Origin of the sequence: Pseudomonas sp. NCHU5216 (genome assembly GCF_052156495.1) — a bacterium.
Lineage (GTDB): Bacteria > Pseudomonadota > Gammaproteobacteria > Pseudomonadales > Pseudomonadaceae > Aquipseudomonas.
The window spans coordinates 226165-320711 of the sequence record NZ_JBQLIX010000001.1; the positions used below are offsets into that span (position 1 = coordinate 226165).

The 94547-nt window shown below is 63.1% G+C and carries 86 protein-coding genes, 1 tRNA gene, 2 pseudogenes and 2 riboswitches; of the genes and pseudogenes, 54 read left to right on the forward strand and 35 right to left on the reverse strand.

Annotation, left to right across the window (positions count from 1 at the left end):
• The first annotated feature begins 53 nt into the window (after positions 1-53).
• From ACSVIK_RS01015 to ACSVIK_RS01030, 4 genes are all read left to right on the forward strand, one after another.
• The gene (locus ACSVIK_RS01015) at positions 54-299 is read left to right on the forward strand and encodes a hypothetical protein (protein WP_442442504.1); all 246 of its coding nucleotides are present in this window, start codon (positions 54-56) and stop codon (positions 297-299) included.
• A gap of 82 nt (positions 300-381) precedes the next feature.
• Entirely contained in the window at positions 382-1275 is an 894-nt protein-coding gene (locus tag ACSVIK_RS01020; protein WP_442442505.1) for a hypothetical protein, read from the forward strand.
• 291 nt (positions 1276-1566) lie between these two features.
• On the forward strand, positions 1567-2016 hold the full coding sequence (locus ACSVIK_RS01025) for a hypothetical protein (protein WP_442442506.1): 450 nt from the start codon (positions 1567-1569) through the stop codon (positions 2014-2016).
• Positions 2017-2130: 114 nt separating this feature from the next.
• Positions 2131-2625, forward strand: a complete 495-nt coding sequence (locus tag ACSVIK_RS01030; RefSeq protein WP_442442507.1) for a hypothetical protein — start codon at positions 2131-2133, stop codon at positions 2623-2625.
• Positions 2626-2787: 162 nt separating this feature from the next.
• Here ACSVIK_RS01030 and ACSVIK_RS01035 read toward each other — a convergent pair.
• The 9 genes from ACSVIK_RS01035 to ACSVIK_RS01075 form a co-directional block, all read right to left on the reverse strand.
• Positions 2788-2861 (reverse strand) — tRNA-Gly (locus ACSVIK_RS01035).
• Between the two features lie 71 nt (positions 2862-2932).
• Complete coding sequence (locus tag ACSVIK_RS01040) at positions 2933-3820, reverse strand: alpha/beta fold hydrolase (protein ID WP_442442508.1); 888 nt, start codon at positions 3818-3820, stop codon at positions 2933-2935.
• A gap of 382 nt (positions 3821-4202) precedes the next feature.
• Positions 4203-4895 carry a pseudouridine synthase gene (locus tag ACSVIK_RS01045; RefSeq protein WP_442442509.1) on the reverse strand — a complete coding sequence of 231 codons (693 nt, stop codon included), beginning with the start codon at positions 4893-4895 and terminating at the stop codon, positions 4203-4205.
• A 3-nt stretch (positions 4896-4898) separates the two neighbouring features.
• Complete coding sequence (locus ACSVIK_RS01050) at positions 4899-5105, reverse strand: cysteine-rich CWC family protein (protein ID WP_442442510.1); 207 nt, start codon at positions 5103-5105, stop codon at positions 4899-4901.
• On the reverse strand, positions 5105-6571 hold the full coding sequence (locus ACSVIK_RS01055; protein WP_442442511.1) for a sensor domain-containing diguanylate cyclase: 1467 nt from the start codon (positions 6569-6571) through the stop codon (positions 5105-5107). Before ACSVIK_RS01055 ends, ACSVIK_RS01050 begins: the two co-directional genes overlap by 1 nt.
• A 267-nt stretch (positions 6572-6838) precedes the next feature.
• Entirely contained in the window at positions 6839-10579 is a 3741-nt protein-coding gene (locus tag ACSVIK_RS01060; protein WP_442442512.1) for an urea carboxylase, read from the reverse strand.
• 385 nt (positions 10580-10964) lie between these two features.
• Entirely contained in the window at positions 10965-11600 is a 636-nt protein-coding gene (locus ACSVIK_RS01065) for an urea amidolyase associated protein UAAP2 (RefSeq protein WP_442442513.1), read from the reverse strand.
• A 10-nt stretch (positions 11601-11610) separates the two neighbouring features.
• Positions 11611-12339 carry an urea amidolyase associated protein UAAP1 gene (locus ACSVIK_RS01070; protein ID WP_442442514.1) on the reverse strand — a complete coding sequence of 243 codons (729 nt, stop codon included), beginning with the start codon at positions 12337-12339 and terminating at the stop codon, positions 11611-11613.
• A gap of 82 nt (positions 12340-12421) precedes the next feature.
• Positions 12422-13489 (reverse strand): putative urea ABC transporter substrate-binding protein, encoded by a 1068-nt coding sequence (locus ACSVIK_RS01075; RefSeq protein WP_442442515.1) that lies wholly within the window; start codon positions 13487-13489, stop codon positions 12422-12424.
• A gap of 67 nt (positions 13490-13556) precedes the next feature.
• Positions 13557-13655, reverse strand: a riboswitch (guanidine-I (ykkC/yxkD leader).
• A gap of 473 nt (positions 13656-14128) precedes the next feature.
• Between ACSVIK_RS01075 and ACSVIK_RS01080 the strand changes: the two genes are divergently transcribed.
• Together ACSVIK_RS01080 and ACSVIK_RS01085 are read left to right on the forward strand one after the other, a co-directional pair.
• A complete protein-coding gene (locus ACSVIK_RS01080; protein WP_442442516.1) occupies positions 14129-15154 on the forward strand; it encodes an isopenicillin N synthase family dioxygenase in 1026 nt (341 codons plus the stop codon).
• A complete protein-coding gene (locus ACSVIK_RS01085) occupies positions 15151-16083 on the forward strand; it encodes a hypothetical protein (protein ID WP_442442517.1) in 933 nt (310 codons plus the stop codon). The genes ACSVIK_RS01080 and ACSVIK_RS01085 overlap by 4 nt, the downstream gene beginning before the upstream one ends.
• A gap of 486 nt (positions 16084-16569) precedes the next feature.
• Here the strand turns inward: ACSVIK_RS01085 and ACSVIK_RS01090 are convergent, their stop codons facing one another.
• Both ACSVIK_RS01090 and ACSVIK_RS01095 read right to left on the reverse strand, forming a co-directional pair.
• A complete protein-coding gene (locus ACSVIK_RS01090) occupies positions 16570-17382 on the reverse strand; it encodes an ABC transporter ATP-binding protein (RefSeq protein ID WP_442442518.1) in 813 nt (270 codons plus the stop codon).
• A complete protein-coding gene (locus ACSVIK_RS01095) occupies positions 17379-18194 on the reverse strand; it encodes an ABC transporter permease (protein WP_442442519.1) in 816 nt (271 codons plus the stop codon). Before ACSVIK_RS01095 ends, ACSVIK_RS01090 begins: the two co-directional genes overlap by 4 nt.
• Positions 18195-18380: 186 nt before the next feature.
• Positions 18381-18481: riboswitch (guanidine-I (ykkC/yxkD leader) on the reverse strand.
• A gap of 264 nt (positions 18482-18745) precedes the next feature.
• Between ACSVIK_RS01095 and ACSVIK_RS01100 the strand changes: the two genes are divergently transcribed.
• Positions 18746-18991, forward strand: a complete 246-nt coding sequence (locus ACSVIK_RS01100; protein WP_442442520.1) for a DUF1145 domain-containing protein — start codon at positions 18746-18748, stop codon at positions 18989-18991.
• A gap of 211 nt (positions 18992-19202) precedes the next feature.
• Here ACSVIK_RS01100 and mmsB read toward each other — a convergent pair whose 3' ends face one another.
• From mmsB to ACSVIK_RS01135, 7 genes are all read right to left on the reverse strand, one after another.
• A complete protein-coding gene (gene mmsB / locus ACSVIK_RS01105) occupies positions 19203-20090 on the reverse strand; it encodes a 3-hydroxyisobutyrate dehydrogenase (protein WP_442442521.1) in 888 nt (295 codons plus the stop codon).
• 143 nt (positions 20091-20233) lie between these two features.
• A complete protein-coding gene (locus ACSVIK_RS01110; RefSeq protein WP_442442522.1) occupies positions 20234-21067 on the reverse strand; it encodes an isocitrate lyase/PEP mutase family protein in 834 nt (277 codons plus the stop codon).
• A gap of 104 nt (positions 21068-21171) precedes the next feature.
• Positions 21172-22275 carry an enoyl-CoA hydratase/isomerase family protein gene (locus ACSVIK_RS01115; RefSeq protein ID WP_442442523.1) on the reverse strand — a complete coding sequence of 368 codons (1104 nt, stop codon included), beginning with the start codon at positions 22273-22275 and terminating at the stop codon, positions 21172-21174.
• A 108-nt stretch (positions 22276-22383) separates the two neighbouring features.
• Positions 22384-23202 (reverse strand): enoyl-CoA hydratase, encoded by an 819-nt coding sequence (locus ACSVIK_RS01120; protein ID WP_442442524.1) that lies wholly within the window; start codon positions 23200-23202, stop codon positions 22384-22386.
• 66 nt (positions 23203-23268) lie between these two features.
• On the reverse strand, positions 23269-24432 hold the full coding sequence (locus ACSVIK_RS01125; protein WP_442442525.1) for an isobutyryl-CoA dehydrogenase: 1164 nt from the start codon (positions 24430-24432) through the stop codon (positions 23269-23271).
• Positions 24433-24438: 6 nt separating this feature from the next.
• On the reverse strand, positions 24439-25686 hold the full coding sequence (locus tag ACSVIK_RS01130; protein ID WP_442442526.1) for a substrate-binding protein: 1248 nt from the start codon (positions 25684-25686) through the stop codon (positions 24439-24441).
• Between the two features lie 93 nt (positions 25687-25779).
• Complete coding sequence (locus ACSVIK_RS01135; RefSeq protein WP_442442527.1) at positions 25780-27276, reverse strand: CoA-acylating methylmalonate-semialdehyde dehydrogenase; 1497 nt, start codon at positions 27274-27276, stop codon at positions 25780-25782.
• 124 nt (positions 27277-27400) lie between these two features.
• Between ACSVIK_RS01135 and ACSVIK_RS01140 the strand changes: the two genes are divergently transcribed.
• Positions 27401-28282, forward strand: coding sequence for an AraC family transcriptional regulator (locus ACSVIK_RS01140; protein ID WP_442442528.1), 882 nt, complete (start codon positions 27401-27403; stop codon positions 28280-28282).
• Positions 28283-28338: 56 nt separating this feature from the next.
• On the opposite strand, the gene ACSVIK_RS01145 is transcribed toward ACSVIK_RS01140, so the two are convergent.
• On the reverse strand, positions 28339-29151 hold the full coding sequence (locus ACSVIK_RS01145) for an HDOD domain-containing protein (RefSeq protein WP_442442529.1): 813 nt from the start codon (positions 29149-29151) through the stop codon (positions 28339-28341).
• Positions 29152-29290: 139 nt separating this feature from the next.
• Between ACSVIK_RS01145 and ung the strand changes: the two genes are divergently transcribed.
• Positions 29291-29980 carry a uracil-DNA glycosylase gene (gene ung / locus ACSVIK_RS01150; RefSeq protein ID WP_442442530.1) on the forward strand — a complete coding sequence of 230 codons (690 nt, stop codon included), beginning with the start codon at positions 29291-29293 and terminating at the stop codon, positions 29978-29980.
• Between the two features lie 7 nt (positions 29981-29987).
• On the opposite strand, the gene ACSVIK_RS01155 is transcribed toward ung, so the two are convergent.
• From ACSVIK_RS01155 to ACSVIK_RS01170, 4 genes are all read right to left on the reverse strand, one after another.
• Positions 29988-30848, reverse strand: a complete 861-nt coding sequence (locus ACSVIK_RS01155) for a DUF6279 family lipoprotein (protein WP_442442531.1) — start codon at positions 30846-30848, stop codon at positions 29988-29990.
• 138 nt (positions 30849-30986) lie between these two features.
• Positions 30987-31523 carry a tetratricopeptide repeat protein gene (locus tag ACSVIK_RS01160; protein WP_442442532.1) on the reverse strand — a complete coding sequence of 179 codons (537 nt, stop codon included), beginning with the start codon at positions 31521-31523 and terminating at the stop codon, positions 30987-30989.
• A gap of 276 nt (positions 31524-31799) precedes the next feature.
• A complete protein-coding gene (locus tag ACSVIK_RS01165) occupies positions 31800-32207 on the reverse strand; it encodes a hypothetical protein (RefSeq protein WP_442442533.1) in 408 nt (135 codons plus the stop codon).
• 258 nt (positions 32208-32465) lie between these two features.
• The gene (locus tag ACSVIK_RS01170) at positions 32466-32870 is read right to left on the reverse strand and encodes a hypothetical protein (RefSeq protein ID WP_442442534.1); all 405 of its coding nucleotides are present in this window, start codon (positions 32868-32870) and stop codon (positions 32466-32468) included.
• 131 nt (positions 32871-33001) lie between these two features.
• On the opposite strand from ACSVIK_RS01170, the pseudogene ACSVIK_RS01175 reads away from it, so the two are divergent.
• The 6 genes and pseudogenes from ACSVIK_RS01175 to ACSVIK_RS01200 form a co-directional block, all read left to right on the forward strand.
• Positions 33002-33180, forward strand: a pseudogene (locus ACSVIK_RS01175) (IS110 family transposase); the annotation flags it as partial.
• Between the two features lie 255 nt (positions 33181-33435).
• Positions 33436-34356, forward strand: a complete 921-nt coding sequence (locus ACSVIK_RS01180) for an ABC transporter ATP-binding protein (RefSeq protein ID WP_442442535.1) — start codon at positions 33436-33438, stop codon at positions 34354-34356.
• A complete protein-coding gene (locus ACSVIK_RS01185) occupies positions 34356-35087 on the forward strand; it encodes an ABC transporter permease subunit (protein WP_442442536.1) in 732 nt (243 codons plus the stop codon). Before ACSVIK_RS01180 ends, ACSVIK_RS01185 begins: the two co-directional genes overlap by 1 nt.
• An 11-nt stretch (positions 35088-35098) precedes the next feature.
• Positions 35099-36931, forward strand: a complete 1833-nt coding sequence (locus ACSVIK_RS01190; RefSeq protein WP_442442537.1) for a GldG family protein — start codon at positions 35099-35101, stop codon at positions 36929-36931.
• A gap of 165 nt (positions 36932-37096) precedes the next feature.
• The gene (locus ACSVIK_RS01195) at positions 37097-38086 is read left to right on the forward strand and encodes a DUF4340 domain-containing protein (RefSeq protein WP_442442538.1); all 990 of its coding nucleotides are present in this window, start codon (positions 37097-37099) and stop codon (positions 38084-38086) included.
• A 213-nt stretch (positions 38087-38299) separates the two neighbouring features.
• Entirely contained in the window at positions 38300-38509 is a 210-nt protein-coding gene (locus ACSVIK_RS01200; RefSeq protein WP_268182422.1) for a cold-shock protein, read from the forward strand.
• Positions 38510-38787: 278 nt separating this feature from the next.
• On the opposite strand, the gene ACSVIK_RS01205 is transcribed toward ACSVIK_RS01200, so the two are convergent.
• Genes ACSVIK_RS01205 through dapE form a run of 3 tightly spaced genes read right to left on the reverse strand, consistent with a single transcriptional unit; the run spans position 38788 to position 41131 of the window.
• Entirely contained in the window at positions 38788-39159 is a 372-nt protein-coding gene (locus ACSVIK_RS01205) for a hypothetical protein (RefSeq protein WP_442442539.1), read from the reverse strand.
• Positions 39160-39185: 26 nt separating this feature from the next.
• Complete coding sequence (locus ACSVIK_RS01210) at positions 39186-39992, reverse strand: putative RNA methyltransferase (protein WP_442442540.1); 807 nt, start codon at positions 39990-39992, stop codon at positions 39186-39188.
• Complete coding sequence (dapE, locus tag ACSVIK_RS01215) at positions 39989-41131, reverse strand: succinyl-diaminopimelate desuccinylase (RefSeq protein ID WP_442442541.1); 1143 nt, start codon at positions 41129-41131, stop codon at positions 39989-39991. The genes ACSVIK_RS01210 and dapE overlap by 4 nt, the downstream gene beginning before the upstream one ends.
• Before the next feature lie 342 nt (positions 41132-41473).
• Between dapE and tcdA the strand changes: the two genes are divergently transcribed.
• The 3 genes from tcdA to ACSVIK_RS01230 all read left to right on the forward strand — a co-directional run bounded on the left by tcdA (position 41474) and on the right by ACSVIK_RS01230 (position 43728).
• Complete coding sequence (gene tcdA / locus ACSVIK_RS01220) at positions 41474-42283, forward strand: tRNA cyclic N6-threonylcarbamoyladenosine(37) synthase TcdA (protein WP_442442542.1); 810 nt, start codon at positions 41474-41476, stop codon at positions 42281-42283.
• A 210-nt stretch (positions 42284-42493) separates the two neighbouring features.
• Positions 42494-43231, forward strand: coding sequence for a substrate-binding periplasmic protein (locus ACSVIK_RS01225; RefSeq protein ID WP_442442543.1), 738 nt, complete (start codon positions 42494-42496; stop codon positions 43229-43231).
• Positions 43232-43260: 29 nt separating this feature from the next.
• Positions 43261-43728 carry a DUF1456 family protein gene (locus tag ACSVIK_RS01230; RefSeq protein WP_442442544.1) on the forward strand — a complete coding sequence of 156 codons (468 nt, stop codon included), beginning with the start codon at positions 43261-43263 and terminating at the stop codon, positions 43726-43728.
• 1029 nt (positions 43729-44757) lie between these two features.
• Here ACSVIK_RS01230 and ACSVIK_RS01235 read toward each other — a convergent pair.
• From ACSVIK_RS01235 to ACSVIK_RS01250, 4 genes are all read right to left on the reverse strand, one after another.
• Positions 44758-45162, reverse strand: coding sequence for a SufE family protein (locus ACSVIK_RS01235; protein ID WP_442442545.1), 405 nt, complete (start codon positions 45160-45162; stop codon positions 44758-44760).
• Entirely contained in the window at positions 45159-46364 is a 1206-nt protein-coding gene (locus tag ACSVIK_RS01240) for an aminotransferase class V-fold PLP-dependent enzyme (protein WP_442442546.1), read from the reverse strand. Before ACSVIK_RS01240 ends, ACSVIK_RS01235 begins: the two co-directional genes overlap by 4 nt.
• A 73-nt stretch (positions 46365-46437) precedes the next feature.
• On the reverse strand, positions 46438-47472 hold the full coding sequence (dapD, locus tag ACSVIK_RS01245; RefSeq protein ID WP_442442547.1) for a 2,3,4,5-tetrahydropyridine-2,6-dicarboxylate N-succinyltransferase: 1035 nt from the start codon (positions 47470-47472) through the stop codon (positions 46438-46440).
• Positions 47473-47509: 37 nt separating this feature from the next.
• Positions 47510-47857 carry an ArsC family reductase gene (locus tag ACSVIK_RS01250; protein ID WP_442442548.1) on the reverse strand — a complete coding sequence of 116 codons (348 nt, stop codon included), beginning with the start codon at positions 47855-47857 and terminating at the stop codon, positions 47510-47512.
• A gap of 153 nt (positions 47858-48010) precedes the next feature.
• Here ACSVIK_RS01250 and ACSVIK_RS01255 point away from each other — a divergent pair, with 153 nt between their 5' ends.
• Positions 48011-49645, forward strand: a complete 1635-nt coding sequence (locus tag ACSVIK_RS01255; RefSeq protein WP_442442549.1) for a Na+/H+ antiporter — start codon at positions 48011-48013, stop codon at positions 49643-49645.
• A 172-nt stretch (positions 49646-49817) separates the two neighbouring features.
• Here ACSVIK_RS01255 and dapC read toward each other — a convergent pair whose 3' ends face one another.
• Positions 49818-51014: a succinyldiaminopimelate transaminase gene (dapC, locus tag ACSVIK_RS01260; RefSeq protein ID WP_442442550.1), complete on the reverse strand. Its 1197-nt coding sequence runs from the start codon at positions 51012-51014 to the stop codon at positions 49818-49820.
• A gap of 221 nt (positions 51015-51235) precedes the next feature.
• Here dapC and ACSVIK_RS01265 point away from each other — a divergent pair.
• From ACSVIK_RS01265 to ACSVIK_RS01275, 3 genes and pseudogenes are all read left to right on the forward strand, one after another.
• A pseudogene (locus ACSVIK_RS01265) lies at positions 51236-52243 on the forward strand (cache domain-containing protein); the annotation flags it as partial.
• Between the two features lie 90 nt (positions 52244-52333).
• On the forward strand, positions 52334-53098 hold the full coding sequence (locus ACSVIK_RS01270; RefSeq protein WP_442442589.1) for a methyl-accepting chemotaxis protein: 765 nt from the start codon (positions 52334-52336) through the stop codon (positions 53096-53098).
• 928 nt (positions 53099-54026) lie between these two features.
• Positions 54027-54305 (forward strand): hypothetical protein, encoded by a 279-nt coding sequence (locus ACSVIK_RS01275; protein WP_442442551.1) that lies wholly within the window; start codon positions 54027-54029, stop codon positions 54303-54305.
• Here ACSVIK_RS01275 and ACSVIK_RS01280 read toward each other — a convergent pair.
• Entirely contained in the window at positions 54295-56994 is a 2700-nt protein-coding gene (locus tag ACSVIK_RS01280; protein WP_442442552.1) for a [protein-PII] uridylyltransferase, read from the reverse strand. The two genes, ACSVIK_RS01275 and ACSVIK_RS01280, sit on opposite strands and share 11 nt — an antisense overlap.
• Before the next feature lie 65 nt (positions 56995-57059).
• On the reverse strand, positions 57060-57848 hold the full coding sequence (gene map, locus ACSVIK_RS01285; RefSeq protein ID WP_442442553.1) for a type I methionyl aminopeptidase: 789 nt from the start codon (positions 57846-57848) through the stop codon (positions 57060-57062).
• A gap of 286 nt (positions 57849-58134) precedes the next feature.
• On the opposite strand from map, the gene rpsB reads away from it, so the two are divergent.
• The 23 genes from rpsB to ispD all read left to right on the forward strand — a co-directional run bounded on the left by rpsB (position 58135) and on the right by ispD (position 84287).
• Positions 58135-58878: a 30S ribosomal protein S2 gene (gene rpsB, locus ACSVIK_RS01290; RefSeq protein ID WP_442442554.1), complete on the forward strand. Its 744-nt coding sequence runs from the start codon at positions 58135-58137 to the stop codon at positions 58876-58878.
• 128 nt (positions 58879-59006) lie between these two features.
• Complete coding sequence (gene tsf / locus ACSVIK_RS01295; protein WP_442442555.1) at positions 59007-59870, forward strand: translation elongation factor Ts; 864 nt, start codon at positions 59007-59009, stop codon at positions 59868-59870.
• A 333-nt stretch (positions 59871-60203) separates the two neighbouring features.
• Entirely contained in the window at positions 60204-60947 is a 744-nt protein-coding gene (gene pyrH, locus ACSVIK_RS01300; RefSeq protein WP_442442556.1) for a UMP kinase, read from the forward strand.
• Positions 60944-61501, forward strand: a complete 558-nt coding sequence (frr, locus tag ACSVIK_RS01305) for a ribosome recycling factor (protein WP_442442557.1) — start codon at positions 60944-60946, stop codon at positions 61499-61501. The genes pyrH and frr overlap by 4 nt, the downstream gene beginning before the upstream one ends.
• An 18-nt stretch (positions 61502-61519) precedes the next feature.
• Positions 61520-62266: a polyprenyl diphosphate synthase gene (gene uppS, locus ACSVIK_RS01310; RefSeq protein ID WP_268182460.1), complete on the forward strand. Its 747-nt coding sequence runs from the start codon at positions 61520-61522 to the stop codon at positions 62264-62266.
• Complete coding sequence (locus ACSVIK_RS01315; RefSeq protein WP_442442558.1) at positions 62266-63081, forward strand: phosphatidate cytidylyltransferase; 816 nt, start codon at positions 62266-62268, stop codon at positions 63079-63081. Before uppS ends, ACSVIK_RS01315 begins: the two co-directional genes overlap by 1 nt.
• Positions 63078-64262, forward strand: coding sequence for a 1-deoxy-D-xylulose-5-phosphate reductoisomerase (gene ispC / locus ACSVIK_RS01320; protein ID WP_442442559.1), 1185 nt, complete (start codon positions 63078-63080; stop codon positions 64260-64262). Before ACSVIK_RS01315 ends, ispC begins: the two co-directional genes overlap by 4 nt.
• 19 nt (positions 64263-64281) lie before the next feature.
• Positions 64282-65634, forward strand: a complete 1353-nt coding sequence (rseP, locus tag ACSVIK_RS01325) for a sigma E protease regulator RseP (protein ID WP_442442560.1) — start codon at positions 64282-64284, stop codon at positions 65632-65634.
• A 73-nt stretch (positions 65635-65707) separates the two neighbouring features.
• Positions 65708-68068 carry an outer membrane protein assembly factor BamA gene (gene bamA, locus ACSVIK_RS01330; RefSeq protein ID WP_442442561.1) on the forward strand — a complete coding sequence of 787 codons (2361 nt, stop codon included), beginning with the start codon at positions 65708-65710 and terminating at the stop codon, positions 68066-68068.
• A gap of 36 nt (positions 68069-68104) precedes the next feature.
• On the forward strand, positions 68105-68608 hold the full coding sequence (locus ACSVIK_RS01335) for an OmpH family outer membrane protein (protein ID WP_442442562.1): 504 nt from the start codon (positions 68105-68107) through the stop codon (positions 68606-68608).
• A 2-nt stretch (positions 68609-68610) separates the two neighbouring features.
• Positions 68611-69666 carry a UDP-3-O-(3-hydroxymyristoyl)glucosamine N-acyltransferase gene (lpxD, locus tag ACSVIK_RS01340; protein ID WP_442442563.1) on the forward strand — a complete coding sequence of 352 codons (1056 nt, stop codon included), beginning with the start codon at positions 68611-68613 and terminating at the stop codon, positions 69664-69666.
• Positions 69667-69713: 47 nt separating this feature from the next.
• The gene (fabZ, locus tag ACSVIK_RS01345; protein WP_442442564.1) at positions 69714-70154 is read left to right on the forward strand and encodes a 3-hydroxyacyl-ACP dehydratase FabZ; all 441 of its coding nucleotides are present in this window, start codon (positions 69714-69716) and stop codon (positions 70152-70154) included.
• Positions 70151-70927, forward strand: a complete 777-nt coding sequence (gene lpxA / locus ACSVIK_RS01350; RefSeq protein ID WP_277374279.1) for an acyl-ACP--UDP-N-acetylglucosamine O-acyltransferase — start codon at positions 70151-70153, stop codon at positions 70925-70927. Before fabZ ends, lpxA begins: the two co-directional genes overlap by 4 nt.
• Before the next feature lie 128 nt (positions 70928-71055).
• Positions 71056-72189 carry a lipid-A-disaccharide synthase gene (lpxB, locus tag ACSVIK_RS01355; protein ID WP_442442565.1) on the forward strand — a complete coding sequence of 378 codons (1134 nt, stop codon included), beginning with the start codon at positions 71056-71058 and terminating at the stop codon, positions 72187-72189.
• On the forward strand, positions 72189-72806 hold the full coding sequence (gene rnhB, locus ACSVIK_RS01360) for a ribonuclease HII (protein WP_442442566.1): 618 nt from the start codon (positions 72189-72191) through the stop codon (positions 72804-72806). Before lpxB ends, rnhB begins: the two co-directional genes overlap by 1 nt.
• 131 nt (positions 72807-72937) lie before the next feature.
• Positions 72938-76468 carry a DNA polymerase III subunit alpha gene (dnaE, locus tag ACSVIK_RS01365; protein ID WP_442442567.1) on the forward strand — a complete coding sequence of 1177 codons (3531 nt, stop codon included), beginning with the start codon at positions 72938-72940 and terminating at the stop codon, positions 76466-76468.
• 136 nt (positions 76469-76604) lie between these two features.
• Positions 76605-77555 carry an acetyl-CoA carboxylase carboxyltransferase subunit alpha gene (locus ACSVIK_RS01370; RefSeq protein ID WP_268182482.1) on the forward strand — a complete coding sequence of 317 codons (951 nt, stop codon included), beginning with the start codon at positions 76605-76607 and terminating at the stop codon, positions 77553-77555.
• Between the two features lie 58 nt (positions 77556-77613).
• Positions 77614-78942 carry a tRNA lysidine(34) synthetase TilS gene (tilS, locus tag ACSVIK_RS01375; protein ID WP_442442568.1) on the forward strand — a complete coding sequence of 443 codons (1329 nt, stop codon included), beginning with the start codon at positions 77614-77616 and terminating at the stop codon, positions 78940-78942.
• Between the two features lie 160 nt (positions 78943-79102).
• The gene (locus ACSVIK_RS01380; RefSeq protein ID WP_442442569.1) at positions 79103-80734 is read left to right on the forward strand and encodes a CTP synthase; all 1632 of its coding nucleotides are present in this window, start codon (positions 79103-79105) and stop codon (positions 80732-80734) included.
• A gap of 3 nt (positions 80735-80737) precedes the next feature.
• Positions 80738-81583: a 3-deoxy-8-phosphooctulonate synthase gene (kdsA, locus tag ACSVIK_RS01385; RefSeq protein WP_442442570.1), complete on the forward strand. Its 846-nt coding sequence runs from the start codon at positions 80738-80740 to the stop codon at positions 81581-81583.
• A gap of 146 nt (positions 81584-81729) precedes the next feature.
• On the forward strand, positions 81730-83019 hold the full coding sequence (eno, locus tag ACSVIK_RS01390) for a phosphopyruvate hydratase (RefSeq protein WP_442442571.1): 1290 nt from the start codon (positions 81730-81732) through the stop codon (positions 83017-83019).
• 288 nt (positions 83020-83307) lie between these two features.
• Positions 83308-83586: a cell division protein FtsB gene (gene ftsB, locus ACSVIK_RS01395; protein ID WP_268182490.1), complete on the forward strand. Its 279-nt coding sequence runs from the start codon at positions 83308-83310 to the stop codon at positions 83584-83586.
• On the forward strand, positions 83583-84287 hold the full coding sequence (gene ispD / locus ACSVIK_RS01400) for a 2-C-methyl-D-erythritol 4-phosphate cytidylyltransferase (protein ID WP_442442572.1): 705 nt from the start codon (positions 83583-83585) through the stop codon (positions 84285-84287). The genes ftsB and ispD overlap by 4 nt, the downstream gene beginning before the upstream one ends.
• A gap of 3 nt (positions 84288-84290) precedes the next feature.
• Here ispD and ACSVIK_RS01405 read toward each other — a convergent pair whose 3' ends face one another.
• Together ACSVIK_RS01405 and ACSVIK_RS01410 are read right to left on the reverse strand one after the other, a co-directional pair.
• Entirely contained in the window at positions 84291-84608 is a 318-nt protein-coding gene (locus tag ACSVIK_RS01405) for an HPF/RaiA family ribosome-associated protein (RefSeq protein WP_442442573.1), read from the reverse strand.
• Positions 84609-84716: 108 nt separating this feature from the next.
• Positions 84717-85604: a LysR substrate-binding domain-containing protein gene (locus ACSVIK_RS01410; RefSeq protein WP_442442574.1), complete on the reverse strand. Its 888-nt coding sequence runs from the start codon at positions 85602-85604 to the stop codon at positions 84717-84719.
• Between the two features lie 183 nt (positions 85605-85787).
• Between ACSVIK_RS01410 and ACSVIK_RS01415 the strand changes: the two genes are divergently transcribed.
• From ACSVIK_RS01415 to rpoS, 9 genes are all read left to right on the forward strand, one after another.
• Positions 85788-86900: an S-(hydroxymethyl)glutathione dehydrogenase/class III alcohol dehydrogenase gene (locus tag ACSVIK_RS01415; protein ID WP_442442575.1), complete on the forward strand. Its 1113-nt coding sequence runs from the start codon at positions 85788-85790 to the stop codon at positions 86898-86900.
• A gap of 116 nt (positions 86901-87016) precedes the next feature.
• Positions 87017-87865, forward strand: coding sequence for an S-formylglutathione hydrolase (gene fghA, locus ACSVIK_RS01420; protein WP_442442576.1), 849 nt, complete (start codon positions 87017-87019; stop codon positions 87863-87865).
• 143 nt (positions 87866-88008) lie between these two features.
• On the forward strand, positions 88009-88482 hold the full coding sequence (ispF, locus tag ACSVIK_RS01425) for a 2-C-methyl-D-erythritol 2,4-cyclodiphosphate synthase (RefSeq protein WP_442442577.1): 474 nt from the start codon (positions 88009-88011) through the stop codon (positions 88480-88482).
• Positions 88479-89537, forward strand: a complete 1059-nt coding sequence (truD, locus tag ACSVIK_RS01430) for a tRNA pseudouridine(13) synthase TruD (RefSeq protein ID WP_442442578.1) — start codon at positions 88479-88481, stop codon at positions 89535-89537. The genes ispF and truD overlap by 4 nt, the downstream gene beginning before the upstream one ends.
• Positions 89525-90274 carry a 5'/3'-nucleotidase SurE gene (gene surE, locus ACSVIK_RS01435; RefSeq protein WP_442442579.1) on the forward strand — a complete coding sequence of 250 codons (750 nt, stop codon included), beginning with the start codon at positions 89525-89527 and terminating at the stop codon, positions 90272-90274. The genes truD and surE overlap by 13 nt, the downstream gene beginning before the upstream one ends.
• 38 nt (positions 90275-90312) lie before the next feature.
• A complete protein-coding gene (locus tag ACSVIK_RS01440) occupies positions 90313-90948 on the forward strand; it encodes a protein-L-isoaspartate(D-aspartate) O-methyltransferase (RefSeq protein WP_442442590.1) in 636 nt (211 codons plus the stop codon).
• Between the two features lie 25 nt (positions 90949-90973).
• On the forward strand, positions 90974-91903 hold the full coding sequence (locus ACSVIK_RS01445) for a DUF368 domain-containing protein (RefSeq protein ID WP_442442580.1): 930 nt from the start codon (positions 90974-90976) through the stop codon (positions 91901-91903).
• 57 nt (positions 91904-91960) lie between these two features.
• A complete protein-coding gene (locus tag ACSVIK_RS01450; RefSeq protein WP_442442591.1) occupies positions 91961-92827 on the forward strand; it encodes a peptidoglycan DD-metalloendopeptidase family protein in 867 nt (288 codons plus the stop codon).
• Between the two features lie 102 nt (positions 92828-92929).
• Positions 92930-93934 (forward strand): RNA polymerase sigma factor RpoS, encoded by a 1005-nt coding sequence (gene rpoS / locus ACSVIK_RS01455; protein WP_442442581.1) that lies wholly within the window; start codon positions 92930-92932, stop codon positions 93932-93934.
• The last annotated feature ends 613 nt before the right edge of the window (positions 93935-94547 follow it).

Here is a 94547-nt window from a genome sequence, read left to right on the forward strand (position 1 = left end):
TGAGGCTGAGGGGTAGCGTTTGGCTATTATAGGGAGGCCTGCTGGAGTTAGCCATGGATGACATTCCCCTAGACGCAAATGACCTTGATGCACTTGTCCGCAGTGTTTCGAAGAACGGAGACTTCTTTATAGCTGCTACGCAGCTCGCATCTGCCTCACACGCACTTAACTCAGATCAGGCAGTCCGCTTATACGAGCATATTCGGGATAGTTCCGACAGGCTTGAGATAGAGTGGCGGGGTGAGTTTATTGCTGCATTTTCTGGTGTTGAAAACTTGCTGCCAGAACCTTTGGGGTGAATATGTTGATTTAAATGAATTTGTCCATTTTTCTGTTCCTTTCTTTTGTTATGCCCCTCCATCTAGTGGGCTATAAGGTGCTATGAGATTGTTCGGTTTTTTAAGTTTTCGCTTAAATGAGGCCCTAGAAGGTGATGGTTTGTCTCTTGGGCGGTTGATTGTTTTCTCGGTGTTAGCATTGTTTCTAGGTGGCGTAGCCACTTCTCTGTTGGGGTATTTGAGGCCGGTTCTGATACTGAATGAGAATCAGATTCTTTATTTGTATTCAACTACTGCGCAGGTTTTGTCTGCAATTTATGGGTTGACTCTTACCGGGTTTATTTTCTTTAGAAATGAGCTTAGTAGGGAGGAATTTGGTGATGAAAGCTTGGAGCAGGCTGTTGAGGTTTTAAAGAGACGTTATTTTAGAGTGCTTTTGTTTGTGACATTGCTATCAATGTTTACTGTTTTGGGTTGTAATTTTGTCATTGCTGTTGGTGGCTTTAAATGGAGGTTGATTGAAGTTGTTTTTATGAATGTTACTCAGGTTTCGTTTGTTGTTAGCTTGGTTGTGATTGCCTATTTTATTTTTGATGTTGTTGCACCTAGGAGAATTGAGAGAGCCAGTAAAGCTATTCAGGAAGAATATGATCCAGGCTATTCAGTGGGGGAGAAGGGTAGTCTTGAAGAATTCTTGACGAACTATAATGCTCTTGAGGAGATAATCCAGAAATATGGTCGTGCGTATCAGTCCAATGATGCTGTGTCTGACTATAGGGCAAGAAAAAGAATTTCAAATGTCAAGTTGGCTGAGTTTATATTGAGATCTGAAAGGATAGATTGGTCATTGTTTGAGAGGATACGGAGCCTGATTACGCTTAGGAATTCAATAATTCACGGTGCGGAACCAGTAGTTAGTGTTGAGATGGTTAACCAGTCCAAAGAAGTCCTTGAAGAGTTATCTGAAGCCTTGGAGTTGGTGCCTGTAAATAACTGAGGACGCTTGCGCTTGTGGGGTGTGTAAAGTGCTCAATTTTCTCTGTGAACAGTAATAGATGTTTTGGTAGTATGAGTTAGAGACATGGGTTTTGTTGTTGCATGGAGACATGAAGTTCCTGTGTGATTTCGTGAGGCGTATTTTTAGTTAGGGGGTGTATGGCTGAGTCTGTCTCGATTTATTGTCCACATTGCCATAAATATACACGAAAAAGGGGACAGATTTATTTATCGATAAATAAATCTGCCCCCTTTTTCGGTCTCCTTATGCATCATTAGGAAAGTAACACGCATGAAAAAGACAATAATATTAATCGCCGCGCTTTTGTCTGGCTGCGCTGAAATGCCTGCGTACACAAATGTTGAGTCAGGCACAATTGACGAGTCCAAATATGTCGTCCTGGAAACAAGCACTCATGCAGAAAGAAATAAAAGATCATATATAAGCCTAGAGCCAGAGCTTAATATAATAAGAATTAATGGTGAGAAAGTCGGAAATATACCGTTCTCGACATACTACTATAAAAATGACTCCCCTCAGAAAGCAATATTAACTCCCGGGAAGTACTCAATACAACTTGAGTACAAGCTTCCAAGGCACTTCTTATTTGCTGATCTAGAATTCACAGGTCACGCCGGCCAAAAAATAATAGCAAAAACAAAATACATCGGCTTAAACCTACTGGAGGTCTGGTTAGAGGATGCAGAAACAGGCGAAAAAATAAGCACCCGAGCAGAATAATAGGAAAAGGGGACTAGGAAAAGGGGGCAGATTTATTTATAGCGCAGCTCCACTGGTCTAAAAATAAATCTGTCCCCTTTTTTCTATAGCTGTTATGTAATGGAGGGTATCTATATGGATGAGAAATTGGTTTTGGCGTTAGTGGCTGCTTTGTCTGCGATTGGTGGCGTATTGATTACTCAGGTATTTACATTTTTTAGAGAGCTGTTGGTTTCTAAGCGTCAGAGTAAAATCTTGCTTAGAGAAAAATATGAACTACTAGCGGAGCAGGTAGGTGAATCCTTCCTGCATAGAGTGAAGGTTGCCAGTCATACAGGTGAGGAGTTCTTTGTAGATTACTTGAATAAGCCGATTGAAAAGATTTTTAGCCAGGCGCTGTTGTACTTTCCAGAGTTGGTTGAGCCTTCAAGGAATTACCACAATGCATACCATGACTATTACAAGATGCTGGCTGAAAGCTTCCTTCCCGATACAGGGTTGACAGCGGCCATGCAACGTGCCAAGTCGCCAGGTGAGAATTTCGAGATGGTTTTGGATAAGTTGGATGAAACTCAAAAAGCTCTTTATGAATGCATTAGAAAGAATGCACCTAAGTACGCTAGAGCATAATGCAGTTAATTTTTATAAAGAAAGATGATGATTTTTTCTAGCACCTGTATTGGGTAATCGCAAAACGCCATCTTTTTTCGGCTCAAACCCTGCGGTCAAGTCCTTCGGCCACCAGAAACGAAAAAGCCCCGTCAGTGATGACGGGGCTTTTGCTTGGCTGTCTGGAGCGGGTGATGGGAATCGAACCCACGGCTCTAGCTTGGGAAGCTAGGGTATTACCATTATACGACACCCGCAGCGGGTGCCTTTATACCGGAAGCCAGCGCAGAAATGAAGCGCAAAGCGTATCCGCTTCGCGCTTGCTCCCTCACACCGCGATGGCCTGCAGATCCTGCAGCTCGCCACGTTGCGGCTGGTGCAGGCGCTTGCTGGGGGCGTTGAAGAAGTCCAGCAGCACGCGCTGGGTCTGCAGCCAGGCGGCTTTGTGTTCCATGTCGAGGAAGTGGCCGGCGTCGTCGATCACGGCGAACTGGGCGTGGTCGATGTGCTGGGCGAACAGGCAGGCGTCTTCCACCGAGGTGTATTCGTCGCGGTCGCCGTTGACGAACAGCAGGGGGATGTCGATGGCCTGCAGGCAGTCCATGCGGCAGTGCGCTTCCATGTTGAGGATCTGCTTGATATGGGCGTACATCTGCCAGTATTCGTGCTCGTCCAGGGTGCTGACGTGCTTGTGGTTGAAGCGCTTGAACAGCGATGGCAGGTGCTTGCCGATGGTGCTGTTGACCAGCAGGGCGACATTGTCGCGATCCACCGCGCTCAGGAAGCGCAGGCCCTTATGCAGATAGTCGAGCATGGGCACGTTGAGGATCGGCGAGAAGGAGCAGATGGCGGCTTTTTCCAGGGTCGCTGGGCGCTGGGCCAGGGCGAGCATGGAGGCGACGCCGCCCCAGGAGAACGACATCAGGTAGTGGGCGCCGTAGTGGTCGATCAGCTTGAGCAGGATGGCCGCTTCGTCTTCCTTGCTGATGGGCGTGAAGTCGCTGTTGTACGGCTTGGACTGGCCGGCGTAGGGCAGGTCGAAGGCCACCACGTTGTACTGCGGTTGCAGGTACTTGACCGTTTGCGCGAACGAGGCGGTGGTCGCCAGAGAGCCGTTGACCAGGATGATGGTCTTGCTTGCTGCCGGGTTGCCGTAGAACTCCGTATGAACCTTGTGCTTCCTGTTGATCTCGACGACTGCGGTTTCTGGCCTCATGTCGTTTCCTCCTGGCGCAAGTAGGTCAAGGCGAGCGGATGGCCGTTCGCGTTGGTTTGAGCAGTAAGAAAAGCGCCTGAGCGTGACAGCTTCATGTCAGGCTGGAGATTTTTATAAGTTTAGGAATTTCAAGCAGTTAGGATCGAAACAGGCGGGCGCTCCAGGCACTTTCAGGGCCGGGAGAGAGCGGTGTTACCAGGCAGGAATCCAGTCGGTGCAGAGCACCAGCAACCGAAGAATGTTCTCGCTCGTCTCGCTGTGACTGATTGGTCACGCAAAGACTTATGGTTCGATTCAAGCAGTTACCTTGCAGCTACGCAAGGGCGAGTCACATCTTTATGGACGATTGTGCTAACCGTTGGTCGGGTAGCCGGAAAGGTCGTCAGACGCTGGCGATTTCCGCTGCCGTCAGGGCGCGGTACTGGCCGGGAGCCAGTTGTGGGTCGAGGACGATGTCGCCCATGCTTTCGCGGTGCAGGGCGACGACGCGGTTGCGGAAGTGGCCGAACATGCGCTTGACCTGGTGATAGCGACCCTCGAACAGGGTCAGGCGGGCGTGGTGGCTGTCCAGCACATCGAGCTGGGCGGGCAGGGTGGTGAGATTCTCGAAGGCGAAGTACAGGCCACGGGCGAAGACTTCTGCGTATTCGTCGGTGATCGGCTGCTCGGTGGTGACGTGATAGACCTTGGGCTTGCGCTGCTGTGGCTGGGTGATGCGCCGTGACCAGCGCCCGTCATTGGTGAGCAGCAGCAGGCCGCTGGTGTTCAGGTCGAGGCGGCCGGCCAGGTGCAGGTCGTGCTTGTCCGGCTCGTTCAGCAGGTCGAGTACGGTGCGGTGTTCGTCATTTTCGGTGGCGCTGACCACGCCCACAGGTTTGTGCAGCATCCAGTAGCGGGCGCTGCGCCCGGCCTGCAGCAGTTCGTCGTCCAGCTCGACGCGCTGGAAATCGCGGATTTCATGGCGCGGGTCGCGGACGGTCTGGCCGTCCACGCGCAGGCGGCCTGCGCTGATCAGCAGGCGGCTGTCCTGGCGGCTGAAGCGGGGGAAGTTGCTGAGGAAGCGATCCAGGCGCATGGCTCAGTCGTGCTCGCGGCGTTCGATGGCATCCAGCGCGTTGGCGCAGGCCGGGCACAGGCAGGCCTGGTCGCGTTGCTCGGGCGTCAGGCGCTGCAGCGCGGCTGGGTCGATCTTTGCTTCAAAGCACCAGCAAGGCTCGTCGCTACGCCCTGCGGCGGTGCTGCACTGGTTGGGCTTGCCGCACAGGGGGCAGCGTTCGCTGTCCATCAATGCTCTTCACAGACGCGGTCGCGCCCGGCCTGTTTGGCGCGATACAGGGCGCGGTCGGTGCGGCCGAGCAGGGCGTGCAGGCTTTCGCCGGTTTGCCACTGGCTGAGGCCGAGGCTGACGGTGACCTGCAGTCTTTCACCCTCCACCGGGTAGCGCTGTTCGGCGCAGCGCTGGCGCAATTTCTCGGCCAGCTCATGGGCGGCCTGATGCTCGGTGTTCTTCAGCAGCAGGATGAATTCCTCGCCACCCCAGCGGCAGAGAATATCGGACTGGCGCAGCGCGCCGCGCAACTGTTCGGCAAAGCGGCGCAGCACCTCGTCACCGGCCAGGTGGCCGTACTGGTCGTTGATCTGCTTGAAGTTGTCCAGATCCAGCAGCACCGCGCACAGCGGGCTGTTGTCGCGTTGCGCCTCCTGCAGGGCCTTCTCGGCGAGTATGTCGAAGCCACGACGGTTGGGCAGCTCGGTGAGGGCATCGGTGGTGGCCAAGGCGGCGATGCGTTGCTGGTAGCGGCGAATCACCAGGCTGACCAGGGTGAGCACGATGACGGTGACCAGCAGGCACAGCAGCAGGTTGAGGTAGAGCCCCTGGCGGATGCCGACCAAGGCCTTGTCGTGCTTGTCGACGAACAGGTACCACTCCAGTTCGGGAATGTAGCGCACGTTGAGAAAATGCTCGCGGCCATGCTCCTGATACTCGAAGCGGCCGCTCTGCGGCGTCGGCAGCTTTTCCATCAGGCCAGCCAGGCCTGGTATGTCCGCCAGCGATTCGCCGACCTTGGCGCCCAGCGGCCCACCCTGGGCGCCGGTGAGGGTGATGCGCCCTGTGGTGTCGACGAAGTAGACGCTGCGCTCGTAGCGTTGCTGGTATTCGTCGATCAGCTTGACCACGGCGTCGACGGCCAGGCCGACGCCGGTGGCACCGATGAAGTTGCCGTCGTAGTCGAGCACCTTGTAGTTGATGAAGATGGTCAGACGGTCGGCGTTGGCCATGTCGACATCGACGTTGATCTCGTAGGGTTCCGGCTGCATGCGCAGGCGGTAGTACCAGACGTCGCGCGGCTCGCTCGGCTTGACCTGCTTCAGCACGCCCTTGGATTGGTAGTAGGTGCTGGTTCTGTCGGAAACGAAGAAGCTGGTGAAGGCGCCGTAGTGTTCCTGCACTTCGCGCAGGTAGCGGGTCATCTGCTCGGTGTTGTGCTCGCCGGCCAGCACCCAGTCGCGCAGGAAGGTGTCGCGCGCCATCATCGAGGAGATGAGGATGGGGCGCACCAGATCCTTCTGGATTTCCGAGTAGACGGTGTCGGAGGTCAGCGGCAGCTCGGTGTTGATGATGCTGTCGCGGATCGAGTCGCGCGAGGCGTAGTAACTCAGCAGTGAGGTGGTGAGAAAGCCACTGCCGAGCAGAAACAGGAGGAGCAGCACCAGCGAGGTTTGCGTGTGCCGTTTGGAGCGCAGCAGCATCGTTGAGTCCGTCAACGGGGAATAGCGTGATGCTAGCGTGTCAGGCAGGCCAAGCGCCAGTTGTGATCACAATGGCGCTGTTATCGGGTGCGGATTAAATCCGGTGGTGGGTGGCAGGTTTCCCCGGATTGCATCCGGGCTACGGGATTGTAGGGGCGGATTTATCCGCGATTGGGGTTGCGGTGGAGCGTGAAGCGGTCGCGGCTAAAGCCACTCCCACAAGGAGCCTGCACGGCATTATGGGAGGCGCTTCAGCGGCGACAGCTTTCAGGCTTCTTCCACTATCACCACACGCTGCCCGGCCCGTACGGGGGAGCCCGGTTGCACGCGCACTTCGCGCACGATGCCGGCCATTGGGGCGGTGAGTGGAATCTCCATCTTCATCGACTCGAGGATGACCAGCACGTCGCCAGCCTGCACCTGGGCGCCGGCTTCTACCTGCACCTGCCAGAGGTTGCCGGCCACATGGCTTTCGATGGCGTGCTGGCCGGCCGCGAGCGGGGCGTCCTCGCCTTGTTCGGGGGCGGCTTCTTCCACCTCGAAATGTGCCTGGCCGCTGTCGATCCAGCGTTGGCGCTCGGCGTCGAAGGCGGCGCGCTGTTGTTGGCGGAAGGCAGCGATGCCGCCTGCTTCGGCATCGAGGAACTGTTGATAGTCGGCCAGGGCCAGCTCGCTCTGTTCGATGCGCAATGGGTAGCGGCCCAGCGGGAAGTCTCGACGGATGCGCAGCAGTTCCTCTGCCGATACCGGGTAGAAACGGATCTGGTCGAAGAAGCGCAGCAGCCAGGGTTTGCCATCGAAGGCCTCGACCGCGCGGTAGCGGTTCCACATCTGCAGGGTGCGGCCGACGAACTGGTAGCCACCCGGGCCTTCCATGCCGTACACGCACATGTAGGCGCCGCCGATGCCGACGGAGTTTTCCGCTGTCCAGGTGCGCGCCGGGTTGTACTTGGTGGTGACCAGGCGGTGGCGCGGGTCGAGCGGCGTGGCCACTGGCGCACCGAGGTAGACGTCGCCCAGGCCCATGACCAGGTAGCTGGCGTCGAATACGGTGCGGTACACCTCGTCCAGATTCGGCAGGTCGTTGATGCGGCGGATGAACTCCAGATTGCTCGGGCACCAGGGGGCATCCTTGCGCACGGTGGTCATGTACTTGTCGATGGCCAACTGGCAGGCCGGGTCGTCCCAGGACAGCGGCAGGTGGACGATACGCGACGGCACCTTGAGATCCTTGGCTGCGCACACCGCGTCCCACTCGCCGGCGACGATATCGAGCAGCGTCTGTAGCGCCAGGGTTTCCGGTTGGTAGTGCACCTGCAGCGAGCGGATGCCGGGCGTGAGGTCGATCACGCCGTCCAGTTGCTTGGCCTCCAGCGCCTGCATCAGCGCATGGCCACGGAAGCGCAGCACCAGGTCGAGCTCGGGCTGACCGATTTCCAGCAGCAGGTGGGTGTCGCCGGACAGGCGCGCGACCAGGCGGGTGTCGCCCTCGCGTAGGTCGAGGATGATGGGGGAGATGAGGTCGGTCACGGACAAGCCCCCTCTCCCATTTATGGGAGAGGGTTGGGGAGAGGGCGCGTGCGATACAGCAGACGCAGCCCTCTCCCCCGGCCCCTCGGCTTGAGCGTCCTGCGTCGCCCTACCTCCTGCATCCATGCAGTCGTCTCCCGCAAGCGGGAGAGGGGAGACAAGCGCAAGCGCGCTGGCCTCCGCATTACGTGCCTTGGCCAATTCCCGCGCCGTGGCGATATCCACCGGCACGAAGCGCACCTTGTCGCCGGCCTTGAGCTGGCCGAGCTGCCACAGGTCGGCTTCGATGATGGTCACCAGGCAGACGAAGCCGCCCAGGCTGGGGCCGTCCGGGCCGAGGATCACCGGCATGTCGCCGGTAAAATCCACCGCGCCGATGGCGTAGGGGTTGTCGTGGATGTTGGACGGGTGCAAGCCGGCTTCGCCTCCGCTGTCGCGCACCCACTCGGGCTTCGGCCCGATCAGACGTACGCCGGTGCGGCTGGAGTTGAAGTGCACTTCCCAGTCGGTGGTGAGAAAGCGGTCGACATAACCGGGCGTGAAGTATTCCGGTGCGCCGTGCGGGCCGTAGATCACCCGCAGTTCGCGCACTGCTGGCAGGGCGGGGCAAAGCTCGGCGGGCAGTTGCGCACCGGCCTCGCGGCTATCGAGCGGCAGCAGGTGCAGCACGTCGCCGGCGCGCAGGGCGCGGCCGCCATGGCCACCGAACTGGCCGAGGGTGAAGGTGCTCTTGCTGCCCAGGTAGTCCGGCACCTGGATGCCGCCGCGAATGCTCAGGTAGCTGCGCGCGCCGGCACCATTGATGGTGCCGAGGGCCAGGGTGCTGCCGGCTGCGATCAGCAGGGCGGTGTTCAGCGGCTGGGCGACGCCATCGAGGCTGACGGGAATCTCGGCGCCGGTGACGGCGACCACGGCGTCGGTGTTGAAGCGCAGGGTGGGGCCGCTCATGGTGATTTCCAGGCCAGCGGCGCCTGCGTCGTTGCCGAGCAGGCGGTTGCCCAGGCGCAGGGCGCGGTCGTCCATCGGCCCGGACGGCGGTACGCCCACCGCCCAGTAGCCGAGGCGGCCGGGGCAGTCCTGCACGGTGGTCTGGGTGCCAGCGCTGAGAACCTCGAAGGTGGTCGCTTGGTAGACGAGGTTTTCCAGGCAGCGCGTCCAGGGATTACCGCTGGCAAAGGGGGCGTCGGCCAGGATCTGGCGCAGGTAGTCGCGGTTGCATTCCACGCCGTACAGCAGCGAATCGGCCAAGGCTTTATCGAGGGCGGCGCTGGCCTGCTCGCGGCTCGGCGCCCAGGTGATCAGCTTGGCGATCATCGGGTCGAAGTAGGGCGGAATCTCGCAGCCGGCCTCGACCCAGGTGTCGATGCGCAGGGCCTTGCCGTCGGCTTCGGGAAACTGCGCGGCAGTGAGCAAGCCAGGGCTGGGCTGGAAATCCCGGCCAGGGTCTTCGGCGTACAGTCGCGCCTGGATGGCATGGCCGCTGGGCTTCAGGCTCTTGGCCAGTTCGCTCAGCGGCGCCAGGTCGCCGGCCGCCAGCTCGATCATCCAGCGCACCAGGTCGACGCCCCAGACCTGTTCGGTGACGCCGTGCTCGACCTGCAGGCGGGTGTTCACTTCAAGGAAGTAGAAGCGCTCGGCCTCGCTGTCATAGACGAACTCGACGGTGCCGGCGCTGCGGTAACTGACCGCCTTGGCCAGCTTGATCGCCGCAGCGCACAGCTCATCGGCCATGCCGACGGGCAGGTTCGGCGCCGGGGTTTCTTCCAGCACCTTCTGGTTGCGCCGTTGCACCGAGCAGTCGCGCACGCCGAGGGCGAGTACCTCGCCCTGGCCGTCGCCGAACACCTGCACTTCCAGATGGCGGGCACGCTGGATGTACTTCTCGATAAATACGCCGCTGTCGCTGAAGTTATTCTGCCCCAGGCGCTTGACCGCCTCGAAGGCTTCGCTCAGTTCCTCTGCACTGCGGCATACACGCATGCCGATGCCGCCACCGCCGGCGGTGCTTTTCAGCATCACCGGATAGCCGACCTGCTCACCGGCCTTGAGCGCGGCGTCGAGGTTTTCCAGCAATTCGGTGCCTTCGAGCATGGGCACGCCATGCTGCTTGGCCAGGGCGCGGGCGGTGTGCTTGAGGCCGAATACGCGCAGTTGCTCGGGCGTCGGGCCGACGAAGGCGACACCGGCGGCTTCGCAGGCTTCGGCAAAGGCGGCGTTCTCGGAGAGGAAACCGTAGCCGGGGTGAATGGCTTTGGCGCCAGTCTGTTTGGCGACGGCGAGGATCTTGTCGACCACCAGATAGGTTTGTGCGGCCGGGCCTTCACCCAGGGAGAAGGCCTCGTCGGCCTGCTGAATATGCAGGCTGGCAGCGTCTGCCTCGGAGTACACGGCCACGCCGCCGACGTTCAGCTCACGCAGGGTGCGCAGGATGCGGCAGGCGATGGCGCCACGGTTGGCGATCAAAAGTTTGTCGAACATATCCGCTCCCGAGACAGTTCAAAGCTGCTGCGCTCCACCATGCTGCGTTGGCAGCCAGTTCGAAATGCTCATTTGCTCCAGCAAACTCCGCTTTCTCACTGGCTGCCGCCTTGCCTGATGTTCGCTCGCGACGCTTTGCTTCTGCCTCGTATAAGGTGGCGGGCCGTCCCGCCGTCATTCGTCGTGCGCCACGGTCGTCCGCAGCGAGCGGCAAGCCTCAAGCTACAAGCGGCAAGAGGGTTGCGTGTGTAGAAGCGGCCGGGCAGCGTTCCGCTTTTGCCGCGAACCGGCGAAGCTGGTGGATGTAGAAAGCGACATCCACCCTACGGTTGGTAGGCGCGGCGCCGTACCGCTTGCAGCTTGTGGCTTGCAGCTTGCGGCTGCTCTATTCCCACACCAGCACTTCGGCCGGAGTCGGGTTCCAGCCGTTGCAGGGGTTGTTCAGTTGCGGGCAGTTGGAGATCAGCACGATCACGTCGGTCTCGGCTTTGAGCTCGACGTACTTGCCGGGCGCGGAGATGCCGTCCTCGAAGGTCAGGCCGCCCTCGGGGGTGACCGGCACGTTCATGAAGAAGTTGATATTGGCGCCGATGTCGCGCTTGCTCAGGCGGCCGTCGTGCAGGCTGGCGCGCAGGAAGTTGTCGCGGCAGCTGTGCATGTAGCGTTTGTCCAGGGCATAGCGCACGGTGTTGCTCTCCTGGGCGCAGGCACCGCCGAGGGTGTCGTGGCGGCCGCAGGTGTCGGCGACTATGGTCAGCAGCGGGTTGCCGAGGTTGGAGTAGAGCACCGTGCCGGTGGTGAGGTAGACCTTGTTCTGCTTGCGCAGGGTGCGTTGCGGGTCGAAGCGCTCGCGTGGGTTGTTCGCGGCGAAGAACAGGGTGTCGATGGCCTGGTTACCTTCGAGGTCATGCAGGCGCAGGGTCTGCCCGGCCTTGACCTCGAACAGATAGGGCTCGCCTGCCGGGATGGTGTGGCGGAACACGGCGGTTTCGGGATGCAGCTTGCTTGCGGTCAGGCTCATGTCGGCATCCTCACAGGTACTGGCGTTCGGTGTTGTGGAAGGCGCGGCCGTTTTCCGGGCGCGAGGTGCGGCAGAGCACGCTGATGCCGTCGCTGGCCACCTTGCTCCAGGCGAGCTGCACTGGCTTGGGCGCATAGTCCGGGGCAGGATCCATCGGGTGCTGCAGGGCGGTGAGCACCACCAGGCAGTCCATCGGCGCGTACAGCTCGATATGGTCGCCGGCCTGGCTGTTATTCGGCTGGAAGTGGAAGGCGCCATCGGCGTCGACATCCACGCGGCTGAACAGGTTGAGGTTCATCAGCAGGTCTTGCAGGTTGAGATCCCACTTGCCCATTTCCACCAACAGATTGTCCATGCCGTTGCGGAAGAAGCCGTTGCGCAGTTCCTGATAGCGGCCCTGGCCGTACTTCTTCTGCACCTCTTCGGCATTGAGCACGCCGCCAAAGCTGTCATGCCAGCCGCAGGTATCGGCGGTGATGGCGGCCAGTACCTTGCCCATGTCCGAATAGAGGCAGTGGCCGACGGTGAGTTTGGCGGTGTGCTGGCCCTTGAGGGTGTCCGGCAGGTTCAGCCGTTCGCTTTTCTCGGCCGCGTTGAACAGCAGCAGGCTGACGTTGGCGCCGCCTTCGATATCGGTGATGCGCAGCAACTGGCCGCGCTTGAGCACGAAGGAGGTATGGCCGCCGCCGGGGACGGTTTCCTCATACAGGGTCGGGCGTAGGGTAGGGGCAGTGTTCATGGGTACCTCGGGGTTGAAACCTGGTCGTCAGGCGCCGGCAGTGGCGCCTGATCATCGTTGCGATGGGTTTTGGAGTTGCCCGTCAGAGCTTGCCGTCGACGGCCATCTGCACGTAGCTCGGGTCGAAGCGCAGCTTGATATTGGCGCTGTCTCCAGTGCTCACACCGCCGGCGAAGGTCATGCCGATGGCATCGGCGCTGCGCGCGCCTTCACCGAGGATGCCGTGCTCGAAGCTGAAGTTGGCCACCTTGCTCATGGTCTCGGGCAGGGCCGGGCTGGTGACGAAGTCCAGGGTTTCCTTGGGCGTGTAGAACAGCTTGGTGGTCGCCAGTTGCGCCTGGTAACCGGCCAGATCGGTGCCGGAGGCCTTGGCCATTTCGGTCAGGGCATCGGTAGCTTGCGGGGTGCCGGATTGCATCAGTTCGAGAATTTCGAACCAGGCGCCGACCAGGGCTTTGCCGAAGTCCGGGTTGTCCTTGAGGGTCTGGGTGTTGACCACCATCATGTCGAGGATCTCACCGGGAATCTTCGAGGAGTCGAACACCTCGGTGCTGCCTGGCTGGGCCTTGATCTCCGCGAGCATCGGGTTCCAGGTGGCGGCAGCCTGTACGCTGGGGGTGGAGTAGGCGGCGATGATGTCGGCGTCCGAGGTGTTCACCACGGTCACGTCACGCTCGCTCAGGCCTGCGGTTTCCAGGGCACGGGCGAGGAAGTAGTGGGACACCGACAGTTCCACCAGGTTGACCGGCAGGCCCTTGATGTCGGCCAGGGTCTTGCCTTCGCCCTTGAGCAGCAGGCCATCGTTGCCGTTGGAGTAATCGCCGACGATCAGCGCGGTGCTGTCGACGCCACCGGCGGCGGGGATGGTCAGGGCGTCCATGTTGGTCATGGTGCAGCCGTCGAACTGGCCGACGCTGTACTGGTTGATGGACTCGACATAGTCGTTGAGCTGCACCACATCGATGTCGATGCCGTACTTCTTCGCCCATTTGTCGATGATGCCGGAGGTGCTGGCATAGCCCCAGGGCATCCAGCCGGCGTAGAGCGTCCAGCAGACGCTGAAGCTGTCTTTCTTCTCGGCGTGAGCGCTGAAGCTGAGCACCGCGGCCAGGCCGGCGGCGGCGAAGGAGAGCAGACGATACTTGCGCATTGGAACCTCCAGTCGTGATGAGTGCGGGCAGGAGTCGCGGCACGTTCCGAATGGTGCGGAAGGCGCGTTCTCCCGGGCTTTTATCCCGCCGTGTAACCTCACTGGAGGTCGATGACTCTCGGACCAGCACCCGCTCGCGCGGATCGGAACCCTAGTCATCCATTTCGCAAATTGTGGTGCCGCGATTCCGGGAAGACCCGGCTAAAACCTGCACGCTCAGGTCTTAGCGAATTGCGTGCCAGCTCGTCACAGCCCATGAATGGGCGCCTTGGCAAGGGTGTCGGGGCGATTCGTGCCGCCTGATGGGGCTGGCTGGGCGCGCGGCGCACCGTTCGAGGGCGGTTCTCCGCGCGAATGGCCGCTGCTGGTGCCGGAACGATGGCATGGAAATCGCTATCCACCCTGTTGCAGAGGCGGCCTTGCTGCCGCCCTCGGGACGACCCGGCTCGCTGCTCGTCTGGACGGCCAGGTAACAGGCCGTTGAAAAACGTAGGCGAGGCAGGCAAGACAAGGCAAAAACAGCCGAAAAAGCGCAGTTTACGTGTTGTAAATGAGCATTTTGAGGCTGTTTTTAACGCAGTATTGCCAACGCAGGTAGTTTTTCAACAGCCTGGTAACTCACTTGTTCGAGAGATTGCCATGGCGCATACCCATTTCACGTCCATCCCGCTTGTCGATGTCAGCGGGCTTTACTCCAGCGAACTGGCCGAGCGCCAGCGCGTTGCCGATGAGTTGGGCCGCGCCGCGCGTGAGGTCGGTTTTTTGCAGGTCACCGGGCACGGCATTTCCCGCGAGTTGCGCGATGGCCTGATCGATCAGGCGCGGCGCTTCTTCGCGCGGCCGCTGGAGGAGAAGATGCGCTTCTATATCGGCCAGTCGAGCAACCACAGCGGCTACGTGCCGGAAGGCGAGGAGCAGTTCGCCGGTGGCAGCAAGGATCTCAAGGAAGCCTACGACATCAATTACGACTACACCGAAGCGGCGCAGGTCTACCCGCTGCTGGGGCCGACACAGTGGCCGGACTCGGCGGACTTCAAGCGCGAGGTGAGTGCCTACTACCGGGCGGCGCTGGCACTGGGCGACAGGCTGTTTCGTGGCTTCGCCCTGGCGCTGGGGCTGGCCGAGGACACCTTCGCCGCCATTACCCGGCGCCCCACCAGTCAGTTGCGCATGATCCATTACCCGATCGACCCCGACCCGGTGGCCGACCGCCCGGGCATCGGTGCTCACACCGACTATGAGTGCTTCACCATTCTTCTGCCCACCGCCGAAGGCTTGCAGGTGCTCAATGGCGATGGCCAGTGGATCGATGTGCCGCTGCTGGAGGACGCTTTCGTGATCAACATAGGCGACATGCTCGAGGTGCTCAGCAACGGGCATTTCGTCGCCACCTCGCACCGCGTGCGCAAGGTCAGCGAGGAGCGTTTCGCCTTCCCGCTGTTCTGCGCCTGTGACTACCCGACGCGCATCGCGCCGATTGCCGGTCTGCCAGCGCGGGGTGGACGTGAGTACGAGCCTGTGATCTGCGGTGATCACCTGTTCGCTCAGACGGCGCAGACCTTTCGCTATCTGCGCCAACGTCTGGAGGACGGCTCGCTGCAATTGCCCGACGGTACGCTGGGGCTGTCCAGCTTTGGCCAAGGTCGCCGGGAGGTGACGGCATGAACCTGCTGCAACTGGCGAGCCGTTACCCGCAACGCGCCGAGGGTGGCGTGCCGGACTGGATGCTCGGGCACTTCCGTCGGCGCACCATCAGCTTCGCCGATGGCCGCAGCGATGAGCGCACCCAGGTGCACTGGTTGCAAAGCCGCAGCTTCACCATCGACCTGCGCCTGCCGGACGCGCCCGCGCTGCCCGTCCGTGCCTGGCAGGACTACGACGCCGCCGAGCTGCGCCAGCTCGCCAATCATGAAGGCTGGGTGGCTGACAGCGTCTGGGAAAATGGCTATCTGAGTTGGCACGGTGGCGTGTCCCTGCAACTGCACAACCGTTGGCCGGAGCCGGCGCTGCTGCATCGCGTCGGCAACTGTATGATCGAGTTCGGCAGCAGCGGCGCCTACGTCGAAGACTGGCGCTTGCAGGCCAGCAGCGGGTCCTTGATCGGCCTGCGCCTGCTGCAGGAGTGTGATGCGCACAGCGGCGAGGTGCTGCAGCGGGGTGGTGGCCTGATTCTCTGTGGCGACCGACTCGGCTGGGTTCAGGGGCGAGCCGTGGAGCCTGGCGAATCGCCGCTGCAACTGCGCGAGCGAGTCGAACAGGCGCGTGATGATGGCCAGGCCCTGGCTGCGCTGTTCGACTTCGAGACCTCACTGGCCCATGCCGATGAGCTGGGGCGTTATCGCGTGATGCTTTCCACCTTGCCGGCCCGAGTGGGGCAGGCCGTTTCGCTGGAGGGCTTCGAGGTGCCGGAGGCAGAAAGCCTGTGCCAGCGCCTGCAGCGGCCGGACGGCCGCGATGTGGTGCGCACCTTTCTCATCGACACGCTGGAACCGGACTGGCGCGCAGAGCTGGCCACGCCCTGCACTGACGAAGCGCAGCGTTGGTTCAGCGCCGAAGGTGAAACGCTGTCGCGTTATCTCCAAGTGTTGAGCTAGACAGGGCTGGATCACAGCAACAAAGCTCGCCGCTGAAGCAGAGGTGGTGCGCATGGCGCACCCTACGGTTATCGCGGTCTGCCTGCGTAGGGTGCGCTGTGCGCACCGAACTGGCGGCTCCGTAGCCCGGATGCAATCCGGTAGTTCTTGCCGGTTTCCCCGGCTACGTGCTGATTGGTAGGAGCGAGCTCTGCTCGCGAACGCCGGTGATGCCACGAGCTTCGCGAGCAGAGCTCGCTCCTACAAAGCTACGCATTGGCCGAAGCCACCGTAGCCCGGATGAAATCCGGGGGTTCCTGCCGGTTTCCCCGGCTTTCCGGGATACGTGCTGATTGCTAGGAACGAGCTCTGCTCGCGAACGCCGGTGATGCCACAAGCTTCGCGAGCAGAGCTCGCTCCTACAAAGCTACGCATTGGCCGAAGCCACCGTAGCCCGGATGAAATCCGGGAGGATCGGCGGCACATCATTCCCGGATTGCATCCGGGCTACAGCGGGTTGGGCGCCGTTAGGCGCTTGGCCAGTTCGCTGGGTAGCTGTAGCTGCGCCCGGCGCGCCTCGTTCAGCGGCAGGTCGTAGGTGATGCGCGCGCCATAGGCGCCAGGCGCCTGCGGGTCGTGACGTACCTTGTCGAATACCAGCAGGCGAGTGCCGAGGCTGAAACCTTCGGACAGGTCGTGGGTGACCATGAACACCGTCAGGCGGGTTTCCTGCCACAACTCCAGCAGCAGCGCGTGCATGTCCTTGCGAATGCCGGGGTCGAGGGCGCCGAAGGGTTCGTCGAGCAGCAGCACCCGCGGCTGCATGATCAGCGCCTGGGCGATGGCCAGACGCTGCTGCATGCCACCGGAAAGGGCGCTGGGGTACTTGTCCAGAGCATGACCGAGGCCGACTCGGGTGAGGATGCTGGCCGCACGCTCGCGGGCCTCGCGCTTGGCTGTGCCGAGCAGGCGCCCGAGTAGCCGCGACTGGCGCAGCTCCAGGCCGAGGGCGACGTTGTCCAGCACGCTCAGGTGGGGGAACACCGAATAGCGCTGAAACACCACGCCACGGCTGGGATCGGGCTCGGCCAGCAGCGGCTCACCGCCGAGCAGGATCTGCCCACGACTGGGGCGCTCCTGGCCGAGCAGCAGGCGTAGGAAGGTGGACTTGCCGCAGCCCGAGGCACCCACCAGGGCGCAGAACTCGCCTTCGGCGATGCTCAGGTCGAGGCGCTCCAGCACGGTCTGGTCGCCGTACTGCTGCCAGACATTCTTCACTTCGATGAAGGCGCCTACGGCGTTGCTTTTCTTGTCGCTCATGCCTTGGCTCCTTCGTACCAGGGGAAGCACAGCCGGGTGAGCTGGCGCAGGCCCAGATCCAGCGCCCAGGCCAGCAGGGTGATCCAGGCCACGTAGGGCAGGATGATGTCCATGGCCATGTAGCGACGCACGAGGAAGATGCGGTAGCCCAGGCCATCGGTGGAGGCGATGGCTTCGGCGGCGATCAGGAACAGCCAGGCCGAGCCGAGTACCAGGCGCAGGGAGATGAGCAGGCGTGGCAAGAGTTGCGGCAATACCAGACGCAGGATCAGCGTCCAGGTGTTGGCACCGAGGGTCTGCGCCTTGATCAGCAGTTCGCTGGGAATTTCCCGGGCGCGTTGTTCCAGGTCACGGGCCAGCATCGGGGTGACGCCGATGACGATGAGCATGACCTTGGACAGTTCACCGAGGCCGAAGACGATGAACAGGATCGGCAGGATGGCCAGGGGCGGAATCATCGACAGCACCGTCAGCAGCGGCGATAGCGGCGCGCCCAGCAGCGGCAGGGTGCCGGCGGCGATGCCCAGCGTCAGGCCCAGCAGCGCGGCGATGCCCAGGCCAAGGCCGAGACGTTGCAGGCTGGAGGCGGTGTCCTGCCAGAACAGGTACTGGCCGCTGCGTTTGTCTTCGTTGAAGGCCAGGCGGTTCATGGCGTCAGCCATCTGCCCGGCACTGGGCAGCAGTTTGTCGTTGGGGTTCTCGGCCAGACGGCTGGTCGAGGCGCTGAAGTAAATGAACAGCAGCAGGGCGAAGGGCAGCAGGATTAGCAGCAGGCGTCCGCTGCGATCCGGGTGACGGTTGATCAGGCGCATGGAGAATCCTCTTCGGCCCAGGAACGAAAGGCGTGCGCAGCTAGCGGACGCAAGGAGATACGAACGTCAGGCCTGGGGAGTGGACGGCTGACAGCCGTTGATGCGAGTGGGGCATACCCATGGTGATCCTCCAATTCGAGACGGGGCGGGCAGGAGTTCGCGGCGGTTCCCCACGGATGGGGCGCGTTCTCCCGGGCTTTTGTCCCGCCGTGTAACCTCGCTGGAGGTCGCCAGCTCTCGGACCAGTCGCTCGCCTGGGGCGAGCCGGAACCCTAGCCGGCTATTGGCAAATTGTGGTGCCGCGTGCCCGGCGTACCGAGGCATTTCCTGCACGCTCTGCTTAAAGCGAACATCGTGCCAGGCGCCAGCCAGCGCACTTTGCGTGGCAGGAGTGCAGCTCGGTGCGCCGTGCTGGTGCGTTGCGTTGATGCGGTGCTGTCTGATGGGGCGTCTGGCCGAGGAGCTTCGCAGTGTGACGCCCGTCTAAAGAGAGGCGGTGGAGTTGTGCGGGCCTCGGCACACTCTGCAGGTCACATTTCAGGAGATTCTCGATGCATCTGTTGTCCTTCCTCAAGGGCGCGCTGGCCATGTTCTGGCTGGTGGCGCTGCTCAATCTGCTCTATCCCTTCGCCACGCCGCTGGGCGCCTGGGTGAACTGGGCCGCGTTGTTCCTGCTGCTGGCGCATGCCGGCGAGCTGCTGTTGTTCCGCTCGCGTCTGGAGGGCATGCCGGGGCTGTGGTGGCAGCGTGTACAGGTGTTGGCGTTCGGCATGCTGCACCTGCAAACGCTGCGCTGACCGGGCGCGCTCAGCTCACATGCATGCCCCTAGCAGGCCGTTGAAAAACGTCGACGAGGCAGGTAAGACAAGGCAAAAATGGTCGAAAAAGCGCAGTTTACGTGCTGTAAATGAGCATATTGAGGCCATTTTTAACACGGTATTGCCAACGCAGATAGTTTTTCAACAGCCTGCTAAGCGCTGGCTTGCTGGCGATCCTGCAAGGCAATGTCTACTGCTCGATGAACAATTGCTGCACCACCGAGAAGTCCTGCTTGCCCTTGCCCTGCTTGAGCAGCAGACGGTAGAGCTGCAGCGCCAGGGCGCCCATTGGCGCGCTGTTGCCGTGGTGGCTGGCGGTTTCCTGGGCCAGGCCGAGATCCTTGGCCATCAGCTCGGCCATGAAGCCGCCGCTGTAACCCTTCGACGCCGGTGCGTTCTCCATCACCCCGGGCCAGGGGTTGTACTTCTCCAGCGTCCAGTTGCCGCCGGAGCTCTGCCGCATGATCTCGGCCAGTACGGCTGGGTCGAGGCCGTTGGCCACGCCCATGGCCATGGCTTCGGCGGTGGCGATCATCTGCACGGCGAGCACCTGGTTGTTGCACACCTTGGCCACCTGGCCGGCGCCCTCCGGGCCGGCGTGGAAGATATTGCGGCCCATGGCGGCGAGCAGCGGCCGGGCCTTTTCCAGCGCCTCGGCTTCGCCGCCGACCATAAAGGTCAGAGTGCCGGCCGCCGCGCCGCCGGTGCCGCCGGAAACGGGCGCATCAAGCAGGGCGATGCCACGCTCGCGGGCGGCGGCGTGCACCTTGCGCGCCGACTCCGGGGCGATGGTGGAGCACTCGATCACCAGCGTGCCGGCTGCGAGCCGATTCAGCAGGCCTTCATCTCCCAGATACAACGCCTCCACATGGCGGCTGGCCGGCAGCATGCTGATCACCACCTGCGCCTGGTCGATGGCGTCGGCCGCGCTGGCGGCCGCCACCGCGCCTTCGCCGGCCAGGGTATCGACGGCGCTGCGCACCAGGTCGAAGACTTTCAGCGGGTAACCCGCCTTGAGCAGGTTGCGGGCCATGGGCAGGCCCATGTGGCCAAGGCCGATAAAGGCGATCTGGGTCATGTCGGTTCTCCTTTTCTTTTTGCTCTTGGGGTACTGCTCAATGCCAATCAATCACGCATCAATCGTGTAGGTTTCCGGTGCTCTGCCGGTCGCCCCTCCCACAGGCCCATTTCCCGGATTGCATCCGGGCTACGGGGGCGTCATTACCCGGTTTTGAACAGCTCGTTGAGTTCGGCGAAGGAAGCGGCGTTCCTGGCGAAGCCTGCATCGCCCTGATGTAGAGCGCGGGCGGCCTGGAGGAAGCCGCCGAAGGCTGCGCGTGCCAGGCTGGAGCCGACGCTGACGCGACGCACGCCCAGCTCACTGAGGTCATCCAGGGTCAGGGCGCTGCTGGACAGCCCCAGTAGCACGTTGACCGGCCTGGGCGCCACGGCTCTCACCACTGCGTCGATCTGCTCGCGCGTGGTCAGGCCGGGGGCGTAGAGCGCATCGGCGCCGGCCTCGGCATAGGCTTCCAGGCGGCGCAGGGTGTCGGCCAGGTCTTCACGCCCATGCAGGAAGTTTTCCGCGCGGGCGCAGAGGGTGAAGGGGAAGGGCAGGCTGCGCACGGCTGCCACCGAGGCGCGGATGCGCTCGACCGCCAGCTCTAGCGGGTAGATGGGCGCCTGCGGATTGCCGCTGGCATCCTCGATGGAGCCACCCACCAGGCCACAGGCAGCGGCCTGCAGCAGGGTGTCGGCGCAGCCCTGAGGCTCGTCGGCGAAGCCGTTTTCCAGATCGGCTGCCACCGGCAATGGCGTGGCCTCGACTATGGCGCGGGCGTTGACCAGGGTGTCTTCGCGGCTGATCAGGCCTTCGCCGTCGGCGCGCCCAAGGCTGAAGGCCAGGCCGGCGCTGGTGCTGGCCAGGGCCTCGAAACCCAGGGCCGCGAGGATCTTCGCCGAGCCGGCATCCCAGGGGTTGGGTAGCACCAGCAATTCGTCGCGTTGATGCAGGGCCTGGAATGCCTGGGCTTTTTGCTGCTGCGTATCGGCCATGCTGTTGCTCCTTGTTAATTGTCGTGCCTGCAGATCCTCAGGTCGCGGCTATAGCCCCACAGGTGTAGGGTGCGCCGTGCGCACCGGGCAGGCGGCGTGGCCTTTTACAAATCCGCCAGTGGATGCTCGCCGTCCCAGGCCGGAGCGAAGTGGGCGTCGATCACGGCCTGCGGAATCGCGGCCACGTCCGGCCAGTGCCAGTGCGGCGTCTGATCCTTGTCGATCAGGCGGGCGCGCACCCCTTCGAGGAATTCCGGGTGGCGGCAGCAGTTCAGGCTCATGGCGTATTCCATGCGGAACACTTCGGCCAGGGACAGGTGGCGCGCACGGCGGATCTGTTCCCAGACCAGGTGAGCGGTCAGCGGGCAGCCATGGGCCAGGGTCTTGGCGGCGCGAGCCAGCAGGGCGTCGTCGTCCTGCTGCAGAGCGCTGAGGGCCTGCACCGCTGTCGGCAGGCCAGCGACATCGAGCAGCTCATCGATACGTTCGCGGCGCGGCAGCCACTGTGCGGCTGGCAGTTCTTCTCGGGCCTCGCTTTCCAGCGCGCGCAGCAGGCTGTGTAGCTGGGCCTCGGGCTGTTCGCGCCAGTTAAGCTGCACCAGGCCATCGAGCAGGGCGTCCTGCTGGTCGTCGCGCAGGAAGCGGTCAGCCAGGTTCAGATCCAGCGCATCACGGGCATTGATGCCGGCTGCGGTGAGACCGAGGAACAGGCCCAGGCGCCCAGGCAGGCGGGCGAGGAACCAGCTACCGCCGACATCCGGGTATAAGCCGATGTTGATTTCCGGCATGCCCAGGCGGCTGCTTGGGGTGACGATGCGGATGCCGGCGCCCTGCATCAGGCCCATGCCGCCACCGAGCACATGGCCATGGGCCCAGCAGATGAAGGGTTTGGGGTAGGTGTGGATGCGGTGGTCGAGGCGATATTCGTCGGCGAAGAAGCGCCGCGCCAAAGCTGGAATTTCACCGGGGTGCTCGCGGCACTGATGGACGAGTTGCACCACGTCGCCGCCGGCGCAGAAGGCCTTGGCGCCGTTGCCGCGTAGCAACACGCAGGCGATTTCGGGGTCGTTGGCCCAGGCCTGCAGTCGCGCATCGAGCGCCTCGATCATCGGCAGGGAGAGGGCATTGAGGCTCTTCTCGGCATCCAGACTGGCGATGCCGATGCGGTAGCCGTGCAGGCTGGGGCGTTCTTCAAATTGCAGATTCATAGGGCAACCTTTGGTTGAGCTTCAAGCCGCAAGCCATAAGCTTCGAGTAAGAGCGCCAGAGCGGCTTTTGGCTTGCAGCTCGTATCTTGCAGCTTGCCGCTGCTTTTCTCATTTATTGCGCCACTGCGGGTCGCGTTTTTCCAGGAAGGCGTTGACGCCTTCGCGGGTGTCGTCGGCGTCGAACAGGTCGACGAAGCGCTCGCGCTCTTCCGGCAACCAGGTGTTCGGGCCGCGCTGGCGGGCGCCCTGGATCAGCGGCTTGATGGTGCGCACTGCCACCGGGCTCTGCCGCGCCACCCTGGAGGCCAGCAGCAGGGCGGTGCCACGGGCTTCGCCGGTGTCCACCACCTGCTCTACGAGGCCGATGCGCAGGGCAGTGTCGGCGTCGATACGTTCGCCACAGAGGATCATGCGCTTGGCCCAACCTTCGCCCACCAGCCAGGGCAGTGCCTGGGTGCCGCCGGCGCAAGGCAGCAGGCCCACGCCAGCTTCCGGCAGGGCCATCTGCGCCTGGCGCTCGGCGATGCGCAGGTCGCAGGCCAGCGCGCATTCCAGGCCGCCGCCCATGGCGTAGCCGTTGATCGCGGCGATGGACACGCCACGGAAGTCACGCAGAGTCTCGAAGGCTTCGCCGAAGCGCCGTGCCATCTCGCGGGCGCGGGCCTTGTCGCCATCGGCGAACATGTTCAGGTCGGCGCCGGCGGAAAAGAACTTCGGCCCCTGGCCGGTCACCACCAGGGCGTAGACCTCGTCGTCACGATTAAGGTGCTCGATGACCTGCTTGAGGCCGATCAACGAGTCGCGATCCCAGGTGTTGGCCGGCGGGTGATTGATGGTGATGAGCGCAGTGTGGCCGTGTTTCTCCACGGTGAGCTTGTGGGTCAGGTCGAAGATGCCGGATTTGTAGGTTTCCAGTGCAGTACTCATGGTCGTCCTCGATATTCATCATTGCCGTAGGAGCGCGCTCTGCTCGTGAACATTGCTTGCACCTACCTAGAGCAAGCGATCGAGCATGCCGCCCTGCACAAGCAGGCGGCGGGCGACGATCACCCGCATGATTTCGTTGGTGCCCTCCAGAATCTGATGTACGCGGGCGTCGCGTACCCAGCGCTCCAGTGGATAGTCATTCAGATAGCCGTAACCGCCGTGCAGTTGCAGGGCCTCGTTGCAGATGTCGAAGCAGTGGTCGGTGGCGAAGCGCTTGGCCATGGCGCAATACAGGCTGGCTTCGCCGTGGCCATGGTCGAGCTTGTGCGCAGCCAGGCGCACCATCTGCCGGCTGGCGGTGAGGTGGGTGAGCATGTCGGCCAGCTTGAACTGCAGGGCCTGGAACTGGCTGAGCGGCTTGCCGAACTGCTTGCGCTCCTCGGCATAGCGCAGGCTCTGTTCCAGCGCCGCCTGAGCGGCACCGAGCGAGCAACTGGCGATGTTCAGGCGGCCGCCGTCGAGGCCCTTCATGGCGTAGACGAAGCCTTCGCCTTCCGGGCCGATACGGTGGCTGACAGGAATGCGCACGCCCTCGAAGGTGATGGTGCGGGTCGGCTGCGCCTTCCAGCCCATCTTGTCCTCGTTGCGCCCGTAGCGCACGCCGGGGGCATCGGCCGGCACCAGGAAACAGGAGATGCCCTTGGCGCCATCCTCGCCGCTGCGCGCCATGACGATCAGCACATCGGTACTGCCGGCGCCGGAGATGAAGCACTTGCTGCCGTCGAGCACATAGTCGTCGCCGTCGCGGCGGGCGCGGGTGCGCAGGTTGGCCGCATCGGAGCCGGCGTCCGGTTCGGTCAGGCAGTAGGAGGCCAGCGCCTGGCCGCAGATCAGCCCCGGCAACCAGGCGTCCTTGAGTGCCTGGTCGGCGAAGCTGGCGAGCATCCAGGTGGCCATGTTGTGGATGGTCAGGTAAGCGGTGGTGGCGACGCAGCCGGCCGCCAGTTGCTCGAAAATCAGTGCGCTGGACAGCCGCGACAGGCCCAGGCCGCCATCCTCTTCGGCGATGTACAGGGCCAGGTAGCCCTGCTCGGCGGCGCGGCGGATCACCTCGGTGGGGAAGTGGTGGTCGCGATCCCAGTCGGCTGCATGGGGCGCCAGCTCCCGTGCGGCGAAGGCGCGGGCGCTGTCGGTGAGCAGGCGTTGTTCGTCACTGAGTTCAAAGTCCATGGCATCTCATTGCAAGGTCAGGGGTTGGCCGCCGGCACGGCGCTCGGCCTGCCAGTCGGCGAGGCTGGGCAGCGCCGTGCTGGCGTCGAGGCGGTCGACGATCTCGAAATAGTCCTGTTTCAGCGGATCCTTGAGCACCTCGTCGCGCGGTTTCACCTTCACCGCATAGACGGTCTGCAGGTTCTGGTGATCGAAGGCGCGCCATTGCTGCTCGTCTTTCAGCAGGCGGTAGCGGTGGCCCTCCAGCGCCTTGATAAGCGCTTCGCTGTCGAGGCTCTTGGCGCGCGTGGCGGCATCGGCCCATTGCTGGACGATGCTGTAGGCCGAGGCGGCGGAGCTGGACGGGTACATCTCGTAGCGAGCCTTGAAGGCTTCGACGAAGGCTTCGCCGCGGGCGGATTTTTCCAACGCCGGCACGCGCCAGGTCCAGGGTTCGGTACCGATCACCCCTTGCATCAGGCTGGGGCCGCCCTGCTCGATGATGCTCTGGGTGAGGTTGGGGGCGATCACCTGCATGCGTTCGGTCAGGCCGAGATCCTTGGCGATGCGCATGGCGCGTACCAGATCCTCGCCAAACAGCACCAGGGCGAGGATGTCCGCCTTGCTGGCAGCGGCCTGGGTCAGGGCGTCCTGGTAGTCGGCCAGGCGCGCGCCGGGGAAGGGGATGCGCACCCCGGCATGCTGGGTGACATCCTCGCTGGCCGTGGTGTGGCGCAAAGAGGCTTCGGTGGTGTGGCCCCAGGTGTAATCGGCGGTGACGTAGAAGTAGCGCTTGTTCGGCAGGGTCTTGTTCAGGTACTGGCCGAGCACCTGGGCACTCATCCAGGCGTTGTTGCACTCGCGGAACATGTAGCGATGGCCGTCCTTGCCGGTGGTGTCGTTGGAGTAGGTGAGGGTGCCGAAATACAGCAGGCCATGCTCCTTGGCACGTTTGCCGGCGGCGATGGCCACGGCGCTGGAGGAGCCGCCGAAGAGCATCGCCGCGCCACCTGCCACCAGCTTGTCGACGTTCTTCACCGCCTTGGCCGGGCGTGAGGCGGTGTCCTTGCTGGACAGGCGCAAGGGCCGCCCCAGCACGCCGCCGGCAGCGTTGATTTCATCGATGGCCAACAGGGCTCCACGCATCTGCGCCAACCCCTCCTCCTTGTATGGCCCGGTGCGCGGGTAGTTGAGCCCCAGAGTGATGGGCTCGGCAGCCTGCGCACAGGCGGTGATTGCGGCCCACAGGGCCAGGACGCCAGACAGTCGACGCATTGCAGTGCTCCTTGTTTTTGTTCTGCAAAGTCCCTTTTTACGCCGCTTGTCCGGCTCCGGTGATTGTCTTTTCGTATAACAGCTACGTCGTTCTCATTTCAGTTGAATGGTCATGTTCGGCCCGGCCTCGAGCGGCGTGTCGTCGAACCAGCGGCTGGTCACCGTTTTGGTTTCGGTGTAGAAGCGCACCGCCTGCTTGCCGTAGGCGTGCAGGTCGCCGTAGAACGAGCCCTTCCAGCCGGTGAAGGAGAAGAACGGTAGCGGCACCGGGATCGGCACGTTGATGCCGACCTGGCCGACTTCCACGGCATGCTGGAAGTGCCGCGCAGCGCCACCGGAGCGGGTGAACAGGCTGGTGCCGTTGCCGTAGGGGCTGGCGTTGACCAGCGCGATGGCCTCGTCGAGGCTGTCCACCTCCATGCACACCAGTACCGGGCCGAAGATTTCCTCGCGGTACAGGCCCATCTTCGGCGTCACGCCACGGAACAGGGTCGGCCCGACCCAGTTGCCGTCCGGGTAGCCCTCGACCGAACACTGCGAACCGTCGAGCAGACACTCGGCGCCTTCGGCCTTGCCTTCTGCGATCAGGCGCAACACGCGCTGGCGCGCCTGCGGGCTGATCAGCGGGCCGTAGGCGGCGCCGCTGTCCTGCCAGTGGCCAGGACGCAGCGCGGCCATCTGCTCGGCCAGCTCGTCGATCCACTGCTTCGACTCGCCGACGAACACCGCCACGCTGATGGCCATGCAGCGCTGCCCGGCGGCGCCGCAACTGGCGCCGAGCAGGTTGCTGATGACCTGATCCTTGGGCGCGTCCGGCATGATCACCATATGGTTCTTGGCCCCGGCGAAGGCCTGCACGCGCTTCAGATGCTGGGTGCCGGTGCGGTAGACATGCTGGCCCACGTTCACCGAGCCGACGAAGGACACCGCGCGCACCGCCGGGTGCACCAGCAGCGCATCGACCTGCTCGCGACCGCCATGCAGCACCTGCAGCACGCCGGCCGGCGCACCCGCTTCGAGGAACAGCTCGGCCAGGCGGTTGGGTGTCAGTGGATCCTGTTCGGAAGGCTTGAGGATGAAGCTGTTGCCGCAGGCGATGGCCAGCGGAAACATCCACAGCGGGATCATCGCCGGGAAGTTGAACGGGGTGATGCCGACGCACACGCCCAGCGGCTGGATCCAGCTAGCGGTGTCGATCTCGCGGGCGACGTTCTCCACCGTCTCGCCCATCATCAGGCTGGCGATATTGGCGGCATGCTCGGCCACCTCGATGCCGCGCCACACATCGCCCTTGGCGTCGGCGAAGGTCTTGCCGGTTTCCCGGGCGAGCAGCTCCGCCAGCTCGTCGTGATGCTCCTTGAGCAGGTGCTGGTAGCGCAGCATCAGACGGGCGCGTTCCGATACCGGCACCTCGCGCCAGGCGAGAAAGGCTTTCTGCGCACCGGCTACCGCCGCCTCGATTTCCTCGGCAGTGGCCTTGGGCGCCAGGGCGATCACGGCCTGGGTGGCCGGGTCGGTGACTTCGATCAGATCCGTGGCCTGGCTTTGCTGCCATTGGCCGTCGATCAATTGCGGCAGGGTATGGGGCATCTTGGCCTCCTGTTGTTCTTGTCCGAGTTCCTTATAGCCCCTGGCGACGCTCTTGTGGATTGACGATCTTGGTCATCGGATGGACGATCTTGTCATTCGTATCGAGTGGCAGGGAGCAATCAGGATGGGCACACGGGTGGAAACCTCCAATTGGCCGTTGCCCCTGGGTGGGCAGCGGTTCATCACGCCGCCACGCCTGCGCCGCCTGCTGGCACGCCATCCGCTGAGCGCAGGGTGCTATCCACTGGCCATGGGGTTTTACCCGGAAGCGGTCAGCCACCAGATGCAACGCGCCCAGCCGGATGACCACCTGCTGATCCATTGCCGTTCCGGCAAGGGCTGGCTGGAAACGGCGGATGGACGATTCGAGGTCATGCCTGGGGATCTGCTGCTATTGCCCAAGGGCAGCGCCCATGCCTATGGCGCCGATGCGCAAAGCCCCTGGACCATCTATTGGGTGCATTTCGACGGCAGCCTCAGCGAGGACTTCCTGCGCCTGCTGGGCGGCCAGCCGCTGCGCCGCATCGGTGTGCAGCCGCGCCTGCTCGGCGATTTCGAGGCCTTGCTGGCGGTGCAGCGCCAGGGCCTCAATGCCTTGCCCTTCATCCACGCTGCTCATCGCCTGCAGGCGATGCTCAGCTCGCTGGCGGCGCTGCCGGCGCGGGTCAATCTGAAATCCGGGCGAGTGCTGGATATCGAGGCGGTGCAGGCCGTGATGCGTGAGCATCTGCGTGGCAGCCTCAACCTCGATGAACTGGCGGCGCAGTTCAAGCTGTCGCGCTTTCACTTCGCCAAGACCTACCGCGCGCTGACCGGCCATGCGCCGATCCAGGACTTCATCCAGCTCAAGATGGCCTTGGCCTGCCGTCTGCTCGACCGCGGCGATATCGAGGTACGCCAGGTCGCCGAGCAACTGGGCTATGAAGACCCGTATTACTTCTCGCGGCTATTTCGCAAGGTGGTAGGCATGGCGCCCAGTCATTACCGGGCGTTGCACCAGGGCTAGCAGGTCATGTAGCCCGGATGCAATCCGGGAGCTGTTCGCTCCGTGTCGACGATGGCTCAAGCCAGCAGACGCTTCCACATGCTCAACTCGTCGGCCAGTTCTTCACGCAGGGTCGCCAGTGGCTGTTCCAGACCCAGCTTCTTCTGTGCCGGCAAGGGTTCTTCCGGCTCATGGCCTGCTTGCATGGCACTGGCGAGCAAGACCAGATCGGCCATGTCGGCGGCGCCGTCGTGCTCGCGTCGCCACTGCCCATAGAGCCGTGCGCACTCGATGATGCTCGGCGGCAGTTGCCAGCGGGTGAGGATCAGCGCGCCCAGATTGCCGGACAGCGACTCGCACAGTTCCTCCAGGGTGGCGCCATCGCGTGGCACTTCCGGCCAGTTCTCCAGCTCCGACAAGAGCGGCAGGCTGCCGATGTCCTGCAACAAGCCGGCGAGCATGGCGTCGTCCATGGAAACGCCTGCGCGCTGCGCGAGCACCGCACAATGCGCCGCGCGTTCACGGGCGTGGCGCCAGCGCAGGCGGAAGGCCTGCAGCAGCAGCGGGTCGGTGCTCTCGAACAGGTGTTGCAGGCTGAAACCCAGCACCAGATCGGCCAGTTGTCGGGTGCCCAGGCGATCCAGCAGGTCACGCAAGGAGCCGCAGGGGCGACTGCCGCGCATCAGGGGCGAGCTGGAGAACTGCATCAGATAGGCCGCCAGAGGCGGGTTGCCGTTGATCACCCGCACCAGTTGTTCCGTCGAGGTCATCGGGTTGTCCAGCAGCTTGCGGATGCGCACGGCCGCTTCGGGCATCTGCGGAATCTTCGCTTCGCCCTTGAGGAAGCGATTGAGTAGCGCCAGGCGCAAGGTATCGGTGGTATTCGACATGGTGTCCGGAGTCATTTTAGAGGCGATAGACAATAGGCTAGCAAAGCATGCTGCCGCCTGTCGCAATCCCTGTCCTTGACTTGCCGCAACCCCATCACTAGCGTGCCTGCATTCGTTGCGAGGCATACAGGAAACCCGGATGACCGACGACCACATCAAGCTCGAAGACAGTTGGAAGCACGCGTTGCGCGAGGAATTCGACAAGCCCTACATGAAGGAGCTGGGGCAGTTCCTGCGCGCGGAGAAGGCCGCCGGCAAGGAGATCTACCCACCTGGCCCGCTGATCTTCAGTGCGCTCAATTCCACGCCGCTGGAGCGGGTCAAGGTGGTGATCATCGGCCAGGATCCTTACCACGGGCCGGGCCAGGCCCACGGCCTGTGCTTCTCAGTGCAGCCAGGCGTGCAGACGCCGCCGTCGCTGCAGAACATTTACAAGGAGCTCAAGCGCGACCTGAACATCGACATCCCGGCCCACGGTTACCTGCAGAGCTGGGCCGAGCAGGGCGTGCTGCTGCTCAACACCTCGCTGACGGTGGAGCGCGGCAACGCCGGCTCGCATGCCAAGATGGGCTGGCAGTTCTTCACCGACCGGGTGATCGAGGTGGTCAGCGAGCATCAGCCCAAGCTGGTGTTCCTGCTCTGGGGTAGCCATGCGCAGAGCAAGCAGCGTCTGATCGACCCGACCAAGCACCTGGTGCTGCGCTCGCCGCATCCGTCGCCACTGTCGGCGCATCGCGGCTTCATCGGCAACGGTCATTTCAGTCGCTGCAACCAGTTCCTCAGCCAGAACGGTCTAACGCCCATCGACTGGCGCCTGCCGCCGCTCTGAACGCCGTTCAGCGCTGTGCCAGCGCTTCGTCAGCCGTACATTGCTGCGCGGCCAGGTCGGCATGCAGGTCGTCCAGGCGCTGGCTGGCGCGTTGCAGCTGGCGGGTATCGGCCTGGTTGACGAGGTCGACGATCAGCTCGGCCATGGCCTGCCGATTGGCCGCGTAGCTAGCTCGGTAAGCCTGGGTGTAGAAACGTTCGCGCTGCTGCAACAGGGCGCTGATGCGTGCGGCGAAGTCGTCACCTCGGCGCACATACAGCGCCTCGCGCAGGGCTTGCTGCCAGGCCAGGCGGTTATCGAACCAGACCTGATTCTGCCCGCCCAGGCCCTGTGCCCAGTCTTGCACCCGCTGGCGTTGCTCGGCATCGAGGCGGCCGAACCAGGGTTGCAGGCGTTCCTCCATGCGTTCGGCGCGCTGGCTGATCTGTTGCGCCAGTGGTGGCTGGAGAAACTCCTCGCGCAGTTCGGCATTCTGCTCGTCCAGCGCCGTGAACAGTTGCTCCACCTGATAGGGGCTCAGGCCGCGCAGCAGCTCGACGGCACTGGGGGTGATCTCCACGGCGATGCGCTGCATGGCCTGCTCGAAGTCGGCCACCTGGCTGGCCATGAGCTGGGCGTCGCCCGCGTTCAGGGCCTGCTGGCTGCGTTGCAGCCAGTCGAGATAGCGCGGCAGTTCCACGCTGCAGTGCCAGTTCAGGTGCGCCTGCAGACGCGGTTCGAGCCAGGCGCTCTGCTCGCTGTTCAGTGGCACGTAGTCATTCAGCTTCCAGGGGATCAGCCAATCGAGATTGCGATAGGCCAGGTCGACACGGCTGCAGGCTGCCAGCAGCAGAGTCAGAACCAGAAGCAGAAACAGGGGTTTACGCATGGCTGCTGTCTCGTCAGGGCATGGCTATCGAGACTAATGCGCGAAGAGTCAGGCGCAAGAGGGCGGAAATATCCGCTAACGCTTGCTCTGGAAGAAAGAGCGCCGCGACGGCCTGGACCACCGCGGCGCTGTATGCGGTTACTGGCGCTGCAGCGCGGCGCAGGATACTTCGTAGTTCTGCTTGCAGGCGCTTTCGTACAGGCGTTTGGCCTGATCCGGGTCACGCGGCAGGCCGCCCTCGCCACGCCGATAGAGATTGCCCAGCACGTGTTGCGCCATCGGGTTGCCGGCGGCTGCGGATTGGTTCAGGTAACGCAGCATCTCGCGCTGGTTGGCGAACTCCGGCGCATCACGGCCGGTATACAGATAGGCCAGGCTGACCGCCGCCATGCTGTGCCCCTTATCGGCGGCGAGCTTCCACCAGTACTCCGCCTGCTTGAGATCCTTCTCCGGCTGGCCGACGAAGTAACTGCTGCCCAACTGGAACTGGCTCTCCAGATCCCCACGCTCGGCCTTCTGCCGCAACTGCGCCTGCACCTGCTCCTGCGTGGAAGGCTGGCTTTGCGCTGCCGGAGCCGTGCTAGCCGGCTCCTGCTGTGCCTCACGGCTGCTGCATCCGGCCAGCACGGCCAGGGCGAAGAGAACGAGGGTAGGGTAGCGAAAGGTACGTTTCATACTGGCTCCGAGGCAAAATAGGGACTTGGCCGGCTGTTGAAAAAAACTATCTCGGCTTTGACTTCCGGCGTCGCTTTAGTTCCTGCAACCGCCTGTGACGGTGTCCGGCATAAAACCAAGTCCTTTTGATAATGCCACGGCGACTTACTGGCGACGCGGTGTTGCGGGTGTAATTCGGCCGGATAGGCGCTTCCGGAGTTTGCCTAGCGTTTGGTTAAGGGGCGGGCTTTGGCCCGTCCCAGTGAGCGAAGCGAACGGTTTGAATGCTGTTATGCACTACTGGCAGTATCGGCGTGCCTCTTCTTCTGTTTTTACCTCTGTTCCGTTGCAGTGATAGCCCGGAACAGCGCAGTGGAGGTATGCCTTACCTAGCTGCTTAGCTTCGTACTCGCTTTCAATTACTGCAGGGGCATTTCGCCCGGCGGTTGCTTTGCATGATTCTTTTTTTGAGTCTATTTTGTTTATGCATTGGCTTTGACTGATATTGAATGATTTGGTTGAGTCGTTGCACATTTTTAGCGCGGTCTCGTGCCATAGCTCAAATAAACTCTCTTGCGGGATGGGTTGGTTCTGGATATTGCTTATGCTGTATTGGCTAGTGCTGCTGGCGCTGTCTGGATGATTGTTTTTGTACGCATAGTACGCTGCGGCAGATAGTGCGATCAGAACGATGATTTTCTTCATGTAACCTCCTTGTGCATAACGTTGCGGTAAACGGCAGAATTTAAGTAGTATTTTTGTGGAAATATTTTACGAAGTAAAACCAGGCGGTAACAATACGACCCCCGTGATCGCTTGAACGCTTGGCCCCCGCTGCGCGAACTACAGAGTGGCCAGGGCGCAAGAGCCCACAACAGGCTGGATATACGAATGCAACCGAGCTGACGACAGGATCGAAAAGCTATTGCTCACTACTTGTGGAGAGAGTCCATATACGCATTGTTAGAAACTATACAGACTGCTGCCTAACAAGTCTCCAAATGCATTGGTCAGCGTGCCGATGATGGTGACGATTATTCCCAGCGCGACATTGTTGCCGATCTTGCGTTCTTCGGGGGTTGTGGTGGTGACTGAGCCATCAGCTCCGAGATCACCCATGCGTCCAGCGCCTGACTGAGATTTATAAATGCCGTTTGAAAATAGAGGAGACATAGTAAATAGGAGGCCAGTTACTATGACTACTGCCCCAAAACGATTGAGCCAAGTCCAGTCCTGCTTGAGAATTGACAGGAATACACCGGCCATCATGGCTGTTACAAAAACTAAAATTAAGAAGCATCTGCAAGCAAATAGTTTCATTAAAGGATCAAGCGGGTGCTTGTCGGGATTGCTTTGTCCTGTGAACACTGAAATTTCCTTTTGGCTTCTAGCGTTTGGTTAAGAGGCGGGCTTTAGCACGTCCTAGCTAGTGATTTGAATGCTGTAGTGGCACAGATCTATACCCGAGTGCCGTGGTAGCTAACATGGGGAGGGCCGTTATGAAGCGCATCGCAGTTGATCTGGCCAAGTCCTTCTACCCAGTTGCCGAGCGTGTCCGTTGCGGCCAGATGGTACAGCGCAAGCGGCTGAACCGAGAGGCGTTCACGCGATATATACAGGAGCGGGCCGAGCCGGTCGAGTGGGTGGTGGAGTCTATGGCGCAGTGCATGACTGGGGCGGATGGCCCGGCAAGGCTGATCGCAAACACCTGCCGTTCATGGCTTTTTTGGGGGCAGATGGCCGCGAAACTGTCCCTTCGCTGAACCCCATATTCCATTTACAGCTTGTTGCAATCGATTTGCTGAACTTTTTGTTTTTTTCGGGGTCACGCCTTCGTCCGGGGGCGTGCTTGTACTGGCTCCCGGCGTTCTTGCGGGCTGCGTTTGTGCGGTGGTTTCGCTGAGCGCAGTGCCCTTCGCGACGGTGAGAGGCCATGATCGAGATAAGAAACCTGACCAAGCGTTTTGCGCAGCATACGGCAGTCGATGATCTGTCGTTCAGTGTCCAGCCAGGGGAAGTGCTGGGCTTTCTCGGCCCCAACGGGGCCGGCAAATCCACCACCATGAAGATGCTCACCGGATTTCTCGCGCCAACCTCTGGCACGGCGAGCATTCTCGGTTGCGATATTCAGACCCAGACCCTCCAGGCTCAGCGGCAGATCGGTTATCTGCCGGAGGGCGCGCCCTGCTATGGCGACATGACGGTGCGCGGATTTCTCGAATTCATCGCCGAGGTGCGCGGTTTTCGTGGCGCCGAGAAGAAGCTGCGGATGCAGCGCGCAGTAGCGCAACTGGAGCTGGACAAGGTGCTGGAGCAGAGCATCGAGACGCTGTCCAAGGGCTTCAAGCGCCGCGTCGGCCTGGCCCAGGCGATTCTGCATGACCCGCGTGTGCTGATCCTCGACGAGCCCACCGATGGCCTCGACCCCAATCAGAAGCATCAGGTGCGCCAGCTCATCCAGGGCCTCGCGCGCGACAAGATCGTGATCATTTCCACCCATATCCTCGAGGAGGTCACGGCGCTGTGTACCCGCGCGGTGATCATCGCCCAGGGCCGCTTGCTGGCCGATGGCACGCCGCTGGAGCTGGAGAGTCGCTCGCGCTACCACCAGGCGGTGACGCTGGTGGCCGATGAGGCGCTGGATCAGGCCGCCTTGGCGGCATTGCCGGGCGTCGCCGGTGTCGAGGAGAACGCCCGCGAGCACAGCCTGAGCGTGCTGGCGCAGCCGGGCGAGGTGATCTTCCCGCAGGTCAATGCGCTGATCGCCGAGCGCGGCTGGAAGGTGCGAGAGCTCAATGTGGAACGCGGTCGCCTCGATGAGGTGTTCCGCACGCTGACCCGGGGAGAGCAGTGATGACCCAGTTGCCCGTGATCTTCAAACGCGAGCTGGCGAGCTATTTCGCCACGCCGCTGGCCTATGTGTTCATCGTCATCTTCCTGGTGCTGTCCGGGGTGTTCACCTTCTACCTGGGGGGCTTTTTCGAGGGCGGCCAGGCCAATCTGTCGGCTTTCTTCAACTTCCACCCCTGGTTGTACCTGTTCCTGGTGCCGGCCATCGCCATGCGCCTGTGGGCGGAGGAGCGCAAGTCCGGTTCCATCGAGCTGCTGATGACCTTGCCGATCACCCGCTTCGAGGCGGTTACCGGCAAGTTCCTGGCGGCCTGGGTGTTCGCCGGCATCGCGCTGTTGCTGACCTTCCCCATGGTCATCACCGTCAACTACCTGGGCGAGCCGGACAATGGCGCCATCGTTACCGGCTATATCGGTAGCTGGCTGCTGGCGGGGGCCTACCTGGCCATCGGCTCGTGCATGTCGGCGCTGAGCAAGAACCAGGTGATCGCCTTCATCCTCGCGGTCAGCGCCTGCTTCCTGTTCATCGTCAGCGGCTTTCCCATGGTGCTCGACGCCTTCGCCTGGGCGCCGCAGTGGCTGGTGGACGCTATTGCCTCGCTGAGCTTCCTGGTGCGCTTCGATGCCATCAGCAAGGGCGTGATCGACGTGCGCGACCTGCTGTATTTCCTCTCGCTGATTGCCGCCTGGCTGACCGCCACCGCCGTGGTCATCGACCTGAAGAAAGCTGACTGAGGCCCGCCACCATGAAAAAGCTGATCTATTCCGGCGCCGGGCTGCTGCTGATCGCGGTCGCCTTCATCGCCTTCAACCTGCTGGCCGGCATCGGCCTGGGCGGTGCCCGCCTGGATCTGACCGAGCAGAAGCTCTACACCATCTCCGACGGCACCAAGCAGATCCTTGGCGAGCTGGACGAGCCGATCAACCTGTACTTCTTCTACTCGGACAAGGTGGCCAAGGATCTGCCGGCCTTGCGCACCTACGCCCAGCGCGTGGAGGAGATGCTCAAGGCCTATCAGGCTCAGTCCAATGGCAAGATTCACCTGCACATCATCGACCCCGAGCCTTTCTCCGAGGACGAGGACAAGGCCGCGCAGTTCGGCCTGCAGGCCATCCCGTTGCAGCAGGGCGGCGATTCCATCTACTTCGGCCTGGCGGGCACCAACGCGCTGGACAACACCCAGGTGATCCCCTTCTTCGCCCTGGATCAGGAGGAGCATCTCGAATACGAGCTCAGCCGCCTGGTACAGACCCTGGCCAAGCCGGAGCTGCCGGTGGTCGGTGTGCTCTCCGAGCTGCCGATGACCGGCGGCTTCGACATGATGACGCAACAGCCGACGCCGCCCTGGATGGTGCTGGAGCAGGTGCGCCAGTTGTTCAAGATCGAGACCCTCAAGCCTGACGTCGACCAGATCCCTGACAGCATCTCGGTGCTGTGGTTGGTGCATCCCAAGCACCTGCCGCAGCAGACGCTGTATGCCATCGACCAGTTCGTGCTGCGTGGCGGCAAGCTGATGGTGTTCGTCGATCCCTATGCCGAAGCCGATACGGGCGGTATGCCGGGGGAGATGGCGGTGGACAAGTCGTCCGATCTCGAGCCGCTGTTCAAGGCCTGGGGCCTGCGCATGGTGCCGGACAAGGTGCTGGGCGACGGCTCCTACGCCATGTCGGTCAACCGTGGCCAGGGCCAGCGTCCGGTGCGCCATGCCGCCTGGTTGAACCTGCCGCGCAAGGCGCTGGATCAGAACGACATCGCCACCGCAGGGCTGGAGAACATCACCGTCGCCACGGCCGGCATCCTTGAACCGGTGGAAGGGGCGAAGACGCACTTCACCCCGCTGATGCAGAGCTCCGAGTACGCCATGCCCTTCGACGTCAAGCGTTTCGCCATGCTCAGCAACCCCGAGGAGCTGATCCGCGACCTGGAGCCCACCGGCGAGCGCTACGCCATCGCCGCGCGTATCGACGGGCCGGCCAAGAGTGCTTATCCCGATGGCATCGAGGGGCACAAGGATGGCCTCAAGCAGGCCGACAACATCAACGTGATCGCCGTGGCCGACACCGACATCCTTAGCGACCGCATGTGGGTGCAGGTGCAGGACTTCTTCGGCCAGCGCATTCCCCAGCCCTGGGCTGACAATGGCAGCTTCACCGTCAACGCGCTGGACAACCTGAGTGGCACCGACGCGCTGATCAGCGTGCGTTCCCGTGGCCGCTTCAGCCGCCCGTTCACCGTGGTGGATGAGTTGCAGCGCGCTGCCGAGCAGCGTTTCCGTGACAAGGAGCAAGCGCTGCAGGCGCGCCTGAGCGAGACCGAGCAGCAACTGGCGGCGTTGCAACACAGCGATGACCCGAACAAGGCCCTGGAGCTGACGCCGGAGCAGCAGAAGACGCTGCAGCGTTTCATCCAGCAGAAGCTGGAGATCCGCAAGGAGCTGCGTGACGTGCAATACCAGCTCAACGCCAATATCGAGTCGTTGGGGCGGACGTTGAAGATCATCAATATCGCCTTGGTGCCTGCGTTGCTGACCCTTGGCGTGCTGGCGCTGTGGTTGTGGCGCAGGCGTCGTCGCGCGTGAGGGGCATCACCTGTGGGAGGCGCCTCAGCGGCGACAGTCGCGGCTAAAGCCCCTCCCACGAACCGGGCGTAGGGTGGATCACGCTTCACCGATCCACCGTTGCGGTGGATGTAAAAAGCGACATCCACCCTACGCCGCTTCCGAATCATCAACAGTGAGATGGGTATGGGACGTAAAGGTCTGATCGCATTGATCGTCATCGTGCTGCTCTGTGTGCTGGGCTACCTGGCCCTGCAGCGCAGCCAGCAGCAGAGCACGGCGCAGGTCGAGCAAGGGCCATGGCTGGCTGCCGAGCAGGATTATCTGGGCAGCCTGCAGGCCCTGGAAATCGAGTCGCCCGGCCAGCCGCCGGTGCGTATCGAGCGTCATGGCGAGGCCTGGGTGGTGCCGGCCAAGGCCGACTATCCAGCAGCGCCACAACCCCTGGCCGACCTGCTGCGCGGCCTGCGTGAGGCGCGCATCGTCGAGGCCAAGACCGCCAACCCGCAATGGCATGCCCGCCTGGGCCTGGCCGAGCAGGGTGAAGCCGGGGAGCAGGCGCAGCGGATCAAGTTGCACTTCGAGGGCCACCCGGAACTCGATCTGCTCCTGGGCAAGCCCTCTCAGCAGGGTAGCGGGCAACTGGTGCGGCGTGCCGGGGAGAATCAGGTCTGGCTGATCGACCAGACCTTGCAACTGCCCACACGCGAACTGGACTGGCTGGATCGTCGCGTCACCGACATTCCCTTCACCAGCATCGCGCGCCTCGAGTTGCACCATGCCGATGGCCAGACGCTGACCCTGACGCGCGCCGATGCCAAGCAGTACAACTTTGCTGTCGAGGAATTGCACAAGGATCAGAAGCTCAGCTTCGAGGGCGCCGCCAATGGCGTGGCCACCCTGTTCTCCAATTTGCAGTTCGCCGACGCCGCGCCCTTGGCGCAGGTTGGCTTCAAGCAGGCGCCGGTGCTGCAATTGAGCCTCAGCGGCTTCGACGGGCAGAAGCTGCAGGGGGCCTTGTACAAGCAGGGCGACGCCTACTGGCTGGTGCTGGACAAGCACGAGGGGTTCAAGGACGGCGAGGTCAGCGCCCGGCCGGACTGGGCCTATCGGCTGGAGCCCGAACAGGTGCAGCGCTTGACCAAGACCGTGCGCGACCTACTGGCCAAGGGCTGAGTAGGGTGACTTGCGGCCCGTATCAGCGGGCCGCAGCCGCTGGCAAAAAGTGCTTTGCAGTGAAAATGCTTGCTTTATACTCGGCCGCAGCGGTTGCTGCGAGAACGTCTCTCAGGCGTGTTTTCTTAGAGTTTGCAGGCCGAGAACGTTTTACCGAACCGCCAAAGCGTCCATGGGACCAATAAAAATATTGCGAGTTTGGAGAAGTTGCGAATGGCAGAGCGTGAGACAGGAACCGTCAAATGGTTCAATGATTCCAAGGGTTATGGATTCATCCAGCGCGAGAGCGGCCAGGATGTGTTCGTCCACTATCGCGCCATTCGCGGCGAGGGCCACCGTACTCTGGTCGAAGGGCAGAAGGTGGAGTTCGGTGTGACCCAGGGCCAGAAGGGCCTGCAGGCCGAAGACGTTTCCACGCTCTGAAGGCAATGCCACGAGGCCCGTCGATGACGGGCCTTTTCGTTTCTGGCGTAGGGTGAACCCTGTGCCTAGCGGTATATGGGTAGGAGCGAATTCATTCGCGATCATGCTCGGGAGCAGAGCCAAGCCCTATCGCGAATAAATCCGCTCCTACAGACCTGTAGCCCGGATGCAATCCGGGAAATATTCAGGCCTGCCCCGGATTGCATCCGGGCTACGGGGGATCGATGCAGGATCCCGTGACGTGGGGCACCTGACCCTCTCCCGCCCTTTGGCCGCTCTCATTCAGTGCGCCAGATGATCTCGCTTTCGCCGTCGGCATCCACCTTGATCCAGCGGTCGGCTTCTTCGTCGCTTTCATCCTCCACCCAGGTGCCGGGGGCGCAGCGGATCTGCACGCCAAGCGCGGCATGGGCAGCGCGGGCGCAGGCCAGGTCATCGGCCCAGGGCGTGGCGTCGCTTTCCAGATACAGGCTGTGCCATTTGCCCACGGCCTTGGGCAGCCAGGTCACCGGCACGCCGCCGGCCTGGCACTTGAAGGTCTGGCCCTTCTGCTGCCAGTCGCTGCAGGGGCCGAGGGCTTCACCCAGCCACTGCGCCACGGCATCGCGTTCGGCGTCTTTCAGGTAGATCTCGATATCGGGTTGGCGCATGGCTGCTAATCCTGAGAGCTTGGACTCTAAGTTTTGGTGATCCAATCGTAGCGGATGGAAACAGTGACATCGAAGGGCGTGGCGATCACCGTTTCGCGGCGTTCGGCGCTGGCGCGCCAGCCGTGCGGGGTCATGGCCAGCAGGTCGGCGCGGGCCTGGGCGTCTGCCAGGTGCAGCCTGAACTCCAGCGTTTCGTTGTGCGCCAGCTGCATGCCCGGTGGGATCAGCGCCAGGTGCTTCTGGTCGTCGTAGTCGCGTACATCGTCGTACAGTTTCTGCCGCAGTTCCATCAGGTGCACACGGGTCGGGCCCATGCGCAGCAGGCCACCACCCGGGGCCAACAAGCGCTTGGCCTCGCTCCAGTCGAGCGGGCTGAAGACGCTGGCCAGCAGCTCGCAACTGGCGTCGGCCAGGGGCACACGAGCCATGCTCGCCACCAGCCAGCTCAGTTGTGGGGCGCGCTTGCAGGCACGTTTGACCGCCTCGCGGGAGATATCCAGGGCGTGGCCGTCGGCAGCGGGCAGGGCGTGGGCGATCTGCTCGGTGTAATAACCCTCGCCACAACCGATATCCAGCCAGCGGGCTGGCGTGCGTTCGGCGGCCAGTTCAGCCAGGCGTTTGGCCAGCGGCGCGTAGTGACCGCCGTCGAGAAAACGCCGACGCGCCTCGACCATGGCGGCGTTGTCGCCGGGGTCGCGGCTGTTCTTGTGCTGCACCGGCAGCAGGTTGTAGTAACCCTGCCGGGCGCGGTCGAAGCTGTGACGGTTGGCGCAGGTCAGGCCGCTGGCGCTCGGCTCCAGCGGGGCCTGGCAGATGGGGCAGATCAGGCTCATGCGAGGAGCTTGACCATGGTTTGGTAGTAAACCTCGGTGAGCAGGTCGAGGTCGCTGGCCAGCACACGTTCGTTGATCTGGTGAATGGTGGCGTTGACCGGGCCGAGTTCCACTACCTGGGTGCCCAGGGTGGCGATGAAGCGGCCGTCCGAGGTGCCGCCGCTGGTGGACGGCGTAGTCTCGCGGCCGGTGACGTGCTTGATGCTGGCGGCCACGGCGTCGAGCAGATCGCCCGGCTGGGTGAGGAAGGGCAGGCCGGACAGCGCCCACTCCAGGTGATAGTCCAGGCCATGCTTGTCGAGGATGGCGGTGACGCGCTGCTGCAGGCCCTCGACGCTGGACTCGGTGGAGAAGCGGAAGTTGAACACCGCCTTCAGCTCACCGGGGATGACGTTGGTTGCGCCGGTGCCGGAATTGAGGTTGGACACCTGGAAGCTGGTCGGCGGGAAGTAGTCGTTGCCGTGATCCCAATGTTCGGCGGCCAACTCGGCCAGGGCCGGCGTGGCCAGGTGGATCGGGTTCTTCGCCAGGTGCGGGTAGGCCACGTGGCCCTGCTTGCCATACACGGTGAGGGTGCAGCCAAGCGAGCCACGGCGGCCGTTCTTCACCACGTCACCGAGCAGGTTGGTGCTCGACGGCTCTCCGACGATGCACCAGTCCAGGCGCTCCTCGCGTTCGCGCAAGCGCTCGACCACCGCCTTGGTGCCGTGCTGGGCCGGGCCTTCTTCGTCGCTGGTGATCAGGAAGCTGATCGCACCTTTGTGGTTTGGGTGGTCGGCGACGAAGCGCTCCACGGCGATGACCATGCTCGCCAGGCTGCCCTTCATGTCCGCCGCGCCGCGGCCACAGAGCATGCCCTCTTCATCGATGCGCACGTCGAACGGCTGGTACTGCCAGGCGTCCAGCGGGCCGGTGGGCACCACGTCGGTATGGCCGGCAAAGCACAGCACCGGGCCTTCACCACCACGTTTGGCCCAGAAATTCTCCACCTCTTCGATGCGCATGCGCTCCACCTCGAAGCCGCACGCGGCCAGGCGGCGCATCATCAGTTCCTGGCAACCTTCGTCCACCGGGGTCACGGACGGGCGGCGGATCAGGTCGAAGGCGAGTTCCAGGGTCGGGGTCAGGGGGGCGGTCATGGCGGCTCCGGTACAGCGGCTGGCGTGAAAGCCGGCCATATTAACAGGGCATCGGCAAAACTACCCAGACTCCAGAGGGCCTCTAAAAACGTCAGCGAGGCAGTCAGCGCAAGGCGAAAACGGGCGAAAAAGCGGAGTTTACGGAGCTGTAAATGAGCATTTGACTCGCTTCGCTCACCCCTTTGGGGCCGCGCTAAAGCGCGTTCAGCCTTCGGCTGTGAGCCTGTTTTTAACGCCACGATGACAACGCAGGTAGTTTTTAGAGGTGCTCTCCAGCCGTCTGCCAGGCTTGGGTGGGGGCGCTGCTGTCCCTATAATGCGCGCCTTCCTGCAGGGGGTGAGATGAACACAGACGATCAGCGATTCGGCGGCATAGCCCGGCTCTACGGCCGGGAGGGCTATCAGCGCCTGGCAGCGGCGCACGTGGCGGTGGTCGGCATCGGCGGCGTCGGCTCCTGGGTGGCCGAGGCGCTGGCACGTTCCGGCGTTGGCGAGATTTCTCTGTTCGACCTCGATGACGTCTGCATCACCAACACCAACCGACAGATCCAGGCGCTCGACGGCGCTGTGGGCAAGGCCAAGGTCGAGGTGATGGCCGAGCGTATCCGCGCCATCAACCCCAGCTGCGTGGTGCATGCGGTGGCCGATTTCGTCACCCGCGAGACCATGGCCGAGTACATCACCGAACAGCTCGACGGGGTGATCGACTGCATCGACAGCGTGCCGGCCAAGGCGGCGCTGATCGCCTGGTGCAAGCGGCGCAAGATCCAGATCGTCACCACCGGCGGCGCGGGCGGGCAGATCGACCCGACCCAGGTGCAGGTCGCCGACCTGAACAAGACCTTCAACGACCCGCTGGCGGCCAAGGTGCGCTCGTTGCTGCGCCGTGACTATGGCTTCTCGCGCACGCCGGGGCGTAACTACAGCGTGCCCTGTGTGTTCTCCACCGAGCAACTGCGCTACCCCAAGCCCGACGGCAGCGTTTGCCAGGCCAAGGGCTTCGTCGGCGAGGGCGTGCGCCTCGACTGTGCCGGCGGTTTCGGTGCGGTGATGATGGTCACCACAACTTTCGCCATGGCGGCAACCGCCAAGCTGGTGGATAAACTGGTGGCGGGTGCGCGACGACCTGCCGAGCGACTGCGCACTCGATGATCTGGGCTGGCGGCCACGCCAGCCATTTCGGTGCAACGGTATGCGCTGATGATGCAACGGGCTGGAGGGGTTCGACTGTTGCTCGCATCGAGGTGAGCCGTGCCGTACGGGTTATTGCATGTTCGCAGAGCGCGTCAGTGGAGATGCCTGTCCGCTGTTTTCCTGACCTCATCCCTGGCCATGGGGCTATTGACGCCTGCTCGGGGCGAGTTGAAAACGCTGCGCATTGGTACGGGCGACTGGCCGCCCTATGTCGAGCAGCAACGCAGTGATAGCGGGGCACTGGCGCGGCTGATTCGCGCGGTGTTCGCCGAGTCGGGCTATGCGGTCGGTTTCGTTTTCCATCCCTGGGATCGCAACCTGCTGATGCTGCGAAAAGGCGAGTTGCATGCCGTCATGCCTTACAACTGCAGCGTGGGTCGGCTCGACGCGGCCGTTTGCAGCGACCCATTGGTGCGTGGCGAGGTGGTGTTCTTCCATCGTCGCGACCTGGCGTTCGACTGGCACGGCATTGATGATCTGAAGGGCTATCGGATCGGCACGACGCTGGGTTACTCCTATGGCCTGGCGTTCGACAAGGCGGTTCTGGAAGGGCGTCTGCAGACCGAGCGAAGCGGCAAGGAGGACACGGGCTTTCGTTTGCTGGAGCTCAAGCGCATCGACCTGTACCCGCAGAATCGCGCCGTCGGCTATGCCATACTGCGCCACCAGCCACCCGAGCTGCTGCCTGCCGAGATTACCCATCACCCGCGCCCTTTGAACCTGGAGCCCTTGCATCTGCTGTTTCGCAAGGATGATCCACGGAGCGCGCAGTTGTTGCGCCAGTTCAACGATGCCCTGCGTGGCTTCGCCGAGCGCGGAGACCTGCAGCGCCTGCAGCAGGCGCTCGATAGTGGCAATGCCGACGACTGGCAGCCCAGCGGGCCGATCCAGGCCGCGGAGAACTGAGGCTGCTCATCGAATCACGGAGACCCTGGATGCTCAACAACGATGTACTGCGCAGCCTGCGCTATCTGCTGGATGTCAGCGACGCCAGGCTCGAGGCGTTCTGCCATCTGACGGACTACCCGGTGGAACCGGGGCTGATCTCCGCCTGCCTGCTGCGAGAAGATGAAGCGGGCTATCGTTCCTGCAACGATGCGCTGCTGGCCCATGTGCTCGAAGGGTTGGTGTTCCACAAGCGTGGCAAGGACGACAGCCGGCCGCGCTTGCCGGTGGAAAAGCGCCTGAGCAACAACCTGATCCTGAAGAAACTGCGCGTGGCCTTCGAGCTGCGTGACGACGACATTCAGGCGATCCTGCAGTCGGCGGATCTGCCGATGACCAAGGCTGAGCTGGGCGCCTTGTTTCGTGCACCGGGGCACAAGCACTACCGCGAGTGCGGTGATCAGATATTGCGCAACTTCCTGCGTGGGTTGACGTTACGTGAGCGTGGCGTTGCGTAGCGCGGATGCAGTTCGGGTTTTAGCAGGCGGTTGAAACACGGTTCTTCGCGCAAGCTTGGGGAAGTTGGGATCGATACCGGACTGGCAAGTTTGTGTGAATGCTTATTGCTTGTTCGGGTGCTTGTTCCGGCTTGCCGCGTTTTTGTTGATGTTTTTGGTTTCGCCCTCCCGGGCGAGTCACTTTTGGGGCAAAAGTAACCAAAACCTCCGCCCTTTCATCCGGCCCTGGCTGCGCCAGGGTTCGTTCGCTCCATCGCCGCTCCAGAGGCCCGCCGCGGTGGGCCATCCCTGGCCCATCGCGGCTTTCGCGACATCCATGTAGCTCAACCTCTTCCACGACGATTCCGCTCACCCTCCTGGGCGGGCTCTGCACGCGCCTGAACCTGTGGTTACTCCATGGGACTCTCACCCGCTTAATGGGGCAGCCGTAGGGCGGACTCAGGAGCGCCAGCGAACAGTCCGCCGGGCCATGCCCAGTTCGGCACCACAACCCACGTCCCGTACTCCCAACGGCGTACTGCTTCGCGAGTACGCCCTACGCGAATGAAAGTTTTGGTTTAACCCGGTGGCCACGTCGTGGTTCCACTGCTACCAGAACACGCCGCGCATGCTCGGAATAACTGTACGTTCAGGCGCGCAAATGCCCCCTTCAGGAGGCCGAACGCAGGCATTGCGCAGGGGGCGAGTGGCATGGATGCCACGAGAGGCGTAATGGGCCAGGGATGGCCCATGTACGCCGACCCCGGAGCGATGCCGGAGTGAGGGAAGTCGAGCGAAGCGAGACCCGGATGGCGGGGGTGCGTTTCTTTTGCTTACTTTTCTTTGCGCACTTCAAAGAAAAGTGAGTCGCCCGAGGGGGCGAAACCCGGAATATCTGGACACACCCAAAGCGGCGTCCAGAACACCAACACGGGCCAACAAGACAACACACACATTTGCCAGTCCGATGTCACCCAAGCATTCCCCCTGAAATGCGATGGCGCTTAAAAAATTAGCCGACGCAAGAGGCCAAAACCGAGGCGTTTTTTGTTAGCCCAGCAGCTCACGCATGCGCAACAACACGGCATTGAGCCCATTGCTACGCGAGGGCGATAACTGGCGTTGCAGGCCCAGCTGGGCGAACCAGTCGGCCAGGTCGAGCCTGGCCAGCTCGTCAGCGCTCAACCCTTCGACCCGAACCAGCAGCACGGCAAGCAGGCCGCGCAGCAGGCGGGCATCGCTGGCGGCGCGGAAGTGCCAGGCGCCATCGCGCTGTTCGGCCACCAGCCAGACCAGGCTTTCGCAGCCATGCACGCGGTTGTGCTCCTGGCGTTCGGCCTCGTCCAGCGGCTCCAGGTGCTCGCCCCATTGCATCAGCAGGCGCGCGCGCTGTTCCCAGCCGGGGCAGGCAGCAAAGGCCTCGAGGGCTTGTTGGGCGGCAGGTGGCAGGTTCATCGCAGCAGCTCCAGGGCCTTGTCCAGGGCAGCGAAGAAACGCTGCAGGTCGGCGCCGTCGTTGTACAGCCCCAGCGATACGCGGGTCGCTCCGGCCAGGCCGAGGCGTTTCATCAGCGGCATGGCGCAGTGATGCCCGGTACGCACGGCGATGCCCTGCTCGCTGAGCAGATGGGCCAGGTCGGCGTTGTGCACGCCTTCGACCTGGAAGCAGGCCAGCGCCAGTTGCGGTTCACCCAGCAGGCGCACACCGGCGCGGGCTTGAAGGCCGGCCAGCAGTTCGCCGTGCAAGGCCGCTTCATGGGCAGCCACGGCAGCCTGATCCAGCTCGCTCAACCAATCCAGCACGGCACCCAGGGCAATCACTGCGGAAACCGCCGGCGTGCCCGCCTCGAAGCCCAGCGGAGCGGGGCGAAAGCGGGCGTCGTGGTAGTCGGCGTCGTGCAGCATTTCGCCGCCAAACTGCCAATGCTGCAGTTTCGCCAGTGCTTCGCCACGGCCATAGAGCAGGCCGACGCCATCCGGGCCGTAGAGCTTGTGCGCCGAGCAGACGTAGAAGTCGCAACCCAGCGCCTGCATGTCCGGGCGCGCGTGCACGGCGCCTTGTGCGCCGTCGATGATGGTCAGCGCACCATGAACCTTGGCCAGGGTCTGCAGCTCGGCCAGTGGTTGCCAGCGCCCGAGCACGTTGGATAACTGCGAGATGGCCAGCAGGCGGGTGCGCGGGCCGATCAGGCGCACGGCTTGCGCCAGGTCGATGCTGCCGCTGGCGTCCAGTGGCAGCACGGTCAGTTCCAGGCCGCGACGCTTGGCCAGTTGCTGCCAGGGCAGCAGGTTGGCGTGGTGCTCGGCGGCGCTGATGACGATTTGCCCGCCAGGCTGCAGCAGGTGCTCCAGGCCATAGGCCAGCAGATTGAGCGACTCGGTGCTGCCACGGGTGAAGACGATCTCGTCACTGCTCTGCGCGTTCAGCCACTGCGCGGCCTTGCTGCGTGTGGCCTCGAAGGCGCGGGTGGCGCGTTCGCCTGGCAGGTGCTGGGCGCGATGCACGTTGGCCACGCCGCCGGCCAGGTAGGCGAGCAGCGCATCCAGAACCGCCTGCGGCTTCTGCGCGGTAGCGGCGCTGTCCAGGTAGGTGTGGCCGTCGGCTTCGAGGGCAAGGATGCCGGGGAATTCGGCGCGCCAGGGGGAATTCAGAGCCATGAGCTTCAAGCCGCAAGCTGCAAGTTGGAGCCGCAGAGCTTGCGGCTTGTAGCTTGCAGCTTGGCGCTGCCTCTTAGTTGTGCGCGTGCAGGGCTTCGTTCAGCTCGATGGCCGACTTATGGGTCTTGCACTCCACGGCGCCGGTCTGCGAGTTGCGACGGAACAGCAGGTCGGGCTGGCCGGCCAGGTCGCGGGCCTTGACCACCTTGACCAGGGCGTTGCCTTCGTCTAGCAGGTTCACCTTGGTGCCGGCGGTGATGTACAGGCCGGCTTCGACGGTGTTGCGGTCGCCCAGGGGGATGCCGATGCCGGCGTTGGCGCCGATCAGGCAACCTTCGCCGACGCTGATGACGATGTTGCCGCCACCGGACAGGGTGCCCATGGTGGAGCAGCCGCCACCGAGGTCCGAGCCCTTGCCGACGAATACGCCAGCGGATACGCGACCTTCGATCATGCCCGGGCCTTCGGTGCCGGCGTTGAAGTTGACGAAGCCTTCGTGCATCACCGTGGTGCCTTCACCAACGTAGGCGCCCAGGCGCACGCGGGCGCTGTCGGCGATACGCACGCCGGTGGGTACCACGTAGTCGGTCATTTTCGGGAACTTGTCCACCGAGAACACTTCCAGCAGTTCGCCCTTCAGGCGTGCTTCCAGTTGGCGTTCGGCCAGTTCGGCGAGGTCGACGGCGCCCTGGCTGGTCCAGGCGACGTTGGGCAGCAGCGGGAAGATGCCGGCCAGGTTCAGGCCATGCGGTTTGACCAGGCGGTGCGACAGCAGATGCAGCTTGAGGTAGGCCTCGGGGGTGCTGCTCGGCGCGCTGTCTTCGGCCAGCAGGGTGGCCACCAGCGGGTTGCTGCTCTCGGCCAGACGGGTCAGCAGGGCGGCCTGGGCAGCATCGATGCCCTTGAGCGCTTCGGCCAGGTCACGGGCCTGGGCGTGGCTGAAGGTTATGGCTTGGTTGCCGCCTTCGTAGCCGAGGATCTCGGCGGCCTTGGCCACCAGATCGGCTGCCGGGTTGAGCAGCGGTTGCGCGTAGAAGACTTCCAGCCAGTTGCCCTGACGGTTCTGGGTGCCGACGCCGAAGGCGATGCTGAAGAGGGTGGTGGTCATCGATGAGGTTCCTTGCAACAAATTCGGGTAAGAGTGATCAGGCCAACGCAGCTTGGTAGGTGTCCGGCTTGAAGCCGACCAGGGTCTTGTCGCCCAGGTCGAGCACCGGGCGTTTGATCATCGAAGGCTGGGCCAGCATCAGGTCGATGGCCTTGGCCTGGTCGAGATCGGCTTTCTGCGCGTCATCCAGTTTGCGGAAGGTGGTGCCGGCACGGTTGAGGACGGTCTGCCAGCCATGCTCGTCGCACCATTTCTCCAGGCTCGCACGGTCGATGCCGGCGCTCTTGTAGTCGTGAAAGGCATAGTCGACACCATGCTCGTCGAGCCAGGTTCTGGCCTTCTTCATGGTGTCGCAGGCCTTGATGCCATACAGGACGTAACTCATGGTCTTCCTCTGATGAGTGGCGTGCCGGGATGTCCGGAAAAAACGGCCGGCCATTATGCCATGGCTGGTGCGGGCGTGGCGGGCACTGTCGCAGGGATGTGTTACAGCGCTAGAATCAGCGCCACGCACCCACTCCCGCCGGTTTTCTCCCTCATGCAACTGCTCTACACCATTCTGATCATGCTGCTGGTGGTCAGTGGTACGCGTATCAGCGCGCAGTTCATCCCCTTGCCTCTGCCTCTGCTGCAAATTCTCATCGGTGCCCTGTTGGCCGTGCCGGCGCTGGGGTTGCATGTACGCCTCGATCCAGAACTGTTTCTGCTGCTGTTCATCCCACCGCTGCTGTTCGTCGATGGCTGGCGCATGCCCAAGGGGCAGTTCCGTCAGTTGCGCACGCCGATCCTGTTGCTGGCTTTCGCCCTGGTGTTCTTCACCATCCTCGTGGCTGGGCATTTCATTCATTGGTTGTTGCCGCAGGTGCCCTTGGCCGCCTGTTTCGCCCTGGCCGCAGTGCTGTCTCCGACCGATGCGGTGGCGGTTTCGGCGATCACCCACGGGCGCCTGCCGAGCACCCTGAACAACCTGTTGCAGGGTGAGGCATTGATGAACGATGCCTCCGGCCTGGTGGCGTTCAAGTTCGCCGTGGCGGCGACCCTGACCGGGATGTTCTCGATCAGTGATGCTGGCCTGCAGTTCATGCTGGTGGCGGTCGGCGGGCTGGGCGTTGGCGTGGCCCTGAGTTACCTGCTGGGGCGCCTGCGCGCCTGGATGATCGCCCGGGGCTGGGAAGACCCGGCGCCGCACGTGTTGCTGCTTTTGCTGCTGCCATTCGCCGCCTATGTGGCCGCCGAGCATCTGGGACTCTCCGGCATCCTCTCGGCAGTGGCGGCAGGGATGATGCAGAGCCGCCTCGACCTGCTGCCGCGGCAGACCTCCACGCGGCTGCTCAATCGCAGCGTATGGGCGCTGCTGGAGTTCACCTTCAATGGCCTGATCTTCCTCTTGCTGGGTCTGCAGTTGCCGGACATCCTCACGGCGGCTCTGGGCGATCATGCCGAGCCCTGGATGTTCGCTCTGCGGGCCATGGGCCTGGTGGCGGCGATCTACGCCGTGCTGATGCTGCTGCGCTTCGTCTGGGTCTACGGCTACTGGCGCGTGTCGGGCACCTTGCGTCGGCTGCGCGGCGAGCCGACGCGCTTTGCCGGGCAGTCGCGCATCGCCCTGAGCGCGGTGCTGACCCTGGGCGGCGTGCGCGGGGCGGTGACCCTGGCGGGCGTGATGTCGTTGCCCCTGCTGCTCAACAGCGGCCAGGCCTTTCCCGAGCGTGACCTGCTGATCCTGATTGCCGCCGGGGTGATCCTGCTGTCGCTGCTGGTGGCCAGTGTCGCTTTGCCGCGGATCCTGCCGCGCCTGCCGCAGGACAACGTGGCGCTGCATGAGCGTGAGCTCAATCGCCACCGCGCCGCCGTACTGGAGGCGGCGATTCGTTATCTGGAGTCCGAGGACGAGCGCGCTGCCGATGCCGAGGGGGCTATCGCGGCGGTGGAAGTGAAGGCGCGACTGATGAGCGAATATCGCGACCTGCTGGAGCGTGCCCGTGGTGGCGATGAGGCGCGCGAGCAGCAGCGCGAGACCGACCGCCTGGAGTATCGCCTGCGTCTGCAGGCGCTGCGCACCCAGCGCCTGGAGCTGTACCGCATGCGCCACGACAACGAACTGGACGACGACCTGCTGGCCGAAATCCTGCGCGACCTGGATATCGCCGAGGCGCGCCTGAACAAGAGCTGAGACGGTTCAGGCGTAGGGCGGATTCAGTGCGTAGCCCGGATGCAATCCGGGAAACCCTGTAAAGGTTATCCCCGGATTTCATCCGGGCTACACAGTCAGAAGTGCGCGGCTAAAGTCCTTCATGCCAGCCAGCTAGCGCTGCAAGGGGCTTTAGCCGCGACTATAGAGAGCCTCAGGCGCTACGAATGAACCGCGCGATGCGCTCGGCCGCTTCGATGCACTCGGCCAGCGGCGCGACCAGGGCCATGCGCACGCGCCCGGCCCCCGGATTGACGCCATCCACCTCGCGCGACAGGTAGGAGCCCGGCACCACGGTGACGTGTTCGGCCACGAACAGCTCGCGGGTGAACAGGGTGTCGTCGCCCGGCGTGCGCGCCCAGAGGTAGAAGCCGCCGTCGGGGCGCTGTACGTCCATCACCGGGGTCAGGATATTCAGCACGGCATCGAACTTCTCGCGGTACAGGTCGCGGTTGGCGCGCACGTGCGCTTCATCGTTCCAGGCGGCGACGCTGGCCAACTGGGTCTGTACCGGCATGGCGCAGCCGTGGTAGGTGCGATAGAGCAGAAAGTGCTTGAGGATCTCGCCGTCGCCGGCCACGAAGCCCGAACGCAGGCCCGGCAGGTTGGAGCGCTTGGACAGGCTGTGGAACACCACGCAACGCTTGAAATCGCTGCGACCCAGTTCTGCGCAGGCGCTGAGCAGGCCAGGCGGTGGCGCGTCTTCGTCGAAGTACAGCTCGCTGTAGCATTCGTCGGCGGCGATGACGAAGTCATGCTCGTCGGCCAGGGCGATCAGCTTCTTCAGGGTTTCCAGCGGGATCAGCGCGCCAGTGGGGTTGCCCGGCGAGCAGAGGAAGAGGATCTGGCAACGCTGCCAGACTTCGGCCGGCACTGCGTCGAAGTCCGGATTGAAACCATGATCTTCCAGGCAGGGCAGGTAATGCGGTTCGGCACCGGCGAGAAAGGCCGCGCCCTCATAGATCTGGTAGAAGGGGTTGGGGCTTACCACCAGGCCCTGGGCACTGCGGTCGACCACGGCCTGGGTAAAGGCGAACAGCGCCTCGCGGGTGCCGTTGACCGGTAGCACGTGGCGCGCCGCATCCAGCCAGCCGGCGGGCACGCCGAAGCGGCGTTCGCACCAGGTGGCGATGCTCTGGCGCAGTTCCGGCAGGCCCAGGGTGGTCGGATACACCGCCAGTTTGTCGAGGTTGGCGGTCAGCGCCTGGCCGACGAAGTCCGGCGAGCGGTGCTTGGGTTCGCCAATGGACAGGGCGATGGGCGCGCGATCGGCGGCGGGCTGCGCGTCGGCGAGCAGGGCGCGGAGTTTCTCGAACGGGTAGGGCTGCAACTGGGCGAGGGCGTGGTTCATGGTGATCCGACGTGTCCTGTGGAAGGCGGCGACAAAGCTGCCGACACTAGCATGGCGCGCGCGCCGAGGAAAATTCCGCTGGCTGTCCGTTTTACGCTGGTTTAGGTCGCAATGCTGACGCTCGAGCGATTCAAGACTGTTCATATAGTGCCGATAGCCTGAACGTGAAATTTTCCCACGAGACTCTCCTTATGCGCACCCTCAAGTTCAGCCACAAGATCATGCTGGCTGCTTCCCTGGTGGTCATTGCGGCCTTCGCGTCCTTCGCCCTGTACAACGACTACCTGCAGCGCACCTCGATTCGCCACAACCTGGCCAACTACCTGCACGATGTCGGCCTGGTTTCCACTGGCAACATTCAGCATTGGCTGGATGGGCGCATGCAGTTGCTGGACAACCTCGCCGAGTCGGTGCAGGACGACAGTTCGCCCGAGATGCTGGCGCGCAATCTGCAACATCGCAGCATCGCCTCGGCCTTTCTCTATGCCTATTACGGCCAGGCCGATGGCACTTACACTCAGTTTCCGCCCAGCGAGCTGCCGGCTGGCTATGACCCGCGTCAGCGCCCCTGGTACAAGAGCGCCGTGGGCAGCAGTGGCCCGGGGCTGACCGCACCCTACCTGGCGGCCGACCCGCGTGATGGCCTGCTGATCACCATCACCCGTCCGGTCAGCGTGGGCGGCAGCCTGCGGGGGGTGGTCGGCGGCGATCTCAAGCTGCAGACCATCGACGACATCCTCAACTCCTTCGACCTGGGCGGCATGGGCTACGCCTTCCTGGTGGACGAGCAGGGCACGGTGCTGGTGCATCCGGACAAGAGCCTGGTGCTGAAGAAGCTGCCGGAGCTTTACCCCGAGGCAACGCCGCGTCTGGAGTCCAGCCTGCAGAACACCACAGGCGTCGATGGCAGCGCGCGTATCGTCACCTTCCAGCCGGTGAAGGGCCTGGCCGGGGTGCACTGGTACGTCGGCCTGTCGGTGGACGAGGGCAAGGCGTTCGCGGCCCTGCGTGAGTCGCGCCTGTCCGCGTTGATGGCGACCATCATCGGCGTGGTGGCGATTCTCCTGCTGCTCGGCATGCTGATCCGCATTCTGCTGCGCCCGCTGCACGTGATGAGCCATGCCATGAGCGGCATCGCCGAAGGCGAGGGGGATCTGACTCAGCGTCTGAAGATCGCCTCCGGCGACGAGTTCGGCGAACTGGCCGGGGCCTTCAACCGTTTCGTCGAGCGCATCCACGAGTCGATCCGCGAAGTGGCCTCGACCACTCGTGAGGTGCACGAGCGGGTCACGACTGTGGTACAGGCCTCCAACGCCTCCATGGGCAATTCCAGCGAACAGGCGGCGCGCACCGACAGCGTGGCGGCGGCGATCAACGAGCTGGGCGCTGCCGCTCAGGAAATCGCCCGCAACGCCGCCGATGCCTCGCAGCAGGCCAGCGAAGCACGGCGCAATGCCGAGGAAGGGCAGGGCATGGTCGAGCGCACGCTGGCGGCGATGGGCGACCTGTCGGAGAAGATCCAGGCGTCCGGCAACCATATCGAGCTGCTCAGCGAGAAGAGTAACGACATCGGCCAGATTCTCGACGTGATCAAGGGTATTTCCGAGCAGACCAACCTGCTCGCGCTCAATGCCGCCATCGAGGCCGCCCGCGCCGGCGAGGCTGGGCGTGGTTTCGCCGTGGTGGCCGACGAGGTGCGTAACCTGGCCCAGCGCACGCAGAGCTCGGCGCAGGAGATCCAGCAGATGATCGAACAGCTCCAGGCCGGTGCCCGCGATGCCGTGGCGACCATGACCGAGAGCCGGCGTTTCAGCGAGGACAGCGTGCGCATCGGCGGCCAGGCCGGGGAGAACCTGCGTGGCGTGACCCAGCGCATCGGCGAGATCGACGGCATGAACCAGTCCGTGGCCACCGCTACCGAGGAGCAGACCTCGGTGATCGAGAGCCTGAACATGGACATCACCGAGATCAACACCCTGAACCAGGATGGCGTGCGCAACCTGCAGGCCAGCCTCAGTGCCTGTACCGAGCTGGATCAGCAGGTCGGGCGGCTCAAGCATCTGGTGGACAGCTTCAGGATCTGAGGCTGCCTGCCCTTTTGGGGCGAATTCGTTCGCGATGCCTGTGGCCTTGGTGCGTAATGCCAGTCAGTTTGATGCTGTACGCGTTTGGCTCCCCTCTCCCATTTACGGCAGAGGTGCTGGGGGAGAGGGGGTAAGTTTGGTTGATACCGGACTGGCAAGTTTGTGTGTTGGTTTTTTCTGATGCCTGTTCCGGATTGCCGCGTTTTTGTTGATGTTTCTGATTTCGCCCTCCCGGGCGAGTCACTTTGCGGGCAAAGTAACCAAACCCTCCGCCCGATCATCCGGCCCTGGCTGCGCCAGGGTTCGCTCACTCCATCGCTGCTCCAGAGGCCCGCCGCGGTGGGCCATCCCTGGCCCATCGCGGCTCTCGGCTTTGGCATCCTGCGTCGCTCTACCTCCTGCATCCATGCAGTCGTCGCGGCATCCATGCCGCTCGACCTCTTCCACAACGATTCCGTTCGCCCTCCTGGGCGGGCTCTGCACGCGCCTGAACCCGAGGTAATCCAGAAATAGCGCGGAGTGTTTGGGAGAGAAGTCGTAGGGCGGACTCAGGAGCGCCAGCGAACAGTCCGCCGGGCCATGCCGAGTTCGGCACCGCAACCTACGTCCCGTACTCCCAGCGGCGTACTGCTTCGCGAGTACGCCCTACGGGAATGAAACTATTGGTTTAATTCGACAGTCACGTCGTGGTTCCACTGCTACCAGAACACGCCGAGCAGACCTTGGAATGCCGGTTCGCTCAGGCGCGCGAATGTCCCCCCTTCAGGAGGGTGAGTGGAATCGTTGTGTAGAGGGTTGAGCGGCATGGATGCCGCGAGAGCCGCGACTGGCCAGGGATGGCCCTTCGTCGGTGGGCCGCATCCGGTCGGGCCTTCGGAGCAATGATGGAGCGAACGAACCCCGGCGCAGCCGGGGCCGGATGGCGGGGGTGCGTTTCTTTTGCTTACTTTTCTTTGTGCTGGGCGGCAATCCGATTTCAAAGAAAAGTGAGTCGCCCGAGGGGGCGAAACCCGGAATCTCTGAATACACCGAAGCGGCGTCCAGAACACCAAACAACACACAAACTTGCCAGTCCAGTATCAAAACCACCTATCCCGAGATTCCGCAAAGAACCCTTTTGCAGGCGAGTTCATTCGCGATGCTGGCGGCCATGGGCCAGCCGTTTCACGGAGAAATCCGCGACGCGACAGCCTCCCTCAGAAGGTAATGCTCTGCGCCGGGCTGGGTGTGCTTGGCTCTGCGAGCTTGGCGATGATCGCTTCCTGCAGGCGCGCGCAGAATTCGGGGTCGGACAACGGCTGACCCTTGTCGTCGGTGATGAAGAACACGTCCTCGACCCGCTCGCCCAAAGTGGCGATCTTGGCGTTCTGCAACGACAGGTCGTATTCGAGGAAGATGCGCCCGATCCGTGCCAGCAGCCCCGGGCGATCCGGCGCGGTCAGCTCGAGGATGGTCACCGGGCGCTGGGCGTCGTTGTGGATGGTCACCTGCGGGGCGAAGGCGAAGTGCTTGAGCTGACGTGGCACCCGGCGCTGGATGATGGTGGGGTAGTCGTCTGGGTTGCGCAAGGCAGTGATCAGTCCCTCGCGAATCTGTTCGATGCGTGCCGGGTTGTTGCCGATCGAACTGCCGTCGGCATCCAGCACGATGTAGGTATCGAGGGTGAACTGGCTGGTGGAGGTGATGATTCGTGCGTCGTGAATGCTCAGGTTGAGCTGGCTCATCGCGGCCACCGTCACGGCGAAGAAGTCGTGCTGGTCGGGGGCATAGATGAAGATCTGCGTGCCACCCTCGAACTCGCGCTGGGTGGTTTCCTTGATCAGTACCAGTGGCCCGCCATCGTTGGGGTGCTGGAGGATGGCATCGGTGTGCCAGGCCACGTCGCTGGCGGTATGGCGCAGGAAGTAGTCGTCGCCGAGCTGGCTCCATAGCTGCTCGGCATCGTCCGGGTCGGTGCCGCTGCGTACCAGGGTGTCCAGAGCGGCGTTCTGCGTCTGGCGAATCTGTTCTTCGCGGTCCACCGGGTTTTCCAGACCGCGACGCAGGGCGCGCTTGGTTTCGGTGTAGAGCTGGCGCAGCAGGCTGGCGCGCCAGGAGTTCCACAGACTGGGGTTGGTGGCGTTGATGTCGGCCACGGTCAGCACGTAGAGGTATTCCAGGTGGGTCTGGTCGCCGACCAGCTGGGCGAAGTCGTGGATCACCTGCGGGTCGGAGAGATCCTTGCGCTGTGCGGTGGTGGACATCACCAGGTGGTGCTGCACCAGCCAGACGATCAGCGCGCTGTCCCAGGCCGGCAGGTGGTGGCGACGGGCGAAGGCCTCGGCATCCAGCGCGCCCAGTTCGGAGTGGTCGCCGCCACGGCCCTTGCCGATGTCATGGTAGAGCCCGGCCAGGTAGATCAGCTCGGGCTTTGGCAGGCGCTCGATGATCTTGCTGGCCAGCGGGAATTTCTCCGCCAGCTCCGGCCAGCGGAACTTGCGCAGGTGCTTGATCAGGTTGAGGGTGTGCGCGTCGACCGTATAGATGTGGAACAGGTCGTGCTGCATCTGCCCGACGATATGGCCGAACTCCGGCAGGTAGCGGCCGAGGATGCCGTAGCGGTTCATCCGCCGCAGGTTGCGGTGAATGCCTTCCTTGCACTTGAACAGCTCGATGAACAGGCTGGTGTTGCGGATGTCCTTGCGGAAGTCGTCGTCGATCAGGTGGCGGCTGTCGCGCAGCAGGCGGATGGTGCCGGCGCGCACGCCCTTGATTTCCGGATGCTGGGCCATCAGCACGAAGATTTCGAGGATGGCGAAGGGGGTGCGCTTGAAGATGTTGGGGTGAATGGCCTCGATGTAGCCGTCACGCACCTGGAAGCGGCTGTTCAGCGGTGTGCACTGGCTGCTTTCGGCGGCGCGCAGGATGACTTCCTCGAAATGCTGGTTGAGCAGATCCGACAATTCGGAAATGCCCATGACCACCCGGTAGTACTTCTGCATGAAGTGTTCGATGCTGCGCTTGCCGTCGCCGTCCTTGTAGCCGAACAGGGCGGCGATCTTCACTTGATAATCGAACAGCAGGCGGTCTTCGGCGCGCCCGGCAAGCATGTGCAGGGCGTAGCGCACCTTCCACAGGAACTCCTGGCTGGAGGCGAGCAGGGCGTATTCGCTCTCCAGCAGGAAGCCATGGCTGACCAGGGCCTGCAGGTTGAGCGTGCCGAACTGGCGACGGGCCACCCAGAGCACGGTCTGGATGTCGCGCAGGCCGCCGGGCGAACCCTTGACGTTGGGTTCGAGGTTGTATTCGGTGTCGTTGTACTTGCCGTGGCGCGCCTTGCGCTCCTCGCGCTTGGCCAGATAGAAGTGCTTGCTCGGCCACATCTGCTCCGGGCTGGTGACCTGCTGCATGCGCTGGCGCAGGTGTTCGGGGCCGGCGATGGTGCGGCTTTCCATCAGGTTGGTGATCACCGTCAGGTCGGCGCGGGCCTCTTCGGCGCACTCGTCGACCGAGCGCACGCTCTGGCCCACTTCCAGGCCGATGTCCCAGAGCAGGGTGAGGAAGCCTTCGATGGGCTCACGGAAGATTTCGTGGTCACTGCTGTCGAGCAGGATCAGCAGGTCGATGTCGGAATAGGGGTGCAGTTCGCCGCGACCATAGCCGCCGACGGCGAGCAGGGCGATGTCGGCATCCTCGCACCAGGTGAAGCGCTTCCAGGCTTCCTGCAGGATCTGGTCGACGAACCAGGCGCGATCCTCCACCAGGCGGCGGATCTCGCGGCCAGCCCGATAGCGCGAGTCGAGCACTTCATGCGCCTGGCGGATGGCTTTCTTGAAGGCGGCGATGGGGCTGGATTTGAGTGCCAGTTCGGCCTGGAACTGGCCGCGGTCGAACAGTTCGGTATCCATCTGCGGCATGCAGGCGCCTTCCTTATATAAGCCAGGGTGCGCTGTGCGCACCACTTGAGTTCAGGGTGTTGCGGTCACTGCCCGGACGAGGTGCGCGCGATGGTGTCGTCGCTGCGCAGGGTGAGGATCTCATAGCCATCGGCGGTGACCAGCACGGTGTGCTCCCACTGCGCCGACAGCTTGCGATCCTTGGTGATCGCGGTCCAGCCGTCGCCGAGCAGGCGGGTTTCCGGGCGGCCCTGGTTGATCATCGGCTCGATGGTGAAGGTCATGCCTTCCTTGAGTTCCATGCCGGTGCCGGCCTTGCCGTAGTGCAGCACCTGCGGCTCTTCGTGGAACACCGCGCCGATACCATGGCCGCAGTACTCGCGCACCACAGAGAAACCGTTCTTCTCGGCGTGCTTCTGGATCACTTCGCCGATGTCGCCCAGGCGCGCGCCCGGTTTGACCAGCTCGATGCCTTTATACATGCATTCCTGGGTGATCCTGGCCAGGCGCTCGGCCCATTCCGCCACCTTGCCGACCATGAACATCTTGCTGGTGTCGCCGTGGTAGCCGTCCTTGATCACGGTGATGTCGATGTTCAGCACGTCGCCGTCCTTGAGCGGCTTGTCGTTGGGGATGCCGTGGCACACCACATGGTTGATCGAGGTGCAGATCGACTTGGGGAAGCCGCGGTAGTTGAGTGGTGCAGGGATGGCCTGCTGCACGTTGACAATATAGTCGTGGCAGATGCGGTCGAGCTCTTCGGTGGTCACGCCCGGCTTGACGTGTTCGCCGATCATCTCCAGCACCTCGGCGGCCAGGCGGCCGGCGACGCGCATTTTCTCGATTTCTTCGGCGGATTTGATGGTGACGGTCATGGCAGGCTCTCGGGGGCACGCGGAAAAAAGACGCTCATCTTAACAGCTACGGGCTTTGGGCTACAGGCCGCAGGCGGCAAGCTACAGGCTTGTGCTCTGCTTGCAGCTTGCCGCCTGTAGCTTGCAGCTGCTTTCTGTGGTATAAAACGCGCCGCTTTACGGGCAGCATGCCCGAAAGCTCAAACCCACACACGTATCGACACGGTTTCCTGGGTGCCTTTCGACAAGTTCGGGGGTTGGAAGCTGGGATACGTGGAGGCCTAACCCGACTTATCAAGGAACTATCATGTCCCAAGTCAACATGCGCGATATGCTGAAGGCCGGTGTGCACTTCGGCCACCAGACCCGTTACTGGAACCCGAAAATGGGCAAGTACATTTTCGGTGCGCGTAACAAGATTCACATCATCAACCTCGAAAAAACCCTGCCGATGTTCAACGACGCCCTGTCGTTCGTTGAAAAGCTGGCTGCTGGCAAGAACAAGATCCTGTTCGTCGGCACCAAGCGTTCCGCTGGCAAGATCGTTCGCGAAGAAGCCGCTCGTTGCGGTTCGCCGTTCGTCGATCACCGCTGGTTGGGCGGCATGCTGACCAACTACAAGACCATCCGTGCTTCGATCAAACGCCTGCGCGAGCTGGAAACCCAGTCCCAGGACGGCACCTTCGCCAAGCTGACCAAGAAAGAAGCCCTGATGCGTAGCCGCGACCTGGAAAAACTGGATCGCAGCCTGGGTGGTATCAAGGACATGGGCGGCCTGCCGGACGCGCTGTTCGTGATCGACGTCGACCACGAGCGCATCGCCATCACCGAAGCCAACAAGCTGGGCATTCCGGTCATCGGCGTTGTCGATACCAACAGCAGCCCGGAAGGCGTTGACTACATCATCCCGGGTAACGACGACGCCATCCGCGCCATCCAGCTGTACATGGGTGCCATGGCCGACGCCGTGATCCGTGGTCGCAGCAACGCTGGCGGTGCCACCGAAGAGTTCATCGAAGAAGCACCGGCTGCCGAAGCTGCCGAAGGCTAAGCAGTAACGTCGCTCATATAGCGTGCGTGCTGAGCAAGAAGGGGGCTAGGCCCCCTTTTTGCCACTCACAGATTTGCTCACCCGCCTGACGGGTGAATGGTTGAAGACCTACCGAGAGGATTTTCAAGATGGCAGAGATTACTGCAGCCCTGGTCAAAGAACTGCGCGAGCGTACCGGCCAAGGCATGATGGAATGCAAGAAGGCCCTGGTTGCTGCTGGTGGCGACATCGAAAAAGCCATTGATGACATGCGCGCTTCCGGCGCCATCAAGGCTGCCAAGAAGGCCGGCAACATCGCTGCCGAAGGCTCCATCGCCGTTCGTGTCGAAGGTGGCCGTGGCCTGATCATCGAAGTCAACTCGCAGACCGACTTCCTGGCTCTGCAGGACGACTTCAAAGCCTTCGTCAAGGAAAGCCTGGACGAAGCCTTCGAGAATAACCTGACCGAAGCCGCTCCGCTGATCGCTTCCCGCGAGTCGGCTCGTGAAGCCCTGGTTGCCAAGTGCGGCGAGAACGTCAACATCCGTCGTCTGACCGCTGTGACCGGTGACACCGTGGGCGCCTACCTGCACGGCCACCGTATCGGTGTTCTGGTCGTTCTGAAGGGCGGTAACGACGAACTGGCCAAGCACGTTGCCATGCACGTTGCTGCTTCGAACCCGGCCGTGGTTTCCCCGGATCAGGTGTCCGAGGAGCTGGTTGCCAAGGAGAAGGAAATCTTCCTGCAACTGAATGCCGAGAAGATCGCCGGCAAACCGGAAAACATCGTCGAGAACATGGTCAAGGGCCGTATTGCCAAGTTCCTGGCCGAAGCCAGCCTGGTCGAGCAAGCCTTCATCATGGATCCGGAAGTCAAGGTCGGTGACCTGGTGAAGAAAGCCGGTGCCGAGGTCGTTTCCTTCGTGCGTTACGAAGTGGGCGAGGGCATCGAGAAGGCCGAGACCGACTTCGCTGCCGAAGTGGCCGCTCAGGTTGCTGCCAGCAAGCAGTAAGCGGTTTTTCGGTATGTACCCCCAAAGAGGCTGCCCGTTTGCGCGGGCGGCCTCTTTGCCGAATAAGGGGTAAGAATGATTATGGCGGCCGCTCCAACGAACGGCCGCCGGCACTGTCAAAGTGCCAGATAGCAGCCGTGCCTAGGCTCTGTACGAAAAGTCGTCGAGCGAAGGTCAGGCAAGGCGAAATCGCTCGAAGAAGCGCAGTTTACGCGTTGTAAATGAGCATTCTGAGAGCGATTTCAACGCAGCATCAGCGAGCGCAGGCACTTTTCGTACAAAGCCTAAGGTGCGCTGCGCCCAGAACACACATCGCCGCAGGAGAGACTTGCAATGGCTCAGCAGACGACTGGTCGCCAACCTCGTTACAAACGCATTCTGCTCAAACTCAGCGGCGAGGCCCTGATGGGCTCGGAAGACTTCGGCATCGATCCCAAGGTGCTCGATCGCATGGCGCTGGAAGTCGGCCAACTGGTCGGCATCGGCGTGCAGGTCGGCCTGGTGATCGGTGGCGGCAACCTGTTCCGCGGCGCGGCGCTGTCCGCTGCCGGTATGGATCGCGTCACCGGCGACCACATGGGCATGCTGGCCACGGTGATGAACGCCCTGGCCATGCGTGACGCCCTGGAGCGCTCGAACATCCCGGCCATCGTCATGTCGGCGATTTCCATGGTCGGCGTGACCGATCACTACGATCGCCGCAAGGCCATGCGCCACCTCAAGACCGGCGAGGTGGTGATCTTCGCCGCCGGTACCGGCAACCCCTTCTTCACCACCGATTCGGCTGCCTGCCTGCGCGCCATCGAGATCGATGCCGACGTAGTACTGAAGGCGACCAAGGTCGATGGCGTGTACACTGCCGACCCGTTCAAGGATCCGCATGCCGAGAAGTTCGAGCGCCTGACCTATGACGAGGTGCTCGATCGCAAGCTGGGGGTGATGGATCTGACCGCCATCTGCCTGTGCCGCGATCACACCATGCCGCTGCGGGTCTTCAACATGAACAAGCCGGGCGCCCTGCTGAACGTGGTGGTAGGCGGCGCCGAAGGAACCCTGATCGAGGAGGAAGCACAATGATCAACGACATCAAGAAAGACGCTCAGGAGCGTATGGGCAAATCCCTGGAGGCGCTGGATCGTAACCTGGCGTCCATCCGCACGGGGCGTGCCCACCCGAGCATTCTCGACAGCGTCAAGGTGCCGGCCTGGGGTAGCGAGATGCCGCTCAACCAGGTGGCTGCGATCACCGTCGAAGATGCCCGTACCCTGAAGATCGTCGCTCACGACAAGAACCTCAGTGCCGCCATCGAAAAGGCCATCCTGACCTCCGACCTGGGCCTGAACCCATCCAGCGCCGGGACCACCATCCGCGTACCGATGCCGGCCCTCACCGAGGAGACCCGCAAGGGCTACACCAAGCAGGCGCGTGGCGTGGCCGAAGACGCCAAGGTCGCGGTGCGCAACGTGCGTCGTGATGCCCTGGCCGAGCTGAAGAAGCTGGCCAAGGCCAAGGAAATCAGCGAGGACGAAGAGCGTCGTGCCGCTGACGAGCTGCAGAAGATCACCGACAAGTTCATTGCCGATGTCGACAAGGCTCTGGAGGTCAAGGAAAAAGACCTGATGGCCGTTTGACGGCACAGGCTTTCCGACATGGATAAGAACAAGCAGGGCGCGGTGCCGAGGCACGTCGCCATCATCATGGATGGCAACAACCGCTGGGCCAGAAAGCGCCTGTTGCCAGGTGTGGCCGGGCACAAGGCCGGGGTCGACGCGGTGCGTGCGGTGATCGAGGTGTGTGCCGAGTCGGGCGTCGAGGTGCTGACGCTGTTCGCCTTCTCCAGCGAGAACTGGCAGCGTCCCGCCGATGAGGTGGGGGCACTGATGGAGCTGTTCCTCGGTGCGCTGCGGCGTGAGGCGAAGAAGCTGTTGGACAACGACATCGCCTTGCGCATCATCGGTGATCGCTCACGCTTCCATCCCGAGCTGCAGGCTGCCATGCGCGAGGCCGAGGCGCTGACCGCCGGCAAGCGTCGTTTCACCCTGCAGATCGCCGCCAACTATGGCGGGCAGTGGGACATCGTTCAGGCCACCCAGCGTCTGGCGCGTGAGGTGCAGGCCGGGCATCTGCTGCCCGAGGAGATCAGTGCCGAGGTGCTGCAGGGCTGTCTGGCCACCGGCGACATGCCGTTGCCGGATCTGTGCATTCGTACCGGTGGCGAGCATCGCATCAGCAACTTCTTGCTCTGGCAGTTGGCCTACAGTGAGCTGTACTTCTCCGACCTGTACTGGCCGGATTTCAAGCACGAGGCCATGCGCAAGGCGCTGGCCGATTTCGCTACCCGCCAGCGTCGCTTCGGCAAGACCAGCGAGCAGGTGGCAGCCGAGGCGCGCTCCTGATGTTGAAGCAACGAATCATCACGGCACTGGTGCTGCTGCCCATCGCCCTGGGGGGCTTTTTCCTCCTCGATGGCCTGGCGTTCGCCCTGTTCATCGGTGCGGTGGTCAGTCTGGGGGCCTGGGAGTGGGCACGCCTGGCGGGCTTCGAGTCGCAGGGCCTGCGTGTCGCCTATGCGGCTGCGGTGGCCTTGCTGCTGGCGGTGCTCTATCTGTTGCCTGGCCTGGCGCCCTTGATCCTGGCGCTGGCGGTGCTCTGGTGGCTGGCCGCGACCTGGCTGGTGCTCGGCTATCCCGATAGCAGCCGTTACTGGGGTGGTTTGCCCGGCCGTCTGTTGATCGGTCTGCTGATTCTCCTGCCGGCCTGGCAGGGGCTGGTTCTGCTCAAGCAGTGGCCGCAGGCCAATGGCCTGATCATCGCCGTCATGCTGCTGGTCTGGGGGGCCGATATCGGCGCGTATTTTTCTGGCAAGGCCTTCGGCAAGCGCAAGCTGGCGCCGCGGGTCAGTCCTGGCAAGAGCTGGGAAGGTTTCTATGGTGGTCTCACCGCCAGCCTGCTGATCACCTTGCTGGTCGGCCTGCAGCAGGGCTGGAGCACTGGCTCGCTGGTGCTGGCGCTGCTGGGTGCGGCGCTGGTGGTGATGGCGTCGGTGGTTGGCGATCTCACCGAGAGCATGTTCAAGCGCCAGTCCGGGATCAAGGACAGCAGCAACCTGCTGCCGGGGCATGGTGGCGTGCTGGATCGTATCGATAGCCTGACTGCGGCCATTCCGTTGTTCGCGGCACTGCTCTGGCTGGCCGGCTGGGGTTCGCTGTGAGTGAGGTGCAGCGTATCACCGTGCTGGGGGCGACCGGCTCCATCGGCCTGAGCACCCTGGACGTCATCGCGCGTCATCCCGAACGTTATCAGGTCTTCGCTCTGACGGGCTTCACCCGTCTGAGCGAACTGCAGGCGCTGTGCCTGCGGCACCGCCCGGCGTTCGTCGTGGTGCCGGATGAGCAGGCGGCGCAGCCGTTGCGCTTTGCGCTGCGTGACGCCGGTCTGAGCACCGAGGTGTTGCTGGGTGAGCAGGGGCTGTGCGCCGTCGCCGATCATGCCGAGGTGGATGTGGTGATGGCGGCCATCGTCGGTGCGGCAGGTCTCGCGCCCACCCTGGCGGCCGTTCAGGCTGGCAAGAAGGTGCTGCTGGCCAACAAGGAGGCGCTGGTGATGTCCGGCGCCCTGTTCATGCAGGCGGTACGCGATAGCGGTGCCACCCTGCTGCCCATCGACAGCGAGCACAACGCCATCTTCCAGTGCCTGCCGCACGACTATGCACGTGGCTTGGCGCCGGTAGGCGTGCGCCGCGTGTTGCTTACCGCTTCCGGTGGGCCGTTCCGCGAGACGCCGTTGGCCGAGCTGGAGCAGGTCACCCCCGAGCAGGCCTGCGCGCACCCCAACTGGTCCATGGGGCGCAAGATTTCCGTCGATTCGGCGAGCATGATGAACAAGGGCCTGGAGCTGATCGAGGCGTGCTGGTTGTTTGATGCCAGGCCCGAGCAGATCGAGGTGGTGATCCACCGCCAGAGCGTCATCCATTCGCTGGTCGATTACATCGACGGCTCGGTGCTGGCGCAGTTGGGCAACCCCGATATGCGCACGCCCATCGCCCATGCCCTGGCCTGGCCGCAGCGCATCGACTCCGGCGTCGCACCGCTGGATCTGTTCGCCGTCGGTCGTCTGGATTTCCAGCGCCCGGACGAGGCGCGTTTTCCCTGCCTGCGCCTGGCTCGTGAGGCCGCGCAGACAGGGGGCACGGCACCAGCGATGCTCAATGCGGCGAACGAGGTGGCGGTCGAGGCCTTCCTGCAGCGGCGCATTCGCTTCACCGAGATAGCGCGTATGATCGAGAGCGTCCTGAACGCTCAGGCAGCGCAGGTGGTCGAAGCGCTCGATGTCGTGCTGGCGGCTGATCGCCAGGCGCGTGAGCTGGCCCTGCAGTGGCTTGCCCGCCGTTGAGGCGGGATGGAGAGAAGAAATGAGTGCGCTGTACATGTTGGTAGGCACCCTGATCGCGCTGGGTGTGCTGGTGACCTTTCACGAATTCGGCCATTTCTGGGTGGCGCGGCGCTGTGGCGTCAAGGTGCTGCGTTTCTCCGTCGGCTTCGGCAGCCCGCTGGTGCGCTGGCACGACCGTCAGGGTACCGAATTCGTCATCGCTGCCATCCCGCTGGGTGGCTACGTGAAGATGCTCGACGAACGCGAAGGCGAGGTGCCCGCCGCCTTGCTCGATCAGGCCTTCAATCGCAAGACGGTGGGGCAGCGCATCGCCATCGTTGCCGCCGGCCCCATCGCCAACTTCCTCCTCGCCCTGGTGTTCTTCTGGGCTGTGGCCATGCTCGGCAGTCAGCAGGTGCGCCCGGTCATCGGTGCGGTGGAGCAGGGCAGCCTGGCCGCAGCGGCCGGTCTGCATGCCGGGCAGGAAATCGTTTCGGTCAACGGTGAGGCCGTGACCGGCTGGGCGCCGATCAATCTGCAACTGGTGCGCCGTCTGGGCGAGAGCGGCACCCTGAATATCGGTGTGCGCGAACCAGGCTCTACGGTCGAGTCGGTCAAGCAGGTGCACTTGGATAATTGGCTGCGGGGTGCCGATGAGCCCGATCCCATCGGCTCGCTGGGCATACGCCCGTGGCGCCCGGCACTGCCGCCGGTACTCGCCGAGCTGGATGCACAAGGCCCGGCGCAGGCTGCCGGTCTGCGCACGGGAGATCGCCTGCTGGCGCTCGACGGCCAGCCGCTGGAGGATTGGCAGCAGGTGGTGGACAAAGTGCGAGCCATGCCGGATCAGCGGGTGACGTTGCGCTTCGAGCGTGACGGTCAGGCCCAGGAGGTGACGCTGACCCTGGCCAGCCGTGGCGAGGGGGAGGCCCGCAGCGGCTATCTCGGCGCCGGGGTGAAAGGTGGCGAGTGGCCGCCGGAAATGCTCCGCGAAGTGCGCTACGGGCCGCTCGAGGCCGTTGCCGAAGGCGCACGGCGTACCTGGGCGATGAGCGTGCTGACCCTCGATTCGCTGAAGAAAATGCTGTTCGGTGAGCTCTCGGTAAAAAACTTGAGCGGGCCGATAACCATTGCTAAAGTGGCGGGCGCTTCAGCTCAGTCGGGGCTTGGGGATTTTCTGAATTTCCTGGCCTACCTGAGCATTAGCCTGGGGGTTCTCAATCTGCTGCCCATTCCCGTGCTGGATGGTGGGCATCTGCTTTTTTATCTGGTCGAGTGGGTGCGTGGTCGCCCCTTGTCTGAGCGGGTTCAAGGTTGGGGGATGCAGATCGGCATCAGCCTGGTCGTCGGAGTCATGCTGCTGGCTCTGATCAACGATCTTGGTCGTCTGTAACCCATGCTGAATTACAAATCTGTCGCCTAGTGCGGCAGATTTTTTATCGTCAGTTGGAATAAGAAAGGACTTCATGAAACGTCTGCTGCTACCTGCGGTGCTGTCCGCATTGATGATCGCCGAAGTTCACGCCGAGTCCTTCACCATCTCCGATATACGTGTCAACGGACTGCAGCGGGTCTCCGCCGGGAGCGTATTCGGTGCTCTGCCGCTCAACGTGGGTGAGCAGGTCGACGACAGTCAACTCGTCGACGCTACCCGCTCGCTGTTCAAGACCGGCTTCTTCCAGGACATCCAGCTCGGCCGTGATGGCAACGTGCTGGTCGTCACCGTGGTCGAGCGTCCTTCCATCTCCAGCATCGAGATCGAAGGCAACAAGGCCATCACCACCGAAGACCTGCTCAAGGGTCTGAACCAGTCCGGTCTGGCCGAGGGCGAGATCTTCCAGCGCGCCACCCTCGAAGGCGTGCGCAACGAACTGCAGCGTCAGTACGTAGCTCAGGGCCGCTACTCGGCCGAGATCGAGACCGAGGTGATCCCGCAGCCGCGCAACCGCGTGGCGCTGAAGATCACCATCAACGAAGGCACCGTCGCCGCCATTTCCCACATCAACGTGGTGGGCAACACGGTGTTCTCCGATGAAGATCTGACCGATCTGTTCGAGCTCAAGACCACCAACTGGCTGTCCTTCTTCAAGAACGACGACAAGTACGCCCGCGAAAAGCTCTCCGGTGACCTCGAGCGTCTGCGCTCCTACTACCTGGATCGCGGCTACATCAACATGGATATCAGCTCCACCCAGGTCTCCATCACCCCGGACAAGAAGCACGTCTACATCACCGTCAACATCGACGAGGGTGAGAAGTACAGCGTGCGTGACGTGAAACTCTCCGGTGACCTCAAGGTGCCGGAAGAAGAGATCCGCGCCCTGCTGCTGGTCAAGGAAGGGCAGGTCTTCTCGCGTAAGGTGATGACCACCACCAGCGAGCTGATCACCCGTCGCCTGGGTAACGAGGGTTACACCTTCGCCAACGTCAACGGCGTGCCGCAGGCGCACGACGAGGACAACACCGTTTCCATCACCTTCGTCGTCGATCCGGGCAAGCGTGCCTACGTCAACCGCATCAACTTCCGCGGCAACACCAAGTCCGAGGACGAAGTGCTGCGCCGCGAGATGCGTCAGATGGAAGGTGGCTGGGCCTCGACCTACCTGATCGACCAGTCCAAGGTGCGTCTGGAGCGTCTGGGCTTCTTCAAGGAAGTCAACGTGGAAACCCCGCAGGTGCCGGGTACCGACGACCAGATCGACGTCAACTACAGCGTCGAGGAGCAGCCGTCCGGTTCCATCACCGCCAGCGTCGGTTTCGCCCAGAACGCCGGCCTGATCCTCGGTGGCTCGATCAGCCAGAACAACTTCCTGGGTACCGGCAACAAGGTCAGCATCGGCCTGACCCGTAGCGAATACCAGACCCGTTACAGCTTCGGCTTCGTCGATCCCTACTGGACGGTCGATGGCGTCAGCCTGGGTTACAACGCCTTCTACCGCACCACCGACTACGACGAACTCGATGTCGACGTGTCCAGCTACTCGGTGGACAGCCTCGGTGCCGGTATCAGCATCGGTTACCCGATCAGCGAGACCTCGCGCCTGACCTATGGCCTCACCGCGCAGCAGGACACCATCGACACCGGGCGCTACACCGTCGATGAAATCTTCGACTTCATCGAGCAGGAAGGTGACAACTACCTGAACTTCAAGGGTTCCATCGGCTGGTCCGAGTCCACGCTCAACCGTGGCGTGCTGGCCAACCGTGGCCATTCGCAAAGCCTGGTGCTGGAAACCACCCTGCCGGGCAGCGACCTGTCGTTCTACAAGCTCGACTACCGTGGCCAGGTGTTCACCCCGATCAGCGACAACTACACCCTGCGCTTCCACACCGAGCTGGGTTACGGTGACAGCTACGGCTCCACTTCCGAGCTGCCGTTCTACGAGAACTACTACGCCGGTGGTTTCAACTCCGTGCGTGGCTTCAAGGACAGCACGCTTGGCCCGCGCAGCACGCCGAGCTCCGGTAACAAGCCCGGCACCCTGCGTGACCCGGATCAGGATCCGCTGCCGTTCGGTGGTAACGTGCTGGTGCAGGGTGGGGTGGAAATGCTCTTCCCGCTGCCCTTCGTCAAGGATCAGCGCTCGCTGCGTACCTCGCTGTTCTGGGACGTGGGTAACGTGTTCGACACCAACTGCTCGTCCAGCCAGAAGAAGATCAGCGATAGCTGCAACATCGACTTCAGCAGCATGGCCAGCTCCGTGGGTGTCGGCCTGACCTGGATTACCGCGTTGGGGCCGCTGAGTTTCAGCCTGGCCATGCCGATCAAGAAACCGAATGATGCCGAAACTCAGGTCTTCCAGTTCTCCCTGGGTCAAACCTTCTAATACCGAAAGCCAACAGTTTTGTTGCAGGAGTGCATTGTGCGTAAGTTGACTCAACTGGTTCTGTTCACCGCTGCCCTGATCGCCACGCCGGCGTTCGCCGAGATGAAAGTGGCCGTGCTGAACTATCAAATGGCCCTGCTCGAGTCGGATGCGGCCAAGCGCTACGCCGTGGACGCCGAGAAGAAATTCGGCCCGCAGCTCAACAAGCTGAAGACCCTGGAGAGCGATGCCAAGCGCATCCAGGATCGCATGGTCAAGGAAGGCGAGAAGATGCAACAGGCCGAGCGTGAGCGCCTGGAGCTGGAATTCAAGCAGAAGGCCCGCGACTTCCAGTTCCAGTCCAAGGAGCTGAACGAGTCCAAGGCCATCGCCGATCGCGAGATGTTGGCCAAGCTCAAGCCGAACCTGGACAAGGCTGTCGAGGAAGTGATCAAGAACGGCAACTTCGACCTGGTGCTCGAGCGTGGTGCGGTGATCGATGTCAAACCTCAATACGACATCACCCGCCAGGTCATCGAGCGCATGAACAAGATGCGTTGAGCATGACCGCGACTTACACCCTCGGCCAGTTGGCCGAGCGCCTGGGCGCCACCCTGCGTGGCGCCGAAGGCAGGGTCATCTCGGGCCTGGCCACCTTACAGGAGGCCAGGCCCGAACAGTTGAGCTTCCTGGCCAATGCCCAGTACCGCAAGTACCTGGCGCAGACCCAGGCTGGTGCCGTGCTGCTCACCGCCGCTGACGCCGAAGGCTATGCCGGCGATGCGCTGATCGTGGCCAACCCTTACCTGGCCTACGCCCAGCTCTCGCACCTGTTCGACCGCAAGCCCAAGGCGGCTGCCGGTATTCACCCGACGGCGCAGGTGGCAGCCGATGCCCAGGTCGACTCGAGTGCCAGCATCGGCGCCTATGCCGTGGTCGAGAGCGGGGCGCAGATTGCCGCTGGCGTGAGCATCGGCGCGCATTGCGTGATCGGGGCGCGTAGCGTGATCGGCGAAGGCGGCTGGCTGGCGCCGCGTGTGACGCTGTATCACGACGTGCACATCGGCAAGCGCGTGGTGATCCAGTCCGGCGCGGTGATCGGCGGCGAAGGCTTCGGTTTCGCCAACGAGAAGGGCGTCTGGCAGAAGATCGCGCAGATCGGCGGGGTGACCATCGGTGATGACGTGGAAATCGGCGCCAACACCACGGTGGATCGTGGCGCGCTGTCCGACACCCTGATCGGCAACGGCGTGAAGCTGGATAACCAGATCATGATCGCGCACAACGTGCAGATCGGCGACAACACCGCCATGGCCGGCTGCTGCGGCATTTCCGGCAGCACCAGGATCGGCAAGAACTGCATGATCGCCGGTGGCGTCGGCATGGTCGGGCATATCGAGGTGTGCGACAACGTGTTCGTCACCGGCATGACGATGGTGACTCGTTCGATCACCGAGCCGGGGGCCTATTCTTCCGGCACTGCCATGCAGCCAGCGGGCGAGTGGAAGAAGAGCGCGGCGCGTATTCGTCAGTTGGACGAGATGGCCAAGCGTCTGCGCGAGCTGGAAAAACAGCTCGCCGCCGTGACCCAGACGGCGAACGCCTCATCTGATGCCTGAGCACGGTGTGACCGTGCTCTTTTCTTTTCTTACAGGCTTAACCGGACATGATGGACATCAACGAAATTCGTGAATATTTGCCGCACCGCTATCCCTTCCTGCTGGTGGATCGTGTGGTGGACCTGGACGTCGAAGGCAAGCAGATTCGCGCCTATAAGAATGTCAGCATCAACGAGCCGTTCTTCAACGGGCACTTCCCCGAGCACCCGATCATGCCAGGCGTGCTGATCATCGAAGCCATGGCCCAGGCCGCCGGCATTCTTGGCTTCAAGATGATGGGCATCAAGCCGTCTGACGGCACCCTCTACTACTTCGTCGGCTCCGACAAGCTGCGTTTTCGCTCTCCGGTGCTGCCGGGCGACCAGCTCGTGCTGGAGGCCAAGTACCTGAGCGATCGCCGCAGTATCTGGAAGTTCGAGTGCCGCGCCACCGTCGACGGCAAGGAAGTCTGCTCCGCTGAAATCATCTGCGCGGATCGCAAGCTATGAGTTCGATCGACCCTCGCGCCATCATCGACCCCAGTGCCAGACTGGCCGACGACGTCGTCGTCGGCCCGTGGAGCATTGTCGGGCCCGATGTGGAAATCGGCGAGGGTACGGTGATCGGCCCGCACGTGGTGCTCAAGGGGCCGACGGTGATTGGCAAGCACAACCGCATCTACCAGTTTTCCTCGGTGGGTGAGGATACGCCCGACCTCAAGTACAAGGGTGAACCGACGCGGCTGGTGATCGGCGATCACAACGTGATCCGCGAAGGCGTCACCATTCACCGCGGTACGGTGCAGGATCGCAGTGAAACCACTCTGGGTGACCACAACCTGATCATGGCCTATGCCCATATCGGCCACGACAGCGTGATCGGCAACCACTGCATCCTGGTCAACAACACCGCGTTGGCCGGGCACGTCTGGGTGGATGACTGGGCGATTCTGTCCGGCTATACCCTGGTGCATCAGTTCTGCCGCATCGGCGCACACAGCTTCTCCGGCATGGGCACCGCCATCGGCAAGGACGTTCCGGCTTTCGTCACCGTGTTCGGCAACCCGGCCGAGGCACGCAGCATGAACTTCGAGGGCATGCGTCGTCGGGGCTTCTCCGCCGAGGCCATCGCCGCTCTGCGCAAGGCTTACAAGCTGGTCTATCGCCAAGGCTTGACGGTGGAGCAGGCGCTGAACGAGCTGGCCGAATCCGCTGCCCAGTTCCCGGAAGTGGCCATCTTCCGCGACTCCATCCAGGCTTCCACGCGCGGCATCACGCGCTGAGAAGCGGCCCGATCCGTTGGACGCAAGGGCGGTTGCGCGCGCAAGTTCGAGCCAAACGGGCATGACTGCCTGTAGACTCCGCCTCTTTGCCTCTGGCCCGCGAGATTTACCACAGGTTCCAAACGACCATGAGCAGACCTCTTCGCGTCGTCCTGGTCGCCGGTGAGGCGTCCGGCGACATCCTCGGCTCCGGCCTGATGCAGGCCATCAAACAGCGTCATCCCGATGCCGAGTTCATCGGTGTCGGTGGCGCACGCATGGAGGCCGAGGGGCTGAAATCCTATTTTCCCATGGAGCGCCTGGCCGTCATGGGCCTGGTCGAGGTGCTCGGCCGGCTGTTCGAGCTGCTCGGCCGGCGCCGCCAGTTGGCCCGCGATCTGATCGCCGCCAAGCCTGACGTGTTCATCGGCATCGATGCCCCTGACTTCAATCTGGGCCTGGAGCTCAAGCTGCGCCGCGCCGGAATCAAGACCGTGCACTACGTCAGCCCGTCGGTCTGGGCCTGGCGGCAGAAGCGGGTGCTGAAGATCCGCGAAGCTTGTGACCTGATGCTGACCCTGTTCCCGTTCGAGGCGCAGTTCTACGACGCCCATCAGGTGCCGGTGCGTTTCGTTGGGCATCCGCTGGCCGATGCCATCCCGCAAGAGGCTGACCGCGCCGCCGCGCGCGAGGCGCTGGATCTGCCGCAGAACGAGCCGGTGGTCGCCCTGATGCCCGGCAGCCGAGGCGGGGAGGTGGCGCGCCTGGGCGAGCTGTTCCTCGATGCGGCGATCCGTCTGCGTGCCCTGCGCCCTGGCATTCGCTTCCTGTTGCCCTGCGCCACCCCGGAGCGCCGCCAGCAACTGGAACAGATGCTGGTCAGCCGCGACCTGCCGTTGACCCTGCTCGATGGCCGCTCGCACGAGGCCTTGGCCGCCTGCGATGCGGTGCTGATCGCCTCGGGTACCGCGACTCTGGAAGCGCTGCTGTACAAGCGCCCGATGGTGGTGGCTTACCGCGTGGCGCCGCTGACCTATCGGATTCTCAAGCGCCTGGTGAAAAGCCCCTATATTTCCCTGCCCAACCTCTTGGCCGAGCGCCTGCTGGTACCCGAGCTGATTCAGGAGGCGGCAACGCCAGAGGCGCTGGCCCAGGCGCTGGCACCACTGATCGATGGCGGGCAAGTGCAGACCGAGGGTTTCGACGTGATTCACCGCGCGTTGCGCCGCGATGCTTCGGTGTCGGCCGCCGATGCGGTGCTCAAGCTGGCGGGGCGCGACTGATGCAGCTCGGTTTGGATTTCACCTTGGTGGAAGAGCTGGTCGCTGGGGTCGACGAAGTGGGCCGTGGCCCGCTTTGTGGCGCGGTAGTAACAGCGGCGGTGATTCTCGATCCGACGCGGCCGATTCTTGGTCTGAACGACTCGAAGAAACTCACCGAGGCGCGCCGCGAAGCGCTTTTCGACGAGATTCGGGAAAAAGCCCTGGCCTGGTGCATCGCCCGCGCCGAGGTGGATGAGATCGACCGCCTGAATATCCTGCATGCCACCATGCTGGCCATGCAGCGCGCTGTTGAAGGGCTGAGCGTGACGCCGAAACTGGCGCTGATCGATGGCAACCGTTGCCCCAGGCTGGCGGTGCCCAGTGCGCCGGTGGTCAAGGGTGATAGTCGCGTGCCTACGATTGCCGCTGCTTCGATCCTGGCCAAGGTCAGCCGTGATCGCGAGATGCTCGAGCTGGATCGGCTTTATCCCGGCTATGGCATCGCCGGGCACAAGGGCTATCCCACGCCCGTGCACCTCGAAGCGCTCAAGCGCCTGGGGCCGACGCCGATCCATCGGTACTCCTTCGCGCCAGTCAGAGAAGCAGCTTCAGGCCCCAGGCTTCAAGTTCTAAGTTAAGAGCAAAAGCGACGTAGCCCGGATGCAATCCGGAGCGTGGGCTACGAACTTGCAGCTTGAGGCTTGCAGCTTGCAGCTCGCTCTTACTGCTACAATCGCCGCTTTGTCGTTTTCACCTGCAAGGCCGCCTCATGACCCAAGCGTTCGTCCACCTGCGTCTGCACACCGAGTACTCCCTGGTCGATGGCCTGGTGCGGGTCAAACCGCTGATCAAGGCCGTGGCCGGGGCCGGTATGCCGGCAGTGGCGGTCACCGACATGAGCAACATGTGCTCGTTGGTGAAGTTCTACAAGACCGCCATGGGCGCTGGGGTCAAGCCGATCTGCGGAGCCGATATCTGGCTGGCCAGCGCCGAGGAAGACGGCCCGCTGACGCGCATGACCCTGCTGGCGATGAATGCCAAGGGCTATCGCAACCTCACCGAGCTGATCTCCCGTGGCTGGGCCGAGGGGCAGAGCAACGATCTGGTGATCATCCAGCGCGACTGGGTCAAGGATGCGGCAGAGGGTCTGATCGCGCTGTCCGGCGCCCGCGAAGGCGAAGTGGGCCAGGCGCTGCTGGCCGGTGACCCGATGTTGGCCGAAACGCGCCTGCGCGAATGGATGGCGGTGTTCCCGGAGCGCTTCTACCTGGAGGTGCAGCGCACCAGCCGGGTGGGTGACGAGGAATATCTGCACGCTGCCGTGGCCCTGGCCGATCGCCTCGAAGCGCCGCTGGTGGCGACCAATGACGTGCGTTTCATCAAGCAGGACGATTTCGAGGCCCACGAAACCCGCGTGTGCATCGGTGAAGGGCGCACCCTGGATGACCCACGCCGGCCACGGCATTACTCCGACCAGCAGTACCTCAAGACTCCGGCGGAAATGTGGGAACTGTTCGCCGACCTGCCCGAGGCGCTGGAAAACACCGTCGAGATCGCCAAGCGCTGCAACATCGAGGTGCAGCTCGGCAAGTACTTCCTGCCGGATTTCCCCACGCCCAATGGCATGGGCATCGACGACTACCTGCGGCATGCCTCCTTCGAGGGCCTGGAAGAGCGTCTCGAAGTGCTGCTGCCCAAGGACACTCCCGATTACGAGGCGAAGAAGCAGGTCTACATCGACCGCCTCAACTTCGAGCTCGACATCATCATCCAGATGGGTTTCCCCGGTTACTTCCTGATCGTGATGGACTTCATCCAGTGGGCCAAGAACAACGGCGTGCCGGTCGGCCCGGGCCGTGGTTCGGGTGCCGGCTCGCTGGTGGCCTACGTGCTGAAGATCACCGATCTCGACCCGCTGGCCTACGACCTGCTGTTCGAGCGCTTCCTCAACCCCGAGCGGATCTCCATGCCCGACTTCGACGTCGACTTCTGCATGGACGGCCGCGACCGGGTGATCGACTACGTGGCCGAGAAATACGGGCGTAATGCGGTGAGCCAGATCATCACCTTCGGCTCCATGGCGGCCAAGGCGGTGGTGCGCGACGTGGCGCGGGCCCAGGGCAAGTCCTACGGCCTGGCCGACCGCCTGTCGAAGATGATCCCCTTCGAGGTGGGCATGACCCTGGAGAAGGCCTTCGAGATGGAGGAACCGCTGCGCGAGTTCCTCAAGAACGACGAAGAGGCCCAGGAGATCTGGGACATGTCGCTCAAGCTCGAAGGCGTGGTGCGCGGTACCGGCAAGCACGCCGGTGGCGTGGTGATCGCGCCGACCAAACTCACCGACTTCTCGCCGATTGCCTGTGACGAGGAGGGCGGCGGCCTGGTGACCCAGTTCGACAAGGACGACGTCGAGCAGGCCGGCCTGGTCAAGTTCGACTTCCTCGGTCTGCGCACCCTGACCATCATCAAGTGGGCGATGGAAACCATCCATCGTGTGCAGAAGCGCGACGGCGCCTCGGACGAAGAGCTGGTCAACATCGACTTCATCCCGCTGGATGACAAGAAGACCTACGACATGCTGCAGAAGGCGGAGACCACCGCGGTCTTCCAGCTCGAATCGCGCGGCATGAAGGAGCTGATCAAGAAGCTCAAGCCTGACTGCCTGGAAGACATGATCGCCCTGGTGGCGCTGTTCCGCCCCGGCCCGCTGCAGTCCGGCATGGTGGACGACTTCATCAACCGTAAGCACGGCCGCGCCGAGCTGTCCTACCCACACCCGGATTACCAGTACGCCGGCCTGGAGCCGGTGCTCAAGCCCACCTACGGCATCATCCTGTATCAGGAACAGGTGATGCAGATTGCCCAGGTCATGGGGGGGTACACCCTCGGCCAGGCGGACATGCTGCGCCGCGCCATGGGTAAGAAGAAGCCCGAGGAAATGGCCAAGCAGCGCGGCGGCTTCATCGAAGGCTGCGCCAACAACGGCATCGATGCCGAGCTGGCGGGTAACATCTTCGACCTGGTGGAAAAGTTCGCCGGCTACGGCTTCAACAAGTCGCACTCCGCTGCCTATGGTCTGGTGTCGTACCAGACCGCCTGGCTCAAGGCGCATTATCCGGCGCCGTTCATGGCCGCGGTGCTCTCGGCGGATATGCACAACACCGACAAGGTGGTGATACTGGTCGAAGAGTGCCGCAACATGAAGTTGCGCATCGATCCGCCGGACGTGAACGTCTCCGAGTACAAGTTCACCGTCAACGACGACGGCCGTATCGTCTACGGCCTCGGCGCGGTCAAGGGCGTCGGCGAGGGGCCGGTGGAAGCCATCGTCGAATGCCGCGCCGAGGGCGGGCCGTTCAAGGACTTGTTCGACTTCTGCAACCGCGTCGATCTCAAGCGCATCAACAAGCGCACCCTGGAAGCGCTGATTCGCAGCGGTGCCCTGGATCGTCTCGGCCCCTACTATCAGGACGAGCTCAAGGCCTACCAGGCCAGCGTGGACAAGAACCGCGCCGTGCTGTTGGCGTCCATGGAAGAGGCCGTGCAGTCCGCCGAGCAGACCGCGCGCAGCGCCGAGAGCGGCCATATGGATCTGTTCGGCGGCCTGTTCGCCGAGCCCGAGGCGGACGTCTACGCCAACCACCGCAAGGCGCGTGAGCTGCCGATCAAGGAGCGCTTGAAGGGCGAAAAGGACACCCTGGGCATCTATCTGTCCGGCCACCCCATAGACGAATACGAAGGCGAGATTCGCCGCTTCGCCCGCCAGCGCATCGTCGAACTCAAGCCGGCGCGCGATACCCAGACCATCGCCGGGATGATCGTCAACCTGCGGGTGATGAAGAACAAGAAGGGCGACAAGATGGGCTTTATCACCCTCGACGACCGCTCCGGGCGCATCGAGGCCTCGCTGTTCGCCGATGCCTTCGCCAGCAATCAGGCGCTGCTGCAGAACGACGCACTGGTGGTGGTCGAGGGCGAGGTCAGCAACGACGACTTCTCCGGCGGCCTGCGTCTGCGCGCCAAGCGCGTGATGAGCCTGGAAGAGGCGCGTACCGGCCTGGCCGACAGCCTGCGGCTGAAGGTGGCCAGTGAGGCGCTCAAGGGTGATCGCCTGCGCTGGCTGGCCGAATTGTGCAGCAAGCACAAGGGTGCCTGCCCGGTGACCCTGGACTACAGTGGCGAAGAGGCACGCGCCTTGCTTCAATTCGGTGACGCCTGGCGAATCGACCCGGCCGACACTTTGATTCAGGCATTACGTGACCAGTTCGGGCGCGACAACGTCTTTTTGCACTACCGCTGATGCGCGAGGGGGCAATGCCCCTGTGCGCCAGCAAAGGCACCTGTGGTGTCGACCCGCTGCGCCCCATCCCGTATGGTAGGGCGCCTAATGGATACAGCTCCCCGGCCGCTTGGCCGTCGACGCAAGACGGATGACTATGAACCCGAATTTCCTCGATTTCGAACAGCCGATCGCCGACCTGCAAGCCAAGATCGAAGAGCTACGCCTGGTTGGTAACGACAATTCGCTGAACATCAGTGACGAGATTGCCCGCCTGCAGGACAAGAGCAGTGCGCTGACCGAAAGCATTTTCGGCAACCTGACTAGCTGGCAGATCGCCCAGCTCGCGCGTCACCCGCGCCGCCCCTACACCTTGGACTACATCCAGCACATCTTCACCGAGTTCGACGAGCTGCACGGCGACCGTCACTTCTCCGACGATGCCGCCATCGTCGGCGGCGTGGCCCGTCTCGGCGAGCAGCCGGTCATGGTCATCGGCCATCAGAAGGGCCGTGAAGTGCGCGAGAAGGTACGCCGCAACTTCGGCATGCCGCGCCCCGAGGGCTACCGCAAGGCTTGCCGTCTGATGGAAATGGCCGAGCGCTTCAAGATGCCGATTCTCACCTTCATCGACACCCCCGGTGCCTACCCGGGTATCGATGCCGAGGAGCGTGGCCAGAGCGAGGCGATTGCCTGGAACCTGCGGGTGATGGCGCGCCTGAAGACGCCGATCATCGCCACCGTGATCGGTGAGGGTGGTTCCGGCGGTGCGCTGGCCATCGGCGTCTGCGACCAACTGAACATGCTGCAGTACTCCACCTACTCGGTGATCTCGCCGGAAGGCTGCGCCTCGATCCTCTGGCGTACTGCCGAGAAAGCCCCGGATGCCGCAGAGGCCATGGGCATCACCGCCGAGCGCCTGAAGAATCTGGGTATCGTCGACCAGGTCATCGCCGAGCCGCTGGGCGGCGCGCACCGTGATCCGGCCGCTGCCTCCGAGTCGATCCGTCAGGAACTGACCAAGCAACTGGCCAGCCTGCAGAAGCACGATACCGCAGCGTTGCTCGAGCGCCGTTACGAGCGCCTGATGAGCTACGGCATCGCCTGAGTTCTTCCTGCGTATCTCTCAACGGGCCTTCGGGCCCGTTGTTGTTTAAGCTTGAACGATGACTGCTCTCGATCTTCGCCTGCGCCAAGCCTTGCAACCCTGGCGCACAGCGCCCGCCTGGTACGTTGCCTTCTCCGGAGGGCTGGATTCCAGCGTGCTGCTGCATTTGCTCGCCGACTGGGCGCGCCACGAGACGTTGCCGCCCCTGCGCGCGCTGCACGTTCATCATGGCCTGCAACCGGCGGCGCAGGCCTGGCCGGCGCACTGTGCCGAAATCTGTCAGCGCCTGGGCATCGAGCTGCAGGTGTTGCGGGTGAAAGTCGAGGCCGGTGCCAGTGTCGAGCAGGCCGCGCGCCAGGCGCGTTATGCCGCCTTCGCGCAATGCCTGGAACCGGGCGCACTGCTGCTGACCGGCCAGCACCGTGACGACCAAGCGGAAACCCTGCTCCTGCGCCTGCTGCGTGGTGCCGGCGTGCGTGGTCTGGCGGCCATGCCCTGGCAGCGCCCGCTGGGCGCGGGCACCCTGTTGCGGCCGTTGCTCGACTGCCCGCGCGGCGAGCTGGAGGCCTATGCCGCTGCCCAGGGTCTGAGCTGGGCGGAAGACCCGAGCAATCAGAGTGAGCAATTCAGCCGTAACTTCCTGCGCCGGCAGATCCTGCCGCGCCTGACCGAACGCTGGCCGCAGGCGAGCGCTGCCCTGGCGCGCACGGCGGCGCACCTGGGCGAGGCGCAACTCCTGCTCGATGAGCTGGCCGACGGGGATCTGGCTGCCATGCGGCAAGCGCCGAGCATCGCCTGGCTGCCCTTACCGTCCTTGCCTCTGGCACCCATCGCCGCGTTGAGCGAGGCGCGTCAGCGCAACCTGCTGCGCCACTGGCTGGCACCGCTGACACGCCTGCCGGACAGCGAGCACTGGGCAGGCTGGCGTGATCTGCGCGATGCCGGCGTCGATGCCACGCCGATCTGGCGCCTCACCGATGGTGAGCTGCAGCGCAGCGAGGGGCGTATCTGGTGGCTGTCCGGTGCCTGGTTGCAGCGCCCGCCGGTGCTCGATATGGCCTGGCCTGAGGGCGTGCAGGATGTGCCGTTGCCTGGCAATGGTCTGCTGCGTCTGCGAGGTGATTGCCCGCCTGGCGATCTGCGCGTGCGCTATCGCCAGGGTGGCGAACGGCTGCATATCGAGGGGCGCGGTCGGCGTGATCTCAAGCGCTTGCTCAACGAGCAGGGGGTGCCCGGCTTCGTGCGTGGGCGCCTGCCGCTGCTGTACGCCGGGGAGGAGCTGCTGGCGGTGGCCAATCTCGATCTGCCAGGCACTGCGGCGCAGAGCCTGCAGTGGCTGGCACCAGGCCAGCTCAGCGAAGAGCAAAGGGCGATGATCGAGGTTTGAGCTGGCATCCCCTTTCCGGTAGACTACGCTCCCGTCTTATTACAGCTTTGCCGACTCCCACAGGGGAGCCGGTGAGTTAGCCATTGTCTCAGCGGTGGCGCTCCTTCTTTGCTTTCCCCGGCGGCACAGGCCGCTTAAACGCAGACTTCTAGGGTTTTTCATGACGCGCTACATCTTCGTCACGGGTGGTGTTGTTTCTTCATTGGGGAAAGGCATCGCTTCGGCTTCACTGGCGGCTATCCTGGAGGCGCGGGGCCTGAAGGTCACCATGCTCAAGCTGGATCCCTACATCAACGTCGATCCGGGCACCATGAGCCCGTTCCAGCATGGTGAGGTGTTCGTCACCCACGATGGCGCCGAGACCGACCTCGACCTGGGTCACTACGAGCGTTTCATCCGCACCACCATGACCAAGAGCAACAACTTCACCACCGGCCGCGTGTACGAAGACGTGCTGCGCAAGGAGCGCCGTGGTGATTATCTGGGCGCGACCATCCAGGTCATCCCGCACATCACCGACGAGATCAAGCGTCGCATCATCAAGGGCGCCGGCGATGCCGACGTGGCTCTGGTGGAAATCGGCGGCACCGTTGGTGACATCGAGTCGCAGCCGTTCCTCGAAGCCATCCGCCAACTGCGCGTGGAAGTGGGTGCCAAGCGCGCCATGCTGATGCACCTGACCCTGGTGCCGTACATCGCCACCGCTGGTGAGACCAAGACCAAACCGACTCAGCACTCGGTCAAGGAGCTGCGTTCCATCGGCCTGCAGCCGGACGTGCTGGTATGCCGCTCCGATCATCCGATCGATGTTTCCTCGCGACGCAAGATCGCCCTGTTCACCAATGTCGAAGAGCGTGCGGTGATCAGCCTGGAAGACGTCGACACCATCTACAAGATTCCCGGCGTGCTGCATGCCCAGGGCCTGGATGACTTCGTCGTCGAACGTTTCGGCCTGGAGTGCGGCGGTGCCGACCTGTCCGAGTGGGATCGCGTGGTCGATGCCAAGCTCAACCCGGAGAAGGAAGTCACCATCGCCATGGTCGGCAAGTACATGGAACTGCTCGATGCGTACAAGTCGCTGATCGAGGCCATGAGCCACGCCGGCATCCAGAACCGCACCAAGGTCAACCTGCGTTATATCGACTCCGAAGACATCGAGAACCAGGGCACCGCGCTGCTCGAAGGTGTCGACGCCATTCTGGTGCCGGGCGGCTTCGGTCTGCGCGGCGTGGAAGGCAAGATCAAGACCGTGCAATACGCCCGCGAGAACAAGATTCCCTACCTCGGCATCTGCCTCGGCATGCAGGTAGCGGTCATCGAATACGCCCGCAACGTGGTGGGCTGGAGCGATGCCAATTCCACCGAGTTCGACATGGCCAGCCAGCATCCGGTGGTGGGGCTGATCACCGAGTGGCAGGACGCGGCAGGCAGCGTCGAGCAGCGCAGCGAAAGCTCCGACCTGGGCGGCACCATGCGCCTGGGTGCGCAGGACTGCCAACTGCAAGCTGGCTCCCTGGTACACGGTTGCTATGGCAAGGACGTGATCGTCGAGCGCCATCGCCATCGCTACGAGGTGAACAACAACCTGCTGCCCAAGCTGACCGAAGCGGGCCTCAAGGTCACCGGCCGCTCCGGCGACGGCGCGCTGGTAGAAGTGGTCGAAGCGCCGGATCACCCCTGGTTCGTCGCTTGCCAGTTCCACCCCGAATTCACTTCCACGCCGCGTGACGGTCATCCGCTGTTCAGCGGTTTCGTCAACGCTGCGCTGGCCAAGAAAGCGAAGAAGGTCTGAGACATGGCACAGAAGATCATCAAGGTCGGCAATATCGAGATCGCCAACGACAAGCCCTTCGTGCTGTTCGGCGGCATCAACGTGCTCGAGTCGCGCGACCTGGCCATGCAGGCCTGCGAGGAATATGTGCGGGTGACCGAGAAGCTCGGCATTCCCTACGTGTTCAAGGCCAGCTTCGACAAGGCCAACCGTTCCTCCGTCACCTCCTTCCGTGGCCCAGGTCTGGAAGAGGGCATGAAGATCTTCGAGGAAGTGAAGAAGACCTTCGGCGTGCCGGTGATCACCGATGTGCACGAGCCGCATCAGGCCGCCCCGGTGGCCGAGGTGTGCGACATCATCCAGTTACCGGCCTTCCTCTCGCGGCAGACTGACCTGGTGGTGGCCATGGCCAAGACTGGTGCGGTGATCAATATCAAGAAGGCGCAGTTCCTGGCCCCGCAGGAGATGAAGCACATCCTGCACAAGTGCGAGGAAGCCGGTAACGACCAACTGATCCTCTGCGAGCGTGGCTCCTCCTTCGGTTACAACAACCTGGTGGTGGACATGCTCGGCTTCGGCATCATGAAGCAGTTCGAGTACCCGGTATTCTTCGACGTCACCCATGCCCTGCAGATGCCGGGTGGTCGCGCCGATTCCGCTGGTGGTCGTCGTGCCCAGGTCACCGACCTGGCCAAGGCGGGCATGAGCCAGGGCCTGGCCGGCCTGTTCCTGGAAGCCCACCCGGATCCGGAGAACGCCAAGTGCGACGGCCCCTGTGCCTTGCGCCTGAACAAACTGGAGCCTTTCCTCACCCAGCTCAAGCAACTGGATGACCTGGTGAAGAGCTTTGCGCCGATCGAGACTGCCTGAATCCTGCGCAATCCGGTAAAGTGCCGCCCCAGCAAGATACCCCTGGCCTCTGAGTCAGTGCCGCTTGCCTGCCCGCCAGGGCAGCCAGCGGCTTAGCGCAGCCGCTGGCTGTTGCCTCATCGTCAACCTTCGGAGTGTTAATAAGCATGGCAAAGATCGTCGACATCAAGGGTCGTGAAGTTCTCGACTCCCGTGGCAATCCCACCGTGGAAGCCGACGTGATCCTCGAAGGCGGCATCATCGGTAGCGCCTGCGCGCCGTCCGGTGCCTCCACTGGCTCCCGTGAAGCGCTGGAGCTGCGTGATGGCGACAAGAGCCGTTACCTGGGCAAGGGGGTGCTGAAAGCCGTGGCTAACATCAACGGCCCGATCCGCGACCTGCTGCTGGGCAAGGACGCTGCCGATCAGAAAGCGCTGGATCGCGCGATGATCGAGCTCGACGGTACCGAGAACAAGGCCAAGCTGGGCGCCAACGCCATCCTCGCTGTGTCCCTGGCGGCCGCCAAGGCTGCTGCCCAGGCCAAGGGCGTGCCGCTGTACGCGCATATCGCCGACCTCAATGGCACCCCGGGCGTTTACTCCATGCCGGTGCCGATGATGAACATCATCAATGGCGGCGAGCACGCCGACAACAACGTCGACATCCAGGAATTCATGGTGCAGCCGGTGGGCGCCAAGAATTTCGCCGACGCCCTGCGCATGGGCGCCGAGATCTTCCATCACCTCAAGGCCGTACTCAAGGCCCGTGGCCTGAACACTGCCGTGGGTGACGAAGGCGGCTTCGCGCCTAACCTGGCCTCCAACGAAGACGCCCTGGCCGCCATCGCCGAGGCCGTGGCCAACGCGGGCTACAAGCTGGGTGATGACGTGACCCTGGCTCTGGATTGCGCCTCCAGCGAATTCTTCAAGGACGGCAAGTACGACCTGGAAGGCGAGGGCAAGGTATTCGACGCTGCCGGTTTCGCCGACTACCTGGCTGGCCTGACCCAACGCTACCCGATCATTTCCATCGAAGATGGCATGGACGAATCCGACTGGGCCGGCTGGAAGGTGCTGACCGACAAGATCGGCGAGAAGGTGCAACTGGTTGGCGACGACCTGTTCGTGACCAACACCAAGATCCTCAAGCGCGGCATCGACGAGAAGATCGGCAACTCGATCCTGATCAAGTTCAACCAGATCGGTTCGCTGACCGAGACTCTGGAAGCCATCCAGATGGCCAAGGCTGCCGGCTTCACCGCCGTGATTTCGCACCGCAGCGGCGAAACCGAAGACAGCACCATCGCCGACCTGGCCGTAGGTACTGCCGCGGGTCAGATCAAGACCGGTTCGCTGTGCCGCTCCGACCGCGTATCCAAGTACAACCAGCTGCTGCGCATCGAAGAGCAGTTGGCCGGCAAGGCTCCGTACAAGGGCCGTGCCGAGTTCCGCGGCTAATCGTCGTTTGGACTGGAAAGGGCGACGCAAGTCGCCCTTTTTCGTGGCCGACCCTGCGTGGTTGCTGCATGCTGTAGGAGCGGCTTGAGCCGCGATTTCGCGGATAAATCCGCTCCTACACAAGCGGGCCAGGCGCCGTCGATATAGTTTTTCGTGGTCGTTTCGTCGATTTCCGGGAACCCTTGCACGGATGCATAACCTTAAAACCCATGTCACCCATCAGTCGGCTCCTTTTCAAGCATGATCGCAGCCCCTACCATGCCGATGACTCAATCCGCGAGCCGCTCCATGCGTAGTCCTTATTGGCTGTTCATCGTGCTCATCCTGTTGCTGGCCGGCCTGCAGTATCGTCTGTGGGTGGGCGAGGGCAGCCTGGCGCATGTCAGCCGTCTGCAGCAGCAGATCGCCGAGCAGAAAGGCGAGAACCAGCGTCTGCTGGAGCGTAATCGCATCCTCGAGGCCGAGGTGATGGAGCTCAAGCGCGGCATGGAAACCGTCGAAGAGCGTGCGCGGCAGGAGCTGGGCATGGTCAAAGAGGGCGAAACCCTCTATCTGCTGACCAAATGAGCGTGCCGTTCTGGCTGGTCATCCCGGCCGCTGGAGTGGGCGCGCGCATGGGTGCCGACCGGCCCAAGCAGTACCTGCAGGTGGCCGGGCGCAGCATTCTGGAACATACCCTCGCTTGCTTTCTCGACCATCCGGGGCTGCTCGGTGCCGTGGTCTGCCTGAGCCTGGACGACCCCTTCTGGCCGACTCTGCCTGTGGCCAATGACCCACGCGTGCGCCGCGCGCCGGGCGGGCGCGAGCGCGCCGACTCGGTGCTGGCCGGCTTGCTGGCGCTGCAGCAGGGCGGGGCGGATGCTCAGGACTGGGTGCTGGTGCATGATGCCGCGCGGCCCAACCTGGCACGCAGCGACCTCGACCTGTTGTTGAAGACGCTGGCCACGGATGCGGTGGGCGGGCTGCTGGCGGTGCCGGCGCGCGATACGCTCAAGCGTGCCGATGACCAGGGGCGGGTGGCGCAGACGGTGGATCGGGCGGTGATCTGGCAGGCCTACACGCCGCAGATGTTTCGCCTGGGGGATTTGCGTCAGGCCCTGAGTGCCGCCCTGGCGGCGGGGGTGCCCATCACCGATGAAGCTTCGGCGCTGGAGTGGGCGGGCAAGGCGCCACGCCTGGTGGAGGGCCGGGCGGATAATCTCAAGATAACCCGCCCGGAAGATCTGCAATGGCTGCACCTGGCCTGGGCCGGGCGCAGCCTGGGGTGACTGTCAGGCGTGTCGCTGCTGACGCTTGATATTGCGTTCCAGCACCGTCCCCAGTTTCTCCATGGCGCCTTCCAGCGCCTGTTCCAGGTTGTCGCCGTTGTGGCTCACCGAAACCGGATCACGGCCTTTGAGCCGCGCTTCGGCCTGGCAGCGTTTATCTAGACCGCCGCCTTTGTGGCTGTTCTCGTCGTTGAAATGCAGTTCGATTCGCGTCAGGTGATCCTCGAAACGTCGTAGCCTGAGCAGCACACGGCCACGCACCTTGTCCGCCAGCGCAGCGGAGCCGTGGATGTGGTTGTCGCTGTTGACCATGACTTGCATAAGTTACCTCCGGTTTCGCTGAAAGCGATGCCAGGGCTGGGGGCATCACCTTTATTCTGGCCGCAAACGTCGGCAGTTGTTCCCGCTTCGCTGTGACAATCTGTTGCTTCAACTATATTCCGGGCGCTGCGCCAAACCCTGCTTGAGGTGCTCGACCAGTTGCCGCACCTTGGGCGAGAGCAGGCGTTGCTGCGGGTAGACCGCCCAGACGGCGGTGTTGGGCGGCCTGTGTTGTTCCAGCAGGGAGATCAGCGCACCGCTGCGCAAATGTTCGAGCACGTAGTAGTCCGGTAGCTGGCACAGGCCGAAGCCGCGCAGGGCGGCATCGAGCACCGCCTCGCCGCTGTTGCAGCGCCAGTTGCCCTGTACCCGCACCTGCGCCTCGCGTCCGCCTTCGGCGAAGTTCCAGTGATCGCTGCTGCCGATCAGGCAATTGTGTCGGCTGAGTTCGGAGAGCGAATGGGGGCGGCCGTAGCGCTGCATGTAGTCCGGTGCCGCGCACAGGTACATGACCCGAGGAGCCAGGCGCGTGGCCACCAGCCGCGAATCTTGCAGGCGACCCAGGCGGATGGCCAGATCCAGGCCTTCGTGCAGCAGATCCAGCGGGCGGTTGCTCAGCTCGATCTCTACGCGCAGTTGTGGGTGGCTTGCCATGAACTGGTTGACCAGGGGTACGATGAAGCGCTCGCCATAGGCCACCGCGCAGGTCATGCGCAGCAGCCCCTTGGGTTCGGCGCCAAGGTCGCTGACGGCGCGCAGGGCTTCTTCGCGAGCATCCTGCAGGCGCTGACAATGCTGCAGGAAGGTCTGGCCCGCCTCGGTCAGCGCCACGCGCCGGGTGCTGCGGTAAAACAGGCGGCTTTGCAGGCGTTCCTCCAGGCGTGCCACCTGGCGGCTGACCTGCGAGGTGGACAGCCCCAGACGTTCGGCGGCCGCGCTGAACTGACCGCATTCGGCCACCGCGACGAATTCGTCGAGCCCTTCCCAGCGATTCATCTGTGTTTCCTTCCGGTAGCCCGGATGCAATCCGGGGATGCTTGATCTGGTGTGCCTTTCGGTTCTGGCGGAGCGAAATATTATCCCTGTATGGCAATAATGTTTTGCTGGGATGCCGATTGTCTCTCAGAAAGCTTGAACTAGACTGCCCGCCATTGTCCACGACTCCACTGGAGAGCTGTCATGATTAAATCCCGCGCTGCCGTCGCCTTCGCCCCGAACGAGCCACTGAAAATCGTTGAAGTGGATGTCGAGCCGCCCAAGGCTGGTGAAGTGCTGGTACGCATCGTTGCCACCGGCGTGTGCCATACCGATGCCTACACCCTGTCCGGTGCCGACTCCGAAGGGGTGTTCCCGGCGATTCTCGGTCACGAGGGGGGCGGCATCGTCGAAGCGGTGGGCGAGGGCGTCACCTCGGTGAAGGTGGGTGACCATGTGATTCCGCTGTATACCGCCGAATGCGGCGTGTGCAAGTTCTGCAAGTCGGGCAAGACCAACCTGTGCAGCTCGGTACGTGCCACCCAGGGCAAGGGCCTGATGCCGGACGGCACTACCCGCTTCAGCTACAACGGCGAGCCGATCTACCACTACATGGGCTGCTCGACCTTCTCCGAGTACACCGTGCTGCCGGAAGTGTCCCTGGCGGTGATCCCCAAGGAAGCGCCGCTGGAGAAGGTCTGCCTGCTGGGCTGCGGCGTGACCACCGGCATCGGCGCGGTGCTCAACACCGCCAAGGTGGAAGAGGGCGCCACCGTGGCCATCTTCGGCCTGGGTGGTATCGGCCTGGCAGCCATCATCGGCGCCAAGATGGCCAAGGCCTCGCGCATCATCGGCATCGACATCAACCCGGCCAAGGAAGCGGTTGCCCGCGAACTGGGCATGACCGAGTTCGTCAACCCGAAGGAGCACGACAAGCCGATTCAGGACGTCATCGTCGAGATGACCGACGGCGGCGTCGACTACAGCTTCGAGTGCATCGGCAACGTGCAACTGATGCGCGCGGCGCTGGAGTGCTGCCACAAGGGCTGGGGTGAGTCGGTGATCATCGGTGTGGCGCCGGCGGGTGCCGAGATCAGCACCCGCCCGTTCCAGCTGGTTACCGGTCGAGTTTGGCGCGGCAGTGCCTTCGGTGGCGTCAAGGGCCGTAGCGAGCTGCCCAGCTACGTGGCGAAGGCGCAGAGCGGCGAAATCCCGCTGGATACCTTCATCACTCACACCATGGGGCTGGACGAGATCAACCAGGCCTTCGACCTGATGCACGAAGGCAAGAGCATCCGTACCGTCATCCATTACTGACCAGCGGTAAGCGACAAGCTTCAAGCGGCGAGTGGCCTTGCGGCCGCTCGATGGTAGGGTGCGCTGCGCGCACCGCTAACCCCTGGTGCGCATGGCGCACCCTACGGAGTATGGACATGACTCTGGAAAACATTTCCTGTCAGAAGAGCTTCGGCGGCTGGCACAAGCGTTACCGCCATCGTTCCAGCAGCCTCAACTGCGACATGGTGTTCGCCGTCTACCTGCCGCCGCAGGCCGAGCAGGGCGGCAAGCTGCCGGTGCTGTACTGGCTCAGCGGCCTGACCTGCACCGACGAGAACTTCATGCAGAAGGCCGGCGCCCAGCGCCTGGCCGCCGAGCTGGGGCTGATCATCGTCGCGCCGGACACCAGCCCGCGTGGCGAGGGTGTGGCCGACGACGCCAATGGTGCCTACGACTTCGGCCTGGGGGCTGGCTTCTACGTCAACGCCACCCAGGAACCCTTCGCTCGTCACTACCGCATGTACGACTACGTGGTGCAGGAGTTGCCGGCCTTGATCGAGGCCAACTTCCCGGTGTCGGACAAGCGTGGCATCGCCGGTCACTCCATGGGTGGTCATGGCGCGCTGATCTGTGCGCTGAAGAACCCAGGGCGCTACCAGTCGGTGTCGGCGTTCTCGCCGATCAGCAACCCGATGAACTGCCCCTGGGGCGAGAAGGCCTTTTCCCTGTATCTGGGTGAGGAGCGTTCGCGCTGGCGCGAGTGGGATGCCAGTGTGCTGATCGCCGAGGCCAGCGAGAAGCTGCCGATCCTGGTGGATCAGGGCGATCGCGACGACTTCCTCGAAGGCCAGCTCAAGCCCCAGGCCCTGCAAGCGGCGGCCAAGGCTGCCGGTCACCCGCTGACGCTGCGCATGCAGCCCGGCTATGACCACAGCTACTACTTCATCGCCAGCTTCATCGACGATCACCTGCGGCATCATGTGGCCGCGTTGCGGCAGCTTTAAGCCGCAAGCCACAAGCGACAAGTAAAGGTTTGGTGGCAGTCGTAGCCCGGATGAAATCCGGGGGCGAATTTCCCGGATTTCATCCGGGCTACGGGTCAATGCGGTTAGAATCACGCCCTGACTTTTTCAGGGCGTTGTTCTTTATGCGTATCGGTCATGGCTATGACGTGCACCGCTTCGGCGAGGGCGATTTCATCACCCTCGGCGGCGTGCGGATTCCCCACAAATTCGGCCTCGTCGCCCATTCCGATGGCGATGTGTTGCTGCATGCGCTGAGCGATGCCCTGCTCGGCGCGGTGGCCCTGGGCGATATCGGCAAGCACTTTCCCGACACCGACCCGACCTTCAAGGGTGCCGACAGCCGTGCGCTGCTGCGCCATGTGATGGGCCTGGTGCGCGCCAGGGGCTATGTGGTGGGCAATGTCGACGCCACCATCATCGCCCAGGCGCCGAAGATGGCGCCGCATATCCAGAACATGCGCCAGTGCATCGCCGAGGATCTGGTCGTGGATCTGGATCAGGTCAACGTCAAGGCCACCACCACCGAGAAGCTCGGCTTCACCGGGCGTGAGGAAGGTATCGCGGTGCACGCCGTGGCCCTGTTGGTCAAGGCATGAACGAGCTGCAGTTGCTGGGGCCGTGCGCCCACGGCCAGGCCTGTGGCCGCGCCGTGCTCAAGGCCACGGCCGAGGACTTTCAGGTCGACGAGGTGCTGGACATCCCGCTCACCGGCCAGGGCGAGCATCTCTGGCTGTGGGTGGAAAAACGCGGCCTGAATACCGAGGACGCAGCCCGGCGCATCGCGCGGGCCGCCGGCCTGCCACTGAAGGCGGTCAGCTATGCCGGGCTCAAGGATCGTCAGGCGCTGACCCGGCAGTGGTTCAGCCTGCACCTGCCGGGCAAGGCCGATCCCGACCTGACGGCCGCTCAAGGCGATGATCTGGTCATCCTGCGCAGCCAGCGGCACAACCGCAAGCTGCAGCGCGGCGCCCACGCCGCCAATGGCTTCACCCTGCGTCTGACAGCGCTTGAGGCAGATCGCGATGCCCTGGAGCAGCGCTTGCAGCGCATCGCCAAGCAGGGCGTTCCCAATTACTTCGGCCTGCAGCGCTTCGGCTTCGATGGCGGCAATGTCGAGCAGGCCCGTGATTTCGCCTCTCGCCTGGAGCTGCCGGTGCAGCGCAACCTGCGTTCGCGCCTGCTCTCGTCGGCGCGCAGCTACCTGTTCAACCAGGTATTGGCCAGGCGCGTTGCGGCCGGTACCTGGAATCAGGCGCAGGTCGGTGACCTGCTGGCCTTCACCAACAGCCGCAGTTTCTTCATGGCGGGCGAGGCCGAATGCAGCGACCCGCGCCTGGCTGCGCTCGATCTGCACCCCACCGGGCCGCTGTGGGGCGACGGCCCTCTGCCGACCGCCGCTACCACCCTGGCATTGGAACAAGAGGTGGCCGAGGAGGGCGCAGCGCTGGTGCAATGGCTGGCCAAGGCGGACATGGCGCACGAACGGCGCATTCTTCGCCTCCCCATCGGCGGCCTGTCGTGGCATTATCCCGAACCCGATATTCTGCAACTTGCATTCGTCCTGCCGGCCGGGTGTTTCGCCACCGTGGTGGTGCGCGAATTGCTCGACCTGTTGCCAGCAGGGCAGACGGATACTCCATGCGAATTCTGATTTCCAACGACGACGGGGTGAACGCGCCCGGCATCGCCGCGTTGCACCAGGCCTTGGCCGATTATGCCGAGTGCGTGGTGATCGCCCCTGCCGAAGACCGCAGCGGTGCCAGCAGTGCGCTGACGCTCGACCGTCCGCTGCACCCGATGGCGTTGCCCAATGGCTATATCAGCCTCAATGGCACGCCGACCGACTGCGTGCATCTGGGCATCAACGGTTTGCTCGAGCAGAAGCCGGAAATGGTCGTCTCCGGCATCAACCTGGGCGCCAATCTGGGTGATGACGTGCTCTATTCCGGCACCGTGGCTGCGGCCCTGGAAGGACGCTTCCTGAGCAAGCCGGCGTTCGCCTTTTCCCTGCTCTCGCGCCTGCCCGACAACCTGCCGACCGCGGCCTATTTCGCGCGCAAGCTGGTCGAGGCTCATGCGACGCTGGAGCTGCCGCCGCGCACCGTGCTCAACGTCAACGTGCCCAACCTGCCGCTGGAGCACATCCGTGGCGTGCAACTGACCCGCCTGGGCCATCGCGCCCGCGCTGCGGCGCCGGTCAAGGTGGTCAACCCGCGCGGCAAGGAAGGCTACTGGATCGCTGCCGCCGGGGACGTCGAGGATGGCAGCCAGGGCACGGATTTCCATGCCGTGATGCAGGGTTACGTGTCGATCACGCCACTGCGCCTCGATCGCACCTTCAATGAGGCGTTGGAAACCATGGATGGCTGGTTGGAGGGCATCTTCTGATGCGCGAACAGGACGACATGCAACGCCGCGGGATCGGCATGACTTCGCAGCGAACCCGCGAGCGCCTGATTCAGCGCCTCTACGAAGAGGGGCTGTCCAATGCCCAGGTGCTCGAAGTGATTCGCCGCACGCCACGTCATCTGTTCGTCGACGAGGCGCTGGCGCACCGCGCCTACGAGGACACGGCGCTGCCCATCGGGCACAACCAGACCATCTCCCAACCCTACATGGTCGGGCGCATGACCGAGCTGCTGCTGGCGGCCGGGCCTCTGGACAAGGTGCTGGAGATCGGTACCGGCTCCGGCTATCAGACCGCCGTGCTGGCGCAACTGGTGGAGCGGGTGTTCTCGGTGGAGCGCATCCAGGTGTTGCAGGAGCGGGCCAAGGAGCGCCTGGCCGAACTCAGATTGCGCAACGTGGTCTTTCGCTGGGGCGATGGCTGGGAGGGCTGGAATGCGCTCGGTCCCTACAACGGCATCATCGTCACAGCGGCGGCGGCCGATGTGCCGCCGGCTCTGCTCAATCAGTTGGCCCCCGGTGGGCGCCTGGTGATTCCGGTCGGCAGCGGCGACGTGCAGCAACTGCTGGTGATCGTCCGCGAGGATGAAGGCTATTCCCGACACGTGCTCGATGCGGTGCGTTTCGTCCCTCTGTTGAATGGGCCGCTGGCCTGAAGGCCGTGGTCATCTGGAAGGATCCATGAAGAAATATTTCCTGCTTTACACCCAAGGCATCGCCATGGGCGCGGCCGACGTGGTGCCCGGCGTTTCCGGCGGTACCATCGCTTTCATCAGCGGCATCTACGACGAGCTGCTGCGCTCCATCGCCAGTGTGCCGGAGGCGCTCATGCTGCTGCTGCGGGGGCGTATCAAGGATGCCTGGGCAAAGGCCAATGCCACCTTCCTGGTGGTGCTGATGTCGGGCATATTGACCAGCATTCTCAGCCTGGCCCGCCTGATCACCTACCTGCTGGCGCATCATCCGGTGCCGGTCTGGTCGTTCTTCTTCGGCCTGATTCTGGTGTCGGCCTATCTGGTGGGACGCGATATCGGCCGCTGGAACTGGAGCCGTGTGCTCAGCTTCCTGCTTGGCCTGGGTTTCGCCTACTGGATCACGGTGGCTTCACCCGTGCAGTGGGGCAGTGATCCTCTGACCCTCTTCTTCGCGGGTGCCATCGCCATCTGCGCGATGATCCTGCCGGGGATCTCCGGCAGCTTCATTCTGCTTCTGCTCGGTCTTTACGCCACCGTGCTGGGCGCCGTGAAGAGTCTGGATCTGGCCGTGCTGGCGGTCTTCGCCGCCGGTTGCCTGGTGGGCATTCTCAGCTTCGCCAGGTTGTTGAGCTGGCTGCTGTCACGCTGGCGCGACCTGACCCTGGCATTCTTGACCGGGCTCATGCTTGGCTCGTTGAACAAGGTCTGGCCCTGGAAGGAGACGCTGAGCTGGCGGATCGACAGCAAGGGCGAGCAAGTGCCCTTGCTGCAGCACAACCTGTTGCCCGGCCAGTTCAGCGCAGTCAGTGGTCAGGACGCGCAACTGTTGCTGGCCATCGGCCTGGCGATTGCCGGTGTCGCTCTGGTACTGGGGTTGGAGTGGCTGGCCCGGCGCAAACCGCAAGAGGCTGGTTGATCCGGCCGTGCGGGTCGGGTCATATTGATGTTCAGGGATCGTTTCAGGGAGTACTGGGTGAGTCGCACAACCGTTCAAGCGCTGATTGCAAGAGCCGCCGATCTTCGTCTGCTCCTCGTGCTGTTGGGCGCTGTGCAGCTTTATGGTTGTGTCAGCTCGCCACCAGGCGGTGTGCAGGTGGTCGAGCGCGGCCAGAACCAGGGCAGGGCGCCGCTGATCCAGCGTCAGCCGGTGCGTACTGGGCAGTACGTGGTCAAGCGCGGCGACACGCTCTACTCCATTGCCTTTCGCTTCGGCTGGGACTGGAAGGCGCTCGCCGCGCACAATGGCTTGCGTGACCCTTATCTGATTCGGGTTGGTCAGATCATTCACTTCGGTAATCGCTCCTCTGGCCCGGCCGTGGTCGCCAGCGCCCCGAGCAACCCGGCACCCAGGGCGCCGGTCAGCGCACCCGTACCTCGCCAGCCTTCGCCCAGCACCCCGGAACCGGCGGCTACACGCCCGGCGCCGGCGGCTCCGGCCACCACGCCAGTCACCCCCGTCACCCGCTCTGCCAAGGGCTGGGCCTGGCCAACTCAGGGGGCGGTGATCAGCCGTTTTTCCTCAAACGGCAGTTTGAATAAAGGCATTGATATCGCCGGGGAATTAGGCCAGCCTGTTTTAGCTGCGTCTGATGGGTCAGTGGTATATGCCGGGAGTGGTTTGCGGGGCTACGGCGAGTTGATCATCATCAAGCACAGCGACACCTACGTGAGTGCTTACGGTCATAACCGCAGGCTATTGGTACGGGAGGGGCAGCAGGTCAAGGCCGGGCAACGTATTGCCGAGATGGGTTCCACGGGAGCCGACCGGGTGAAACTGCATTTTGAGATTCGCCGCCAAGGAAAACCTGTAGACCCGCTGCAATATCTGCCCAGTCGTTGATGTGTTGCCAGTTTCGTCCCAGCGCGTAGGAGGGACGGGCTCAGGTATGGCCAGGACGGTTCCGCCAGAGCTTGTTGTCGAACTCACACTGGGGCAACAATAATGGCACTCATTAAAAAAGAAGCGCCGGAGTTTGACGTCGACGATGAACTGCTCCTGATGGAGCCCGGAATCGTCCTGGACGAACTCCAGACCGACGAGGCGCCTGCCTCTTCGTCGCGCAAAGCCAAGCACTCCACGCCATCGAAGCAGCACAAACACATCGACTACAGCCGGGCGCTCGACGCCACGCAGCTCTATCTCAACGAAATCGGTTTCTCTCCCTTGCTCAGTCCTGAAGAGGAAGTGCACTTCGCGCGTCTGGCGCAGAAGGGCGATCCTGCCGGGCGCAAACGCATGATCGAGAGCAACCTGCGTCTGGTGGTGAAAATTGCACGACGCTACATCAACCGTGGGTTGTCGCTGCTCGACCTGATCGAGGAAGGCAACCTGGGCTTGATCCGTGCCGTGGAGAAATTCGATCCGGAACGGGGTTTCCGTTTCTCCACCTACGCCACCTGGTGGATCCGCCAGACCATCGAACGCGCGATCATGAACCAGACGCGCACCATTCGCTTGCCCATTCATGTGGTCAAGGAACTCAACGTCTATCTGCGAGCGGCCCGCGAACTGACGCAGAAACTCGATCACGAGCCCTCGGCCGAAGAGATCGCCAACCTGCTGGAAAAGCCGGTCGGCGAGGTCAAACGCATGCTGGGCCTGAACGAGCGGGTGTCCTCGGTGGACGTATCCCTTGGCCCGGACTCGGACAAGACGCTGCTCGACACCCTCACCGATGACCGGCCCACCGACCCCTGTGATTTGCTGCAGGATGACGACCTCTCCCAGAGCATCGACCTGTGGCTGTCGGATCTGACGGAAAAGCAGCGTGAAGTGGTGATTCGCCGCTTTGGCCTGCGTGGGCACGAGAGCAGTACGCTCGAAGAAGTCGGGCAGGAAATCGGCCTGACGCGCGAGCGGGTTCGGCAGATTCAGGTCGAAGCGCTCAAGCGTCTGCGCGAGATCTTCGAGAAGAACGGCCTGTCCAGCGACGCGCTCTTTCAGTAACGTCTCGCCCTGTTCCCATGAACCCGGCCCGTTGGCCGGGTTTTTTATTGTCCTGCTTCGTGGGAGCGAATTCAGGGGTGGGTTCTACCTCGAAGCGCTTTTTCACGGCTGGGCCACGGCAGCCAAGCAGCGGATCTTCGATCCTGCATGTCAGCCATCGCTTACATGCAGCGTCAGTTTTCAGGGCAAGCGGGCTCTGATCTTTGCCTGTTTTCTTGTGTGGAAATTTCAAGCCATTGATAGCGAAGACTATTTTCATGTCGATCAGTTTGGCGAGGTGACTGCTTGCCGTGTCGCACGGGGTTGAGCGCGAAACGAGGGTGAGTAATATCGAACCCGTGCTCAGGGAACGGCACAGGTTGTCAGGAAGATGATCAGGAACATCGCAAGAAGCGATTCATCAGGACGATGAGTTGGGAAATAGAGGGACTAGGGACAAAAAGTGGGCGGGTTTTCCCGCCCCTTTTTTTTGCCTGCGATTTGCCTGGGTCATGCTTGCCGATAATGACCTGAAAAAAGAGGCCGCTCGATGAGCGTAATGCTGTTCACTTAAGCATTTGAGCCCCCGCGGGGCTTCCACGAAAATCCGATGCCAGGCTTCTGGTATCGGATT

Bases quoted from the DNA above. Each gene is read 5' to 3' on its own strand.
- ACSVIK_RS01015 (WP_442442504.1), top strand. From the start codon at position 54: ATGGATGACATTCCCCTAGACGCAAATGACCTTGATGCACTTGTCCGC.
- ACSVIK_RS01020 (WP_442442505.1), top strand. From the start codon at position 382: ATGAGATTGTTCGGTTTTTTAAGTTTTCGCTTAAATGAGGCCCTAGAA.
- ACSVIK_RS01025 (WP_442442506.1), top strand. From the start codon at position 1,567: ATGAAAAAGACAATAATATTAATCGCCGCGCTTTTGTCTGGCTGCGCT.
- ACSVIK_RS01030 (WP_442442507.1), top strand. From the start codon at position 2,131: ATGGATGAGAAATTGGTTTTGGCGTTAGTGGCTGCTTTGTCTGCGATT.
- ACSVIK_RS01040 (WP_442442508.1), bottom strand. From the start codon at position 3,820: ATGAGGCCAGAAACCGCAGTCGTCGAGATCAACAGGAAGCACAAGGTT.
- ACSVIK_RS01045 (WP_442442509.1), bottom strand. From the start codon at position 4,895: ATGCGCCTGGATCGCTTCCTCAGCAACTTCCCCCGCTTCAGCCGCCAG.
- ACSVIK_RS01050 (WP_442442510.1), bottom strand. From the start codon at position 5,105: ATGGACAGCGAACGCTGCCCCCTGTGCGGCAAGCCCAACCAGTGCAGC.
- ACSVIK_RS01055 (WP_442442511.1), bottom strand. From the start codon at position 6,571: ATGCTGCTGCGCTCCAAACGGCACACGCAAACCTCGCTGGTGCTGCTC.
- ACSVIK_RS01060 (WP_442442512.1), bottom strand. From the start codon at position 10,579: ATGTTCGACAAACTTTTGATCGCCAACCGTGGCGCCATCGCCTGCCGC.
- ACSVIK_RS01065 (WP_442442513.1), bottom strand. From the start codon at position 11,600: ATGAGCCTGACCGCAAGCAAGCTGCATCCCGAAACCGCCGTGTTCCGC.
- ACSVIK_RS01070 (WP_442442514.1), bottom strand. From the start codon at position 12,339: ATGAACACTGCCCCTACCCTACGCCCGACCCTGTATGAGGAAACCGTC.
- ACSVIK_RS01075 (WP_442442515.1), bottom strand. From the start codon at position 13,489: ATGCGCAAGTATCGTCTGCTCTCCTTCGCCGCCGCCGGCCTGGCCGCG.
- ACSVIK_RS01080 (WP_442442516.1), top strand. From the start codon at position 14,129: ATGGCGCATACCCATTTCACGTCCATCCCGCTTGTCGATGTCAGCGGG.
- ACSVIK_RS01085 (WP_442442517.1), top strand. From the start codon at position 15,151: ATGAACCTGCTGCAACTGGCGAGCCGTTACCCGCAACGCGCCGAGGGT.
- ACSVIK_RS01090 (WP_442442518.1), bottom strand. From the start codon at position 17,382: ATGAGCGACAAGAAAAGCAACGCCGTAGGCGCCTTCATCGAAGTGAAG.
- ACSVIK_RS01095 (WP_442442519.1), bottom strand. From the start codon at position 18,194: ATGCGCCTGATCAACCGTCACCCGGATCGCAGCGGACGCCTGCTGCTA.
- ACSVIK_RS01100 (WP_442442520.1), top strand. From the start codon at position 18,746: ATGCATCTGTTGTCCTTCCTCAAGGGCGCGCTGGCCATGTTCTGGCTG.
- mmsB (WP_442442521.1), bottom strand. From the start codon at position 20,090: ATGACCCAGATCGCCTTTATCGGCCTTGGCCACATGGGCCTGCCCATG.
- ACSVIK_RS01110 (WP_442442522.1), bottom strand. From the start codon at position 21,067: ATGGCCGATACGCAGCAGCAAAAAGCCCAGGCATTCCAGGCCCTGCAT.
- ACSVIK_RS01115 (WP_442442523.1), bottom strand. From the start codon at position 22,275: ATGAATCTGCAATTTGAAGAACGCCCCAGCCTGCACGGCTACCGCATC.
- ACSVIK_RS01120 (WP_442442524.1), bottom strand. From the start codon at position 23,202: ATGAGTACTGCACTGGAAACCTACAAATCCGGCATCTTCGACCTGACC.
- ACSVIK_RS01125 (WP_442442525.1), bottom strand. From the start codon at position 24,432: ATGGACTTTGAACTCAGTGACGAACAACGCCTGCTCACCGACAGCGCC.
- ACSVIK_RS01130 (WP_442442526.1), bottom strand. From the start codon at position 25,686: ATGCGTCGACTGTCTGGCGTCCTGGCCCTGTGGGCCGCAATCACCGCC.
- ACSVIK_RS01135 (WP_442442527.1), bottom strand. From the start codon at position 27,276: ATGCCCCATACCCTGCCGCAATTGATCGACGGCCAATGGCAGCAAAGC.
- ACSVIK_RS01140 (WP_442442528.1), top strand. From the start codon at position 27,401: ATGGGCACACGGGTGGAAACCTCCAATTGGCCGTTGCCCCTGGGTGGG.
- ACSVIK_RS01145 (WP_442442529.1), bottom strand. From the start codon at position 29,151: ATGTCGAATACCACCGATACCTTGCGCCTGGCGCTACTCAATCGCTTC.
- ung (WP_442442530.1), top strand. From the start codon at position 29,291: ATGACCGACGACCACATCAAGCTCGAAGACAGTTGGAAGCACGCGTTG.
- ACSVIK_RS01155 (WP_442442531.1), bottom strand. From the start codon at position 30,848: ATGCGTAAACCCCTGTTTCTGCTTCTGGTTCTGACTCTGCTGCTGGCA.
- ACSVIK_RS01160 (WP_442442532.1), bottom strand. From the start codon at position 31,523: ATGAAACGTACCTTTCGCTACCCTACCCTCGTTCTCTTCGCCCTGGCC.
- ACSVIK_RS01165 (WP_442442533.1), bottom strand. From the start codon at position 32,207: ATGAAGAAAATCATCGTTCTGATCGCACTATCTGCCGCAGCGTACTAT.
- ACSVIK_RS01180 (WP_442442535.1), top strand. From the start codon at position 33,436: ATGATCGAGATAAGAAACCTGACCAAGCGTTTTGCGCAGCATACGGCA.
- ACSVIK_RS01185 (WP_442442536.1), top strand. From the start codon at position 34,356: ATGACCCAGTTGCCCGTGATCTTCAAACGCGAGCTGGCGAGCTATTTC.
- ACSVIK_RS01190 (WP_442442537.1), top strand. From the start codon at position 35,099: ATGAAAAAGCTGATCTATTCCGGCGCCGGGCTGCTGCTGATCGCGGTC.
- ACSVIK_RS01195 (WP_442442538.1), top strand. From the start codon at position 37,097: ATGGGACGTAAAGGTCTGATCGCATTGATCGTCATCGTGCTGCTCTGT.
- ACSVIK_RS01200 (WP_268182422.1), top strand. From the start codon at position 38,300: ATGGCAGAGCGTGAGACAGGAACCGTCAAATGGTTCAATGATTCCAAG.
- ACSVIK_RS01205 (WP_442442539.1), bottom strand. From the start codon at position 39,159: ATGCGCCAACCCGATATCGAGATCTACCTGAAAGACGCCGAACGCGAT.
- ACSVIK_RS01210 (WP_442442540.1), bottom strand. From the start codon at position 39,992: ATGAGCCTGATCTGCCCCATCTGCCAGGCCCCGCTGGAGCCGAGCGCC.
- dapE (WP_442442541.1), bottom strand. From the start codon at position 41,131: ATGACCGCCCCCCTGACCCCGACCCTGGAACTCGCCTTCGACCTGATC.
- tcdA (WP_442442542.1), top strand. From the start codon at position 41,474: ATGAACACAGACGATCAGCGATTCGGCGGCATAGCCCGGCTCTACGGC.
- ACSVIK_RS01230 (WP_442442544.1), top strand. From the start codon at position 43,261: ATGCTCAACAACGATGTACTGCGCAGCCTGCGCTATCTGCTGGATGTC.
- ACSVIK_RS01235 (WP_442442545.1), bottom strand. From the start codon at position 45,162: ATGAACCTGCCACCTGCCGCCCAACAAGCCCTCGAGGCCTTTGCTGCC.
- ACSVIK_RS01240 (WP_442442546.1), bottom strand. From the start codon at position 46,364: ATGGCTCTGAATTCCCCCTGGCGCGCCGAATTCCCCGGCATCCTTGCC.
- dapD (WP_442442547.1), bottom strand. From the start codon at position 47,472: ATGACCACCACCCTCTTCAGCATCGCCTTCGGCGTCGGCACCCAGAAC.
- ACSVIK_RS01250 (WP_442442548.1), bottom strand. From the start codon at position 47,857: ATGAGTTACGTCCTGTATGGCATCAAGGCCTGCGACACCATGAAGAAG.
- ACSVIK_RS01255 (WP_442442549.1), top strand. From the start codon at position 48,011: ATGCAACTGCTCTACACCATTCTGATCATGCTGCTGGTGGTCAGTGGT.
- dapC (WP_442442550.1), bottom strand. From the start codon at position 51,014: ATGAACCACGCCCTCGCCCAGTTGCAGCCCTACCCGTTCGAGAAACTC.
- ACSVIK_RS01270 (WP_442442589.1), top strand. From the start codon at position 52,334: ATGGGCAATTCCAGCGAACAGGCGGCGCGCACCGACAGCGTGGCGGCG.
- ACSVIK_RS01280 (WP_442442552.1), bottom strand. From the start codon at position 56,994: ATGCCGCAGATGGATACCGAACTGTTCGACCGCGGCCAGTTCCAGGCC.
- map (WP_442442553.1), bottom strand. From the start codon at position 57,848: ATGACCGTCACCATCAAATCCGCCGAAGAAATCGAGAAAATGCGCGTC.
- rpsB (WP_442442554.1), top strand. From the start codon at position 58,135: ATGTCCCAAGTCAACATGCGCGATATGCTGAAGGCCGGTGTGCACTTC.
- tsf (WP_442442555.1), top strand. From the start codon at position 59,007: ATGGCAGAGATTACTGCAGCCCTGGTCAAAGAACTGCGCGAGCGTACC.
- pyrH (WP_442442556.1), top strand. From the start codon at position 60,204: ATGGCTCAGCAGACGACTGGTCGCCAACCTCGTTACAAACGCATTCTG.
- frr (WP_442442557.1), top strand. From the start codon at position 60,944: ATGATCAACGACATCAAGAAAGACGCTCAGGAGCGTATGGGCAAATCC.
- uppS (WP_268182460.1), top strand. From the start codon at position 61,520: ATGGATAAGAACAAGCAGGGCGCGGTGCCGAGGCACGTCGCCATCATC.
- ACSVIK_RS01315 (WP_442442558.1), top strand. From the start codon at position 62,266: ATGTTGAAGCAACGAATCATCACGGCACTGGTGCTGCTGCCCATCGCC.
- rseP (WP_442442560.1), top strand. From the start codon at position 64,282: ATGAGTGCGCTGTACATGTTGGTAGGCACCCTGATCGCGCTGGGTGTG.
- bamA (WP_442442561.1), top strand. From the start codon at position 65,708: ATGAAACGTCTGCTGCTACCTGCGGTGCTGTCCGCATTGATGATCGCC.
- lpxD (WP_442442563.1), top strand. From the start codon at position 68,611: ATGACCGCGACTTACACCCTCGGCCAGTTGGCCGAGCGCCTGGGCGCC.
- fabZ (WP_442442564.1), top strand. From the start codon at position 69,714: ATGATGGACATCAACGAAATTCGTGAATATTTGCCGCACCGCTATCCC.
- lpxA (WP_277374279.1), top strand. From the start codon at position 70,151: ATGAGTTCGATCGACCCTCGCGCCATCATCGACCCCAGTGCCAGACTG.
- lpxB (WP_442442565.1), top strand. From the start codon at position 71,056: ATGAGCAGACCTCTTCGCGTCGTCCTGGTCGCCGGTGAGGCGTCCGGC.
- rnhB (WP_442442566.1), top strand. From the start codon at position 72,189: ATGCAGCTCGGTTTGGATTTCACCTTGGTGGAAGAGCTGGTCGCTGGG.
- dnaE (WP_442442567.1), top strand. From the start codon at position 72,938: ATGACCCAAGCGTTCGTCCACCTGCGTCTGCACACCGAGTACTCCCTG.
- ACSVIK_RS01370 (WP_268182482.1), top strand. From the start codon at position 76,605: ATGAACCCGAATTTCCTCGATTTCGAACAGCCGATCGCCGACCTGCAA.
- tilS (WP_442442568.1), top strand. From the start codon at position 77,614: ATGACTGCTCTCGATCTTCGCCTGCGCCAAGCCTTGCAACCCTGGCGC.
- ACSVIK_RS01380 (WP_442442569.1), top strand. From the start codon at position 79,103: ATGACGCGCTACATCTTCGTCACGGGTGGTGTTGTTTCTTCATTGGGG.
- kdsA (WP_442442570.1), top strand. From the start codon at position 80,738: ATGGCACAGAAGATCATCAAGGTCGGCAATATCGAGATCGCCAACGAC.
- eno (WP_442442571.1), top strand. From the start codon at position 81,730: ATGGCAAAGATCGTCGACATCAAGGGTCGTGAAGTTCTCGACTCCCGT.
- ftsB (WP_268182490.1), top strand. From the start codon at position 83,308: ATGCGTAGTCCTTATTGGCTGTTCATCGTGCTCATCCTGTTGCTGGCC.
- ispD (WP_442442572.1), top strand. From the start codon at position 83,583: ATGAGCGTGCCGTTCTGGCTGGTCATCCCGGCCGCTGGAGTGGGCGCG.
- ACSVIK_RS01405 (WP_442442573.1), bottom strand. From the start codon at position 84,608: ATGCAAGTCATGGTCAACAGCGACAACCACATCCACGGCTCCGCTGCG.
- ACSVIK_RS01410 (WP_442442574.1), bottom strand. From the start codon at position 85,604: ATGAATCGCTGGGAAGGGCTCGACGAATTCGTCGCGGTGGCCGAATGC.
- ACSVIK_RS01415 (WP_442442575.1), top strand. From the start codon at position 85,788: ATGATTAAATCCCGCGCTGCCGTCGCCTTCGCCCCGAACGAGCCACTG.
- fghA (WP_442442576.1), top strand. From the start codon at position 87,017: ATGACTCTGGAAAACATTTCCTGTCAGAAGAGCTTCGGCGGCTGGCAC.
- ispF (WP_442442577.1), top strand. From the start codon at position 88,009: ATGCGTATCGGTCATGGCTATGACGTGCACCGCTTCGGCGAGGGCGAT.
- truD (WP_442442578.1), top strand. From the start codon at position 88,479: ATGAACGAGCTGCAGTTGCTGGGGCCGTGCGCCCACGGCCAGGCCTGT.
- surE (WP_442442579.1), top strand. From the start codon at position 89,525: ATGCGAATTCTGATTTCCAACGACGACGGGGTGAACGCGCCCGGCATC.
- ACSVIK_RS01440 (WP_442442590.1), top strand. From the start codon at position 90,313: ATGACTTCGCAGCGAACCCGCGAGCGCCTGATTCAGCGCCTCTACGAA.
- ACSVIK_RS01445 (WP_442442580.1), top strand. From the start codon at position 90,974: ATGAAGAAATATTTCCTGCTTTACACCCAAGGCATCGCCATGGGCGCG.
- rpoS (WP_442442581.1), top strand. From the start codon at position 92,930: ATGGCACTCATTAAAAAAGAAGCGCCGGAGTTTGACGTCGACGATGAA.